The sequence below is a fragment of the Rugosimonospora africana genome (assembly GCF_016862975.1).
Classification (GTDB): Bacteria; Actinomycetota; Actinomycetes; order Mycobacteriales; family Micromonosporaceae; genus Rugosimonospora; species Rugosimonospora africana.
The window spans coordinates 57,435-163,686 of record NZ_BONZ01000036.1; the positions used below are offsets into that span (position 1 = coordinate 57,435).

Consider the following 106,252-nt stretch of genomic DNA (forward strand, 5'->3'; position numbering starts at 1 on the left):
GCTCACTCCCTTGTGGACAGTCTTTCGCTGTTCGGGATCACGCCACAGCGTCGCCGGTGCCGGCCGCGTCCGGCTGAGCTGCCTTCGGCCGGGCCGCGTCCGGCTGAGCTGGGTCGGCTCAGGCTGAGCCACCTCAGGCCGAGCCGCCCCGGCCGGGACGCGTCACACCGCCGGTTCGAGCATCACGGCGCTCGGCTCGTATCCGACCGCTGCCACCCGGCGCTCCGCACCGACGCGGATGAACGTCGGGAAGGCATCCACCGACAGCGCCTCGGTCACCGTCCCGTTCAGCGGTTCGGTGACCACCCGGGCGACCGGGGACAGGGCGGCGACCTCGCGGGCGACCTCGTCGTCGTTGCCGACGACGACCGCCACCAGCGCCTCGCGGCCGAGCGGGGAGGACCGCGCGTACTCGACGAACTTTGGCAACGCCTCCTCGCACGGGGCGCAGCCGGGCCGGAAGAAGCCCAGTACCGCGTCCGCGCCGAGCGAGTCGGCGGTGAGCACCTCGCCGTCGCGGGCCCGCGTCTCGAACGGCTGGATCCGGTACCCGGAGGTCAGGCTCGGACCGCTGGCGCGCCGCTGTACCCGGGCGAGCGTTTCGGTCTGCACCCGGAGCCGGCGGATGACGCCGACCATGAGCAACAGGTTGAGCAGGCCGAGCAGGCCGGCAATCACGGCGACTGCGTCGAAGACGGTCATCGGGGTCTCCTCTTCTGGTGTCGGTGCTGATGCGCCGTCGGTGCGACTGCGCTGCTGGTGCTACCGCGCGGCGGGTGCTACTGCGGCGCCCGTGCGGGGAGGAACGGGGCCACCAGATCGTCGATGGCAATCGACGTTCCGAAACACCGGCGGGGCACGGCGGAATTTCGCCGGCGGACCCGGATTATGCGGGCGGTCAACCCGGCCAATTGCGTGGACGGTGCTGGTAACGACCTCGTCGCGGACCGCGATTCCTGGAACGAACGGAACGCTTGACGGCCGCACGACTTACTCACGGCTGGCACCAGAAATACCACGTCACCGCGCGCTGACAGGCGATCTTCGAATCGCTCACGAATGCCACTCTCCCCGTCGGTGACCAGGTCGGATGCTGGGTATCCGCCCCAAACGAAGTGGCGCCCGGACCGTCGTTCCCCGCTGGGCGCACGCTAGTTGAAATTGACGAGAGTCGTCAACCGCGCGTCCCCGGTCATCCGGCGAATCATTGCCGTGCGCTGCGCTGACTACTGAGCGAATATACATCCCAGGTTGGATAGTTTTTCGGCTCAATCGAACGCTGTATTGACTATTGTTGATTACCAACCGGAGTCTGCAGGAACGCCATCTATTCGGATGGAGGTCGCGCGTACCCACCGGCACGCGCTCGACGAAAGGAAACCCATGACCCGAATGTTCGGTCGGTTCGCCGACAAGGTGCTGGACCGCCTGCTGCCCAGCGCCACCGCTTCCGCCGGGCACTGCAGCTGCCAGTGCCGCGCCATCGGGCCGTGCACGAACGCGTGTCCCGGCGGCACGTGGGCGTGCTACGACTGCGAGGGCGGCTACAGCTGCGTGGCCTGCCGCTAAAGGTCCGGCGGCGCCAGGTCCCGGGGTTCGCTCCGGGACCTGGCGCGTCCCGCCCCGGTCCCGCGCTTCGGTGGCTCGCGCTTCGGTGGCTCGCGCGCCGGTGGGCCCGCGCCCCGGTGACCCGTGCCCGGTGACCCGCGCCCGTCCGCTCGCCTCGGTGGCCCGGCCGAGGACAGCCAGCCGACAAAGCGGAGATGGCTGCTCCGGTTCGGTGCTACAGTGAAGCGGAGATCGCATCTCCGTTATGCCGAAGGGTGGTCGCATGGCCGTTATCGACGAGTCCGGCTCGGAGCGTCTGACGCCGGGCGGCGACCCGGACCAGTCGACGGTGCTGGTCACCGGCGGAACCGGGTACATCGCGGGATGGTGCGTCGCGGAGCTGCTCGGGCGCGGGTACCGGGTCCGCACGACCGTGCGTGCACCCGGCAGGCAGGCGGCCGTCACGGCCGCGGTGTCGGCCGTCACCGACCCCGGCAACCGCCTGGAGTACGCGGTGGCCGACCTGACCGCCGACAGCGGTTGGGACGCCGCGATGGCCGGGGTCGACTACGTCCTTCACGTCGCCTCGCCGCTGGGCGGCGACGGGACGAGTTCCGCGGCAGACCTGGTCGTCCCGGCCCGCGATGGAACCCTGCGGGTGCTCCGCGCCGCGGCGGCGGCCGGCGTCCGGCGCGTGGTCATGACGTCCGCCGCGAACGCGGCGAGTCCGTCGTCGTACGCCAGCGAGGGCGTCACCGACGAGACACTGTGGACCGATCCGGACGACCCGACGCTGATCCCGTACCGGCGCGCGAAGACGGTCGCCGAGAAGGCCGCGTGGGATTTCCTGGCCGACTACGACAAGGCCGGCCGCGATAGGGCCGGCCGCGACGGGTCGATGTCGTTGACGACCATCCTGCCCGGCGCCGTGTTCGGGCCCATCCTGACGCCCGACAACCTCGGCACCACCGGCATCATCGCCCGAATGCTCAAGGGTGGCATGCCGGGGGCGCCGCGGATCGGGCTCGAAGTCGTCGACGTGCGGGACATCGCCGACATCCACATCCGCGCGATGACCGCACCCGAAGCGGCGGGACAGCGGTTCCTGGCCACCGGCGAGTTCATCTGGATGCGGGACATGGCCCGTGCCCTGCGTGCCGGCCTGGGGCCGGCCGCCGCGCGGGTGCGGACCCGGCAACTGCCCGATGTCGCAGTCCGGTTCTCGGCGCGGTTCCTCGACCCGTCGCTGCGCGCCATCACGCCGTCGCTCGGCCGGCGCAACCGGCACACCACGGCAAAGGCCGAGCGCCTGCTCGGCTGGCGGCCGCGTCCCGCGGCGCAGACGGTCGTGGAATGCGGCGCGAGCCTGGTCGAGCGGCGGGTGGTCCGAGAGTCTGTTGGCAAACCCAGCTGATCGGCTGCGCTGCGCCGAGGCGGCGACCGGCGGCGTTGTCGGTTCGCCCGGATACAACACCGGTATCTGGGCGAACCTCCGCCTTGCCGGACGCAGCCTGGTTCACGGCCCGCTCGGCCAGAGGTTTGCCAATAGGCTCTGAGATCGCGGTGCGATAATCCGGTGATGGCCGAGCACGTCGACCACAAGGTGGTCCGCGGGGACGTCGACCACAAGGTGGTCCGCAGAGACTCCGCCCGCAACCGTGCCCGGCTGGTCGCCGCGGCCCGCGAGGTGTTCGCCGACCGGGGGTTCGACGCCACACTCGACGACATCGCCCGCCACGCCGGGGTGGGCACCGGTACCGCGTACCGGCACTTCCCCAACAAGCAGGCGATCGCGGCCGAGGTGCTTGCCGAGGCGACCGAGCAGATCGTCGCCGACGCGCGGGACGCGCTGCGGATCGATGATCCGTGGACCGCCCTGGAGACGTTCTTCGAGGCCACCGCGGCCCGGCAGGCGGCCGACCGTGGGCTGTATGAGACGCTGGCCGGGCAGGGCAACGCCGAACGGCAGGCCCGCATCTGGCCGGAGATCATCACAGCCGTCACGAAGCTGTTCACCCGCGCCAAGCGGGCCGGTGTCCTGCGCCGGGATGCCGCGCCGCAGGACATCGCGGCGATCTTCACCATGCTGGGTTCGGCCTACGACATGAGCCGGGTGGCCTCGCCCGACCTCTGGCGCCGGTACCTCGCGCTCATGCTCGACGGCCTGCGCGCCACCGACCGGCCGCCGCTTCCGGCGAAGCCCGCCCCGCTTGACGTCCTGAACGAGACGATGGCCGCCGGGAAACGGCACCGCCCCCGAGGTTGACCCGGCGGATCCCGGTCCACCGATCGGTGGACCCGCTCAGCCTTCCGGTGTAGCCGAGAGCTCCGCCCGCCGCGTAGCTGGCCGGTCGATGCGTATCCCGTCCCCGGTTGCGATCGTCGAGGTACCCCGGCCACCAGGGCCGGAGCCGGAAGGACGAGCGCATGTCACCAGTGATCGAGATAGAGCACCTGCACAAGAGGTACGGGGACACCGTGGCGGTCGACGACGTGTCGCTGACCGTCGAGGAGGGCGAGATCTTCGGGATCCTCGGCCCGAACGGGGCGGGGAAGACCACGACCGTGGAGTGCGTCGCCGGGCTGCGGACACCGGACCGGGGCGCCATCCGGGTACTCGGGCTCGATCCGAGCCGGGACCGGGCGGAGCTGACTCAGCGGCTGGGCATCCAGCTCCAGGACGGCCAGCTGCCCGGCCGGCTGCGGGTCGCCGAGGCGCTGGAACTCTACAGCTCCTTCTACCGCGACCCGGCGGACTGGCGTTCGCTGATGGACATGCTCGGCCTGTCCGCCAAGAGCCGTACCCGGTTCGACAAGCTGTCCGGCGGCCAGAAGCAACGGCTGTCCATCGCGCTCGCGCTGGTCGGCAGCCCGCGGGTGGCGGTGCTCGACGAGCTGACCACCGGCCTGGACCCGCAGGCCCGGCGCGACACCTGGGATCTCATCCGCGACGTGCGCTCGCACGGGGTCACCATCGTGCTCGTGACGCACTTCATGGAGGAGGCGGAGCGGTTGTGTGACCGGCTCGCGCTGATCGACTCCGGCCGCGTCGTCGTGGTGGACACCCCGGCCGGGCTGACCGAGCGCGTCGAGGTCGAGCAGCGGATCCAGTTCCGGCCGTCGGTGCCGCTGGACGACCGGCTGCTGACCGACCTGCCCGACGTCACCGGCGTCACCCGGCAGGGAGACGTCGTGGTGGTCACCGGTACCGCCAACGCGCTGAACGCCGTCACCTCGGTACTCGCGCGCAACCAGATCGTGGCGAAGCAGCTGCGCGTCGAACAGGCCAGCCTGGAGGACGCGTTCGTCGCGCTCACCGGTCGGCACACGGGCCAGAACTGATCAGGAACAGGAGAACGAGAATGTCCGTCACCACCGCGGTGCCGCCGTCCGCCGTCCGCCGTCCCGCGTTTCGCCGGCTGGCCACCACCGAGTTCAAGCTCTACCTGCGCGAGCGGGTCGGGCCGGTCTGGGGCCTGGGGTTCCCCCTGCTCCTTCTGATCATCTTCGGCAGCATCCCGTCGTTCAACCGGCCGAATTCGGACTTCGGCGGCCTGACCGAGCTGGACGTCTACGTACCCATCCTGATCGCGTTCGTGATCGCGATGCCTCAGCTCGTCGCGCTGCCGATGGCACTGGCCAGCTACCGGGAGCGGGGCGTCCTGCGCCGCCTGCGGACCACACCGGTGGGCCCGGCCCGGGTACTGGCCGCTCAGCTCGTGGTCAATCTCGTCAACCTGGTGGTCACCATCGCCGTGCTCCTGACGGTCGCCCGGTTCGCGTACGGTGTGCGCCTGCCGCGACAGTTCGCCGGGTTCGTCCTCGCCGCCCTGTTCGGCGCCGCCGCCCTGCTGGCCATCGGGCTGTTCGTCGCCGCGGTCGCCCCCAGCGCCCGGGCCGCCCAGGCGATCGGCACGATCCTGTTCTTCCCGATGATGTTCTTCGCCGGGCTGTGGCTGCCGATCGACCAGATGCCCCCGGTGCTGCGCCACATCAGCCACGCCGCTCCGCTCGGCGCGGCCGTGCAGGCGCTGCAGGACTCGGCCCAGGGGCACTGGCCGCACCCGCTCCAGCTGGTGACCATGGCGGCGTACGCGGTGGTGTTCGGTCTGGCCGCGACCCGGCTGTTCCGCTGGGAGTAGCTTTGCGCGCGGAGGATTGACGAATGAACCAGCCGAGTGCCTGGCATGACGTGTTGGTGCGACGGATGCGCCCGGTGGTGACCGTCGTACCGTACGTCCTGCTCGGAGTTCTCGTCGCGTTCACGGTCGCGATCAAGTGGTCGGTGCCGGGTTCCCTGCTCATCGACCTCGCCCTGTGCGGGCTGGCCGCGGCATGGATGCTCTGGATGGTCACGCTGCATCCGGCCTGGCGGGACCGGCCGCGGCTCATGGCCGTGTTCCTGGCCGGCCTGGTGCCGATCATGATGGTGTTGGTGATCCGCGACTCCTGGTTCGGGTTCCTCACGCCGGCCGGGTACGTCTACGCGTTCTCCCTGCTGGCCTGGCCCTGGGAGCTTGTCGGGGTCGCCGGGGTGGCGGCGGTCGCGGCCACCGCACAGATGTCCGGCGTACCCAAGGACACCGTTTTCGGCGTGGCCGTCTATGCCGCGGTGCTGCTCGTGAACGTGATCCCGATGTGTTGGCTGTGCTGGATCGGCCGGCGCAGCGACGAGCACGCCGGCCGCCGGGAGCAGGCGCTGAACGAGGTCAGCGAGGCCAATCGCAAGCTGGAGGCGGCGCTGGCCGAAAACGCCGGCCTCCACCAGCAACTGCTCACCCAGGCGCGGGAAGCCGGCGTCTTCGACGAGAGGCAGCGGATGGCACGGGAGATCCACGACACCCTCGCCCAGGGGCTCACCGGCATCATCACCCAGCTCCAGGCGGTGGAGCAGGCGGCAGCCGACCCGGCCGGTTGGCGGCGGCACCTCGATGCCGCGACCCGGCTGGCCCGGGAGAGCCTGACCGAGGCGCGCCGGTCGGTGCACGAGCTGCGCCCCGAGCCGCTGGAGACGGCACGGCTCGCCGAGGCCATCGCGGGCGTCGCGGAGCGCTGGTCGACGCTGCACGGAATTCCGGTGCGGGTCGAGACGACCGGCACAGTGCGGCCGATGCCGCCGGAGGCCGAGGTCGCGCTGCTGCGGGCCGCGCAGGAGGCGCTGGCCAACGTCGCGAAGCACGCGCGGGCGGCCCGGGTCGGGGTGACGCTGTCGTACCTGGAGCACGAAGTGGCGCTGGACGTCCGTGACGACGGCACGGGCTTCGACCCGTCCCGGTTGGGCGCGGGCGCCGGCGGGTACGCCGAGCCGGAGCCGGCCGCGACGGGCGACCCGACGGACGGCGGGTTCGGCCTGCTCGCGATGCGGCAGCGGATCGAGAGCCTGTCCGGGACGCTGCAGGTCGAGTCGGAACCCGGCGGGGGTACGGCGGTTTCGGCGCGCGTCCCGGTACCGGCGGGGGTTGACGCGTGACCCGCTCGGCGGACGGTACCCCGATCAGCCTCCTGATCGCGGACGATCACCCGGTGGTCAGGGACGGGTTGAGCGGCATGTTCGCGTCCGATCCCGGGTTCGAGGTGCTGGGTGAGGCGGCCGACGGCGCCGAGGCGCTACGGCTGGCCCAGACACTGCGACCCGACGTGATCCTGATGGACCTGCGGATGCCCGGCATGGACGGGGTGACCGCGATCGGCGAACTGGCCCGGCGGGGGATTCCGGCGCGGGTACTCGTGCTCACCACGTACGACACCGACAGCTACGTACTTCCGGCGATCGAGGCCGGTGCCACCGGGTACCTGCTGAAGGACGCGCCGCGCGACGAACTGCTGCGGGCGGTCCGGGCGGCGGCGCGCGGCGAGGCGGTACTCGCGCCGACCGTGGCGGCACGGTTGATGAACCGGTTCCGCGCTCCCGCCGCCGGCCCGCTCAGCCAGCGGGAACTGCAGATCCTCGAGCTGGTCGCGGCCGGCAGCACCAACCGCGACGCGGCCGCCAAGCTGTTCATCAGCGAGGCGACGGTCAAGTCCCACCTGCTGAACATCTACGGCAAGCTCGGGGTCAGCGACCGCGCCGCGGCGGTGGCCGAGGCGTTCAACCGCGGACTGCTCACCCCGGGAGGCTCTGCCTAGCTGTCGGGCATCACGCTTGAGCGGTGGCCGAACCCTTTCGCGCGCCTCCTTGACGGGCTTATTGAAAACGGGTACCACTATCAGTAGCGGCGGTGGTGGCCGCCGCCCGACCCGTGAGAAGGAGGACCACATGTCGCTCGATGTCCCCACCGCCCTGCTCGAACGCGCCGAGGCCGGCGAGGTGACCGACGCCGAATTCGTCGACTGCGTACGCCGTTCCCTGCCGTACGCCTGGGATGTCGTCAGCCGGGTCGCCGCCGGCCTGAGCGCCGGGGCAGAGAAGTTCGCCGACAACACCGTGCCCCCGCCGGGCGAGGCGGAGCGCGGGCAGTTGCTGCGCGCCCTCGCCAGCGACGCGATCCGCGGCGGGTTGGAACGGCACTTCGGGGTACGGCTGGCGTTCCAGAACTGCCACCGGGTGGCCGCGTTCCGCCCGAACGAGGTCGGCGGCGAGGCGTACCGGTCGTTCGTGTCCCCGGTCAGCCAGCTGCTCAACCAGTCACCGGAGCTGCGCAACTGCTGAACGCACGCGGGGGCGACCCCCGCGTACCCCCCACTTGTGTGGACTTCCACCGGAATTCCGTGAACCACGCGAAGACCGTTCACGTGGTTCCATGGCGGAGGCACGCCGGACCGCGCCGGCGGCCGGTACCGGTCGAGTGGGGAGTCCAGGTTGTCCTTGATGCGGCTTGTCCGGCGGCCCGCGCCCGAAGCGGGTACGGCCGGCGAGGGTCAGGAGAAACAGCGGGGCCGGGTGCGTACCGTCGCGGGCTGGGTGACCACGGTACTGGCGTTCCTGCTCGTGTGGTTCGCCCTCGTCGCGCCCGAGGAGATCAGCCGCCTGTCGTTCGGTGCGTTCGTCCGCATTCCGATCGAGGGGCTGGTGTTCGTCGCCCTGATCCTCGCGCTGCCGGATCGGGCGCGCCGGATCGTGGCGCCGATCGCCGGGGTGCTCCTCGGCCTGCTGGCCCTCGTGAAGATCCTCGACATGGTCTTCTTCGTCGCGCTCAACCGGCCGTTCAACCCGGTGATCGACCGCAGCTACCTCGGATCCGCGGTGAGCCTGCTGTCCGACGCGGTCGGCCGGCACGACGCGGTTCTCTTCCTCATCGGCGCGGTGGTGGTGTGCGCGGCCGTACTCGTGTTCACGCCGCTGTCCGTGACGCGCCTGTCCCGCCTGCTGACCCGGCGCCGGACCGGCTCGACGCGGGTGGTCGCGGTGCTGACCGTGGTCTGGGTTCTCTGCGCCGCGTTCGGCGCCCGGATCGTGTCCGGCGACCCGCTCGCCTCGACCAGCGCCGCGGGCGCCGCGTACGAGCAGGTCCGGCAGGTCCGCTCGGGCCTGGCCAGCCAGCGGGACTTCGCCCAGGCGGCCGCGGTCGACCCGTACCGGAACACGCCGAGCGGCGACCTGCTGACCGCGTTGCGCGGCAAGGACGTCATCGTCGCCTTCGTGGAAAGCTACGGGCAGGTCGCCGTCCAGGATTCGAGCTTCTCACCGCAGGTCGATGCCGTGCTCGACAGCGGGACCGCGAGCCTTGCCGCGGCGGGGTTCTCCTCGCGCAGCGCCTGGCTGACCTCACCGACGTTCGGGGGCATCAGCTGGCTGGCCCACTCCACGCTCCAGTCCGGGCTGTGGATCGACAACCAGCAGCGGTACAACGACCTCGTCAAGACCGACCGGTTCACGCTCAGCGACGCGTTCAAGCGTGCCGGCTGGCGGACGGTCGGCGACGTGCCCTCGAACGAGCAGGACTGGCCGGAGGGTACGTCGTTCTACCACTACGACACCATCTACGACTCCCGCAACGTCGGGTACAGGGGCCCGTCGTTCAGCTACGCCAACATGCCCGATCAGTACATCCTCTCGGCGTTTCAACGCCTGGAGCTGGCGAAGCCCGACCACGCCCCGGTGATGGCCGAAATCGACCTGGTGTCCAGCCACACCCCGTGGGCGCCGTTGCCGCACCTGGTGAACTGGGACCAGGTCGGCGACGGCTCGGTGTTCGACGGCATGCCGCAACAGGGCCCGTCGGCGGCTCTCGTGTGGCGTGACCCGAACCGGGTGCGGGCGCAGTACGGCGAGTCCGTCCAGTACTCGCTGAACAGCCTCATCGGGTTCGTGCAGAACTACCACGACGACAACCTCGTCCTGGTCATGCTGGGCGACCACCAGCCGGCGACGATCGTGTCCGGCCAGGGTGCCAGCCACCGGGTACCGATCTCCATCATCGCCCACGATCCGGCCGTGATGGGCGACATCTCCGGGTGGGGCTGGCAGGACGGGATGAAGCCCGGTGCCGGCGCACCGGACTGGCCGATGGACGCCTTCCGTGACCGCTTCCTCACGGCCTTCGGACCGTCGCCCTCACCGGCCACGTCGCCCGCACCCCGGCACTAGCGAGTCGCTCCGGCGCTGGCGCTCGCTCCGGCATTTAACGCGTCGCTCCGGCACCAGCGCGTCGCTCCCGGCGCCCACTGTCCATAGTGGATGCCGGGAGCGCTCGGTTACGCGATGCCGGCCGTCAGCTCCACGGCGAGGCGAGCAACCAGCTGGTGTCCGCCGCCCAGGAGGTGGCCGAGTCCCAGGTGTTGGAGCCGCCGTTGCTGGCGAGGTAGACGGTGAAGTTGAAGTGGCGGATGTACTTGTTGGTGTAGTTCAACGACTGGAACGAGTACCCCTGACCGCTGTTGCCGGTCGTCGGGCAGAACGTCGCGTCCTGGTTGAACAGCGAACTGCCGTCGCTGGCCTGCAGGTACAGCTGGAAGTTCTGGTGCCGCAGGTATCTGCCCGACGCGTTGGCCGACTCGAACGAGACGCAGGAACTGTCGGCCAGGCCGGCCCGGGCGATCCAGGTGGCGTCGCCCTTGTCGGTGGACGAGCTGCTGGAGGTCACCGCCGCGATGACCACGTTGCTGTCGTTGGCGTCGTGCATGAGGTAGTCCGAGGTGCAGCACGACGTGGTGGCGCGCAACGAGAGCCGGGTTCCCGGGGGGATGGTCGTGTTCCCACCGCCACCGCCGCCGCTGGACGTTGTGTACCCGGCCGCCACGATGTTGGCCTGTACCGAGTTCTCCGTGGCGTCGGACGGGTAGCCGGAGGTCATCACGCCTTCGTAGAACGTACCGGCGGAACTCTTGCTGTTGTCGCCGCCGATGCCGAGGATGATGGCACCCTCCTTGTGCATCGGGTTGTACCCGGACACGTTGGGGCGCACGCCGCTGTAGAACGTCGACAGGCCGCCCGACTGCGCGTTGCCGCCCCGGATGGCCCACTGGTTCTGGCGTCCCTTGACGATGGCCGTGAGGTACCGGTAGTTCACCGTGGGGTCGTTGGCGTTGTAGTGCTGGTTGACTCCGGAGAACAGCCCGTTCTCGAGGTCGGCCATGACCCAGGGGCCATTGCCCGCGCCGTAGCCCCAGACCTTGATGTTGCCGAAGTAGATGGCCTCCATGTGGCCGTTGCCGGTGTCGTTGTTGCTCGTCTCGGCGTTGCCGTAGTCGAAGCAGCAGCCGCCGTTGTAGTGCGTGCCGTCGAAGATGGCGTACATCCCCTCCGGGTTGTCTCCGGTCGCGATGCCCGAGGTGTGGTCGTTGCGGTACCCGGTGCCCGCCGCCACGAACACGCCGTACGCCTTGTGTCCGCCGACCATGGTCGGTGCCGCGGTCGCGTTCGCGAGGTTGTCCGGGCCGCCGGCTGCCCCGCCGCCGGGTGCCTGGGTGAGGTTGTTGCCCCGGCCGGACTGGTCGTAGATGACGGTGATGAGACACGTCGTACCCGAGCAGAACGAGTCCTGTGTCGCGGCGTTGGCGTACCCGCCGGCACTCAGCACGCCGATGTTCTGGGTGGCGTTGTCCGAGGAGCGCCTGACCTGATAGAGCGCGCCGTTGTAGGAGGCGTACAGCGCCCGGGTGGTGCTGTGCGCGGCCACGCAGGGCGTGCCGCCCGCGGCGTAGATGTCACAGGGCCCCTGCGTGGCGGCCTGCGCCTGGGTCGTCGCGGTGAAGGTCACGCCGATCAGCGCGAGCGCGATGGCCGCACCCGCGGCGAGCGTGGTCCGGCGGATGCGCCGGATGGGGGATCTGAGCATGTGGGATCAACTCCTACGGTCATGTGCTCGACTGGGTCGCGCTCGGCCGGAACGAAGGCCGGTCGATGTCCGGACAGCAGCGACCGTCCCGGAGCCGTGAGGCGGGACATTCGGAAGTCCAGTGCCGATGCCCGGTCGCTCTAAATGGACATCTACCTATGTGAGCGCTAACAGCGAGGGCCAGTCTGTAGCGTCAGAATCTGGCGAATGGAGGTGTGGTCGAGCCCGGATCGACTGCCATCACTATGGCACCGGGCCGAGGTCGCGTCAAGGTTGCCGGCTGCGGCCCGGTCGGGCCTCGGATCTGTTAACGCTCACACCGCACGACTCGGTTCGCGGGCGAACGGCGACCGCTCGCAGCGCCGGGCGGTACCCGTGCGGCGACCGCTCGCGGCGACGATGGGCTAACGTTCGAGCGTGATCACCGACGCGCTGACCCGTAACGTCGTCGGGGCCTGGGGCGAGGCCGGAGCCCGGTGGCTCGCCGAACTGCCGGCCATCCTGGCGCAGTTGGCCCGCGACTGGAAGCTGACGCCCGGCACGCCGTACGAACTCTCGTACCACTACGTCGCCGAGGCCGTCTGCGCGGACGGGACGCCGGCCGTGTTGAAGCTCGGCGTACCGACCGGCTCGTCGCTGGCCGAGGAGGCTCCCGCGCTGGCCGCGTTCGGCGGTCGGGGATCGGTCCGCCTGCTGCGGGCCGACCTGGAACGCGGCGCGCTGTTGCTGGAACGCGTCTCGCCCGGCTCGCGCCTGCGCGATCTGGTACCGGCCCGGGACACCGAGGCCACCTCGGCGGCGACCGGCGTGATGCGGCGCCTGCACGTGCCGGTGCCCGAGGCGCCGGCGCCCGGTCGTCCGACGCTCGAGGCGCTGCCGCTCGGTCGCCCGATTCCCGAGGCGCTGGCGCAGGTCCGGGCGTTCGACGAGTACGCCCGGGTGCGCGGGCAGGCCGGGCGGCTGCCGCTCGACCTGGTGGTGCGTGCCGGCGGGCTGATGCGCGAACTGTGCGCGTCGGCGTCCGAACGTGTCGTCCTGCACGGGGACCTGCACCACGACAACATCCTGCGGGCGGACCGGGAACCGTGGCTGGCCATCGATCCGCACGGCCTCGTCGGCGATCCCGGGTACGAGGTCGGTGCGCTGCTGTACAACCCCGATCCGGGCGACCGCGACGAGGCGTTGACCGCGCTGGTGCCGTCGCGGGTCGAGCAACTCGCGGACGAGCTGGCGATGCCGGTCGACCGCGTGGTGGCCTGGGGGTTCGTCAAAGCGGTGCTGTCGGATGTGTGGTCGGTGGAGGACTGGTCGCCGGCGTCGGGGGAGTTCCGGCCCAGCCGTGCCCTGGACGTCGCCCGCCTGCTGCTGCCGCGGCTGCCCTAGCCGTAGCCGGGTGGAGCGGATCAGCCGGTTCCCGGAGGCGGCGTGTTCTCGCTCCGCGCCAGCCGGTAGCGGGTCGCGCGGGAACTGTTCGCGACGACCGCGATGGACGACGCGTTGTGCAGGATGGCGGCCATCACCGGGGAGAGCACACCGCCCGCGCTGACGACCAGCCCGAGCGCGTTGACCGCGATGGACATGCCGTAGTTCTGCTGGATGACGTCGACCGTGTGCCGGGAGAGGTCGCGCAGTTCCAGCAGCCGGCGCAGGTCGTCACCGGCCAGCGCGACGTCCGCCGTCTCGACCGCGACGTCGGTGCCGGTGATGCCCATCGCGATGCCGATGTCGGCCAGCGCGAGCGCGGGGGCGTCGTTGGTACCGTCGCCCAGCATCGCCACCGTGTAGCCCTCGGCCTTCAGAGCGCGGACGACCGCCTCCTTGTCCTCGGGCATCACCTGGGCGCGCCACTCGACCAATCCCAGTTCCCGGGCGACGGCCGCGGCGGTGTCCGGATGGTCGCCGGTCAGCATCACGATGCGCTCGACCCCGCCGGCACGCAGCGCGTCGATGACCTCCCGGGCCTCGGGGCGGACCGTGTCACAGAGGCTGACGAGGCCGACCAGGTGCCCGTCGACGGCCAGCAGCAGCGGTGTCTCGGCGGCCCGCTGCAGCCGGGCGACCCACTCCCGGGCCTCGGTGCTCACCTCGATGTTCTCGGCTTCGAGCAGGTCGAGGTTGCCCAGCAGCAGGGTGCGCCCGTCGGCCTGGGTACGCATGCCCAACCCGAGCAGTACCTCACACTGCTCGTGCGGCGGGATCTGGATGTGACGCTCGTTCGTCGAGCGGATCACCGCCTGCGCCAGCGGGTGCCGGGAATGGATCTCGGAGCTCGCGACGTACGCCAGTACCCGCTCCGGCTCCCACGACGTGTCGAAGCTGACCAGGTTGGTGATCACCGGGCGGCCCAGGGTGAGCGTGCCGGTCTTGTCGACGACGACCGCGTCGACCCGGCCCGCGGCCTCCAGGTGCGAGCCGCCCTTGATGAGAATGCCACGGCGTGCCCCGTTGCCGATGGCCGCGCTGATCGCGGTCGGGGTGGCCAGCCCGACCGCGCACGGGCAGGCGACCAGCAGCATCGTCATCGCCCGCCGCACGTCCCGGGTGACGACCAGGGTGGCCGCGGCCAACGCGAAGGAGAACGGGACGAACCGGCGGGAGAAGTTGTCGCCGACGGTCTGGATCGGCGCGCGGTCGGACTGTGCCCGCTCGACCCGGGCGACGATCCGGCCGATCGCGGTGTCCGGCCCGACCGCCGTGGCCCGCACCACCACCCTGCCGCGCAGCAGCACACTGCCGGCGTGGACGTACTGGTCCAAGGCGACGGCCACGGGCAGCGTCTCGCCGGTGATGGCCGACTGGTCGAGGACGCCGTCGCCGTCCACCAGGATCCCGTCGACCGGTACCGCGACGTGTTCGTGGACCACGATCTCATCGCCGGTACGCAGCCGGTCGATGTCGACCAGCCGTTCGTGGCCGCAGTCGTCGCGTACCCACGCCTGCGACTGGGTGCCGGTGAGCAGGTCCCGGATCGCGTGACGGGTCCGGCGCAGGGTGAGGTCCTGCAGGTACTCGCCGATGTTGAGCAGCCACAGCACGGTCAGCGCGACGACGTTCTCCCGCAGCACCAGGCTGGCCACCGTCGCGGCGGAGACCAGCACGTCGGTACCCGGCGAGCGCCGGCCGGCCAGGGTACGCAGCGCGCCGCGCAGGAACGGGTACCCGGTGAAGATGGTGACGGCGGTGGCGAAGGTGCGGCTTCCCGGCCCCAGCAGGGGCGGGCGGCGCAGCAGGTACCGGCGCCCGCCGAGCAGCAGGAGCGCGGCACCGCCGACCGCCATGCGCAGCAGGTCGGCACCGTCGACCTCGGCCGACCGGGGCGGTCGCAGCGCCCGGGCGTTCGCGTGGACCGCCGCCCCGGCGTCGATCGCCGCGAGCACCTCGGCCCGGTCACAGCGCTGCGGATGGAACCACACCACCACCGATCCGGTGCGCGGGAACGCGTGCACCGCCCGTACCCCGTCGACCCGGTCCACCGCGTCCTCGACGGCTACCGCGCGAGCGGCCGATCCGCGCAGCCACGGTACCCGGAAACGCACCCGCCCGGCGGCGTCCGAGCAGACCTGGGGTGTCGGCCCTGGCATCGCCGGTCAGTGTTCGTGATCGTGGTCGTGCCGGTCCGTCCCGGCGCCCGGTGGCGGCGACTGCTCGCCGATGCGCTCCCGGGCCTCGCTCACCACGTCGGCCATGGCCAGCCGGGCGCTCTCCGCCCCGGCCTCCATCGACCGCTTGCCGCGCAGGGTCCAGGAGGCGGCGACCACGGCACCGTTGCGTACCGCGCCGGCGCGCAGCAGCCGCCGGAAACCGCCGACCACGCTCACGCCCAGCACCCCCGCCGCCAGTGTCTGCGCCGCCCGCCGCACTACCGGACCGACAGTCATCGACTTCCCCTCGCCCTGTTGCCCGCTCTCCTGGCGACCCTATATGGGAATGAACTTCATTCTCGATTGGGGTCGCCGGGGCTGCCGGCCGGTGGTCCGCGCGGTACCCACGGGTGTGCCGCGGCCCACCGGCGAACGTATCACCGGTAATGGTGGCCGATACCCGTTTTAGTCGAGTTTGCTGGAGGCTGCCCCGAGCTGTTCGCGCACACGCGGCGCGACCTCCGTGCCGAAGAGGCGAAGGTTCTCCATGAGGGTGTCGTGTGGCATCGGGCCCATGCCGTACTTCAGGTCGAAGCGGGTGGCGTCCAGCGTGGTCATGGTCCGGGCGATCCGGGCCGCGACGGTCTCCGGCGAGCCGACGTACAGCGAGCCGTACTCGACCTCGTGCTCGAAGTACTCGCGGGTGATCGTGGGGAAGCCGCGCTGCCTGCGCGCCTCCAGCATGAACGTCTCGTAGGTCGGCCAGTACTCCCGCTTCGCCCGCTCGTCCGTCGCCGCGACGTGGCCGGGGGAGTGCACGCCGATCGGCAGCGGATCGAAGCCCGCCTGCCGGGTGGCTTCCCGGTAGAGCCGGGACAGCCGGGTGAAGCGCGCCGGGTTGCCGCCGATGATCGCGAGCATCAGCGAGAAGCCGTACCGCGCGGCGCGCACGACCGAGGCCGGGTTGCCGCCGACGCCGACCCAGGTCGGCAGCGCACCGCCCGCGGTACGCGGGAAGACCTGAAGCCCCGGTACGGCGGCCCGGGTGGTTCCCGACCAGGTGACCGGTTTCTCCGTCCGCAGTTGGGCGAACAGGTTGAGCTTCTCCTCGAACAGGCGGTCGTAGTCGGCGAGGTCGAACCCGTACAGCGGGAACGACTCGATGCTCGACCCCCGGCCGAGGATCACCTCGGCGCGACCGGAGGACAGGGCGTCCAGCGTGGCGTACCGCTGGAACACCCGCACCGGGTCGTCCGAACTCAGGACAGTGACCGCCGAGCCGAGATGGATGCGTGAGGTCCGGGCGGCGATGGCGGCCAGCACCAGGTCGGGCGCGGACAGCGGCATCTCCTCGGTGTGGTGCTCGCCCAACCCGAAGAAGTCGAGCCCCGACCGCTCGGCGAGCACTCCCTCGGCGACCAGTTCGCGGATGTTCTCCGGCTGGCCGAGCGGCGTGCCGTCGCGGTCGGTGGTGAGATCCCCGAAGCTGTCGACGCCGATGACGATCGGGTGTCGTCCCTGAGTACCGGACATCATCGCACTCTCCCGATGTAATTGACGTGTCAATATTGACGCGTCAATCATATGGTGGGTATGATTGACGCGTCAATGAGATGAGGTATGGATCATGAGGGACGACCGGTCGGTCAGCGCGGCGGAGCGCCGGCGGATGACCTCGGACGAACTCACCATCTGGCGGTCACTGATCGACACGACCGCCGAGCTGCGCAGGCTGTTGGGGGCGCAGCTGCTCCAGGAGACGAGCCTGTCCCCGGCCGACTACCACGTCCTGCTCGCGCTGAGCGAGGCGCGGGACCGGCGGCTGCGGTCCTCGGAGCTGGCGGCCACCATCGACTGGGAGCGCAGCCGGCTGTCCCACCACCTGGCCCGGATGGAGCGGCGCGGCCTGATCCGGCGCGACGACTGCGCCACCGACAACCGCGGCGCCGAGGTGCTGCTCACCGAGGAGGGCGCGACCCTGTTCCGGGCGGCGACCGCGCCGCACATGCGGGCCGTCAAGAAGCACTTCGCCGACGCGTTGACCCCCGAGCAGTTCGTGGCGCTCGCCGACATCCTCCAGGTGCTGCGCGACCACCTGCACCCGGAGCTGACCGAGAAGCCCGCTGGAGGCCAACCTTCATGACCACCCCCGATTCGCTGCCACGGATCGCCGTGCTCGGCGCCGGACACACCGGCCCGGTGATCGCCCGGGTGGCGCTGGAGGCCGGGTACCCGGTGTCGATCGCAGCGTCCGGCGACCCGGACCGCATCGCGCTCATCACCCAGGTGCTGGCGCCGGGTGCCGAGGCGCGCTGGGCCGCCGACGCCGTCCGGGACGCCGACATCGTGGTTCTGGCCATCCCGCTGCACCGGTTCCCGGCGTTCGATCCCGACCTGGTCGCCGGGAAACTGGTCGTCGACACGATGAACTACTGGCCGCCCACCGACGGCGTGCAGGAGCTGTTCGAGGCAACCTCCCTCGGCAGCAGCGAGGTCGTGGCGCGCCGGCTGGCCCGGTCCACCGTCGTCAAGACGCTGAACCACATCGGCTACCACGAACTCGACGAGGGTCGCCGGCCCGCCGGCTCAGCCGACCGCCGCGCTCTCGGCGTCGCCGGCGACGACCCGGCGGCCGTGCAGACCGTGGCCGGCGTCATCGAGCGCATCGGGTACGACGTGGTCCGGCTGGACTCACTCGCCGCCGGTCGCCTCTTCGAACCCGGCGGCGCCGTGTTCGGGGCGTCCCTGACCCGCGGCGAGTTCCAGCAGGCGCTCGGCGCCGCGGCGGCGTAAACCCTTCCACCATCGACAGAGAAAGAACCGACGTGACTACCGCACCATCAGGCGTCCCCGCCACCGGCCCGGCGAGCTTCCCGCTCGTGCTCGGCCTCGACACCTTCGGGGACGTGACGCACGACAAGGACGACCGTCCGCTGTCCCACGCCCAGACCATCCGCGACATCGTCGAGCAGGGGGTCCTGGCCGACCAGGTCGGCCTGGACTTCTTCGGCATCGGGGAGCACCACACCGACGACTTCCCGCTCTCGGCCGCCGACGTGGTGCTCGGCGCGATCGCCGCGCGGACCTCCCGCATCCGCCTCGGCTCGGCTGTCACCGTACTGAGCTCCGACGATCCGGTGCGGGTGTTCCAGCGGTACTCCACGCTCAACGCCATCTCCGGCGGCCGCGCCGAGGTCATCCTGGGACGCGGTTCCAGCATCGACTCGTTCCCGCTGTTCGGTTACGACCTCGCCGACTACGAGGAACTGTTCGAGGAGAAGGTCGGCCTGTTCGCCGGACTGCTCAAGGGCGGCCCGGTCACCTGGCACGGCAACACCCGCGCGTCGCTCGTCGACCAGGACGTCGTCCCGCACACCGAGTCCGGTCCCTTCCCGGCGTGGATCGGTGTCGGCGGCAGCCCGCAGTCGGTCATCCGCGCCGCGAACTACGGATACTCGCTGATGCTCGCGATCATCGGCGGCTCCCCGGCCCGGTTCGCCCCGTTCTCGCAGCTCTTCCAGCGGGCCCTGAAGCAGTTCGGGAAGGCTCCGCTGCCGGTGGGCGTGCACTCGCCCGGGCACGTCGCGGCCACCGACGAGCAGGCGCGGGAGGAGTTCTGGCCGCGGTACCAGGAGGTCATCCGCAGGGTCAGCCGGACCCGCGGGTTCGCCGTTCCGACCAAGGAGTCCTTCGAGTACGAGATCGGACCCCGCGGGGCGCTCTACGTCGGTTCGCCGGAAACGGTCGCCCGGAAGATCGCGGCGAACCTCACCGCGCTGGGCGCGACGCGCTTCGACCTCAAATACGCCATGGGCGGCCTGTCGCACGAGGCGCTGATGTCCAACATCGAGCTGTACGGCACCGTTGTCGCCCCCCGCGTGCGCGAACTTCTGGCTTAGATCCTGTCCCGGCACGGGGGGCCTGTCCGGGCCCGGCCGCGGTCTGAGATGGTACGGGGTGTGTTGAACCTGACGCCTTACCGGCGGGTGCTGGCCGTGCCCGGGCTGCGCGGCCTGCTCCTGGTGTCGGTCCTGGCCAGGGTGCCGATGGCGGCCACCGCGGTGGCGCTGACCCTGCACGTGGTGACCGACCTCGGCCGCGGCTACGCCCAGGCCGGTCTGGTGGGCACCGCGATGACCGTGGGTACCGCGCTCGGGTCGCCGGTGCTCGGCCGGGTGGTCGACCGGCGGGGGCTGCGGCCGGTGCTGGCCGTCACCACGGTCACCACGGCGCTGTTCTGGACGGTCGCGCCCATCCTGCCGTACCCGCTGCTGCTCGTCACCGCGTTCGCCGGCGGCCTGCTGATCCTCCCGGTCTACTCGGTGGTACGGCAGTCGATCGCCGCACTGGTGCCGGAGGACCAGCGCCGGCAGGCGTACGCCATGGACTCGATGTCGGTCGAGCTGGCGTTCATGTGCGGCCCGGCGCTGGCCGTGCTCATTTCCACCAGCGTCTCCCCGCGCGTCACCCTGCTCGGGATCGGTGCCGGCATGGCGCTGGCCGGGGTGGCCCTGATCGTCCTCGACCCGCCGACCCGGGTGCCGACCGATCCGCGGACGCCGGGCGTGCGGGTACCCCGCCGGAGCTGGCTCACGCTGCGGCTGATCGCGATACTGCTCGGCGCGTCGGCGGCCACCCTCGTGCTGTCCGGCGCCGATGTCTCGGTCGTCGCGGTGCTCCGCGCCCACGGCGAGGTCGGCTGGTCCGCGGCGGTGCTCGGGTTGTGGAGCGTGTACTCGCTGGCCGGGGGGTTCGCGTACGGCGGCCTGTCCCGCCCGCTGCCCCCGCTGGCGCTGACCGTCGTGCTCGGCCTGCTCACCGCTCCGGTCGGGTTGGGCGGTGGGCGGTGGTGGCTGCTCGCCCTGGCCCTGCTGCCGGCCGGGGCGCTGTGCGCGCCGACCCTCGCGGCGACGGCGGACGCGGTGAGCCGGCTGGTGCCGGGAAGCGTCCGGGGCGAGGCGATGGGACTGCACGGCTCCGCGCTGACGGTGGGTCTGTCGCTCGGCTCGCCGCTGGCCGGTACGGTCATCGACGCGACCGTGCCGGCCGGCGGCTTCGCCGCGGCGGGCCTGCTCGGCGCGCTGGCGGCGGCGCTGGTCCTGCCGCTTGAGCTGCGCCGGCGCCGGCGTGACCGGGCCGCTTCGGACCCGGTCGTCCTCGCGGAGGCGAACGCCGGCGGATAACGGCACCCACGCTGGGCGAATGCTCGGTGAAATGCGCGGGAACAGTACCCGATCCGTTGGTGCGGGATTGCCCCGTGGGCGGCCGTTCGGTCATAGTCGGTAGCGGGGTCGCATATTCATTCACTCACACGCCGAAGGGGTGATGACAGCGACTTCGGCAGCGATGAGCCTCGCGTCCGGCGAGCCTCCGATCAACTTCGCGGCCCACCAGATCCGAGCCGGGAACGTGGCCGGAGCGCGCGACGACTTCGAGCAGATGCTCGCCATGCTGATTGCCGCCATTCACCCGGGCGCCCGCGCGATCGCCGCGAATCCGGGTGACTGGGGCATCGATGTCCTGCTCGGCGAGCTGTCCGGCCTCATCGTCGTCTGGCAGTCGAAGTACTTCTGGCCGGTGGTCACCCGGTCGAGCCGGGCCCAGATCCGCGAATCGTTCGACTCGGCGCTGGCCGCCGCGCAACGCAACGGCTACCGGGTCGACCAGTGGATCCTGTGCGTGCCGTCGAGCATGGACCCCCCGACGGCCCAGTGGTGGGACACCTGGCGGGCGCGCCGTCAGCGGGAGACCGGAGTCGCCATCGAGCTGTGGCACGAGACGGTCTTGCGCAACCTGCTCATCAAGCCGGACAGCGCCGACGTGCGCAGGCACTTCTACGACCCGTACACCCCGGCGCCGGGGCCCCGCGTGGCGCTGCACGCGCTGGATCCCGACACGGCCACCGAACTTGAGCGGGCGCTGTTCGTGCGGCAACTGCGCGCCGCCGGGCACGTCGAGCTGGCCGGCGCCAAGTACGAGTTCTTCAACGCCGAGCTGCTGGCCCGGGAGATCCTGGACAAGGCCCTGCCGCGGGAGATCGAAGCCCTTCGGGAGGCGGACGGCGTGGTGCACGGCATCTGGGAGGCCCACTTCAACGAGGCGTACCAGCGACGGGAGGCGAACCCACGACTGCACGGGCTGCACGCCCAGGTGATGCGGGACATCCGGGAGTCCGCGGCGTTCCCGGTCGCACTCGCCGCCGGCCCGGTGCACCGCTGCGGCCTGATGCACCGGGTGGTCCAGGACCGCCGGGCGGGCTGGGTGCCGCACTGGCGGGCCATCGCGGTCGAGGAGCAGCCGTGAACCCCGACGACAGTCCGCTTCTCCGGCAGGCCCGGCTCCTGCTGCTGCTGTCGGTGACCGCGGAGACCGCCCCGGACGGCGTCGACGCCGAGCGGTTGGGGATCTGCGACTTCCTCGCCGTCCATCCGCTGCTGCTGGCCCGGCTGGACGGCGATCCCGACCGGTTGAGCCTCCGGCTCGCCGGCTTCGACGACCGCGCGGTCGGCTACGCCAGCCCTGCGCAGCGCTTTGTCACGGCCCAGCTCCGGCTCGCCGGAGACCTGGCCGAACTGGTCGGCAGGGGACTGGTCAGCGTCCACCCGGCCGGCCGGATCCGGTACCGGCTCACTCCGCGAGGCGAAGACATGGCCGACACATTTACGGCGATGTATTCTCAGTCGTACCTCGCGGCCGCCCGTGTCGTGATCCGCCGGACCCGGCGGCTGAGCGGTAGGAAACTGCGGGCGGGGCTGCGACAATGGCTCATGGTGGACGCGGACGCGCCGTTGCATCCGGCGTTCCCTCTCGTCGACGAACACGTCCCCGATCCGTTGACCGACAGACATCCGGTGGTGCCCCACCCCCCGAAGGACCTGACATGATCGGTGATCCAGGAGTGTCGCAACGAGGCTCCCGCGTCCACGGCATCAGGTTGCGTCGGTTGCGCCTGCACGCCGAGGGGCGGACCTACGACGTGGACTTCCGCGGCCGGGACGATTCCCCGCGTCCGCTCTCGGTGATCGCCGGTGCGTTCAGCACCGGTAAGACCACCATCCTGGAATTCGTCGACTACTGCCTGGGCGCGTCCGACCATCCCCGGCATCCGGAGATCATGCCGAAGGTCCGCGCCGCGACCCTGGAGGTCGAGCTGTCCGGTTCGCCGTACCTGATCGAGCGGACCGTCGGCGAGCCGTCGACCTTCGCGTACGTCCGCGCCGGCCGGCTCGACGAGCCCGGTGCCGCACCGGCGCAACGCCGCCCGGTGCGCCCGGCCGGCCAGGCCGGCAGCCTGTCGAGCCTGCTGCTGTCGCACTGCAAGCTGGAGGGAGTGCGGCTGCGCGACACGCTCGCTCACGACCAGGCGGACAGCGACCCGCTCAGCTTCCGCGACCTGATGTGGCTGTGTTTCCTGCCCAACGAGCGGCTCGACGACAAGAACCTGCTGTTCGAGAACGTACCGATGAAGCACCTGAAGCTCCGGCAGGTCGTCGACGTGGTCTTCGACGTGCACGACGACCGGTCGGTGGAGCTGGGCCGGCGCATCCGCGCGGTCGAGACGGAATTCACCGGCGAGCGGCACGCCTACCAGGTGGCCGAACAGGTCGTCGACGAGCAGCAGCTGGGCACCAGGGAGGAACTGGAGGCCGCGCACCGCAACGCGAAGAGCGAGCTGGCGGAGTGCGCGATGGCCGTGGCCGCTCTCGACGCCGCGGCGCGGGCGGAGACCACGTTCGCGGTACAGCTGCGGGAACGCCACCACGCGGCCGCGACCGAGGCGCGCCACGCGGCTGGGTTGCTGCGTGACCGGGAGACGCAGGCACAGCGGATGACCGCGCTGCGGTCGACGTACGCCGAGGACGTCAGCAAGTTGACCATGCTCGCCGAAGCCGACCGCCTGTTCGAGCCGTTGCGCCCCGGTCTCTGCCCGTCGTGCCTGACACCGCTGGCCGGCACCGAGCGCCGCTGCGGCGCCTGCCACAGCGACCTCGACTCGCCGTCCACCGAGCCGGGCGCCACCGGCGCGCTCGATGTCGGCGCCGAACTCCGGTCGGCCCGGGCGAGGCTCAAGGAGTTGACCGAGCACCTGGCGGAGCTGGAGCGGGAGATACCGCGGCTGCGGGTCGCGGTGGAGCGGGCGCAGGACGCCGAGGCCCGGGCCGCCGCCGAGGTGGACGCGGCGACCGCGCACGCGATCACGCCGTACCTGGCGCAGCGCGACACGCTCGCGCGACGGCGGGAGGAGGCTGCCGCCGCCCTGCAACGCGCGGTCGACGGCCTGCGGCTGACGCACAGCCTGGATCGGCGCGCGGCCGAGATCAAGCGCCAGCGGGCACTGCTCGCCTCGCTGCGCGAGGAGTTGACCGACGCCGATGGTCAGCCGCGCGCCGACCGGTCGGCGGTGATCCGGCAGATCAGCGGCCGGTACCGGCAGATGCTGCAGGAGTGGCACTATCCGAAGATCGCGGACGCGTACGTCGCGGAAGACCTCACGCCGTACATGCGGGGCAAGCCATACGCGGCGGGCTCGTCCGGCGGGCGGACGCTGATCGCCCTCGCCTGGCAGCTGGCGACGTTCGAGATCGCGTGGGAGACCCGGTCGTCGCATCCCGGGTTCCTCATGCTGGACAGCCCGCAGAAGAATCTCGGCAACAGCGGCGAGAGTTCCGCCGAGTCCGCGGACGGCGCCACCATCGAGCGGTTCTACCGTCACCTCGACGCGTGGCTGGCGGGCAAGGGCACCGGCGCTCAGATCGTGGTCGCCGACAACGCGCCGCCCCCGGCCGCTGCCTCGGCCGTCATCGTGCGCTTCTCCCGCCGCCCGGATCAGCCGCCGTACGGGCTGATCGACGACGAGACCACCTGACGGGCCGCCGCGGGCCCCGCGACGCTAGGCGCCGGCCCTGGCGGTGTCGGTGACGCTGGCGCGCGCCTCCATCAACGGCAGCGGGTTGATGTAGTCGCGGTACGACTGGATCTGCCCGTCGTGGACCCGGAAGACGGCGATGACCGTCTGACGGAACGGCGCGCCCGTCGCGACAACGGTCCCGTCCGCGTCGTACTCCACGATGACCACCTCCGGATCGGTGGTCTCGTGCATCACCACGTTGCGGTATTCGTCGAACGTGATGAACGCCTTGGCCGCCTTGGTCAGGTGCTCGCGGATCGCCGTGCGGCCCTGCAACCGCGCGGGCACGCCCGCCGGCCGGTACGGCCACTCGATGTACCCCTCGGGTGCCATCAACCCCACGATCGTCTCGAGATCCTGGTCGAGGCTCGCCCGTAGCACCTGCTCGACGACTTCGCGTGACGTGGCGGTCATCGCCCGACCCTTCATGGAAGGCATGAATGCGCGTTGTTCCACGAAGGGTACTGCGTCGGCACGACGCTGCCACCGGGCTCAGCCCGTGGCGGTCAACCCGGGGCGGTCAGTCCCGTGGCGCGTTCATCCGGCTCGGGACCAGATGCCCGCGGTCGTCGCCCTGCACCGCGTGCAACGACATCGGCTTGGTGTGCGCCCAGAGCCGGTCGACGTGGATCGCGTCCCAGCCGTCCGGCAGGGTGATCTGCCGATCGAACCACGCGGCGGGTTCACCCTCGCGCAGCTGCAGGCCGGTGAGGCCGTACAGGCAGCTGGTGAGGAACCCGCCGAGGTTGGCGGTGAACGGGCCGGCGTGCGGGTGGTCGGGGAACACCGTGGGGCTGTACTCCAGCGTGATGGTGTACGGGTCGACGACGAACTGCCCGTACCCCTTCTCGAACAGCTCCAGCGCGCGGGCGCGGTCCCCGAGCCGGGCCGCGTACACCCCGAGCATCGCGGAGAGCATGGGCTGCCCCGCGTACTGGTCGGCGAAGTTCAGGTAGTACTCGAACGTCCGCCGTTCGGTGTTCGTCCCCGCTTCGTAGCAGAGCGGGAACAGCCCGGCCGGCGCCTCGGGGGTGGCCCCCTGTTCCTCCGACGGGTCGTAGTCGTCGTGGTTCTGGATGACCCGGGTCCGCGGATCGGAGGGGATGACGAGTTGGTCCGCCATCTCCTCCCACTGCGGCGGGACCGGCAGGTTCAGCAAGTGCGCCATGGCGATCGTCTCGCGCAGCGCCACGGCGGCGCTCATGTTGACGAACGCGCTGTTGTTCACCAGGTGGCCGGTCTCCGCGATGCCGATCACCTGCTGGATCTCGAAGCCCCGCGTGCTCCATCGCGAGCGGCTCTCGATCCACTCGGCGACCGCCGTCATGACCGGCCATGCCTCGCGGGTGGCGAAGTCGAGGTCGCCGGTCGCGTGGACGTAGCGGGCGAACGCGATGGCGACGTCGGTGCTGACGTGGTGTTCGGTCGCCGCCCCGAAGGTGCCCGTCGGGGTCGCCTCGCTGCCGTCGCGCAGGCTGCTCTCCCAGGGGTACTTCGCGCCACGGTAACCGGCCACCCGGGAACTCTCGATGGCGGCGGGCAGGCGTTCCTTGCGGAAGCGCAGCAGGCCCGCCGCCGCTTCCGGCTGGGTGAGCAGCAGCGGCGGGAGGGCGAACGTCTCCAGGTCCCACATCTGGTGGCCGCGGTAGTAGTGGTAGTTCGGCCAGTACGCCAGTCCGAACACGGACGAGGAACTGGGCGAGGAGCCGTTCACCGAACTGTGCAGGTAGTAGAACGCCGCGTCGGCGAATGCCTGCCAGCGCGCCGGCGCGCCCTCCAGCACCACCCGGCCCTGCCACAGCCAGTCCCAGGCCGCGTGGTTGTCCGCCCGCAGCGAGTCGAATCCCCGCAGGTACGCGGCCTCCAGCAGCCGCTGCGCCTCCAGGTGGCTCTGCGAGTGCATCGGCTTGGGCACGGCGCTGACGTACCGGCGCACCCGGTAGGGCACCCCGGCCCTGGCCTCGAACGTGTAGTGAGTGACGATCTGGTCCGGCCCGCTCGGGTCGAACTGCCGGTCGAACTGGTCCACGCCGCACAGCTGCGTCCGCACCGCGATGCCGAGGTTGGACAGCTTCCCGAAGCTCTCCCAGTAGTACGGCCCGTCCGGCCAGCTCATGTCGGTGTCCAGCGCGCCGGGATCGTTGTGCGCCCAGCCTCCCGGTACGTCACGGGCGTTCACTCCGGAGGTCATCGTCACCTCGCAGTCGTGGTCGACGGTGACTTTCACCTCCTGGAGGGTGATGGTCGGCTGGGTGCGGCTGCACAGGTTGATGACGTCGAGATCGGCGCGAACGCCGTCACCCTCGAAACCCAGCCGGGTGTGCAGCTCCCCGCAGGAAAAGTCGTACCGCTGCTCTTTCAGCACGGCGCGGCCGGGATCGGACAGGCGGGCACGGCCCACCCTCAGGTTTCCGGCCAGCGGGTACGGCGCCCGGGCGAACGCCTCCACGCGGCTCTCCGGGTCCAACCCCTCGAAGCCGCTGACCATCATCACTCCGGACAGCAGCGGGATGTGCCCGATGCGCAGGCCGATCAGGCCGTTGGACAGGTACGCGGGCAGGTACTCCGGGCGCCACTCGGTGACCGGGTCGGGACTGATCGGGCTACTCAAAGCGGGCTCTCCTTCCGCCGGGGCAGTGCTACCCCGGCGGAGACTGGTCAAACGGAGCCCAACCCCGCCGCTGGCGGGGTTCGGCGCCGCAGGACGGAGCCGGCGCCCGCGGAAACGGTCAGTGCACGCAGAACTCGTTGCCCTCAGGGTCGCGCAGCACGTGCGTCGTGGGACCGCGGTCGCTGTGCGTCTCGACCAGCCGGGCGCCGAGCCCGACCAGCCGCTCGACCTCGGCCGCCTTCCGCTCCGGCTCGACGTGGATGTCGAGGTGTACCCGGTTCTTCGCGACCTTTCCCTCGGTTACGAGCTGGAAGAACAGCCGGGGTTCGGCACCCGCCGGGTCGCGGCACGCGGCCACCTCGCGGAACGCGGAACGCCCGTCGACCACGATCCGGTCCTCCTCGGGCATGCGCCCGTCGGCGACCAGTTGGTCGACGAGTGCGGAGTTGTCCTCGACGGTGGATCCGAAGACCTGAGCCCAGAACGCGGCCTGGGCGTGCGGGTCGGCGCAGTCGAACGTCACCTGAGTTCGCATGGACGCCATCCTGTCACCGGGCCGGCGCGGCGTGGGGGCGGCCGTGTGGGGACAGGCGCGTGGGGGACGGCCGCGCGGGGGCAGCCGTGTGGGGACAGGCGCGTGGGGACAGGAGCCGCCCGGCGCGGTGACCGGGGGTGCGTCCGTCTGCGCGTGGATCGGGGTACCCACGCGGTATGCCAGACCGACTACGGTTGAGCCCGTTTGTGCGCATTGACGAATCGACATCTAACTCTTGACAGTCTCCTTGTGAGCGTTAACATCTCAGCAAGTCACTTCCGGTTCATCGAGGGGATACGGCAGTGAAACGGCGGTCAGCGGCGGTGGACGTAGGCGAGCGCTCGCGGGTCGAATCTGACTCGGCGAGTCCGCCGCCCGGGCAGGCGCCGGACGCTGGGCCGGGGCAACTGGCCGGCCGTCGTGTGAACGCTAACAGTTTGCGAACAGTTGTGTTGAGAACGAGGCACGAACGGTGCCAGGCCACCCGGGTCCGCCCGGTGGCCCGCGGGCATCGGCGCCGTCGGATACACATCGCTGGCGCCGTCAGGCCCTAGTCGCGCAGTCAGATCCGCGAGAAACAGGTGTACGACCGGCTCGCGCGGAGCCGGGAGGTCCCGGCCCCGCGCCCGCCACCACCCCCGTCACACCCGACACGGAAGGGCACAGCAATGCGGACGAGAATTGTCGCCGTTGCGGCGGCGGTCACCCTACTCGCGCTCAGCTCCGGGTGCTCGAAGGACGCCGGCGGCTCCTCGGGATCGGCGCCCCCGCCGAGCACCGCGCCCCTGGAGGGCACGGTCGCGTTCAACCAGGACAACCTGACCAAGCTCGACGCCGCGCTCAAGTCGGCGATGGCCGGCAAGGACCTGTCCGGCGTGAACGTGGCCATGGTGGTCAACGTGGCGGCCGACTACTGGAAAGCCGGCCAGGTCGGCTTCCTCAAGGGCTGTGCCGACCTTGGCATCGCGAAGAACAAGTGCACCTACTTCGCGCCGCCCAATGGCAAGCTGACCGAGCAGACCTCGGAGCTGGAGACCCTGGAGTCGCAGGGGGTCACCGGGTACTCCATTTCGGCGATCGACCCGAAGTCGGCGGCCGGCACCATCCACAACGACGTGAGCAAGGGTGTGTTCGTGCTCGCGGTCGACTCGCCGCTGCCGGACACCGACGCGGCCGGGCTCTACCTCGGTACCCCCAACTACCAGGCCGGCCTGCAGGCGGGCCAGGCGATGAAGCAGGTGCTGGGCGGCAAGGGCAAGGTGGCCATCCTGGTCGGCTCGCTGACCGCGGCCAACGCCACGCAGCGGATCCAGGGTTTCGAGGACGGGCTGAAGGGTTCGACCATCACGGTGGCGCAGAAGGTCAACGACAACCTCCAGGCGAGCACCGCCACCTCGGACGCGGAGACCATCCTGGCCAACAACCCGGACATCACCGGCCTGTACGGCGTGTACTCCTACGACGGGCCGGCGCTGGCGCAGGCGGTCCAGTCCTCGGGCAAGGCCGGCAAGGTGAAAATCATCTGTGATGACTCCGACGCGCAGACCATCGATTTCATCAACTCCGGCGTCATTTCCGGCACGGTCGTGCAGATGCCGTACGAGCAGGGCCACACCGGGGCGTACATCATGGCCGCGATGAAGGTGCTCGGCAAGGACGCCACGATGGCCATCGTGAAGCCTTACCTGGAATCCGACGGCTCCACGCTCAGCTCCGGTGTCGGACTGGTCACGAAGTCCGACCTCGACCAGTACCAGGACCTCGAAAAGCAGCTCGGGATTAGCTGAGAGTTCGACGATGACGCTGCCAGGCGGCGCCCCCGGCCGCGCGGTCACCGCGCGGCTGCGGGGGGTGCACAAGTCTTACGGTCCGGTCCGCGTCCTCGACCTTCCCGCCCTTAACCTGCACGCCGGTCAGGTGATCGGCGTGGTGGGCGAGAACGGGGCCGGCAAGTCGACGCTGATGGGCACGCTGGCCGGGTCGGTGCACCGGGACGGCGGCGACATCGAGATCGACGGCGTACCGTTGCCCGCCGGCTCCACCGAGGCGGCGAAGCAACTGGGCGTGGCGATGGTGTCCCAGGAGTTCCCGCTCGTCGGGCAGCTGTCGGTGGCGGAGAATCTGTTGCTGGGGCGGCGTCCACGCGAGTCCCGGCGACGGATTCTGGTGGACCGGCCGGCGCAGCGGGCCGAGGCCGAGGCGATGCTGGCCGAGATCGGGTTGTCGCCGGAGGCGATCCCGGTGCACCGCAAGGTTCGTACGCTGCCGGTACCGACCCGGCAGATGATCGAGATCGCCAAGGCGTGGGGCCGCACGCCCCGGCTGTTGATCCTGGACGAGCCGACGTCCTCGCTGGGCCCGGTCGAGGCCGAGATGGTGCTCGGCCTGGCCCGGCAGCTGGCCGGACGCGGCGGTACCGTGCTGTTCATCGGCCACCGCCTCGACGAGGTGCGCGCGGTCAGCCACCGCGTCATCGTGCTGCGCAACGGGCGGCTGGTCGCCGACCTGAAACCCTCCGAGGCGACCGAGGACCGGCTCATCCGGGAGATGGTCGGCGGCGAGATCGGGCACACCGAGGGCAAGAGCCGCCCGCCGGAGGGCGAGGTGCTGCTGCGGGTGAGCGGGCTGCGGGCGGCCGGGTTGGGCCCGGTCGACCTGGAGGTACACGCCGGGGAGATCGTCGGTGTCGCCGGCCTGATGGGATCGGGGCGCAGTCGGCTCATCCACACCGTCGCGGGTGCCCAGCCCGCCATCGGTGGGGAAATGCGGCTGCGCGGCGAAAGATACTCGCCGCGAGACCCCGGAGACGGCGCGCGGGCCGGGATCGCGCTGATCCCGGAGGACCGCAAGGAACAGTCGTTGGTCACGTTCGCGCCGATCCGCGCGAACGTCACGGTGTCGATCCTCAAGCGGATCAGCACCGCCGGGCTGCTGCACCCGCGGCGACAGCGGGACGAGGCGCAACGGATCGCCGCGAGCGTCAACGTCCGGATGCGTTCGGTGGAGCAGCCGATCGGGTCGCTGTCCGGCGGCAACCAGCAGCGCGCGGTGTTCGGCCGGGCCTTCGCGACCCGACCGCGGTTGCTGTTGCTGGACGAGCCGACCCGGGGCGTCGACGTCGGCGCGAAGGCGGAGATCTACGACCTGATCGACCGGGCCGCGGGCGAGGGCATGGCGGTACTGGTGGCCTCGTCGGAGCTGGAGGAGCTGCTGTCGATCTGCCACCGGATCGCGGTGATGAACCACGGCAGGGTCGTCGCCGTCCTCGACCACGCCGGCGCGACCAAGGAGCGCATCATGACGGCCGCGGCCGGGACCGGCCCCGTCATCGACGAGCCCACCGAACCGAACGGAGCGGGTGCATGAGCAGCACTCAGGAAACGTTGGCACCCAAGGGAACCGAGCCCGCGCCCCGGCGTACCGGTGTGTCCACTGTGGGCGGTCTGCTGCGCCGGCTCGCCGAGTCGCCGGAGGCCGGCGTCATCATCGCCTGCGTGGTCGTCTTCGCCGTCATCGCGGGCAACGCGCCCACCTACGCAAGCGTCGGCAACCTCCAGGTGATGGGCCGGGACCTGGCCCAGGTCGGCATCCTGGCGATCGGTGAGTCGCTGGTCATCCTCACCGGCGGCATCGACCTGTCGGTGGGTGCGCTGGCCGGCCTGGCCGGCATCCTCGCCGCCTGGTTCAACGTGAACCAGGGGTTGCCCGCCCCGGTCGCGATCCTCGTCACGATCGTCATCTGCGCCGCCGTCGGCTTCTGGCACGGCGCGCTGGTCACCCGGCTCAACGTGCCGCCGTTCGTCATCACGCTGGTGACCTACACCGTCGCGCAGGGACTGTCCCTGGCCATCACCGGGGGTACCCCGATCAACGGCATCTCGTCGCTGTTCGGCAACCTGAGCGCGTACTACGTCCAACGCATTCCGGTACCGGCGCTGTTCTTCGTCGGCGTGGTGCTGGTCGCCTGGTTCGTGATGGAGCGCACCTACGTCGGCAGGCAGATCTACGCGGTCGGCGGCAACCGGGAGGCCGCGCGGCTGGCCGGCATCCCGATCCGCAGCCGGATCATCTCCACCTACGTCGCCAGCTCGATCCTGGCCTCGATCGTCGGCGTTCTGGTCATCGGCCGGATGAACGTCGCCGACCCGTCCGTGGGAGCGGGCTGGGAGCTGATCGCGATCGCCGCCGCGGTGGTCGGTGGGGTGTCGCTGTTCGGCGGCGAGGGCCGGATCACCGGTATCGCGGCCGGCGCGATCCTGCTGGAGTTCATCGCCAACGGGCTGCTGGCGCTGCACGTGAGCCCGTACTACCAGCAGGTGGTGCAGGGCGGCGTGCTGGGCGTGGCGATCCTGCTCGACCGCTTGCGCGCCAACTATTTCGGCCGCGGGCGCCGCTGACCGTACCCGGGGATCGCTCCGTGCCTGGGGGAGCGATCCCCGTCCCGGCCGGCGCCTGGGCGGGGCCGCAACGGGTCAGAGCGTGGTCAGGAAGTCGGACAGCAGCGCCGAGACCCGCTCCGGCGCTTCGACCGGCGGGAGGTGACCGGTGGGCAGATCGACCCGGCGGGCGCCGGGGATGCCGTCGGCCAGCAGGGTCGAGACGTCCCGGATCTCGGGGATGTCGGCCGACCCGGCCAGTACCAGTGCCGGCACGCGTACCTCGGCGAGGCGGACGTCGGCCGGCGGATCGAGTTCGCGCGGCGAGTTCGGCGGCCCCGCCCACTCGCGTGCGAACACCTTCTCGCACATGGCCAGCGCGCTCTCCCACACCCGCGGGGCGAGGTCGCCGCGGTCCCGGTCCGGCCCGACCAGCATGAGATCCAGCTGCGCCTGCGCCATGGCGGTGATGTCCGCCGGGTCGATCCGCTCGGCGGTGTGCTCGCCGTACCGTCGCAACCGGTCGGCCGGTACCGCGCGGTAGATCCGCTCCCGCGCCCGGGTGAGCATCGCCGGCGGCCACCGGTGTCCGGACAGCCCGGAGCAGATGAGCGCCAGGCCGGATACCCGGTCGGGTGCGGTCAGTGCCACGTCGACCGCGTGTGCGCCGCCCATCGAGCATCCGATCAGGGCAGCCCGATCCACGTCGAGCGCGTCCAGCAGTCCGAGCAGATCCTCGTGGTGGGCGAATTCGCCGGCGGCGTCGCCGGATTCGCCGTACCCGCGCCAGTCGTAGCGGATGGTCCGGTGGTTGGCGGCCAGCGCGGCGAACTGGTGCTCCCACATCCGCCGGTCGGCGAGTGCCGCATGGACCAGGACCACGGGCGGTCCGCTGCCCGCCTCGTCGTACGCGAGCCGCACACCGCCCACTTCCACCATCGCCATCCGCGCACAATACCGGACCGACCAGAACCGGTGACCGGAATCGGACCCCGTGCGGGGCAGCCTGTGCGCTGAGGGGCCCGGTACGATCCCCGGCGGACATCGATGCGGAACATTGTCCGGGAGGGTCTACTGTGGACAGTCGAGCGAGTCGCCGCGAGGAGCCGGCGGTGGACGGCGGCGTGCCGGAGCGCTCGATGTCCAGCGATGCCGCGCTGCGCCGCGCCCGCGACGAGGTCGGCCGCCTGGGCCTCACGGCGGACGTCGAGTGGCTCGGCTCGGCGCGGGTACCGGTGCCGGTGGTGCAGCTGCGCCGCGACGGGTGCCTCGTCGCGTCCGGCTCGGGCAAGGGCACCGCCGAGCGGAGTCTGGCCAGCGCCTGGTACGAGGCGTTGGAGAGCTTCTACATGTCCTGGCGCGGCAGCCGGCGGCTGGCACCGGGCGCCACCGAGCTGATGACCGCCGCAGCGGTGGCCGGCCAGCCGGCGTTGACCGGAGACCTCGTGGTACGCCGGTGGGCGGCCGACTTCCCGGGCGCGGTGGCCGCGTGCGCGCCCATGGACGGCCCGCGGGGACCGGTGTGGTACCCGGTGTTTCTCAGCGACCCCGGCTACCACGACCGGCCGCTGCCCGGCGACTCCGTCGCACCGTACCGAAGCCTGCTGCGGTACTCGTCGAGCATCGGCACGGCGGCCGGTGCCACACCCGGCGAGGCGACTCTGCACGCGATCGGCGAACTGATCGAACACGACGCGCTGTCGCACGCGATGCTCCGCTGGTTCGTGGCCGGCGACACGGCGCCGCGGCTCGTCGACCCGACCGGCCTGCCGCCACACCTGCGCCGGCTGCACGACGCGGCGGCGGTCGCCGCGGGAGCCGGCGTCCACCTCATCGACCTGACCACCGACCTGGGCGTCCCGGTCTATCTCGCGATCGCTCACCGGGACGAATCCGGGCCGCCGGTGTTCGGCACCGGCGCCTCGCTGCACGGCACGCACGCCGCCGAGCGGGCGCTGCGGGAACTCATGCAGATGACGGCGGCCGATCCCGCCGCGGCACTGGCGGCGCTGGCATCGCTCGCGCCCTGGCCGCTGCTCGCGGAGTGCGCCCGGCTGCCGGTGCGGTCCCTGCTGACCAGCGCCGACCGGGTGAGCCTGCGCGACGGCGCGCCGCCGGACGGCCGCGACCCGAACGGTGCGCCCACGCCCGTCGCGGACGACGGGCGCGTCGAGGCCCGCCCGGACGGTGGCGAACCGGCGGCGGGGGACCGGATCGCCTCGGCGACGGGTCGCCTGAGCCGCCTGCTGGCGGCCCACGGCATCGACGTGTACCTCAGCGAACTGACCCCGCCGGAGTCGACGATCGGTGTCGTCACGGCGGTCGCACCGGGGCTGGAGCGCTTCAGCCTCGTGTATCTGGGCCTGCCGATCGTCCCCACGGGACGCGGCTGGGACCTGTGGACCGGGGCGATGGCGCGCCGCCGGAGCCTCTGACCCGTCAACAACCCACCACAACCAGGAGGAGATCGTGTCCGAGTATCGAGATCTGACCGACATCGACATGTGTCGTACCGCCGCGGACATCGGTCCCGGCAACGCCACCAGTTGCCGTACCGCGAAATGGGGCCCCGCCGGTGTGAACCTGTGCCGCACCGCCGGTACCGATGTGGGCGGTAGCGTCAGCGCCTGCCGTAACTCGGCACCGGACGCACGGAACGTGAACATGTGCCGCAACAGCGAGCCGGTCAGAATCTGCCGCACCGGCGTCACGGTGCCCGGACGCGATCCGCTCAACGCCAGCGACGAGGCGGCGCTCTCCGGCCTGCTCTCGCCGGCATAGCGACGGGGTCGGGCGGGCACGATGACACGTCACGGGAGGCCATCATGGTGACCACCACGGCCGCGGCCCGCCCACCGACTGGTCCGGGTCGTGGCGCGGCGCCAGACGCGCCGAGCCGGACTGGTCGGACGACTGGTCCGGGTCGTGGCGCGGCGCCAGACGCGCCGAGCCGGACTGGTCGGAAGCGCCTGTCCTCCAGCCGCGACTTCCGGCTGTGGTACCTGGCACGGTCGATCAGTCTCGGCGGCAGCGCGGCGAGTGCGATCGCGATCCCGTTGCTCACCTACCAGGCGAGCGGCTCCGCCACGCTGACCGCAGCGGTCGCGGCGCTGGAGGCGCTGCCGTATCTGCTTCTCGGACTGTTCGCCGGCGCGGCCTGGGGCGCGCTCACCCGGATCGTCGGCAGGCAGCGGCTGGCCGAAGCCAACAGCGCACTCTGGGCGACCGAGGTGGTGCTGCAGATCAGCGTGCCGGCCGGTGCCGGGCTGCTCGCCGCGGTGACCGACCCGTCGATCGTGATCTGTCTCGACGCGGGCAGCTACCTGGTGTCCGCCGCCCTGATCGCCGCGCTGCGTGGCGACATCGATCCGGCGCGCCGCACCGCCGCCCGCGTCCGCGCCGAGATCGCCGAAGGGCTGCGGTACCTGTGGAGCCAACCGGTAGTCCGCACGCTCAGCCTGACCGGCTTCGCCCTGTCCATGACCGTGGGCGGGGCGCTCGGTCTCCTCGTGGTTCAGGCGCACCAGGGGCTCGGGCTCGCCACCCACGACACCAGGATCGGACTGCTCTACTCGGCCGGCGCGTGCGGCTCGCTTGCCGGTGCGCTGCTGCTGCCCCGCGTCACCCGGCTGGCCGGCGCGGGACCGGCCTCGATCCTCGGGTACGCGGTGAACGCGGTCTGCCTCGCCGGGTTCGCGGTCGCGCGTACGCTCCCGGTCGCCATGGCGGTCTGGGCCGTCTGGTACGTAGCCACGACCACGGCCATCACCAACGGCATCAGCGTACGGCAGCAGGTGACGCCGGACGCGCTGCAGGGACGGGTGAACACCACCGGTCGCATGCTGGCGTGGGGCGGCACTCCGTTCGGTGCGCTGCTGGGCGGTGTCCTCGCCGGGGCGGCCGGCACCCGGGTGGCCTACCTGGCGCTGGTCGTACCGGTCGCCGTGGGGCTGGCCGCGCTGCTGCTGTCGCCGGTACGGCGGCTGCGCACTCCGCAACTGGCGACGTGAGCGGCCAGCCGGGGGTCGGCAGAGGCTGCGCGGTCAGCACAGGCCCGCGCGTTCAGCACAGGCCGACGGCCATGTCCATGAGCCTGCCGAGCACCCGTTCCCCGTCCACCCGCACCCCGTCGTGCTCGTACTCGTTGGTGACCCAGACCCGGCTGTTGCCGAGCGCCCGTGCGGTCTCCAGTTGCAGCTCGGCGTCCACGTACATGTCGTCGAAGTAGACCGCCGCGTACACCGGCACGTCGTTGCCCGCGAGCCGGGCCGGATCGTACAGCGCCGGCCAGTCGTCGTCGGCGGCCAGCAGGTCGGCGGCACCGGCGAACGGCTTGAGCGCGGAGATCTCGCGGAACATCCACGGGTACATCATCTCGCCGGTGAACAGCAGCGGGTCGGCGTCGGCCGCGAACCGCGGGTCCCGGTCGAGGGCACGCCGCGCCGCCCAGCCGGTCGGCGCGCCGCCCTGCCCGTAGCAGAACTCCTGCAGCGTGAAGATGGGCGCGTCGACGAACCCGGTCTCGGCCATCACCGCGTACCGGAAGCCGTCCGACAGCTCGCCGCCCTGCCACACCCCGTCCAGCAGCCAGTGCACCTTGGCGAACCCGTCGCCCATGCCGAACGCGTTGCCCAGCAGCCGGAACCGCCGGGCGGTCAGCCGGTCGCCGTCCGGCAGCCGGACGTCGACGGAGTCGAGGTGGTCGGCGATCGCCCGGACCGCCGCCACGTCCTGCGGGTAGCGCCGGTAGTACTCGGCGTTCTTCGCGGCCACCCGGGGGTAGGTGCGGGAGTACACCTCGTCGGCGCTGGCCGTCGGGCTCGCCAGGCCGCCGGTCACGTAACAGGTACGCAGGCCCTGCGGTGCCTGAGACAGGTAGGTGAGCGTGATGAACCCGCCGTAGCTCTGCCCGAGCGTGTCCCACCGCGCCCCACCGGCCAGCCGTGCCCGGATGAGTTCGGCGTCCGCCACGATGCTGTCCGCGCGGAACCGGCGCAGGTACGCCGCCAACTCGGCGGCTGGCATCCCGGCCACGGTCCGGGCCGTCACCGGCGTGCTACGGCCGGTGCCCCGCTGGTCCAGCAGCAGCACCCGGTGGGTCCGCACGGCCAGGCCCAGCCAGCCGTCCCGGCCCACCGGCCGGGGCGCCTTGTTGCCGGGACCGCCCTGCAGGAACAGCAACCAGGGCAGGTCCTCGCCGGCCCGCTCCGCCGCGACGACCTCGCGGGCGAACACCTCGATGGTCGGGCCGTTCGGATCGACGTGATCGAGCGGTACCGCGAAGACGTGATCGGTGAGGGCGAGACCCGACGTGGTGACCATGCCGCCACGCTACAGGGCGGGCGGTTCCGGGCCCCCGGGCTAGCGTGCCGGTCGTCCTCGTCGCGGCCGGCCGCCGGTTACGGCTCGTCGATCCGTTGCTGGTCGGCCCGCGCGGGGTCCGCCAGGTCGACCGGGGCGGCGAGGCTGCCCAGGATCCCCAGCAGCTCCGCGTTCCGGGTGCCCGGTTCGGCGTGGAACACGACCAGCACGAGCCCGTCGGTACCGCTGATGACGAACTTGTTCGACTGGAGATCGAGGTCGCCGACCTGCGGATGGTGCAGCCGGCTGATCCGGCCCCGCTTGGGCTGCACGTCGTGCCGGGCCCACAGGCGCCGGAACCGGTCGCTGCGCACCGACAGCTCGCCGACGAGTTCGACCAGCCGGGGATCGTCGATGTCCGGCCCGACCTGGGTGCGCAGGGTCGCCACACCCTCCTCGGTCGCCTCCTCCCAGTCCCGCCGCAACTCCCGCTCCGCGGGGTCGAGGAACGCGGCCCGGAGCAGGTTGACCCCGGGCACGTAGTTGGGGGACAGCGCCGTCGCCAGCGTGTTGACCGCGAGCAGGTCGGACACCTTGTTCTGGACGTACGCCGGGTTGTTCGCCCAGCCGTCCATCAGCTGCAGGACGCTGGCCGGTACCCGTTCCGCCTGCCGGGACGCCCGCGCGCGGGAGGCTGGGCGGGCCGCGCCGGCGGCGGGGCGTGGCCGCGCCAGGCCGATGAGGTAGGCGGTCGCGTCGGCGTCCAGGCGCAGCACCCGGGCCAGCGCCCGCAGGACCTGGACCGACGGGTTGCGGTCGCGGCCCTGTTCCAGGCGCAGGTAGTAGTCAGAACTGATGCCGGCGAGCGTGGCCACCTCCTCGCGGCGCAGGCCGGGAACCCGGCGCAGGCCGGCGGAGCGGATTCCGGCGTCCTCCGGCCGGACCAGCTCCCGCCGGGCGCGCAGGAACTCGCCGAGCGCGTTCGTGCTGTCCACGCAGTCCACGGTAGTTCCTGGTACCGGCGGGTGGATGGTCCCGTCACTCCTAGGAACGGCGGGGTACTGCCGGGCCGTATGGGTAAGACGCAGAGTGGAGGCACGTCCAGGTTATCCGCGTCTGAGCAGATGTCCATTTAAATCACCTTTAGTACGATTGGTAGCGAAATGACGAGTACGATTTCCGGTGGGGTACTCCGGCTCGCGAACGACCTCACGGTCAACCGCATGGGGTACGGCGCGATGCAGCTGGCCGGGCCGAACGTCTTCGGTCCACCGAAGGATCGCGACCAGGCCCTCGCCGTGCTGAGGGAAGCCGTCGAGCTGGGCGTCAACCACCTCGACACCGCCGACTTCTACGGTCCCGAGGTCACCAACGAACTCATCAAGGAGGCCCTGTACCCGTACCCGTCGCACCTGCGCATCGCCACGAAGGTCGGCGCGCGTCGCGGCACGGACGGCAGCTGGCAGCCTTCGCTGGACCCGGAGGACCTGATCGCCCAGGTCCACGAGAACCTGCGGCGCCTGGGCGTGGACACTCTCGACGTGGTGTACCTGCGCCTCCGCTCCCACGAGGGCACCACGGAGGAGTCGGTCGCCGCGGAGTTCGGGGCGCTGGCCGAGCTGCGCCAGCAGGGACTGATCCGGCACCTCGGGCTGTCCGGCGCGTCCTCAGCGCAGCTGACCGAGGCGCAGGGCATCGCGCCGGTGGTCATGGTGCAGAACCTCTACAACCTCGCCAGCCGCGAGGACGACGCGCTCGTCGACCGGTGCGCGGCGGAGAACATCGGGTACGTCTCGTTCTTCCCGCTCGGTGGGTTCAACCCGCTGCAGCACGACACGCTGAACGATGTCGCCGCCCGGCTGGGCGCATCGGCGCAGCAGGTCGCCCTGGCCTGGTTGCTCCAACGGTCCGCGACGACCGCGCTGATCCCGGGCACCTCGTCGGTGGCCCACCTGCGCGAGAACGTCGCCGCGGCGGACCTGGTCCTGCCGCCCGACGTGGTCGCGGAACTCAACGCGATCGGTTAGGCACGCATTCCGTTGCATCGAGGATCGTCGCTGCTTCCAACTATCATCGGGAAGCAGTTCGCGAATCTTCGGATGCGACGGAGGAACGTGCGGTGACCGACGGCCCGCCACCCGCCGCGACGGACACGTCGGCGGCACCGCCCGAACAGACAGCGCCGCCGGAACAGCCGGCACCGCCCGGACAGCCGGTGTCGCCGGAACGGCCAGCGCCGCCCGAACAGCGAGTGCCGCCGGAACAGCGAGTGCCGCCGGAACAGCGAGTGCCGCCGGAACAACCGGCGCCGCCCGAACAGCCGGCCGAGGTCGAGATGCCGGCCTGGCTCGCGCACGGCCGGGATCTCGCGGCGACAGGCTTCTGGTCGATGGCGCGCCGGTTGCCCGTCCTGGTGCGCCAGGCGCTCGGCCTGGCCTGGGCGGCCAGCCGGCTGGACACCGCGGCGGCGGTGCTGGCTCACTTCGCCAGCGGGGTGCTCACCGCCCTCGGGCTGCTGGCCACCCGCAGCGTCGCGGAGGCGCTGCTGACCCAGGGACCGACTCCGGCGCGGGTGCGGGCCGCGATTCCGGCGCTGGCCCTGGTCGCGGGCGCCACAGCGACCCGGGCCGGGTTGTCCATCGCCGCCGGGTGGGCCCAGGCGCGGCTGAGCCCGCAGGTGGACACCGCGGCTCAGGTGAGCCTGTTCGACCTGACCACCCGCGTCGAGCTGGCGGCCTTCGACGACGCCGGCTTCGCCGACGACATGGAACGCGCGCACGGCCGCGGGGTCGACGCGGCGGCCATGCTGGTCAACGACGTCATCGACTTGACGACCGGGTTCGTCGGGGTGGCGGCGACGGCGGCCACCCTGCTGGTCATCCAGCCGCTGCTGCTGCCGCTGGTGGTCCTCGCCGCGCTGCCCGTCGGATGGGCCGCCGTGCGGGCCGCCCGGCAGCAGTACGTGAGCCTGTACCAGCGGATCGCCTGGCGCCGCCGCCGGTGGATGCTCGAGCACCTGATGGCCAACCGGCACACCGCCGTCGAGGTACGGACGAACACGATGGCCGGGTTCCTGCTCGACCGGTACCGGCAGGTGACCGGCGCCGAGACCCGCGCAGACCTCACCGTGGCCCGGCAACAGACGGTGACCCGGCTGATCGGCGGGCTGCTCGGTGGCATCGCCGCGGTGGGCGTCTACCTGATCCTCGGCCTGCTCATCATCGACGGAGGAATCCCGCTCGCGGCGGCCGCCGCGGCGTTGGTGGCGCTGCAGACCGTCCAGGGCGCCCTGCGGCTCGCGGTGATGGCCACCAACCGGCTGTACGAGGACGGCCTGTACTTCACCGACTTCACCGGATTCGTCGACCGGGCCGGCAGCCGGGTCGCCACCTCCTCCGGCCCGCCGCCCGACGGGTTCTCCGAGATCGCGGTGGACCGGATCAGCCTCGCGTACCCGGACTCCGCCGCCCCCGCGGTCGATGATGTGAGCCTGACCCTGCGCCGCGGCGAGACCATCGCGCTGGTGGGCGAGAACGGGTCGGGAAAGACCAGCCTGGCCAAGCTGATCGCCGGCCTGTACCGGCCCACCTCCGGCCGGGTCCGCTGGGACGGTGTGGACCTCACCGACACCGATCCGGACGGCATCCGCGAGCACGTCGCCGTCATCACCCAGGAGTACGTGCACTGGCCGTTCAGCGCCCGGCAGAACGTCAGCATCGGCCGGCACACCCGCTCCGGCGGCGACCCACCGGTGCACGACGCGGCGCGGACGGCCGGTGCGCACCAGATGATCCTCGACCTGCCGCACGGGTACGACACATTGCTCGACCGGATGTTCTCCGGCGGGCAGGAGCTGTCCGGCGGGCAGTGGCAACGGCTGGCCGCGGCCCGGGGGTTCTACCGCGACGCCGCGCTGCTCATCTGCGACGAGCCGTCCGCCGCGCTGGACGCCCGGGCCGAGCACGCGCTGTTCGGCCGGTTGCGTGAGCACGCACGCGACAAGGCGGTCGTCCTGATCACCCATCGGCTGGCCAACGTCCGCCACGCCGACCGCATCTACCTCATGCACCACGGCCGGCTGGTCGAGCACGGTACGCACGAGCAACTTGTCGCGCTCGGCGGCCGGTACGCCGAACTCTTCGCGCTGCAGGCGGCCGGGTACCGGGACGAGCAGCCGCCCGAACCGGTACCCGCCCAGCCCGCCGTTCAGTAGTGGAACACGGCCAGCTGGGTGCCGCCCGGGCCGGGCGTGTACCCGGTCCGGGTGGCCGGGTTCAGCTGGATGAAGGTTCCGTTGATGGGCAGTGTGGTGTTGAAGAAGTTGAACGTGGCGATCCGCTTGACCAGGGCGCCGTGTTCGTCGACCAGCACGATCGCGGACGTGGCGTTGTCGTCCGGCATCGTGCCCAGCCCGGACGGCGCCTCCAACTCCTGCATCGCGAAGTAGTGGTGCGTCTGGTCCACCGCCGGGTGCTGGTGCGCCGCGCCGGTCAGCGTCACCGTAGTACCGGTACCCGATGTCAGGTCGTACAGGCCGATGCGGCCGTCGCCGGTGGGGGCGATCATCGTGTGCGTGGTGGAGTCGACCGCGAGCCCGTCCGGCTCGCCCGCGGTGACGCCCGGGAACGAGGTGACCTTTCCGTCGTCAAGCCCGACCGTGACGAACGCGTTCGGGCCGTTGAACTGGAAGAAGTCGCTGGTACCGAGGACGGCCAGGTCGCTGCCGTTGTCCGCGCCGAACGCGGTCACGTACGGGAACTGGTACTGCCGCATCGCCGGCTCCACGTCGACCGGCGACCCGAACGTGCCGGCGCCGACGTTCGACGCGAAGACCCGGTACGCGCCGGTCAGACCGTTCTTGCCGTACAGGAACGCGGTGGTGTCCGTGTCCTGGTTCGGCGCCGCCAGCGGTCCGGTGCCGCCGCCCGGAGGGACGTCCGCGGCGGGTGGGGTCCACGCGCCGCCGTCGCCGCCCGTCGCGACCGGCTTGATGACCCGGTAGGTCTGGGTGCCGTCCGCGGCGGTTCGGGTGTAGAGCCCGACGTCGCCGGCCAACACGCCCGGCCCGGCCCCGAGCGAGCCCGGGGTCTGGTACCTGTCCGGGGAGGACGCCACCGTTCCGGTGACCGCGTTGGTTCTCTGGTCGAACACCTGGACCGAGCCACCGGTCAGGTTGGAGGTGAGGAAGCCGTCGTCGCCGTGGGCGTTGACGCCGAAGCCGCCGAAGACGGTACCGCCGTCGGTGGGCCTGACGCCGTCCTGGCTGACGGTACTCACCTCACTCGCCTCGCCGACCACCCGGCCGTCACGGGTGGGCAGGACCCGCACCACGTGGGTCATCGCGGTGTCGAGTCCGGCCTGCGCCGGAGTCAGCGCGACGCTCCCGTGTGCGCCGCGCACCGGCGCGTAGTACACCGAGCCGGTGTCCGTGCCGTTGGCGTCGCGGGCGGATCCGTTGGGGTTGTTGAACGGGTTCTGGTTGCCGGTGGCGGTGGGGCCGGCGGCGCTGATCTCCAGCATGGCGCCGTCGGCCGACGGTACGTCGCGCACGTCCCAGCTCACCCGGAACGCTGTGCCGTACGGCACCGCCAGATCGTGCCCGCCAGCCGACCGGTCGCCGGCCGCGGCGAGGGTCGGTGCCGGCGGCCTGGTGTCCCCGGTCGGTGCGACACGCACGTACGCGAAGTTGGTGTACGTGACCGCGGTCCTGCCGGCGGTCGCCGGCTCGATGCCGATGCCGTAGATCCCGCCACCGGACAGCGCGGACACCGGCACCTGGACGGTGCCGGACGGCTTCGTCAGCGGCACCGTGTACGCCGGCCGGAAACCCGCCGCGGTCGCCGGGTCGATCCGGCCCGGTTCGGAGACCACCAGCACCGGATCGGTCGCGCTCACCAGGCCCCGTAGGTCGTACGCGACGGGAATGGTGGCACCCCGCACGACCGCGGGTACCGTCGGCGCCAGCCCATACGTCGAGCGGCCGTCACTCGGTCCGAAGACGACCGTGACCGTGGCGCCGGCCAGTCGCTTGCCGCCCCGGGACGCCGTATAGGTCAGCGTGACCGTCCGGGACGCGGTACTGACCAGCGGCAGCCCGGCCGCGGCGAGCACCGCCGACGGCTGGATCCGGGCCGACGGGGTGGTCGCCAGCCGGTGGTTCCCGACGCTCAGTGAGTAGTCGACGCCGTGGTCGGGCATGCCCTGCCAGTCCGGCGCGACGGTCAGCCAGTCGCCCAGGTGGTCGTGGTCGAGCGGGATCGCGCCGGCATCGGTGGCCGTGCTGAACACGTGGTTGAACCCGTCCAGCGGGTGGCGGTCGGTGACCGCGACCCGGGACACCGACGGCGTCTCGGGCGTACCCGCGTCGGCGAGCAGCGTCTGCACGGCCTTGCCGAGGTCGACCTGTGGCCCCACGTTCAGGTTCAGGTCGGACTGCGCCGGGTTGGCCACCGGGTTCGCGGTGGACACCAGGAAGTCGCGTACGTTGACCGGATCGGTCAGCCTCGTGTTCCCGGTCAGCTTCGCCACCTGGAGCACCACCGCCGCGGCGGCGGCCACCTCCGGGGTCGAGGCCGAGGTGCCGCCGGTGTAGACGACCGCGGCGTCCTGTGCCGTGCCGCCGAAGGCGTGCTGCAGGGCGAGGACGTTGTCCCCGGGCGCCGAGATGGTGACCCGGGAACCCCAGCCGCTGGCGAAGTTGCGGGCGCCGTTGTACCGGGTCTCGGCGTACGGCGGCGATCCGACCGGGGCGGTACCCGACTGCGGCCCGGAACCGGTGTCGTTGAGCGTGGTGGAGCCGACGTCGATGGAGCCGGTGTCCGGGTCCGCCGACGGCGCCGTGGAGAAGCTGACGTCGTTCAGGTCGGTCGGCGCCACGTGCTTCCCGGCCAGGTTCGTCGCCGCACTGCCGCCGGAGGGCGGCACGGCCGCGTTGGTGTACCCGCGCAGCCCGTCACCGGCCGACACGCACACGACCAACCGGTACTTCTGCACGATGGTGGCGATGACCGAGGCCATCACCGGATCGTCTTCCATGTACCGGCCGGAGAAGCCGTAGCTGTCGAGGCCGAAGCCGAGCGACGCGGTGATGACCGACGGGCGGGGCTGCTGCCGCGCGGCGGCCAGGAACGTGGCGGCCATGTCGGCGGTCGTGGGTCCGGCGGCGGCCGGTTCCATCAGGCGGTAGCTGGCGCCCGGCGCGATCCCCAGCAGGTCGCTCGCGCCGCTGCCCTCCCGGCCCGGCCGCTGCCTGTCGTGCGGCAGCGGGGCCATCATGGAGAAGTCCAGGCCGACCTCGCCGAGCGTGGGGTCGTCGGGTCCGCAGACCTGTCCCACCGGGTCGACCGCGCCGGTGGCGCCGGCGGTGTAGGTCGGGATGAGCGGCATGCCCGGCCAGTCCAGGTAGCGCTGTCCACTTTGGACGATCGTGGTCGGCCCGTACCCGGCGGCCCAGGGGTTGCACGGGTTGGCGGTGTCGCTGGCCGCGCTGGCGTCGGTGAGCGAACCGATCGACACGTTCGTGATGATCTGCCCCTGTCCGGGCAGCTGGCCGAACCGCTGGCTGATCGCGGCGTACGCCGGCATCGCGTCGACCCCGGGCCGGTCCAGCAGGCTCTGCGCGTCGGCGGTGACCGCGTAGTTGGTGGGCAGCGTTCCGGCGGCGGGTGCCGTGGCCGCCTTCGCGGTGGCTGCCTTCGCGGTGACGCCGGTGACCGGTGTCGAGCCGGTCCGCAGCGTCGTCACCCGCCAGTCCGGCGACGCGTAGGAGATGCCGGGCTGGGCGCGCAGCGCGCTGACCGCCTGGGCCACGGTGGACGGCGGCAGGTGCAGCCGGTACAGCCGGGAGACGTCCAGCGGCGCCCCGGTGGCCGGCGTCGTCGATCCGTTCCCCAGTCCGGACAGCAGCGGCTGCGCGTCGTCCACGCCCAGACCGGCGAGGACCTTGTTGAGCTTCGCGTCGCCGGTGTACGCGGGCGGGTGCGTGGCGTCGGCGCGTGCCCGGCCGAGGCTCACCCGTGCCGGGGCCGGTACACCGGCGGCGTACGCCACCACGACGTCGTCCTGCGCGTACGGCTGCGGCTGTCCCTGCGCCAGATCGGCGATCAGCTCAGCCTTGTCGGGCAGGGTACCGGCGGCCGGGCTGCCGGGAGCGTGATCGGTCGGCACGTACTGGAACTCGGCGCTGCCGGTGTTGGGGTTCACGACCTGGGCGAGACCGTCACTGTAGACCGTCGCGTACCGGCCGTCGGGCAACGCGAGCCGCTGGTACGCGACGGCGGCGTGCGGCACCGCCGGCGCGGGTGCGGCCGAGGCGGGGGAGTCGGGGATCGCGACCGCGCACAGTGCGGCGGTCGTGGCCACGACCGCCGCGAGTACCGGGGATGGGTGGGCGCGTGACAAGGCTGCGGACCTCAATTCGGGGCGACCGGCAGGTGACAGGGATGATCGAGGATCATGGCCGGTAGTAGAATACGGGCGCCAGGCCGCCGTCGATGATCACAAATGGCGGGTTCCGGCCAGGTGGCGCGAACCCGCCAGCCGGCGTACCCGGGGCGGCCCGGCCTGTGCGTTCAGGCGCCCAGGGACCGCTGGGCCACGGCGAAGGCCAGCTTGTCGAGAGCCTGGTTGGGTACCCGCTGGATCTCCGGGAACTCCTCCAGCACGCGCAGTTCCTGCGGCGACAGCGTACGCACCTGGATCATCGCGTTACCCGCCGCGTCCACGGACTTGACGATGAACAGCGAGCCCACGCTCAGGCACGCCACCGGTACCTCGTCGAGCGCGGTCAACAGCGACCGCACGGCCTCGGCGGATGACAGGCCTGCTGCTCCGGCCGGCGGTGATCCTCTCGCGTCGAGATGTTACGGGACTCATATCGTCGGGGCTTCACCGACTAGTTAATATGAGTCTCGTATTATCCGGTTCACAGATGGTGGCCGGGAAGTATCGGCGTCGAGAGGAACCCACGTCATGATTCTCATTACCGGGGCGACCGGGAATGTCGGCCGTGAAGCCATCACCCAGTTGCTCGACGAACGGCTGTCGGTGATGGCGGTCAGTCGCGAGCCGTCTACCTCGGCGCTGCCCGGCGGCGCCGAGGTGGTCCGCGCGGACCCGTCGCGCCCGCGGACCCTCGAAGCGGCGCTCGACGGTGTGGAGGCGATCCTGCTCAGCCCGCGCGCCGCCGGCGGGGCCGTGGCCGAACTCCTGGCACTGGCGGGGCGGCAGGGGGTGAAGCGCGTGGTGCTCCTGTCGGCCGTGACGGTGCAGTACCCCGCGGGATACCAGAGGTTCGCCGACGAATTCCGTGCCGTGGAACAGATCGTGCGGGACTCCGGGCTGGACTGGACGATCCTGCGCTGTGCCGACTTCGCGTCCAACACGCTGGCCTGGGCCGGGCAGATCCGCTCCACGGGCACCATTCGCGGCGCGTACCCGAACGCGGCGAGCTCGACCATCCACGAGCGTGACATCGCGGCGGTCGCGGTGCGGGCGCTGACCGACCCGGTCCACGGAGGACAGGCCTACGCGCTGACCGGACCGCAATCGCTCAGCCAACTCGACAAGGTGCGCGCCATCGGGCGGGCCATCGGTGAGGACCTGTCCTTTGTGGAGCTGCCGGCGGATCAGGTCCGCCAGGGCATGCTCGCTGCCGGCCTGCCCGAGGATGTGCCCGACCGGCTACTCGGTTCGCTGGCCGACTACGCCTTCACGCCCGGGCCGTCCACCGACACGGTCCAGCGGCTGCTCGGCCGTCCCGCGCTCACCTTCGCGAGCTGGGCGGCCGAGCACGCCGCGGCGTTCCTCGGCTGAGTGGGCACCCGCCCGTCCTCCGGCAGGCGTGCTACCGGAGGGCGGGCGGCGGACCGTCAGGGTGTGGTGCCGTCAGGGAGCGCAGGACGGGTCCGACCCGCCGGGACCGGCGCACCGGAACAGCGACGGGTTGACCCGCGACGGCGGCCGGCGCAACATGGTCGCCTGCTCGTACGCGTAGCCGAGGCCGATCAGCGTCGGCTCGCTCCAGGCCCGGCCGAGGAACGAGATGTTGAACGGCCGGCGGTTGCTCGCCTGGTACCCGGCCGGGACGCTGATCGACGGGTACCCCGCCTTCGCGCCGATCCCGGCGCTGCCGCTGCCCGCGAACAGCAGCGCGGTCAGGTCGTTCGCGGCCATCACGGCGTCGATCCGGTCCCTGCTGTCGGCCAGGTCCTGCGCCCGGTCGGCGAGGTACTTCGCGGTGTCCGCGCTGCCCGGGCTGAGGTCCTTGGCCTGTGAGGCCAGCGCGTTGGTCTGACCGAACTTGAGCGCGACGTCCGCGTGCGCGTCGTTGTACGCGACGATGTCGGCCAGCGACTTCATCGGCGCGTTTGCCGGCAGCCGGGACAGGTACGTGTCGAGGTCGCGCTTGAACTCGTAGGTGAGCACGCTCGATCCGCCCGGGATGCTGCTGCCGGTGTCGAGGCTCACCGGTACCAGCGTGGCGCCGGCAGCCGTGAGTGCGGCGGTCGCCGCGTCCCACAGCGTCCGGGTGTCGGTGCCGGCGGCCGGAACCTGGCTCGCCACCACCCCGATCCGGGCACCCCGCAACGCCGTCGTCGACAGGTCCGCGGTGAAGTCGTGGCCGAGCAACGGATTCTGCGCGGTCGCCGGGTCCAGCGGATCCGCCGTGGTCAGCGCGGTCAGCTCGGCCGCGGCGTCGGCGACCGTCTTGACGATCGGGCCGGCGGTGTCCTGGCTTGCCGCGATCGGCACGATGCCGGTACGGCTGACCAGGCCCACGGTCGGCTTGATGCCCACGTCCGAGTTGGCCGCCGACGGGCTCAGGATCGAGCCGGAGGTTTCCGTGCCGACGGTCAGCGGCGCGAACCCGAATGCCGCCGCGACCCCCGGACCGGAACTCGACCCGCTGGGGGTCTGCGACGCGTCGTACGGGTTGAGCACCTGCCCGCCCAGCGAGCTGTACCCGCCGGGCATCCCGGAGGTCAGGAAGTTCGCGAACTCGGTCAGGTTCGCCTTGCCCAGGATCACCGCCCCGGCCTTCTTCAGCCCGGTCACCAGCGGCGCGTCGGCCGACGGGTACGAGTGCGCCAGAGCCACCGAGCCGGCCGTGGTCGGCATGCCCCTGACGTCGATGTTGTCCTTCAACAGCACCGGGATGCCCAGCAGCGGTCCGTGCCGCTTGCCGGAGCGCAGGACGGCGTCAGCCGCCCGGGCCTCGTCCAGCGCGGCGGGGTTGATGGCCCGTACCGCGTTCAGCGCCGGCCCCCGCGAGTTGTACTGGCGGATCCGGGCGAGGTATGCGCTGGCTAGGTCGACGGCGCTGATCCGGCGGCTTTGCAGCAACTGGCCGAGCTGAGCGACGGTGGCGGTCTCCAAATCCACTGTGGACGGTAGCGGGCGCGCGCCCGGCGCGGCGGCGGACGGCTGAGCCCGACGAGGCTCCCGGCTGGTGTGTACGCAAGCCGCCACCAGCCACGGGGGCTCGGCATCCAACGCAGGAAGTCCAGTTCCTGCCTCGCCGACGCCTCCAGTCCGGAGGTGGCGATCGTGCGGCGTACGTGGGCGTCGAGACTGCCCTGGTTGACGCGCCGGAACACGTCGAGGATCACCGCGTCGTCGGGCTCGGCGACGAACTCGAGGCGGCCGGGGCGGGTGGGCACCCCGCAGTCCGGTGTCCACCGGTACCGGTAGCGTTCGACCAGTACGGACATGCCGGCGCTGCGCGCCGCGTCGATCCGCGCCGTGGCCTGTCGGCGCACCACCTCGTCGTCGCGCCAGCCGGCCGGCAGCCTGAGCGAGTACTGGGTGCGCAGTGGCGCCGTGCGCAGGAGCCGCACCGCCGCGTCCCGGTCGGTGAAGTCGAACCAGTCCAGCACCTGCGGGGCCTCGTCGGTGGGCCCGCCCCACCACGCGGCGCGGGCCACGACCACGCCCCGGCGCAGCGCGACCCACGTCCACTCCGGCCGGTACTCACCGGCCGCCGCCATGCCGGCGTACCGGTCGCCGAAGGCGGCGAAGCCGACCAGGCCCGGATCGGGCACGGACTCGAAGAGCTGTTCTTCCCCCGGTTCGAGGGGGCGGGGCGGACGACCCACGGAGGCTGGTCGGGCTCAGGAGCGGCCGGACGGCAGCCGGGGTGCGCTGGCGATCAGCCGCCGGGTGTACGGGTGGGAGGGGGAGCCCAGTACCGTGTCGATCGCGCCCCGCTCGACGATCCGGCCGCGCTCCAGCACCGCGATGTCCTCGCACAGCGTCGCGACGACCCCGAGGTCGTGCGAGACCATCACCACTGTCAGCCCGCGCTCGCGAGTCAACTCGGCGAGCAGGTCGACGATCCGCACCCGGGTGGTCACGTCCAGCGCGCTGACCGGCTCGTCGGCCAGCAGTACCCGGGGTTCGCAGACGATCGCCCGGGCGATCGCGATGCGCTGGCGCTGGCCGCCGGAGAACTCGTGCGGGTACCGGTCGGCCGCGTCGGCGGGCAGCCCGACCGAGTCCAGCGCGGCGGTGACCCGCCGCCGGATCTCGGCCTGCCGGTCGGTGCGCGACACGTCCGGGCCGACGATGGCCGAGCCGAGACCCGACGAGCGCGACGTGTCCCGGTCGGCGACGGCCGAGCCGAGACCCAGCGAGCGCAACGGTTCCGCGACGATGCGGCTGACCCGCTGCCGCGGATCCAGCGACGAGTACGGGTCCTGGAACACCGTCTGCACGCCCCGCCGGAACTCCAGCCGCCGGGCGCGGTCGCGCAGGTCGAGTTCCCGGCCGTCGAACAGGATCGCGCCGGATCCCGGCCTGGCGAGGCCCAGCAACAGACGCAGCAGCGTCGTCTTGCCCGCTCCGGACTCGCCGACCAGGGCCATGCTGCGCCCCGGCCGCACCGCGAACGAGACGCCGGCCAGCACCGGTGCCGCATGCCGGTACCCGAAGTGCACGTCGCGCGCCTCAAGGATGGGATCGCTCACGGCTTCCTCCGGTTCAGCGCCTCGTCGAAGGTACGGGCGCTGTCCACCAGGTCGCGCGTGTACGGCTCGCGGGGCGCGGTGACGATGTCCAGTACCGTGCCCGACTCCACGGCGGTACCGTCGCGCATCACCAGTACCCGATCGGTCACGCCGGCCACGACGGCGAGGTCGTGCGTGATGAACAGCAGCGACATCCCGCGCGCCGCGATCAGGTTGGCCAGCAGGGACAGCACGTCGGCCTGGACCGACACGTCCAGCGCGGTGGTCGGCTCGTCGGCGATGAGCAGCGCCGGCTCACACGCCAGGGCCATGGCGATCGCGACCCGCTGCCGCTGCCCGCCGGAGATCTCGTGCGGGTACGCCCGGGCGATGCGCTCCGGGTCGGACAGCCGCACCTCGGTCAGCGCCGAAAGCGTCGCCTCGCGCAGCGCTGCCCCGCGCAACCCGCGCCAGCGCCGCAGCGGCTCGGCGACCTGGCGGCCCACCCGCATCAGCGGGTCCAGGGCGGTCAGCGGCTCCTGGAACACAGTGGTCGCGGCCCGGCCGCGCAGCCGATCGAGCCGGCGGCTCGGCGCGCCGACGACCTCGGTCGCAGGCATCCCCGGCGCGTCCAGCACCACGCTGCCGGACACGGTCATGCCGGCCGGCAGCAGGCCCATGATGGCCAGCGCGGTGAGTGACTTGCCGGATCCCGACTCGCCGATCAGGCCCAGCCGTTCACCCGGCCCGATCGAGAAGGACAGGTCGCGCACCAGCGCCCGGCCGTCGGGCGAGTGCACCGACAGTCCGTTGACCGTCAACAGGCTCATCGCGACCGCCTCCTCATCGCGACCGCCTCCGGGTCGGGTCGGCGACGTCCCGCAGGCCGTCGGCGATCAGGTTCACCCCGATCACCAGCAGGATCAGCAGCACGCCGGGGGCGATCGCGCCCAGCGGGGCGGTCAGCACGGTCGCCTGAGCCTCCTGGAGCATCCGCCCCCACGACTCGTTCGGCGGCGGCGCGCCGAGCCCGAGATAGGACAGGCTGGCCTCGGCGAGTACCGCGACGCCGAGCTGGAGCGCGAGGTTGACCACCAGGGTCGGCCACACGTTCGGCAGCACGTGTTCGAGCACGATCCGCGGCCACGAGGTGCCCGAGGTCCGCGCGGCGGTGACGAAGTCCTGAGAGAGGATCCGCTTGACCAGTACCCGGGTCAGCCGCGCCACGACCGCCGACGAGCCCAGCCCGATCGCCACGATGGCCGAGGCCAGTGACGCACCCCGGGCGGCGACCAGGAGCATCGCCACCAGCAGGACGGGGAAGGCGATGAGGATGTCCAGCGCCGCGGCGATCGCGTCGTCCAGCCACCGGGTCGCGAAGCCGGCCGCGAGCCCCGCGGCGACACCGAGGATGCCGCCGAGCGCGACCGCGCCGGAGCCGACCGCCAGCGCGATCCGGGAGCCGATCATCAGCTGGGTGAACAGGTCGCGGCCCAGCTTGTCGGTACCGAGCAGGTGACCGCCGCCGGGTCCGGCGAGCCGGCCGCCGGACACGTCGGACGGCGGGTACGGCAGCCAGAACAGCGACACGATCGCCAGCGCGACGATCAGGCCGGCCAGGACGCAGCCGACGGTGAGGGTGACCGACCGGCGCCGCCGCGCGGGCGCCCGGACCGGAACGGAAACCGAGGCACTCATCGCACCGCCTCGCTACGCTCGCCGGCACGATGAGGCACGATCGCGCTGCGCCCCCTGATTCGCTCGCTACGCTCGCTCATCGCGAAGCCGCCAGGTGGGGAGCTCGCAGCCGAGGATCGATGATGCGCTGGGCGAGGTCGGCGAGGAACCCGATCACCAGGACGGCGAACGTACTGACCAGCAGGACGCCCTGGATGACCGGGTAGTCGTGCTCGGCGATGCCCTGCACCAGCATGCTGCCCAGGCCGGGCAGCGCGAACACACTCTCCACCACGACCGCGCCGAGGAACGTCGTGGCCAGCTCGATGCCGAGGATCGAGATGACCGGCACGGAGGCGTTGCGGATGCCGTGCCGCCACATCGCCGACACGAACGACGAGCCCAGCGCCCGGGCGGTACGCAGGTAGTCACTGTCCAGCACGTCCAGGGTGGCGGAGCGCACGTACCGGATGAGCGACGCGGACATCACCAGTGCCACCGTGACCACCGGCAGGATCAGGTCGTTGAGCGCGGCGCCCGGGCTCGCCCAGTCGTCCTGCGGGAACCCGCCGGCCGGCGCGAGCCGGAGCTTGAGGGCGAAGACGGTGATCAGCAGTACGCCGACCCAGAACACCGGTACCGCGATGCCCAGCTGGGACAGGCCGCCGAGCAGCGCCCCGTACCAGCGGCGCGACCGGTACGCCGCGACGAACCCGACCGGTACCGCGATGACGACCGCCAGCGCGAAGGCCAGCAGGGTCAGCGGAACGGTCACCACGAGCCGCGAGGCGATCTGCGGCCCGACCGGCAGCGTACTGACGAAGGAGTGGCCCAGGTTCAGCGTGGCGACCTGGCCGAGCCAGGTCACGAACTGCTGCGGCAGCGGCTGGTCGGAGCCGATCTCGTGGCGGGCGGCGGCGATCTGCTGCGGGGTGGCTCCGACCGACAGCAGCGCGTTGGCCGGGTCGCCGGGCAGCAGCCGCAGCAACAGGAACAGCGCGACGCTCGCCAGGAACAGCGTGACGACCAGGAACGCCACGCGCCGCAGCAGGTAGGGGACCACCGCACATCCTTCCGGCCCGGGTGCCGGCCGGCAGCGTGAACAGGCCGGCCGGCGCCCGGGTGGGGGTCAGCTCTTCTTGATGTCGTACACGTAGAACTGCGAGTTCAGGCCGTTGAGCGGGTACCCGGTCAGGTTCGTGGAAGCGACCACGATCTGCGGGTACAGGTACAGCCAGTCGCTCGCCGCGTCCTTGGCGATCTGCTCGTTGACCTTCTTGAGCAGGGCGGTCTGGTCGGCCGCCGTGGCGGACTGCTCGGCCTGCTTGACCCACTGCGTCACCTGCGGGTTGTTGTACCCCCAGTAGAAGCTCGGGTCGCCGTACCAGACCACGTCGCGGTCGTTGACGTGCTCCTGCATCGTCGCGACGAAGTCGTGGTTCTGGTACACCTTCGTGTACCACTGGTCGGCCGTGATGATGTTGATGTTCACGGTGATGCCGACCTTCGCCAGCTCCGCCTTGATGAACGTGGCCGCCGCCGGGTGCGGGTCGTAGTTCGGGGTGTCCAGGGTGAAGGTGAACCCGTTCGGGTACCCCGCCTGCGCCAGCTCCTGCTTGGCCAGGTTCACGTCGTACGGGTTGACCTTCGTCAGGTCCTCGTACCACGGGTCGGTCGGCGGGACCATCGAGCCGATCAGCGACCCGTAGTTGCCCCAGATCGACTGCAGCAGCTTCTTGTCGTCGATGGCCGAGGTGACCGCCTTGCGCACCAGCGTGTTGTTGAACGGGGCGACCCGGTCGTTGAACGCCAGCAGCAGCTTGGTCGTCGAGTGGCCGTTGTTCACCTTGTAGTTCTTGTTGTTGGTGAACTGGCTCAGCGCGTCCGGGCTCTGCTCACTGGTGACCACGTCGACGGCGTTGGTCAGCAGGGCGTTGTTCAACGCGGTCGCGTCGGTGAAGTAGTGGAACACCACCTGCGCGTTGGTGGCCGAGGTGCCCCAGTAGCCGGCGAAACGCTTCAGGCTCAGCGTCGAGCCGCGCTTCCAGGTACCCACCTGGTACGGGCCGGTGCCGTCCTCGGTCGTGGTCAGGTTCTTCGCCTCGTCGTTGAAGATCCAGACGTACGAGAGGTTGTAGACGAACGAGATGGACCGGCTGGCCAGGGTGACCACGACCGTGTTGTCGTCCGGGGTGGCGATGTCCTTCACCGCGGTGAAGCTGCTCTTGCGCGCCGACTGCGAGTCGGGCGCCAGCACCTTGTCGATGCTGTACTTCACGTCGGCGGACGTGAGCGCCTTGCCGGAGTGGAACTTGACGTCCTTGCGCAGGTTGATCGTGTAGGTCAGCCCGTCGGAGCTGACCTGGTAGCCGGTCGCGAGCAGGTTGGACACCGAACCGTCGTCGTTCAGCTTGAACAGGCTCTCGTACACGTTGCCGTTCAGCGCCTCGGTGACGCCCTGCCCGCCGCCGGCGGTGTCGTCCAGGTTCTGCGGCTCGTACAGCGAGCCGACGTTGATGGTCGAGTTCGTGTCGGTCGAGCCGGCCGACGAACCGCCGTTCGGGTTGGTGCCGCACGCGGCGAGCGCGAGAACGGTCGCTATGGCGGCGCCGAAAAGCGCCACCGCCTTCTTGTTCACGGGAATCTCCTGTTGCCGACCCTCAGGCCGGAGGGAAGTGGACGTGCTGACCGGGTCAGCTGGTGTCAGTACGGGTGGTAGCCGTCGCGGAAGACTGGCTGCTTCTCGCCTGCCTGTACCGGCATGCCGAAGCGGTTCTGCCGCGGCGGCAAGGGACAGTTGTAATGGGCGGAGAACCCGCACGGTGGGACGTAGGCCCGGTTGAAGTCGAGCACGACCCGGTCGCCGCCGGCCTCGTGCGGCACCACGAGGAACCGGCCGGAGCCGTAGGTCTCGCGGCCGTTGGTCGAGTCGCCGAAGACCAGCAGCAGGGTGCCTTCGTCGTCGAAGGCGTGCAGCACGTAGCCGGTGCCGTCCAGGGTGAAGCTGATCTCCCCGGGTACCGCGAGGTCGCGGGTACCGCCGTTGTCCTTGATGTGCTCGAACGGCACCGAGTGCGCGCCGGGGATGGGGGAGTACGTGGCCTCGATCACCCAGTCCGGGTTGAACGGGAAGACGTCGATGGTGACGAAGTTCTGGATCGCCGGCGAGTTCGCGTCCCAGAGCCGGATGCCGTGCTCCGGCTCCCCGGTGTCGATGTCGAGCCGGGACAACGTGGTCGCGGTCACCGTCGCGGGCGCTCCGGCCAGCGCCTCCTCGGGCGACTGGCGTTGCCCGGGTTCGAGCCACCGGGTCTCGACGAGCGCGAGGTTGCCGGTGGGGGTGACGACCTTGGCCAACCGAGCCGCCCGCCAGGCATCCCAGCCGTCGCGGGCAGCCTCGATCGTGCGGGCCGATGCGAGTCCGGGCATGCGCGAACATCTCACTTCGTGTGCGGCGGGCCGGAGCCCGGTGGGCGGTACGGGCGCACGGGCCGGCGGCCCGCTGGCTGGCCGGACACATGTAAGCAGCACTATGTCCAGCAGGCAAATACCCTACAGCGATAGTCGGCTTTCGACCTCTGCGTCGAGCCGGCCCGGGGCGGGAACTCGGGTCGAGGAGGCCCCCGGCCCCGCAGTTATGCCCGGTTTATCGCCCTATTCGGGGATGAACCACGCCGCCGGATGGCAGGGCTGATGTGATCAACGAGTCAGCCGGCGAGGCACTCGCACCCCCGGGCCGAGCGCCGTGAGCGCCGGGGCTAGCCTGGATGGCAGGTCATGAGTGCCAGCGTTCAGCCCCGGCTTGCTGGCCGGCAACCCTCGTGTTCGCGGTGGGGTGCCCCGGGTGAGGACCGGGCCGGCGGCGACCGCCGCACGGCAAGCGCGGACCCTCCCCGGGGTCCTGCATCGCTGGAGGAGACCCGATGTCGTTGACCCTGTCCCGCCCTTCCGCGCCGCCGGTGCCCGCTGTGCCGCCGCGTTCCGTGCCGCCTGCGGGCGCCGTCGCGGCCGTGCCCGCTACCGCGGCTCCGATGGCCGAGCGGGTCGCCGCGCCGTCGCCGGCAGCCACACCGGCCGATACGGCGTCGGCTCTGTCGGCCGCGCCGGGCGCCGGCCTGACCGAGGCCGGCGCCGGATCGGGGGCGGACGGTGTCGCGCCCGCTGCCCTGCCCGGCCTCGCCGTGCTCGGCGACCAGTTGCCGGTCACCCTCGCCGACGGCCGCACGGTCGACTACGCCAACCTCGACTACGCGGCCACCGCGCCGTGCCTGTCCGCCGTGGCCGACGCGGTCAACGAACTGCTGCCCTGGCACGCCAGCGTGCACCGGGGCGCGGGAGCGGCCTCGCGCCGCTGCACGCTGGCCTACGAGCGGGCTCGGCAGAGCGTCGCCGACTTCCTCGACGCCCGCCCCGACGACCACGTCATCTTCACCCGCAACACGACCGACGCGCTCAACCTGCTCGCCCGGGCGCTGCCGGAACAGACCACGGTGGTCGGCTGGGCCGGCGAACACCACGCCAACCTGCTGCCCTGGCCCAGGTTCGTCCGGCTGCCGGTACCCGACTCACCCGACGCCGCGCTGCGGTCGCTGGCCGCCGCGCTGGCGGTCCTCTGTGCACCAGTCCGGCCCGGCGCGCCTGGTGCCGCGTCAGGACCCGGATCAGTCGCTGGTCCTGTGCTCGTCGCGGTCACCGGGGCGTCGAACGTCACCGGCGAGGTCTGGCCGGTCGAGCGGCTCGCCGCGGTGGCTCACCGGTACGGGGCGCGGATCGCGGTCGACGCCGCCCAACTGGCGGTGCACCGGCCGGTGTCGTTGCGCGAGTCCGGAGTGGACTATGTGGCGTTGTCCGGGCACAAGCTCTACGCGCCGTTCGGCGCGGGCGTGCTCGCCGGACGGGCCGACTGGCTGGACGCCGCCCCGCCATACCTCGCCGGTGGCGGCGCGACCGAGCACGTCGGCGACGCGACCCACGACGTCCGGTGGCACACCGGGCCCGCCCGGCACGAGGCCGGCACGCCGAACCTGCTCGGCGCGGTGGCCCTCGCCACGGCGTGTGAGCGCATCGCGGCCGCCGACCGGCGCGCGATCGACGAGCGGGAGCAGGTGCTGCTGCGCCGGCTGCGCGACGGGCTGGCGCAGCTGCCCCGGGTCGCCGAGCTGCGCGCGTTCGCGGCCGACCACGACCGGGTCGGCATCGTGAGCTTCGCCGTCGCGGGCGTGCCGGCCTCCGCGGTCTCCGAGCACCTGGCCAACCGGTACGGCATCGGAGTGCGCGACGGCCTGTTCTGCGCGCACCCGCTCGGTCGCCGGCTGCTGGGGGAGGCGTCCGCCCGGCTGGGCCTGCCGCTGGGCGGCACCGCGGTCCGGGCGAGCATCGGTCTCGGTACCACGCCGGAGCACGTGGACCGGCTTCTGGCCGGGCTGCGCGAGCTGGTCGACGCGGGCTGACTCCGTGCCCGGCACCGGGCGCGGGAATGTTCGCACACCGGCGGGGCTCGCGCCAGAGCACGAACCCGCCGCGAGTTGTGGCGCGGCGGCGCTGGCCGGCCGTCCGATCGTGACGGGTGGCCGGCGACACCGATCCGTGCGGACGCACCCAGGTCCGGCTGCCGACCGCCGGCGGGTGCGCTCGACGACGGTGGTACGGCACACCCGGCGCTACGGTTTCCGTGACCGGGCGACGCTCGTCGACCGGCCGGGTACCGGCGGCTCCGGCCGTCCTGGCGTGGCCGGTGGCAGCACCGGCCGCCCGGGTGTGCGCCACCACCGCCCGATCCTGTCGGCGGTCGACCGGTTGTCCCGATACCGGCATCCGGGCAGCCAGGGGCCTCGATGCGGTACCGCTTCCGACAGTCGCTCCGATCAATGTGGACAGTGCCGCGATCGCCGGCCCGCCAACGACCGCGGCGTACGGGACCGAAGCTGTCGCCCTACCGCGTCACCGGCAGTAGGATCCTCGAACCGGCGTGGACGGTCCGCAACGTCCCCGACGAGTCGGGGTTCAGGCTCCAACGGGGAAAGCAACTCGAGGTCACCTGGACCCGGATGCGGTGCCCGGCCAGGAATGTGTGCGCGGTCGACCACAGATCGACGGTATGTTCGCCGGACCTCCTCCGGGTCGAGCCGGTGGGCTCGCGGATGCGCAGCATGCCGTCGGTGACGTTGCGGGACACCCCATCGGAGTCGACGTCGCAGAGCCGGACCACCCAGTCGGCTGGAGCCACGCCGGAGGACGCGACGATGGTCGCCGTGACCCGGCCGATTACCTCGATCGGCCGATCCAGCGGGGCGCCGGTGTAGGTGAGCACGTCCGGCCTGCGCTCCACGAGCGCCTGGTCGATCGGGCCCGCCGGGTAGCCGGCCGTCATCAGCAGCGGGCCGCCGAGGGCCGGCACAGGGTCCGCCGCGTCGTACCGGAGTTCCGTAGCCGGCTCGCCCGCCGGCGGCGGTGCCTCGGTCAGTTCACCGCCGGACCGCAGGTACCAGACGGTCGGCGTAGACGGCGGCGGCCAGCCGGGCAACGTGTGCCACCGGCCGGTACCCATGACAAACACCAGTACCGACGGCGGCCCGGGGCGCCGCAACCAGTCCAGCGCGATACCGCGCACGCCGATCGCGCCTGCCGCGGCGTGGTCGCCGAAGTCCACCTCGCCGACCCGCCCGCTCTGGTTGTTGTGTGACCACGGCCCGACGATGAGCGCGTCGGTGTCCGACCGGTAGTTGTCCAGGCTGCCTTGCAGGAAGGAGTCGTACCAGCCGGCCACGATCAGGGCCGGGACACCGCCCCGGCCGGCCTGCGTGGGCGGTACCGGACGCGGCAGGCGCAGGCGGTCCACGACGGACGGATCCCAGAACCTGTCCGAGTTCAGCGCCTCGGTCAGCTCGCCCGCGTCGACACCGCGCCGCCGCAGCACGTCGTACCCGAGACCCAGCGTCCACTGCCCGATGAGCCCCAACTCCTCGGCGCCGCCCCGGGCGGTCAGCCCGTCCGAGGGATCCGACCAGGTGAAGGCGGGCACGGCGGCCACCAGTTCCGGCGGCGCGGCGGCCATCGCCGCCCACTGCGTGTACCCGAGGTAGCTCGGCCCGTACATGCCGACGCGCCCGTCCGCTCCGGGTAGCCGCGCGGCCCACCGGACCGAGTCGTACCCGTCCTCGCGCTCGTGGAGCAGCGGCACCCACTCGCCGCCCGACGCGTACCGGCCCCGCACATCCTGTACCGCGACGGCGAACCCCGCGCGGGCGGCGCCGGGCGGGTCGAGCACGTCGAGGATGCCCGGATCCCGCTTGTCGTACGGGGTGCGCACCAGCAGCGTCGGCCACGGGCCGCCGCCGGCCGGCCGGTATACGTCGGCACGCAGCACCGTGCCGTCGCGCATGGTCGCCTCGACATCGACCTCGACGTCGACCTCACCGTGGGCCCGTTCGGCCGAGTTCACTTGTGACCTCCCGGGCCCGCGTCGCCGGCGATTCAGCTGAACGAGTCGGTTCAGGCGATGGAGATGTCGTCGACGTAGCCCCGGTACCCGCCGGAGCCGCCTGGCTGGTCGTACCCGATCAGGATCCGGTTGACCTGCTTGTCGGCGTCGTGCGCGGCCAGATTGATTGTGACGTGGTTCCACGCGTCGAGGGTCAGGTGCCCGCACTGGTGGGCCGGGTGGGCGAGGTTGCCGTTCTGGTCGGTGGCGCCCGAGTCGCGCAGCGTACTGCCGTCGGTGAAGATGAGGTCGACGGCCGCGCAGGTGCTGTTCGTCGAGCCGGCCGTCACGTACGGCGTCGTGGCGTTGCTCTGCGGATAGATCCAGTAGCTGAGTGTCTTGCTGGTGCCGATGGCGAGCGGGCTGGCGCTCAGGTCGAACACCTTGAGGTACGCGTGCGCGCTGCCGCCCTGCGCCGACCCGGAGTACATCAGGGCGCTCGAACCGGAGTGGACCGTCTCACCGCTGCGGGTACTGGCCTCCGGTCCGGACAGGCCACAGCACAGTCCGGTGACGGCGGACACTCCACCGCCGGTGGAGTCCACCGTGTCGGTCCAGGTGGGCTGCGGGTTGCCCGATTCGAACCCCGAACTGAACGTGCTGCTGGTGGGGCCGCTGCCGCCGCCCAGCGGCTGGCTCAGTTCCTGCTGGATGGCGGACAGCGGGGTACCGGCCGGGGCCAGGTCGATGGTCTCGTTGACGGCGGTGCCGATCGTGATTTTCGTGCCGGACAGGGTGCCCGCGTCGGTACCGTTGCGGTACAGCTCGATGCCGTGCCCCGGCCACGGGTTGGTGAACGTGTAGTTGCCGCCCCTCTGGCTGACCACGCGCACGTACTGGACGGCGTTGCCGGCGATGCTGCTGGAGACCAGGAAGTCACCGTAGGCGAGCAGGTCGCCGAACTTGCCGTTGGTGCCGGCGGGCCAGTCGGGGAACACCTTGACGTCGTTCTGGAAGGACTGCAGCAGCATCTCGTCCAGCCCGGAGGTGACGACGTTGAGGTTCTCGATGCCGCCGCCGCCGTGGTGGACGGCCAGGTTCGGGTAGCTGTTCGCGGTGGCCTCGGTGTCGAGGTTGGACAGGATGGTCGACGGGTTGTAGCCGACCCGGGCCGCGGCGGCGTAGAAGGTACCGGGCGCGTTGTCGCCGTGCCACCGGGCCAGTTGGTCGACCGTGTTCCGGGCGGTCTGCTGAAGGCCCGGGTCGCTGTCCAGCCCGACCTGGCTGCCCGGGTACACCGCCTGGATGGCGATGTCGTTGCCGTCGTTGACCCAGTCCGTGCCGACCGACGTCTCCCGGAACACGCTCTGGTTGTTGCGCGTCATCGTGGGCAGCGGTGCCAGATGCGCGTTGATGTCCTGCCAGGTGGCGCGCGTCGAGGGGTCCTGGTTCAGCGCGGTGCTGATGTCGATGAGACCCTGGAACAGCAGGTGCACCAGGCCGAGCGAGAGGATGCTGTTGGTCTGCGGGTACGCGTTGTCCTCCTGCGGCGCGTCGTTGGTGATGTTGTACGTACCCGACGAGTCCCGCGTGAGGTAGTTCTGCCAGAACAGGCCGACCTGCTTGAGGAACGGGTACACCGTGCCGGCGTACGAGGTGTCCCGGGTGTACTCGTACCGCATGACCATGTCGCTGGCGAGGTTTGCCGCGTTCGACTTCTGGTTGTGCAGGTTGGTGTCGGCGCTGGTGCCCTTGGGGGAGATGCCCACCGGGTACAGCACGCCGCTGAACCCGTTCTGTGCGGCCAGCGCCTGCCCGGCTGGCATCCAGTCCAGTACCGCCTGGTCGTACGCGGCCATCTGGTCGACGTGGTTGGTCGACAACGCGGCGTAGAACGGCGTCTCGTAGTTGTAGTTGGTGTGGTAGTCGCCGTTCCAGTTCATCGCGCCGGTGATCCAGTTACCCCACAGCCCGGGCGCGTACTTGCCCGGCCGGGACACACAGCCGAGCAGGTACAGCGAGCCGTACCAGCTCCTCTCGACGGCCTTGTCCGGGAGCTCGACATAGGAACGCGACCAGTAACTTTGCCACCAGCCCTGGTGTGTCGAGTTGAGACTGTTCACTGTGGACTGGGTGAGCGAGCTGACCAGCGACACGGCGGCCGACTGGTACGAAGAGGTGTCGATGCTGCTGGAGATCCCGGCCACGAACGTGTACGTGACGCCGGGCTGGAGGGTCACGCCGATCTGGTTGCCCGAGATGGTGGACGTCCCGCCGATGATCCGGGCGGCCACCCGGGCCTGGGGACTGCCGTCCGCCGAGACGTCGGCGGACAGCACCCCGCCGCTGGACGAGACACCGGGCGCGCCGCCCGAGCCGTTCTGCAGGGAGATGGTGGCCGCCTTGGTGGTGCCGCCGGACAGCGCGATCGACGTGACGAAGAGGTTCTCGGTCGCGGAAACCCAACTCGTGGTGGAGATCGTGGATCCGCTGAGCGTGTACGTGCCCTGAACAGCCGCGTGCGCGATGTCCTGGACGACGTGGTAGCTGGCGCCGGACATCCCGGGTACGGCCAGCACGATGCGGCCCAGCGGCCGGATGGCGTGCGAACTGGCGGAGAAGAAGTCGTTCTTCCCCAGGTAGAACGCCTGGTTGGTGATGGAGCCGCCGACCGCCACGCCGACGTCGCCATTGCCCATCAGCGGGGCGTCGACCGTACCGCCGCTGGTCAGGTTGGTGGGCGGGGAACCCCAGACCCCCTGGTACTGCTGGACGATGCGCATGGCCTGTGTCGCGGTGACTGAGTCGGCCGCGGCGGGCCGCTCGCCGGCGACGGTGAGCACGGCGCAGACCAGCAACGCCGCGGCGGCCGCGCCGCCCGAGCGGAGGGCGACTGGTCGGGGTCGTCGCGTGGCGCCGGACGCGCCGGGCCAGACGGGTCGGAGTCTCGTGAGCCTCGTGGACACGCTGCCTTCCTTTCGGACTCTCGCCGCGGAGGCCCCGTGCCGAGTGCAGACATCGGATGTCTGTACCATCTCTCGCCCTTACTGTGGCGACAATTTGGCTCAGGGCAGCGGCTGTGATGAGTGGGACGGATTGAAACAGAGGCAAACGTAGGATGTAAGAGGCATTGATAGACGTTGATCAGACGGTTGTCAAGGGGCTACGGTGCCAGCTCCCCGGAACCGCGGGGGATGAGTGTCGTCGGTACGGTGACCGTCTGCACCGGCCGGGACGGGTCCGCCGCGCGCGCCTGGAACAGGTCTATCGCCGTACGCCCGATCTCCGCCTCGCCCTGAGCGACCACGGTGAGCCCCGGCCGCAGCAGATCCGCCAGCGCGAAGTCGTCGAACCCGACCAGCGCGATGCTGCCGAAGTCACCGCCCAGTTGGCGGATCACCGCGACTGTGGTGGAGGCGTTGCCGGTCAGGATCGCGGTGGCCGGCTCCGGGTCGGAGCGCAGCCGGTTCAGTGCCGCCGCGATCCGGGCCGGATCGATGGGCCCGGGGTGAACCATGCCGGTGGCGGCGGAGCAATGCGCGCGCAGGCACTCGTGGAACGCCACCGCACGTTCGTGGCCGGTGTAGATGCGCTCGTCGTCGCCGATGTATCCGATGCGCCGGTGCCCCTGACGTACCAGGTGTTCGAACGCGAGGGCGATGCCACCCCGGTTGTCGCTCAGCACGGTGTCCACCTCGACGCCGGTGGCCGGCCGGTCGAAGGCCACGACGGGCATCCCCGAGTCGATCTCCGGCTGGAGGTACCCGTGGTTCTCCGCGATCGGCTCGATGATGATGCCGTCCATCCGGCGGCGGCACATCGACACGACCGCCTCGCGCTCGCGCTCCTCGTCGTCCTCGGTGGACATCGCGACCACGGTCAATCCGGCCGCCCGCGCGGACTCGTCGACCGCGCGGAGCACGGGGTGCGCGTCGGAGATGTTGCGCACCGCCGCGCCGATCGTGCGGGTGCGGCCGCTGCGCAGTTGCCGCGCGCGCTCGTCGGGCTGCCAGTCGAGCGTCTCGATGGCTCGCCGGATCCGGTCGGCGAAGTCCTCGCCGACGGTCGCGTCGCCGTTGACGAAGCGCGACACGGTCCGCAGTGCGACTCCGGCCTCCCGTGCGACGTCCGCCATCGTTGGCCTGCGCGGCTGCGGGCGACCGTGGTTGCTGAGGGAACCGGCTCGGACCACTCCACTTCCTCTCGCTCAGTGGTTCACGGTGGGATGGCGGCGGGCCGAGATTGGTTTGTGACCGCCCGAAGGCTTGACACGCCGTCGCGAAACCTTACTGTAACTCCCGAGATAACGTTATCTCGTTGCGCCGGCCAGGTAAATGCCTGCGGCGTCGATGCCCGAATAGTCCCCGCCCCACCGGACCCGAAAGGACGGCCATGTTCCGACGGTGTCTCACCGCGGCAGCGGCCGTCAGTCTCCTGCTCCTCGCGGCGTGTTCGAGTTCGCCGTCCTCGAGCGGGGCTGATGGCAAAGTCACGCTGACCTACCTGACCTTCAACACCCCGTCGCTGACGCCCACCTTCTGGAAGAACTCGATCGCCGCCGCGCAGAAGTCGGTACCCGGCGTGACCATCAAGCAGGTGGTGGCTCCGAACACCGACCGCGACTCGTACGCCAAGCAGCTGAAAGCGTCCGGCCAGTTCCCGGACCTGCTGCAGTCCATCACGCCGTCGCAGTACACCAGCGCCAACCTGCTCCAGCCGTACGACCAGTCCTGGATCGACGCGAACTTCCTGCTGCCGCAGGGCAATGCCATCAAGGGCAAGGTATACATCCCGCCGACCAACTCGCAGATCATCCCGCTGGTCTTCTATAACAAGCAGCTGTTTGCCAGGGCCGGCGTGCAGCCGCCGAAGACGTGGGCGGACTTCCTGGCGGTGTGCGCCAAGCTGAAGTCGGCAGGCGTCACGCCGATCGAACTCGGCGGCAACGACCCGTTCGCCGCAGCCGTCCCGCTGACCGGTGCGATCAGCGCCGACGTTTTGGGCAAGGACCCGAAGTGGCTGCAGGAGCGGTACGCCGGCACGGTGAAGTTCGCCGATGCCAACGTGGTTGCCGCGGCGACGAAGATGCGCACCCTCGTCAGCGACGGCTACTTCGAGAAGGGCGCGCTGAACGTGAGCTACGCCGACTCCATCACCCAGTTCAACGACGGCAAGGCGGCCATGTACCCGATGGGGAGCTGGTACCTCGGCTCCGTGCCGAAGGACGCCTGGGACAACATCGGGGTGTTCCCGTGGCCGACCGACGACGGCTCGGTGGTCGTACCGTTCGCCGTGGGAGGCTCGATGGCCATCAGCACCCACGCGCCGGACATCAAGGCGGCCACCGCGTTCGCCGAGTCGTGGTCGCTGTCCCCGGACAACCTCAAGGCACTCATCGAGGGAGACGGCGCGTTCCCGATGCTCAAGGGCAAGACGCTCGCCGACTACAAGGTGAACGTGAGCCCGGTCTTCACCGACTCATACGGCTACGTGACCCAGACGAACAACAAGGTGAGCTCGATCGGTTGGGCTACCAACGACGACGCCATGCCTGGGTCGCTGAACAACGACTTCTACGCCGCGGCGCAGGCGCTGTTCAACACCGCCGACGTGGCGGGCCAGATGAAGAAGCTCGACAGCGCCTGGAACACGGCCAGCAAGTGACGATCGCGTCGGGGCGGGTCCGGCTGCGGACCCGCCCCGACCGGAAGAGGAGACGGCGGACTGTGAAGTCGCGCTCACGGTGGCTCCGCGACGTCAGGAACGACCTCGGTCTGCGCCTGATCGCCGCCACGGCCCTGTTGCTGTACGTCATATTCATCGTCGTACCGGTGCTGATGAGCCTGCACAGCAGCTTCACCGACGAGAACCCGCTGCAGTCCGGCAGCAACTTCATCGGGCTGGCCAACTACCGCACCATGGTGCACGACGGTGAACTGCACGCCACCGTGCTGTACACGCTGGCCCTGGCTCTCGCGGTGACGGTCGTGGCCAACGTCGTCGGGATCGCGTTCGCCGTGCTACTCAACCGCAGCAAGCTCAGCTACCGGGTACTGCGGACGGTCGCGTTCCTGCCGCAGGTGGTCTCCGGCGTGATCGTGGGCTTCGTCTGGAAGACCATCCTCACCGAGGACGGCCTGCTCAACAACGCGCTGACCCGGCTGCACCTGGTGAAGGAGCCGGTCGACTGGCTCGGCACGCCGCACATGGCCCAGCTGTCCGTGGGCATCGTGGTCGCCTGGGTGCTGTCCGGGTTCACCACGGTGGTGTATCTGGCGGCGCTGCAGAACATCCCGCCCGAGCTGTACGACGCGAGCTCCATCGACGGCGCCACCAGCCGGCAGCAGTTTCGGATGATCACCCTGCGGCTGGTCGCACCGGCCACCACCATCAGCGTGACCATCTCCCTCATCACCGTGCTCAAGCTGTACGACGTCATCACCGTGCTCACTTCCGGCGGCCCGGCGAACGCCACCGAATCCACCGCGCAATACATCGTCAAGCTCGCCTTCACCAGCGATCGCTTCGGGTACGCCTCGGCGGTCGCGATGGGGCTGCTCCTGCTCTCCGCGGTCATCGCCCTGTCCGTCACGAGTTTCCTACGCCGCAGGGAGATCGACCTGTGACCACCGCGCAGACCTCGCCGCCCGCCGTCGCGCGGCCGGCCCTCGCGGCCGGGCGCGCGCCGCACCGCCGCGCCCCACGAGTGCCCGGAACGGCACGGCTCATCGCCGCCATCCTGGTGATCCTGGCCTTCGTCAGCCCCATCTACCTGACGGTCGTCAACGCCTTCAAGCCGGAGCGCGACATCGTCAGCGACCCCGCCGCGCCGCCGATCCACCCGACCCTGTCGAACCTCTCGACGGCGCTGAGCCGCCCGGACCACCTGCTGCAGTTGGGCCTGCGCAACTCGGTCATCACCGTGGTCTGCTCGGTGCTGCTCTTGATCCCGCTCGGCTCCGCGTTCAGCTTCTACATCTCGCGCCGGCGCACCCGACTGCGCGCCGCGATCCTCGCTCTGCTCGCCGCCGGCCTGATGATCCCGCCGCAGGTCGTGCTGCTGCCGACCATTCACATCCTGACCCTCGCCGGGTTGGACCACACGTACCTGGGCCTGATCCTGTCCAACGTCGGCGGCGGGTACCTGTCCTTCGCCGTGTTCGTCTACGTCGGCTTCATGCGCGCCATCCCTGAGGAGATCGTTGAGGCGGCACGCATCGACGGCGCCGGCGGGTTGCGCATCTGGTGGAAGATCATCATGCCTCTGGTGCGCCCGGCCACCGCCACGGTCGCCATCTTCCTGTCTCTGTGGATCTGGAACGACTTCCTGAACCCGCTGTTCATCCTCGGACCGTTGCAGGGCCAGACCATCACCACCGGCCTGTACCTGTCGGTGGGGCAGTTCCAGATGAACTACGGCCAGCTGTTCGGCATCATGTTCCTCGCGGGCGTCATCCCGGTCGCCGGATACCTGGTGATGCAGAAGCAGTTCATCGCCGGCCTGACCGCGGGATCGACGAAGTGAGCGCCGCGACGCCCGGCGCGCCGGCCGGTGACGGGCTGCCCGACGGCGTACCGGACCTCGGCGACGTCGCCGGAGACTGGGTCGACGCCGCCGACCTCGCACACCTGCCGTCCCTGCGTAACCAGTGCGGCCAGGCACACGTGAACGGCGATCTGACCTCGCTGTCCTGGCTCGCCGCGCCGCCGTACTCCTGGGGATACCACAGCGGGAGGCTGCGCGTGGACGGCGCGGTACCCGACGCGCAGCGGTACCGCTGGAAGCCCTGGGGTGTCCAGCGCGAGCACACCTCGGGCGGCGTACGGCTGCGTACCGACACCCGGATGGTGCTCGGTCGCGACCTGGTGCTGTGGCAGGTCGAGGTGACCAACGGCGGCCCCCACCCGGTCGAGCTCAGCGTCTCGCAGGACCTCTTCGCCATGCTGGCGCACACCGAGACCGGCTGGGGCTGGCTGTACGACGTGCCGTGGACGGCCGGCAACTACCACGACTTCATGACCCTCGAACGGATCCGGGCCGGCGCCCCCTACCTGCTCGGCCACGGTACCCGGCGCCTGCGCCTGGGCAGGCCCCGGCTACCCGGTATCCAGCGGGACGCGGGCACCGAGGCGATGTCCCTGGAGTACGAGCTGCCCCGGCACGTCAGCCAGGACACCGTGTACCCCCACCGGAGTTCTGCGACGGCGACCGTACGCGGCCTCCGTTACCGGGACATCGACCTGGTGCCCGACGAGGTCGTACTGGAGCCGTCGAGCGAGGTGGCCGCGGGCGACATCGAGTTGAGCGCGGGCAGCGCGCTGCGGTTCGAGCTGCGGCTGGACGCCGCGGACCAGACCGGCATCGTGCTGACCCACGGCAACCATCCCGACTCGTTGCAGGTCGGTGTCGACGCGGGCCGGTTGTGGTTCGGGATCGCGGGTACCCGGGAGAGCGTCGAGCGGGACATCGCCGTCGGGCGCTGGTACACGGTCGCGGTCGCCCTTGGCGACGAGCGGGTGGCGCTTCTTCTGGACGACGAACAGGTCGCGGTGACCGGGGACTGGACGGACTCGCCGCGCTGGAAGGCCCTCTGCGACCGGACCGGAGTGTCCATCGCGGACAGTCTGTCGCCGGCCCGTGCCGCGTACGCGTTCGACACGCCGCCCGACGCCGTCGAGGAGTTGGGTGCCGGGGCACGGGCCACCTGGAATCTCGCGATCGAGCCGGGCGACAGCCGGCGTTTCGGCGTCGTCTGCGCGTACGGCACCGACGCGGTCGACGTCGCCGCCGAGGCGGCACGGGCGGCGGCTGGCTTCCCGGCCGCGCTGGCCCGCACGGAACACGGGTACCGCGCGCTGTGGCGGGCGATGTTCACTCCAGGCAACGGCGAGTTCAGCGGCCACCTGCCGGCGTTGCGGGCCGCCGATCCTGGCATCGCCCGGTCCTACTACATGGGCGCCCTGCTGGCGCTCTACCTGCGCAATACCCGGATCAGCGACGCCGGCCCGATCTTCCTGACCGGCGGTCCGAGGCTCGGCCCGACCACCACGTACTTCTGGGATCACGCCGAGTGGAGCCGGCTGTACGCGCTGCTCGACCCGGCCGGTCTGCGTTCGTGGCTGCTGCGGGCGCTCAGCGGGCCGTACGGCGCCTCGTTCGGCTTCGACACCCGCAACGGCGGCCCGCTGGGCAACGCGTACGCGGCCACTGACTACGCCCTCTTCCGCCTCGCCGAGCACTACGTCTGTGTCACCGGTGACGTGTCGTTCCTGGACGAGCCGGCCGGTGGCCGCACCGTGCTGGAACACCTCGGCTCGCTCGCGCACGGCTGGCGGGGCAGGGGCGACGGAATCCCGGCCGACTTCGGTGCCGATCCCTGGCGGCTGCTGGAGTGCGTTCCCAACTACGTCAACGTGGTCGCCTCGTTCAACGCCGCGTATGCCGGCATGCTCCGCTCCTACGCCGGACTGCTGCGCCGCCTGGGACGTGACCGGGAGGCGAATACCGCCGACGGCGACGCGACCGCGATGAGCGCCGCCGTCCTCGACCTGTACGTGCCCGGTGGCCTGTGGCGGATCACGCATCCGTGGGGTACCGAGCCGATCGGCCACTGTCTCGACTTCGGCCTCGTCGCCGCGCACCTGCACACGGACCTCGACGAGCGGCAGCGTGGCGAGATGGTCGCCTTCGTCACCGACAAGCTGCTCGCGTCCACCTGGATGCGGGCCCTCACGCCCGATGATCCGGCCGCGCCACTGTCCAACCGGCCGGACCACGGTGCCGCCGGCGCGTTCTGCGCCTGGCCCGGCGTCACCGCGTACGGGCTGGCAAAGCTCGGCCGGGCCGACCTGGCGGCCGGCCTGCTGAGCCGGGTACACGCCTCGGCGTCCGGCGGCCTGTGGGGTCAGGCGATGGAGATAATCGCCGGCCCGAACGGAGAGTCGGTGCGGGTGGCCGAGGACGGAGTGTCCAACCGGGATTCCATCGGCGGGGTGGGCATCGCGGAGGCGGTGGTGTCCGGCCTGTTCGGCTTCGAGCCGTCGTTTGCCGGGCCGCCGATGGAGCTGCCGGACAGCATCGAGGTAACCGACTTCGGCCGGCTGTCGAACCTGAATGTCGGCCGGTGGCGGGGGTGAGGGCGCCGGGGCTCTAGCCTTCTGGCAGGATCCGGTACCAGCGCGACGGGTCGCCCGGTGCCGGGCAGAAGTCGTACCGGGTCCCGCCGTCGCGCACCGCGACCAGGCTCGCCGACGTGGACGCGTAGTCCCGCTCGGCGACGGTGCGCCGGACCAGCAGCGCGCGGGGGTCGCCGGGGTCGAGCCCGTCGCCGTGGAGCAGCGTCACCCAGTCTCCCCAGAAGTCCACTGTGGACCCGGAGGCTCCGGCGGCGGGGTCGGCCGCCGATCCGAGCAACGGCAGGAAGTGCGCCACGACCGGCTCGTCGACGAACCCCACCCCGCGGTTGACGATGACGTAGTCGCCGGGCGCGAGCGACTGGCTCACCAGATCGCGGCCGTCCCACGACCAGGCGCGCACCTCATCCGGCGTACCCCGGAGCAGGTGGAACCCGTCGTACCCGCTGGCGTCCGCCGGCACCCGGTCGCGCAGCGCGGACAGCGGCAGCGTGCCCCGGGTAGGGCGGTCGCCCTCGGCCGGGCGGGGCAGCCGCACTCCGTTGAGTACCGCGGAGACCCCCGGGCGGGACGGGTCGACCGCCAGCCACGTGCCGCCGGCCGTCCCGTCGCGGCCGCCGAGCAGCTCGTCACCCCAGTACCGGCCGGGAGGATCCCAGGCCCGGTCGACGAATTCGTCCCGGACCGCGGCGAGCAGCAGCGGCCAGGCGTTGCCCGGCGCGAACCTCAGCAGAACGGTGCACATGTCGATCGAGCGTAGCGCGGCGGCCGTCCGGGGGCGGGCCCGGACGGCCGAGGCCGGCTGCGAGCTATCGGCTGTAGCTGAGCCACACTCCGGCGGGGCGCCGCTGCTGCGGACCGCGCCGCCCGTAGTCGCAGACGCCGGTGGGGAACGCCGAGCGCAGCTCCGCCTTCTGGGCGGCGGTGAACGCGACCGGGTACCCGGCGAAGTCCAGCGGGCGCAACGCGCAGCTGAGCACCGGCATGGCCAGCGGTTCGCCGGCGACCAGCCGGGTGTTCGACCCGACCGGGAACAGGCTCGCGCACTGGCCGGAACCGCCGTACGAGAGCCGTTCGCGCACCAGCGTGCCGTCGTCGCGGAAACAGCCGTCCGAGATGTCGGCCGGCCGGTCGGTCCTCACCTTCGCCGGCAGCGGGCGACCGGAGCGGTCCGCGTCGATCGCGGACAGCCAGCGGTCCATCGCGGCCAACTCGTACACGCTCGCGGCGGCGGCCGTGGCCACACTGTTCTCGATGATGACCTGGTTGGCGGCGGTACCGGCGGCGGTCATCCGGGCCCGCATGACATACGACCACTCGGTGGTGTGGATGTCGTTGCCGAAGCCGGCCAGGTCGAGGTCGATGCGCTGGTCGATGACCGGGGTGCTGGCAAGGCCCAGGCCGCCGCTGTTGACCACGTCGTCCCGGTAGGAGGCGGCCAGCGCCTTCGGGTCGGCCGAGGAGCGCTGGGGCACCGGCTTGCCGGTGTAGTCGAAGCCGCCGATGCCCGCGTTGAGGTCGGCGAACTGCTGTGCGCTGATCTGGCCGTCCCGCAGGGCCTGCAGCCCGTACTGGACGCCCACGTTGTCCACCGGGCTGCGGGCGAAGCCGGTGCGGGGGTCGCGGCCGAGCTGGTTGACCAACTGTTCGGCGGCCGAGCACTTGACGCCGCTCGGGTTGGTGACCGGGTTCCACCGCAGCGCGACCGGGATGGACGAGTCGCAGCTGTCGGTCGCGGTGATCCGGCTGGCGAACGTCGCGTCCCAGGACACGCAGCTGTCGTACGAGCGGAAGCCGGACACCGCCTGCCGCTGCGCCGGGGTGAAGCCGGCGCCACCGGCGGCGAAGTAGCGGTCCAGCAGCCGGCAGTCGGCGACCGGCCCGGTCGTGGTGAACGGGTCGGTGAACGACACCCCGGGCACGATCCCGTCGAGGATGCCGGGGTACTGGTCGGCGATGTCGTACTGCTGGATCGCGCCACCCGAGCCGCCCCAGCCGATCGTGTGCGCGACCGGTCCGTACACCTCGATGAAGTGTTCCTTGACCATCATCGCCGCCTCGGCGGAGATGATGGTGCTGCAGTTGGTGTCCAGCACGTTGAGGGTCGACGACGCGACCGCGTACCCCTGTGCCAGGAACAGGTCATTGACCACGCCGCCGGTCGACGTGCCCTGGTGGAAGCCGCCGTCGCAGCCGCCGCCGAAGGTGTAGACCAGCCGCCGGTTCCAGCTCTGGTCAGGGCTCCACGGCACCGGGGCGGTCCCGTCGTAGAGGGCCGCGATCTGGTACACGGCGCGGTCGATGGTGCCCTGCTCCAACCGGACGACGTACGGCACCGCGTGCCCGTTCACCTGTGCGCTGGCAAGGTCCGCCGGGCGTGAGGCCGGATCGGCGAGCGGGACGAATGAGCCCGCCGTCGTCTTGTAGAGATACGAGACCTGGGTCGGGACCGCGCAGGCCGGCGGGTCGGCCGGCGGGAGCCCGAAGGACGGGGTCTGGCAGATGTACGGCAGCTGCTGGCTGCCGGAGAAGACCGGGCCGTTGACGCTGTGGTTGTCCACGGTCAGGTCGGCCCGCTGCCGGCCGCGGGTCGCGGTGATCCGGTGCCGGCCGCCGGCCATGCCGGTGACCAGGGCCAGCCAGGAGCCGTCCGGCTGGGCGTGGGCGACGGTGGCGCTCGGGTGCCCGTCGACGGCCAGCTTCGGCGTCCCACCCGAGCCGCTGACCCGGACGAGGACATCGCCGCCGCTGACCAGCGCGGGTCGCGGATTCGACACCGGCGTGACGGACAGCCGCGCGTCGTGTGACCGGTCGGCGCCGGCATAGCCGGGCGCGGCGGGTCCGATCAGGACAATGGCGGACAGGGCGGAAACGGCGATAGCTCCGGCGGTTCGTCTCATGGAGGCCCCCTCGCGAGTCGCTCTCGTGGGAACCCTACGACCGGGTAACAGCCCTGTCGAGATCGTCGTGCCGGTCAATGTGCGCGGGCGGCGGAAGTGGCGCCAGCGGCGCCAGCGGCCAACCCGGCGACAGCGGCGACCCCGGGGTAAGGTCGCCGCTGTCCGTCCAGTGTGGAGTATGTCGGGGTATGGCGGTATCGCGGTTCAGCGCCGCCGGATGAGGTCCGCGATCGCCGCGTACGCGCTCCGGGTCGAGCCTCGGTCGCCCGCATCGGCGGTGAAGTCGATGTCACCGCGCCGGGTCTTGATGACCAGCCGGCCGCCCGCGCCGCCCGCGCTGGTCGCGCCGCCCGCGCCGCCCGCGCTGGTCGCGCCGCCCGTGCCGCCCGCGCCGCCCGGGCTGGTCGCGCCGCCTGTGCTGGTCGGGCGGTCCCGCGGACGCGGCACGTTGCTCCGGATCAGCGTCTCGTCGAGGCCGCCCGCGGGGCCCTGCTGCCCGGTCACGCTGACGATCTCCGACACCGCGAACCTGTCCACCACCACCCGGTGCCCGATGCCCAGCTTTTCCCGCCCGATCGCGATGAAGGTGGGGGCGACCCACAGCACCGCCCGGGTACGCGAGGTTCCGCGGGAGGCGTTCAACCCGGAGCTGAACCCCTCGAACGATTCGAGGTTGTCAGCTACCTCGGGCCACATCTCGGACATCACGTCAACGACCCGCCTCGGCACTACCCACCTCCGGTTCCCCCGGTGCGCCCATTACTCAGCGTGGGCCGGGGGAGCGGGCGCGGCAATCGTCGGATTGTCGTGACCCCGCCCCGGAAGGCTCGATCCGTGCACCGGCACACGCGCCGGCCAGGCCCGTTCGGCCGACACCACCGGCGGATCAGCCCGGTGGTATTCGGCCACGCAGATGTCTCCGGGACACGGTGAGCCAGCGCCTCAACCTTTCCTCAACCTCACTCCCGAAGCATGGATCGCGCGTCAACGGAGGGGGGAGGAAGTTCCGGTCGGACGAGGCAAGGGCGAGTCGGACTCGCCGAACCCGTCCGGGACGCCCGGCCCGACGCACACCTCAGCTGGAGCGCCGCTGTAGTCGAGCCCCCCTCCGGATCGGGGTGGCACCCGGTACCCGGTACGTGCGCGCGGTACCCAGCCGGCCACCGGCCCACCGGTAGATCCGGTTGGCCCGATGGCTGAACGCCGCCGCCCGTACCGGGTCACGACCGGTCCGGTACGACGCGGCGAGCACGGTCAGCGCGTACCCGATGAGCAGCCGGTACCCGGCCGTCCGGCCGTGCGCGATGGCCTGGTTGGCGCTCTGCCGCGCATCGTCGAGGTGACCGAGTCCGATGTGGACGGCCGCGATGCCGATCAGCGCCTCGGTCTGGCCGCGCCGGTCGCCGGTCGTACGGGCCAGCTCCAGAGCCTGTCCGTGGGACTGGGCGGCCGCCTCGCCGTCGAGGAGCAGGCGGTAGATGGCGCCGAGCGTGTTCAGTGCCAGCGCCTCGATCCGGCGACCGCCGATCTCCCTGGCCAGCTCGAGTGCCGCGTGTGCCTGCCGCCGGGCCTCCGGGAACCGGCCCGCGTCGCAGTGCACCGCGGCGATGGTGAGCAGCGCGCTGGCCTCGTCGGCCCGGTTGCCGATCGTGCGGACCACGCCGACGGCCTTGGTGGAGTACCTCAGCGCGAGGTCCGGGCGGCCCAGGTCGTGATAGATCGAGCCGAGGTTGAGCAGGGCGTTGGCCTCGGGGCCCAGGCTGCCCAGCTGTTCGTGCAGGCGCAGCGCCTCGTGCAGGTACCCGGCGGCCCGATCCAGCGAGCCGATCTCCCACTCGACGTTGCCCAGGTTGCTCAGTGCGACGGCCAGCCCGACGGGGCGGTCGGCGGCCCGGTGCGCGGCCAGCGATGCCTGGTAGTTCTCGCTGGCCTGCCGCAGTTCGCCGCGCTCGACCTGGACGCTGGCCAGGTTGCAGAGGGTGCTCGCCTGGCCGGCGTGCCACCCGCCGTCCAGCGACAGCTTGGAGGCCATCCGGTAGCCGTCGACGGCCTCCGGGTACCGCCCGACGCTCCAGTTCAGGTCGGCGGTGCTCAACCAGGCCGACGCCTGCGCGGTCACGTCGTCCTCGGACTCGGCGGCCACCAGCCCGGCGCGCGCGGCGCTCAACCACTCCGGCGCGCACCGGCGCAGCCAGAAGTAGCCGCGCAGGGCGTCGGCGAGCCGCCAGGCCGGGCGGTGCGGGCCGTGTTGCGAGGCGTGTTCGACCAGCGCGACGAGGTTCTGCCGCTCGGCGTCCAGCCAGGCCAGCGCGACACCGTGCGCAGCGAACGACCAGTCTGGGTCGTGGCGCGGCGCCAGACGCGCCGAGCCGGACTGGTCGGCCCCGGGACCGGCCAGCTCGGACAGCCGCACCATCTGCGGGTACAGCAGGTCCGCGGCCGAGTTCACGCGGGCGAAGACGTGGTCGAGCACCCGCCGCAGCGCCGCCTCCCGCACCGCGGGCGGGTCCTGCCGCTCCGCCCGCTCGCCGGAGAGCAACCGCACCAGATCGTGCATCCGGTACCGGCCGCCCGCACCGCCCTCGACCAGGTGAGCCTCGACGAGGACGTCCAGCGCCGGATCCGCCGGGGCGTCGAGGAGCACACCGGCGACTTCGGCGGTGAAGTCCGGCCCGGGGAAGTCGCCGAGCCGGCGGAACAGCTCCTGCGCCACCGGGTCGAGCGCCGCGTACGACAGCTCCAGCGCCCCGCGAACCGCCGACTCCTGGTCGTTGCTCACCTGTAGCGCGTCGAGCCGGTTGCCGGCGGCCAGTTCGGCGGCGTAGTCGGCCAGGCCGCGAGCCGGTGCGCCGGCCAGGTTCGCGGCGGTGATCCGCAGCGCCAGCGGCAGGAACGCGCACAGTTCGGCGAGCCGGTCGACCGCCGCCGGCTCCGCCCGCACCCGCCGCTCACCGAGGACCGAGGCCATCAGGGTACGGGCGGCGTCGAGGGCCAGCACGTCGACCGTCAGCCGTTGGCCTCCGTCCCGAACCGTCAGGCCGCGCAACTGGTTGCGACTGGTGACCAGGACGGCGCAGCCGGGGCTGCCGGGCAACAGCGGCCGTACCTGGTCGACCCGGTGGGCGTCGTCTAGCACCACCAGGGCCCGCCGCCCGGCCAGCAGGCTGCGGTACATCGCCGCGGCCTCGCCCTCGTCCAGCGGTATCCGGTCCGGGGCAACGCCCAGCGCGCGCAGGAACTGAGCCAGCGCGACGATCGGTGGCATCGGCGGCCCGCCGGCGAAGCCGCGCAGATTGACGAACAGCTGCCCGTCCGGGAACCGGTCGGCGACCCGGTGCGCCCAGTGCACGGCCAGACTGGTCTTTCCGACGCCGGCACATCCCTCGACGGCGATGAGCAACCGGCCCGGTCCCGGTCGGTCGGTCTCGGTCGCGAGGGCCGCGTCGAGCGCGTCGAGTTCACTGCCGCGTCCGGTGAAGTCGCCGATCGCCGCGGGAAGTTGGCGGGGCGTCGGGAAGACCGGCGGCGCCGCGGCCTCGGACACCGCGACCTTCGGCACCGCGACCTCGGGCACCGTGGGGGCCGGCCGAGCGGTCAACTCCGGGTCGTTGGTCAGGATGCGCCGGTGCAGCGCGATCAGTTCGGTGCCCGGGTCGAGACCGAGCTCATCGGCGAGCCGGCCCCGGGCCCGGGTGAACGCCCGCAACGCGTCGGCCTGCCGGCCACCCCGGTACAGGGCCAGCATGAGCTGCTGGGTCACCCGCTCGTCCAGCGGATGCGCCTCCGCCAGGTCGTGCAGTCCGGCCAGCAGTTCGGCGTGCCGGCCGCCGCGCAGGGCGAGGTCGTTGCGGCGCAGTTCGGCGGTGAGCCGCTCGTCCTGCAGCGCGTGGCGCAGGTTTGCCAGCCACGGGCAGTCGGTGTCGGCGAACGCGGGTCCCCGCCACAGCGCCAGTGCCTCGGTCAGGGTCGCCTCGGCCCGGCCGGCGTCCGCCGACTGGGCCTGCGCCGTCAGCCGCCGGAAGCGGTGCAGGTCGATTCGGTCGCCGTCGACGACCAGCCGGTACCCTTTGGAACGGCGTTCCAGCGTCACAGCCTCACCGGCGGGACCGAGTACGGCGCGGAGCCGGGCGACGTACCCGGACAGCACGTTGCGTACCCGGTTCGGCGGCTGGTCGCCCCACACCCGGTCGATGAGTTGCTCGGTGACGACCGTGCGGTTCGCGTCGACCAGCAACACCGCCAGCACACATCGCTGTCTCGGATGTCCGGTGGGCAGGACCGTTCCGTCGACGACGAACTCGACCGGCCCGAGGACCCGCAGTTCCATCGACCGCCTCCGGCTCGGCCATTGGGGCATCAAGGATCGCACAAGACGTTCCTTGACGGGCCCGCAGCCCTCAACCTTCCCTCAATGCCCCGGCCGCACCATCAAGTCGTTGACAGGCGCTCCCGCTCGGGCGGGAGACCGGCCGGTGACCGGGCGACTCGGAGCGGAGATGACGATGATCAGACTGGTGACCGCCGGCCGTCCGCCCGCCGGGTTCGCCCGCGTGTGCGGCGACCACGGGCTAGTCTGCCTCGGCGGGGTGGATCGGGCCAGCGACCTCGACCGGCCGGCCGCCGAACACCCGGACGCGCTGGTGTGCTTCGCCGGTGACAGCGGCACCGACCTCGTCCGGCTGATCCGGGACGTGGCCGGCCGGTGCTACACGGTGGTGGTGGGGCGGCGGGACTGGCCCGAGTCCCACGCGGTCATCCGGGCCGGAGCGAACGCGTACCTGGTGCCCCGCTACCCGGACGACTACTCCGGCCTGATGGCGATGCTGACGGCCGCGGTACCGGTCCTGCCGGCGTGTCCGCCCGGCCGGTGGGGCCTGCTGAACACGCTGTCCGAGCGCGAGCGTGAGGCACTGGCCTACGTCGCCGCCGGCTACACCCACCAGCAGACGGCCAGCCGGATGAGGGTCGCCAAGTCCACCGTGGACACGTTCATCGCCCGGATCAGGACGAAGCTCGGAGTCGGCAACAAGGCCGAGCTGACCGCGCTCGCGCTGCTCCAGCAACCGGTCGACCGCGCCCGGACCTCCCCGCACCCGGACGAGGAGCCGCGCATCGCGACACCGGCCGGATGGTGAGCCACGCGGGAAACGCGGCGACCGCCCTGCGCCGCCCCGGCGGCCCGGCGCGGCCCGGTGCCGACGGGGCCCGGCGTGGCCCCGCACGGCCTGCCGCGGCTCGGCTCGGCGCGGTGTCGGCGCGGCCTGTTGCGGCTCGGCGTTGTGCTGGCGTGGCGTTGTGCTGGAGCCGCGTTGTGCCGGCTCTCCGGACCCCGGCAGCCGGGTGGTGACCGCTAGCGCGTCGCGGACGCGTGAATGAACTCGCGGACGATCCGGGCGAGCGCCGCCGGCTGGTCCAGGGGGATGAGCGTGTAGCTGTCGTCCACCTCGACCAGTCGGCCCTGCGGAAACAGCTTCGCGAGCAGCCGGCCGTGCTCGGGCGGCATCACCCGGTCCGCGCTCGCCCAGACCACCAGCGCGGGCCGGTCGAAGCCGCGCAGGCGTTCGGCCGCACCGACCAGGAGGTCGCCGGCCTTCGCGATGCCGCGCAACACCCGGACCGCGTCGCGGCGGATCTCCGGCCGGGTCAGGATCGGCCGCATCCAGCGGGCGGTGGCGGCGTCTCCACGCTTGGTCAGCCAGCCGAACGCGATCGGCAGCCGGCGCAGCGGTCGCACGCGCATCTGCTGCATGAACACTCCGAACGCCGAAGGCGGGAGTTTGCCGGTGAGGACGACCGCCTTGCCGGGAACCCCGGGCGGGAAGTTGTCGAACGCGTCGCAGGACACCAACACGACCCGACCCACCCGGGATGCGCCGTCACCGGCGATCAGCTGCGCGAGCGCCCCGCCCGTGTCGTTGCCGACCAGGGTGACCTCGCGCAGGTCGAGACGGTCCAGGAACTCCGTGACCAGGCGCGCGATGCCGGGCAGCGTCAGGTCGGCGTCGGGCCGCATCGCGTGCCGGTGCGCGCCGAGCGGCAGCGTCGGGACCACACACCGGTGGTCGGCGGACAGGTCCGCGACCGGCCCGTCCCACAGCGAGGCGTCCATGAGCAGGCCGTGCAAGGCGACGACGGTGGGTCCGTCACCACCGGTGTCCCGGTATTCGATGGTTCCGGCGGACAGCTCGATCTCGGTCATCCCCGTACTCCTCAGACCCGGACGGAGCGGCATCAGCGAGAACAAGTGAACCACACGGTTCACATTCGTGTCCACGCGGCCGTCGGCGGCGCTGCGTGCGCTGCGTGCGCGACGTGCGCGACGTGCGCGACGTGCGCGACGTGCGCGACGTGCGCGACGAGACTGTGTGCGGGAGGGCGGGCGCGGGCTACCGGTCCGCCGCCTCCTCCCGCTCCAGCGCGCGTACCAGCGCCTCAAGCCCGGCTTCGATCCGTGACGTCTCGCCGCTGGCCCGCCAGTCCATCAGGAAGCCCCGGAAGACCGCGAGGATCATCTGGGCGACCTCGAACTTCCGCCGCTCGGCCCAGTCCGGCGGGCACAGGGACAGCAGCGCCGGCAGGTACTGCTCGGCCGCCTCGTGCCCGAGGTCGGCGTACCGCTCGGGGTCGTACATCACCAGGCCGATCGCCTGGTCGATCACCCGCAGCCCGGACGCGTCGTCCTTCAGGATGGGCCAGACCGCGCGGATCCGGGCCGCGAGCGTCGGCCGCCCGGACCCCGGTGTCGCCGCGGCCATCGCGTTGTCGATGCGCCTCTCGCGCAACCGGAACATGGCCTGCCGGAGCAGATCCTCGGCATTGTCGAAGTGGTACAGGAGCACCTTGTGCGTCGTGCCGGCCGCCCGCGCGGCCCGGCGCAGCGAGAAGTCCACCAGGCCGTTGGCGGCGAGGTCGTCGGTGACCCGATCCAGGAGTTCCCGCCGCCTCGCCTCGCCCCGCGCCGACCCCGCCGACCGCCGGTAGCCCGCCCGTCCGGCCGAGCCGGCATCGCCTGCTGGGCCCGCACCGCCGGCACCGCCTGCTGGGCCGGCATCGCCCGCACCGCCGGCCGTGCCGCCGTCGCCTGGCTCGGCTGCTGGGCCCGGTCGGCCGGCCGGGCCGGCGTCGCTCTCCTCAACCGCGTCCACGGCTGCGACGGTACGCGAGGGCTTCCGGTGGTGATCGACAGCTCGCCGAGAGATACCACGGCAGGACGACGCTTCGGCCCGCCGGCATGTGCCACGATCGATGCCCTCGGTGCCGGTTGGAGTTGTTGACGGGATGGGTGCGATGAGACTCGACGCAACGCTGGTACTCGCGGTGGCCGCCGCCACCGGGGTGGCTCTCGCCGCGGCACCGGCCCCGGCGGCGGCGCGGCCGGTCTCGGCCGTCGCGACCACCGGGACGTCCGCCGCGACTCAGGTATCGACGGCGACTCAGGCATCGACGGCAACCCGGGCGGCGGCCGGGGCACCGGCGGCGACCGTCGACGCCACGTACCACGTCTGGACCTGGAACGTGGCGGGCTGGGCGATCCACCGCGGGTCGACCACCGATGGCCTGATCACCGTGCTGACCAACTCGATCCGCAACCGCGCCGCCGACTTCGCCGCGCTCAACGAGCTGTGCTGGAGCCAGTACAAGGCGGTGCAGGCCAACCTGCGCGACTCCGGGTGGCCGCAGGACGTGCTGAACTTCTCCCGGTTCGAGCCGCACAACTCGACCGGTTGCGGAGGCGAGCCGTTCGGGCTGGCCATCTTCAGCAAGGCGCCGCTGGGCACGGCCGACCGGTACGCGCTGGCCGACGACGGCACGTCAGAGACCCGCAAGCTGCTCTGCGCACCGCTGTCCGACCGGCCGCACCTGCGCTTCTGCACGACCCACCTGACGCCGTGGGACCCGGACTTCAACACGGCGCAGCTCAACCAGGTGCTGTCCTATGTGGAGAGTTACAACGCGGCCGGGGACACCGTCATCATCGCCGGCGACTTCAACGCCCAGCCCAGTTACGGGCGGCTGGACTCCTGGTACTCGCCGAGCGTGAACACCACCTACAACAGCGGCAACCGGGGTGCGTACCGGGAACTGGACGACACCGACACCCGCTGCATCGGGTACGGCGAGAACACCGTGGCGGACGGCGACGGCCCGTGCGGCCCGGGCAAGAAGATCGACCTCATCTTCGTGCGGGAGAACCGGCTCGTCGGCACGTACGACGGCGACTCGCTCGACATCTCCGACAGCTGCGGCGGCCCGTGCTCGGACCACCGCATCACGATCGGCACGGTGACCGTGGCCGTCACGTCCTGACCCGGCCCGGACCCGCCTGAGGCGTACGACGCGATGGGCGCGCGACTGGCCGCGTACGGCTACCTGAACGCGGCCCCGAGACCGGCGTAGCGAGCTACCCGCACGACAGACGCGCCACCGCGGCCGGCGCCATCCGCCGACTATTCCGGCTCGGCGCGCCTGGCGCCGCGCGACGAGCCGGCGTAGTCGGACGCCGGCCGCGGTGGTCGAGCGGTCAGGCGCTGGTGGCCGCCGCCTCCTCCGCGGTCAACCGCGGCCGGGTCGCCCCGGTACGCAGGTTCGGCGCCGCCGTCGCGACCGGATCGGCCGGCCGTTCGGTGTGCCAGGAGGTCACCGCCTGGTACGCCGCGGCGACCTCCAGCAGCCGGTCCTCCTCGTACGGGGCCCCACCGAGAATCGTGCCGACCGGTACCTTGGGGTTGGCTCCGCTCGGCGCGAACCCGATCGGCATCGCGAGTTCGGGCAGGCCCAGGATGTCGAACGGCACCGGCCCGGTCTGCAGCAGCACGTCACAGTGCGCCATCACGCCGTCGAGCACCTCGCGCAGCAGGTGGTTCTTCGCCCGCTGCCCGGTGATCCATTCGTCGCCGGACAGGAACAGCCCCTGGAGCCAGCTGAGCACCGACACCCCGAGCAGCTTCGGGTCCTGCCTGAGGTACGGCAGGAACGGCTCGGTGCGCTCGCTGAGCCGGACGTTGTTGAACGTCCCGGTCATCAGGTCCCAGTCGGCCGGGTAGCTCACGTCCACCAGCCTCGCGCCCGGAATCGACGCCAACTGGTCCAGGAACGCGTGCCGCAGGGCGACCACGTTGGCGCTGGCCCCGGTGAAGTAGTCCGGCGGTACGCCGATCGTGGTCGGCCGGCGCAGCACGACCTTCGTGCCGCGGCGCACCGGCAGCGCGGCGGTCACCAGGTCCGGCACGGCCGGCAGGCCGAGCGTGCGCGGGTCGTTCGGATCCGGCCCGGCCAGCACGCCGAGCATGATGGCGGCGTCGAGCGCGTCGCGGGCCAGCGGTCCGGAGTGGTCGCGCGTGTACGACAGCGGGATCACGCCGTAGATCGAGGTGCGGCCCATGGTCGGCTTGAGGCCGGTCAGGTTCTGCTGGTTGGAGGGCAGCACGATGCTGCCGCCGGTCTGGGTACCGATGGAGGAGCAGGCCATCCGCCCGGCCACCGAGCACGCCGGCCCGGTCGACGAGCCGCCCGGGTCGACAGAGGGATCCGCGGGTGTCCACGCGTTGACCGTGGTGACCGTGCCGTTCGGGGTGGTGGCACGGGTCGTCGCCAGCGGTCCCATCTGTCCCTTGCCGACCACGATCCCGCCGGCCGACTTCAGGCGGGCGACCGACGTGGCGTCGTAGGGCGGCACGAAGTTCTCGAACACGAAGGAGTTCGCGGTCGTCGTGACGCCGGCAGTGTAGTAGTTGTCCTTGACGCACAACGGGATCCCGCTCAGCACGCCGCCGGGGTGCCGGTCCGCCGCCTTCGCCGCGTCGCGGGCGGCGTCCGCGGTGACCGCGTTGAACGCCTGGTACACCGGGTCGAACGCGGCGATGCGCCGCAGGTGGGCCTCGACCAGTTCGACGGCGGTCAGCTTCCGGTGCCGGAGGAGCGTGACGGCCTCGGCCACGGTCGCCTCGGTCGGGTCCTGCCTGGCCGCCGGTCGGACGTCCACGTCCGGCACGGTCACCTGCCTGCGCCCGGCGAGGTCGGCCGGCGAGGTGCCGGGCGACGCGGCGGCTGGCGCGGCGGACGCGGCCGCAGCGGGCAGCGCGGTCACCGCCGCCGCACCGGCGGCGACAGACGCGGATCGGGCGAGAAAAACCCGGCGGTTGTACGCGCGGCTCACCGGTCGCCCACCTGTCCGGTCCACGCCTGCGCGATGGACGGGTACTCCAGCGGAGGCGACAGCTCCTGGCTGAGCGCGTCGGCGTCGGCGCCGGCGGCCGGCACCGGGCGCCACGAGTTGATGGCGGTCGGGTTGTTCAGTACGAACGACCGCAGCGAGGCCAGCGCCTGCGCCTGGGTCGGCGCCCCGGTGACCGGATCGGCGGTGGTGGGCAACAGGGTGAGGTCGATGCCGGACACCGTCAGCCGTGCGACGATGTACGCGTTGAGTTGGTCCGTGGTCAGAGACGAGGGGTCTACGGCCATGCAATCCTCCCGGGCCTGGCACGCGCCGCGCGATCGCGACGATGGAATCGGGGCGCTGGCTGCGTTGATGAAGATCCAAACCGTCGCCGGTTTCGGTCGAACGTCCCGACCGTGAACATCGCGTTTCCGCCCCCGGCGCCCATATCGACCATTGTGAACCCCTTGCGGCCCGGCCGGCCGGTGTACCGTCAGCCAGCGTGACCAGATCCACATGCGGCAGTACGCCGATTCTCACCCCGCTGTTCACTCCGCCGTTGGGCACAGGCAATAGCGTTCGGCATCATGAACGATCATGACAACGGGGGCGTGCGAGTAACCCGTCGCGGACTCATCGTCGGCGCGGTCGCCGCGGCCGGACTCGCCGCGAGCGGTACCGCCGCCAGCGCCAACCCCAGCAACTCCAGCAACTCCAACGGATCCGGATCGCCGGACGGCCAGTCGGGCCACCCCGCCCAGGAGTATCCGGGCTCACCGACATACAGCGTGCCGGCATACCAGACGATCGTTCCCGGCGAGTCGATCGAAGCCGACCGGGTCGATAGACCGGTGGCGCCGGGGATCGTGCTGACCACGTTCAACACCTTCGGCCGTGGCGGTTGGCTGCGGGTACACGTGCTCAACGCCGACCTGGGCACCGCCTCGGTCGGCGTGGACCTGCTCGCCGGCAAGGTGAGCGAGACCTGGACGATCTCGCAGAAGGCCGACGCGCAGCGCGCCGTCGCCGCCGTCAACGGCGACTACTTCGACATCACCGAGACGTTCGCCGCCGAGGGCCCGGAGATCCAGGGCGGCACCCTGCGTAAGGGCACCGACCAGTCCTCCACCGTCGTGGCGGTCGGCGCCGACCGGGTCGCCCGGCTCGCCGACCTGCTGATCCAGGGCACCGTCACGGTGGCCGGTACGCAGCGTCCGCTGGCCGCGCTGAACTCCGAGACGGTACCGGCGGACGGCATCGACGTCTTCACCCCGCTGTGGGGCACCGGCGCGCGTACCCTCATCCAGGGCGCCGGCCCGTACACCGAGCTGGTCGTGGCCGGCGGCAAGGTCACCGCGGTCAACAACCAGATCACCACCACGCCGGTACCGGCGGACGGGCTCATCGTGCTCGGGCGCGGCGCCGCCGCCGGCCAACTCGCCACCGCGAAGCCCGGCGATCCGGTGACCGTGTCCTTCCAGCCGCACAGCGACGCGACCTCCCCGCTACGGATGGCGCTCGGCAGCGGCTCGGTACTGGTGAAGGACGGGAAGGCCATCGACTTCCCGCCGTCGACCGGCAACGACGAGCCCAAGCCGCGCACCGCGATCGCCTGGCCGGTCGGCGGCCACCGGCTGCTGCTCGTCGCGGTCGACGGGTCGGCGAACTTCTCCGCCGGCCTGAGCTTCGACGACATGGCGGCGCTGCTGGTGCGCCTCGGCGCCGCGGATGGGTTCATGCTCGACGGCGGCGGCTCCACCGAGCTGGTCGCGCGGCACCCCGGCGACACCGGGGTCAGCGTCGTCAACACCCCGTCGGACGGCAGCGAGCGGCCGGTACCCAACGCGGTCGGCCTGTTCGGCGCGAAGGGGTCGGGCACGCTGCGCGGGTTCGACGTCCGCCCGCAGGCCGACCGGGTGGTGCCCGGGCTCACCATGGACGTCGCGGCCGCGGGCTACGACGAGACCTGGTCGCCGGTCGCGCTCGGCAGGCACCGGGTCGACTGGAGCGCCCACCCGGGCTCGCTGGGCAAGGCGAGCGGTGGCGTGTTCACCGCCAAGAACCCGGGGGCGGGTATGCTGCGCGCCCAGTCTGGGTCCGTCAAGGGTGAGGTCGACGTGCGCGTGGTGGGCGAACTGCACCGGTTGGCCTTCTCCGAGCGCGCGGTCACCATCGACCCGGGCGCGACCGCCGGCGTGTCGCTGACCGGGTACGACGCCGACGGGTTCGACGCCCCGGTGGCGGCCCGGGACGTGACCCTCGACTACGACCACGACGTCGTCTCGGTGACGGCCGGAACCGACGGCGGTCTCACCATCACCGGTGGGGCGAACGCCGGCGGCAGGGCCACCTCCGTCACCGCGACCGTCCAGGGGGTCACCGCGAAGCTGCCGGTCACCGTCGGCCTGATCGACGTGTCGCTGTCCGAATTCGAGCCGGGCGGGGCCGTGTCCTGGACCGCGACCGCGGCGCGCGGCACCGCGTCGGTCGCCACGGTGGCCGCCCCGGAGCGGCCGGGCGCCACCGCGGGCAACCACGCGCTGCGTCTCACCTACGACTTCACCGGGCAGACCAGCACCTCGGCTGCCTACGCGGTGGCCGCACCGGGCCCGATCACCCTGCCCAGCGGGGCCAAGAAGCTGGCGCTGTGGGTCAACGGCGACGGCAAGGGACACTGGCTGCGGGCCATGATGTCCTCGCAGGGCACCACCAACGTCCCGTTCACCTTCGCGAACGTGGTGGACTGGACCGGCTGGCGGAGGGTCGTCGGCGACATCCCGGACGGCTTCTCCGAGCCCATCACGCTGCTGCGGGTCTACATCGCGGAGACCTCGCAGACCAACAAGAACGCCGGCCAGCTGGAGTTCGACGGGCTCGCCGCGCAGGTCGGGCAGGAGCCCGACACCAGCGAGCCGCCGCGGGCGGACCCCTACATCCTCGAACAGGCGACCGGCCTCGGGTCCGGCCGGTGGAGCTTCGCGGTCCTGTCCGACCTGCACGTCAGCGCGGCACAGGGGCTGGACTCGTTCTCGGCCCGGCAGGCGGCGCTGGCGCTGGACCAGGCGGTCGCCGCGCGGCCCGATTTCCTGCTCATCAACGGCGACTTCGTGGACGACGACAACCCGGCCGACTTCGCGCTGGCGAACGGGTTGCTGGCCGCCCATGTGCCGGCGAGCCTGCCGGTGTACTGGGGACCGGGCAACCACGAGGCCGGCCTGTCCGCGACCGGTGGGCTGGACGCGTTCATCGCCGGTACCGGCCGGCCGACCCGGCAGGTCTTCGACCACAAGGGCACCCGGTTCATCATGCTCGACTCGCACACCGGCGACATGCGCACCTCCGACTGGGACCAGGTACCGCTGCTGGAGTCCGAACTGGACAAGGCCGCTACCGACCGTTCGGTCACTGGCGTGGTGGTCTCCTTCCACCATCCGCTGGTGGACCCGACCGGTGCCGGCGCCTCGCAGCTGTCCGACCAGTTGGAGGCGGGCCTGTTCAAGACGTGGCTGGCCGACTTCCGGGAGAGGTCGGGCAAGCCGATCGCGTTGTTCACCGGCCACGCGCACGACGCGTCGGTCAGCCGCTCCGACGGGGTACTGGAGGTCACCACGCCGGCGATCGGCAAGACCCCGTACGCGTCGCCCGACCAGGGCGGCTTCTTCGGCTGGATGCACGTCGGCGTCGACCCGAAGCCGGCCAGGATCAAGGCCGGCGAGCCGAGTCCGGACACCCGTGACTGGCTGGTGGCGCAGAGCCGGCCGCTGATCGACGGGATCGAGGTCTCCGCCCCGGACCGGCTGGCGGTCGGTGCCTCGGCGCCGGTCTCCGCGACCGGTGCGACGAGCGAGTTCGGTCTGACCTTCCCGCTGCGCTTCCCGGCCAGCGTGGTCTGGAGCGGCGGTCCCGGGCTCGTGGTCGCCGGCTCCGCCGACGGCGTGAAGGCGGCTCGGAAGCGGGGCACGACCCTGGCGGTGCTCGACCTGGGCAGCGGCACGCTGACCGCGGTACGCCCGGGGACGGTCACCGTCACGGTGGCCTCCGGCGGACTGACCGCGTCGGCGACCGTCACGCTCGACCGGTGAGGTAGCGCGGCGGCCGGCGGGTGACCGCCGGCCGCCGCGCGGGCGTGAGACCCGTTCGCGTCGCCGTCCCGCGGTGCGGTCTCACAGCAGACACACAGGCTCAGCCGACACTTCGCACAGATTTTCGCGCGAACATGACGGTATGTCGATTGTCGGTAACGCGCCGCAGCCGTCCGAGATCGCGCCGGCACGGTTGGCTCGCGCCGACGGCGAGCCGGTCCGGGTGCTGGTCGTGGACGATGAGCTGTCGCTGACCGAGCTGCTCGCGATGGCGCTGCGGTACGAGGGCTGGGACGTGCGCCCAGCGGGCGACGGGCACGCCGCGCTGCGGGTGGCCCGTGACTTCGACCCCGATGTCGTGGTCCTCGACGTGATGCTGCCCGACCTGAACGGGCTGGAGGTGCTGCGCCGGCTGCGCGACCGCAACCCCACCGTGCCGGTGCTGTTCCTGACCGCCCGGGACACGGTCGAGGACCGGATCGCCGGCCTGACCGCCGGCGGCGACGACTACGTGACCAAGCCGTTCAGCCTGGAAGAGGTGGTGGCCCGGCTGCGCGGACTGCTGCGGCGGGCCGGGATGACGGCCGTGCGGGAGGACGCGGTACTCGTGGTGGGGGAGCTGACCCTCGACGAGGACAGCCACGAGGTACGCCGCGACGGTACGCCGATCGACCTGACCGCGACCGAGTACGAGCTGCTGCGCTTCCTGATGCGCAATCCGCGCCGGGTGCTGTCCAAGGCGCTCATCCTGGACCGGGTGTGGAACTACGACTTCGGTGGGCAGGCCAACGTGGTCGAGTTGTACATCTCCTACCTGCGTAAGAAGGTCGACGCCGGTCGCGAACCGATGATCCACACCATGCGCGGCGCCGGCTATGTCCTCAAGCCCTGCGGCTGACCACACCCCGTCCGCCCGCCCTTTGGCGGAAGGCCGTCGGGCGATGGACGGGCGCCCGGCGGTGGGAAAGCGCCCGACGGCGGACGGGCGCACGGGCCGGCCGGCGCGGGGACGGCGCGGCCGGCCGTCCCGGTGGCCGCTGCGGACCCGGCTGGTGGCCGCGGTCGCCGGCTTGCTGGCGGTGGTCTGCCTGATCGTTGGCGGCGTCACCGAGTTCGCCCTGCACGGGTTCCTCATGCGCCAGGTGGACGGCCAGCTCGGCGACGCCAGCCGGCGATTCTTCGGCATGGCGACCCAGGAGTCGAGACCGCCCGGCGGCGGCGGGGGACCGCCCCCGTTCCCGGTGCCGACCGGCCAGAGCGCGGGCACCCTCCAGGCCGGCGTCGTGAACGACGCGGTCAGGTACGCCTACGTCGTCCTGGGCGACCCGGTGTCCGCGACGGACTACCCGGTGCTCGAACGCCTCCCGGTCGACGGCCGGCCGCACACCCGCGTCTTCGACGACCTCGGCAGCTACCGCCTGGTGGCCATGCGCCTTCCCGACGGAGGCGTGATCGTCACCGGGCTGCCGCTGGCCGGCGTGCACTCGACGCTGATGGGCCTGGGCCTGGTCGAGGGCGCTGTGGCGCTGGCCGGCCTGGTGGTGACCGGGCTGGCCGGCGCGGTCATCGTGCGCCGCTCCCTGCGCCCGCTGCACCGGATGGCGGCGACCGCGACCCGGGTCGCCGAGCTGCCCCTGGACCGGGGCGAGGTCGCCCTTCCGGTCCGGGTACCCGACGTGGACACCGACCCGGCCACCGAGGTGGGCCAGGTGGGCGCGGCACTCAACCGGATGCTCGGGCACATCGCGGCGGCGTTGAGTGCCCGGCAGGCCAGCGAGACCCGGGTACGGCAGTTCGTCGCGGACGCCAGCCACGAACTGCGCACCCCGCTCGCGGCCATCCGGGGGTACGCCGAGCTGGCCCGGCGGGTGCACGAACCGGTCCCGGACGACGTGGCGCACGCGTTGCGCCGGGTGGAGTCGGAGTCGGCCCGGATGACCGCACTGGTCGAGGACCTGCTGTTGCTGGCCCGGCTGGACTCGGGCCGGCCGCTGGCCGCCGATCCGGTGGACCTGACCCGGCTCGTCGTCGACGCGACCGGGGACGCGCATGTCGCTGGCCCCAGCCACTCCTGGCGGCTCGACCTGCCGGAGGAGCCGGTGGTCGTGGTCGGGGACGCGTCCCGGCTGCACCAGGTACTGGTGAACCTGCTCGGCAACGCGCGCGCCCACACCCCGGCCGGTACCACGGTCACCGTCACGCTGTCCCGGCCGGATCGCGCGGCTGCCGTGCTGGCGGTGGCCGACGACGGGCCGGGGATCCCGGACAGCCTGCTGCCCGATGTGTTCGACCGGTTCGCCCGTGCAGACAACTCCCGGTCCCGGGCGGCCGGCAGCACCGGGCTGGGACTGTCCATTGTGGAGGCTGTGGTGGAGGCGCACGGCGGCACCATCGGCGTGAGCAGCCAGCCGGGGCACACGGTGTTCACGGTCACTTTGCCGCTTCAGCGGTCCGGCGAGGTCGAGCCCGCATCGGCGGTGCCAGATCATTTGTAATATGCAAATTGCCATATGTATACACACTGTTACTAATCCATGACTCCACGTATCCTAGGCTCACGTATCCACGGCGGCGAATGCTCTAGGTGATCGGGGTGCACAGATGAGTATCAAGATCGTTGACCAGGTTCACGAGAGTCTCATGGAAGACGCGTGGTCGCTGTACCACGAGGCGTTCCGGGAACTGAACAGCCTCGCGGTACAGCGACACCTGATGTACCGGTCCGAGTTCGACGAGGTCATGCTCGACCCGCGCGTGCAGAAGTACCTGTGCCTGAACGACGACGGTGCGCTGTGTGGCCTGTCGACCTACACCAACGACCTGGAGTCGATGCCGCTGATCTCGCCGCAGTACTTCGAACGACACTGGCCGCGGTACTACGCCGAGCGCCGGATCTGGTACGTCGGATTCGTCGCGGTGGAGGCCGGCGCGCCGGTAACCACGTTCGCTCAGTTGATCGGGGCGATGCACGAGACGTCGACGCGTGACTCGATCACCGCGCTCGATGTGTGCGCCCGCACCGACGCCGTCCGGCACCTCCCCAGGTCGGTGCGGGTTCTGCTGCACCGCCTGTCCGGGAACGTGCGGATGCACCGGCTGGACGAGCAGTCGTACTGGCTGTACGAGTTCCCGGATGCCGCCTGAGCGCAGCCGGAGCCGGGCTTTGGCGGAGGCGAGCACAGGCCCACGTAATCCCGCCTGAGCGCAGCCGGAGCCGGGCTTTGGCGGAGGCGAGCACAGGCCCTCGCGGTACAGCCTGAGTATGCCGGCCCCGCGTCAGGGCGTGGGCTTGCGCCACATCGTCCAGATCGGCGGTCCGTCGTTGAGCCGGATCTCCGTGCGGACCACGTACCCGTGGCGCAGGTACAGGTCGCGGTTGCGGGGATGGTTGGCTTCCAGGTATGCCGGGATCCCGGCGGCGTCGAGCCGGGCGTGGTGGCGGCCGAGCAGGGCGCTGCCGATGCCGCGGCCCTGCCGGCGCGGGTGCACCGCGAGGAACGCGAGGTAGTGGTGTGGCTCCATGGGGTGGTGCGCCTCGAGCGCGGCATCCAGTTCACGGGCACGGTCGAAGGCCGATCCGGAGGCTGAGCCCGACGCGTCCTTGAGTCGCCGGTCGTAGTCGACCGGTCCGGGGATTGGCGCGGTGAGCGGGAACCACAGGGCCACGCCGGACAGTTCGCCGCCCTCGTCGACCGACGCGTAGACCTCGCCGTACCGCACGGCGTGCTCGGCGAAGATTTCGAAGTACGCCGGGGCGTAGTCCCGGCGTACGGACGGTTCCGGGGCCAGCCACCGCGCGACCGGGCCGTCGCCCATCGCGGCGGCCAGAAGCTGGGTGATCCCGGAGGTGTCCATCGGATCGAGGTGACGGATCACCAGGTCCTGGATGGCGTACGTCATCGTAATCCCTTCTCGGTGCGGAAAATGTAGATCGGCGGGCGGTCCGGCTCAGCCGCGGAACGACGCCTCGAAGCCCACGTCGAGGTCCGCGTCGGCGTACGGCACGCGTTGCCGGGGCAGCAGCATCGGCGCGGCGAAGTTGCCTCCGGCGCCCCGGCCGATGGCGGCGTACACATGCGGGCGGGCAAACCGGGTGATGAGGCCCCAGACGAGGCCGAGTACGGCGACCGCCGCGTACGCGGGTGGGATCAGCCACCGGAACGGCGAGTCCGGCGCGACCTGGAGCATGTCTCCCAGACCGACGACGGTCGCGGCGAGGACACCGGTGAGCAGGAGGAACGCGAAGGCGGGCGCGATCCGGGCTCGCCATGCGTTCTCCCGGCCCGGGTTGCGGATGAAGAACGACACCACCGCGGCCGATGCGCTCCACATCAGGATGAGCACACCCAGGCCGCCGACGACGGTCAGCCAGGCGAACAGGTACACCAGCGGATCGGCGTGGGTACGGGAGTACGCGACCAGGACGGCCAGCGCCAGCAGGCTCTGGGTGACCGAGCCGAGCGTCGGCGCGCCGGTCCGGGGCTGGGTACGCCCCCAGGCGCCCGGCAGGATGCCTTCCCGGCCGAGCGCGAACTGGTAGCGCGCGACGGCCGCGTGGAACGCCAGCAGCGCCGCGAACACGCTGGTCAGGAACAGCACGTAGCCCACCTGTACGACGATGGCCGGCACGTGCGGGGAGACGAGCGTGAACACCAGGTCGGTCTTCTTCTCCTTCGCCTCGGCCACCACGTGGTCCGATCCGGCGTTGACGGCCATCGCCCACGCGGACGTCCCGCACAACAGGCCGGGGATGAGGACCGCCCAGTGCGTCGCGCGGGCGATGGTCCGCTTCGGATCCTTCGCCTCCTCCGACAGGACGACCGTCGCCTCGAAGCCGACGAAGCCGGCGATCGCCACCACGAGCATCGCGGCCGCTTCGGGAGAGAGCATGTTGGTCGGGTTCAGCATCTGGTAGTTGACGTGCCCACCGGCAGGGTGCGCGATCATCACGGCGTCGTAGATCAGTACCAGCGTGATCTCGGAGACCAGCAGTACGGCCAGGACCCGCCCGCTCAGGTCCACCCACAGCAGGCCGAGGATGGAGACCAGTCCCCACCCGATCAGCGCGCAGATCCACCAGCTGACCCGGAAGCCCGCGGAGGCCACCAGGTTCGAGGCCACCACGCCGAACAGGCCGAACAACCCGATCTGCATCATGGAGTACGCCGGCAGCGCGACGAACGCCGCGCCCACGCCGGCCACCCGGCCGAGGCCGTGGCTGATGTACGAGTAGAACGCCCCGGAGTTCACGATGTGCCGGCTCATCGCCACGAACCCCACCGTGAACGTGGACAGGATCAGGGCGGCGACGAGGTAGGACAGCGGTACGGCCGTGTTGCCGATGACCGCGTAGATGGTCGTGACCGCGCCGAGGATGACCGTGAGGGGTGCGGCTCCGGCGACGCCGAAGAACACCACCGACGGCACACCGAGACGGTTGCTTGCGAGCGACCGCGACACGATGTCGGGTCCGGCGGCATCTGGTCGCGCCATTGCCAGCCTCCAAAAATGGGTTCGGCCAGCGGCGTGGCGCCCGCGCGGGCTCAACGTCGACCGGCTGCGAGGACGTATCCGACGGATGCCTGCGTGTACTCGACGAGCTCGCGCAGTTCCGGCGGAAGGGAATCAACAACGGCGTACAGGTGGGTCACGCCGGGACGGTGTACCGGCAGGTCCCACAGCACACACCGGGTCAGTCCGGTGGCGAGTACCAGGCCGGCCAGCATGCTGTCGGCGAGGTCCATGTCCCGGTGCCGCACCAGCATGTCCGCGAGGCGTACCCGGGCCCACGCCGCGGCGTTGCGCTGGTCGGCGTTCATCGGCATGTAGACCGTCTGGCTGCTCATCAGCCGGCGGCGGGTCACCGGTTCGACCGCGCCCGCGCGCTGCAGGCGCTCGCCCACCTTGTCCGCCGCGTCCTGCGCCAGGTATGCCAGCCAGGTGGGCAGGTCCCGGTGCTGTGGTTGAGCGATGAGCAGGTCGAGGATGTTGTGGGCCAGCACATCGCCCGGCGGGTCCCGGCTCACCACCCGCAGCTCGCCCTCGAATACGCGTACCTTCCCGAGAAGCATCAGCTCGCCGATGAGACCGGCCGCCAGGCCCAGACCGGTCGCCCGCGAATGCAGCCGCGACCGACCGGTCCGGTCCTCGTGCGCGATCAGGAAGAATTGGTCAGCCAGCAACGTCGCCACACCCCTTGACCACCCCGGCGGGCGCCGATGCGCCTACGTGTCCCCCTTCTTGACACCCAGCGCATCGACGCCCTGGCTAAATGCACAAGATCTGATTCTCGTTCGCGGGGGAGTCGAGACATCGGTCACCTGGCGTATATGTCCCCAGCGCGTACGGCGATGATCCGGGATGGGCGGTGTAACCGCAGGTCACGGGCAATTGAACCGGTCGTAGTCCGGCGTACGCGCACCGGGTCGCGGTACCCGCACAGCAGGCGACCGCGAAACATCGGCCAGCTGGCGGAGGTTTCGCGGTCGCCTTCGTCAATCTTGTACGTCAGCCGGACGGGTCCACCGGGAGCCGTCCAAGTGGCACGTGCCATTTCGCAATTTGCACCCGGGAATTGCAGATAACACCTTCCCATCCCGGATGGGACCGGGCATCATCAGGTGTCGTAGTAATCGTCCGGCCTCACTCCGGAGGTGATCACCGAGCCGATCGCGAGGTCGTGTACCGATGCATATGAGCTCGTGTTCTGGTGATCGACGGGTGCCATGGCCGTTGCACCGGCCAACAGTGCACCCGCGGCGCTCATCATCATGAGGACGAGCGTGATCACGTTGCGTCTAATCCGCATCGCGACTCCTGCCAAGCGGGTAGCTGAAGGGGCACCTGGCCAGGTGGTCGTTACATTCCGTGGACAAGATGGACGGGGCGTGGTCTTTACATGGCTCATTGGTTAACGGCGTCTGAATTCTCGATGAATTAGTCACCTTCAATGTGATCCTTCGAAGCTGACCGTCCGCAAGTGGGCTCGATCCTCATGCACGCGATTGACCTGCGGAAATGCGGTCGCGGATCAAGGAACCGGCGGGTGATCGGCGATCCCGCGTCAGGCGCCGCAGAGGCGCTGGAGATGAACGCGGAGTGAACTGATCATTTTTACTAACGGTGCAGGAAAGGTGAGGTGTTCGGCGGGTGACTGAAGCGCTTCTTGCCGATTCGCTGGTCGGCCGCCAACGCCAACTGGGCCGGGCTCGTGGTTGGGTCGCCGACCTGACCGCGGGCCGGGGCCAGGCGGGGCTCATCGAGGGCGAACCCGGCATCGGCAAATCCTCTCTGCTGCGGGCGCTGGCCGGCGACGCGATGGCCGCCAGGTGCCGGGTGATCTGGGCGACCTGCGACGAACTCAGCCGCGCCTTCCCGTTGCTGCCGTTGCTGGAGGCCGTGCAGGCTCAGGCCGGCCTGGCCGGCGACGGGCCCGCCCGGATCGCCGAGATGCTGCGGGCCGAGTCCATGCCGGGCAACCGGACCGACGTGGTCGCCGCGGCCACCGAGCGGTTCCTCGCACTGATGGACGACGTGTGCGCCCGGGAACCGGTCCTGCTGATGGTCGACGACCTGCAGTGGGCCGACCCGGCGACGGTGATCGTGCTGGGCCGGCTGGTCCGCTCGGTACGGCAACTGCCGCTCCTGGTGGTGGGCGCGACCCGGCCGGTACCGCTCCGGGAAGACCTGCTGGCGCTGCGCCGTGCGGTGGACCGGGACGGGGGAGTGGTACGGCTGCACAGCCTCTCCGAGACCGAGACGGCCGAACTGCTCGCGCGCGAGGTCGGCGGCGTACCCGGCACCCGGCTGCGCGCGCTCGCCCAGGGAGCCGCCGGCAACCCGCTGTACCTCATCGAACTCGTCGACGCGTTGCGGCGCGGCGGAGCACTGGCCACCGAGGACGGCTGCATGGACGCGACGGGTGGCTCGCCGCCCGACTCGCTGGCCGCGGCGATCGCGGACCGGTTGCAGTTCCTGTCCGCACCGGCTCGCGAGGTGCTGCGGGTGGCCGCGCTGCTCGGCGAGGAGTTCTCGGTGTCCGAGCTGGCCGTGGCATCGGGCCGTCCGGTGACCGACCTGCTGCCCGCGCTCGACGAGGCGTTGCTCGCCGGCGTCGTGGCGGACAAGGGTAAGGAACTGGCCTTCCGCCACCCGCTGATCCGATCCGCGCTCTACGACGTGATGCCGGAGGCGATGCGTGCCGCCTGGCACCGCGACGCCGCCCGCGCGCTCACCGAGGACGGCGCTCCGGTCGAGCAGGTCGCCCGGCAGCTGCTTCCCGCCGCCGATACATTCGGCGACACCGGCGCGATGGACGAGTGGATGGTGCGCTGGCTGGCCGACGCCGGCCACCAGCTGGTCGGTCAGGCCCCGAACGCCGCCGTCTCGTTGCTGCGCTGGGCGGTCGGTGCGATCCCCGCCGGGGCCGACCCGCACGACCTGCTGACCTGCCGGCTGGCCGATGCTCTCTACTCGGCCGGCGACACCACCGCGGCGGCCAAGGTGGCCGGCGCCGCGCTGGACCGCGTCACGCAACCGGACCTCCTCGTCGACCTGCACTGGACGCTCGCGCCGTGCCGCACCCGCGAGGGGCGCGCGGAGGAGGCGCTGGCCGAACTGGAACGCACCCTGCACGCCTGCGACCTGGAAACCCGGGAGCGCGCCCGGCTGCTCGTGCTCACCGCCCGCATCCAGCGGAGCCTCGGCCGGGTCAGCGCCGCCAGCGAGACCGCTCAGGAGGCGCTCAGCCTGGCGACCGCGTCCGGAGACCGCTGGGCCAGAGGCTGGTCGCTGGGCATGCTCAGCATCCTGCACGGCATGCGTGGCGACCCGACCGGCGCGATCGCGCTGTTCGACCGGGCCCGCGCCGTCGCCGAGGGCGACCCGGCGCTGGTGGACCTACGGCTGATGCTGCAGCTCAACCACGCGGCGGCGCTGGGCGACCTCGACCGGTACGACGCCGCGATCGGCACCGCCGAACAGGCGCGGCAGCTGGCCGACGACGCCGGCAACGTGGTCCGCCTCGTGCAGGCCCAGGTCGTGGTCGGCGAGCTGCTGTTCGACGTCGGCCGGTGGGACGACGCGCTCGCCGAGGTCGACCTCGGCTCAGACCCGCTGCCCGATCCGAGTGTCGAGTGCAACGCGCACGGGCTGGCCGCGACGATCCAGTTCCACCGCGGTGACGCGACCGCGGCGAGGCACCTCTCCGAGGCCGAACGGTTCGCGACCCGGCTGGGCCAGGGCCGCCTGTTCGCCCCGCTCGCGATGGCCCGCTGCCTCGACCGGGAGCAGTCCGACAACCCGAACGAAGCGCTCGCCGGGCTGATGGCCGAACTGAGCGGGACGACCGAGCAGATGGAGGAAGCCGCCGACCTGCTGGCCGACGCGGTACGCCTCGCGATGACCGTCGGAGACGATGACGCGGCACGCGACGTGGTCCGCCGCGCCCAGGCATTCAGCGCCGCGTCCGAGGTCCCGCACCGCAAGGCGGTCGGGCCGCACTGCCGCGGCCTGCTCGACCGTGACCCGACCCAGCTGGTCGCGGCCGCCGACCACTATCGGGCGGCCAACCGGCTGCTGCCCCGAGCGCAGGCCCTCGAGGCGGCCGCGGTGGCGCTGGCCGACGGCGGGGACATCGCCGGTGCGCGCGCCTACTTCACCGACGCCTTCGCGTTGTACTCGACGCTCGGCGCCGGGTGGGACCTGGCGCGTACCCAGGCGACGTTCCGCGCGTACGGCATCCGGCGCGGCCCGCACTCCCGGCACCGGCGCTCCCAGCACGGCTGGGACAGCCTGACTCCGACCGAGTTGCGGATCGCGAACCTGGTCGCGGGCGGGATGTCCAACCCGCAGATCGCTGCGCAGCTGTTCCTGTCCCGGCGGACCGTGCAGACGCACGTGTCGCACGTGCTGGCCAAGCTCGGGCTCAACTCGCGCATCGACATCGCCCGCGAGGCGAGCCAGCGCAACCTCACCGGACCGGGGCAGTCCGAGTCCTCGTAGCCGCGAGCCCTCATGCCCCGAACCCTCACGGCCGCGAACTTTCGTAACCCGAGCACTCGCGGTCCCGGACCCGCATCGTCCCGAACCCCTCGTAGTGGCGGCGGGCAGCGGTCGGCCGGACCGTCCGCAGTGGACGGTCGTCACACGGCTCGACGTGGGAAGTAGCCGTTTTGCCGAAGGTAGTGGCGAATACCGTCGCTGCCCGCCGCGGGTTGGCGGCGCCGGCCCCTGTGCGGCTTGGCCTATTCGGGGGAACGGGGCCGGCGCTGCGTTGACAAGTCTGTCGGCGCGGCGCCGGTGAAATAACCGCCATCTGACGGAGAAACGGACGAGCGCGGGGCGGAAACCCGTTGTCCGCCAGGCAATTCCGGCAGAGTGCGCCAGGTGGCGGATGTCCAGGACCCGGTACGGCGGAAGTATGACTTGCGCAGCCGCGAGCATCGCGGAGCCGGTCAGATCCTTGCCGCCGTACTGCCAGGGGGCTGCGGCGGCCGGCGATGCCGGGGCGTGTGGCCGGGATCCCGGTCGCGCGCCCCGCCGGTCACCCGCACCGCCGCCCGGCTGCTGACCCGGCCGGCGGGGAGGAGTGGCGATGTCGTACCAGGGCCGGAATGTCAACCTTCAGGAACCGCCCGAGGCCATCATCGCGGCCGCCGAGCGTGACTATCAGGACATGTGCGTCAGCGTGGCCGCCGCGATGCGCGGCGCCCGCCGGGTCGCCGCCGAACGTGGCTCAGAGGTCGAGGCGTTCGCCGAGGTGTACTACGAGCTGAGCCTGATCAATCCCCGGGTCGCCGGTGCCATGGGCGCCGCCGCCATCGTTCAGCTGGCGATGCGACCGTAGGCGGGTTCCGCTCTCCACGAGCGGAGAGCGGAACGCCTCCCGTCGTGCCGGCCGCGCACGCTGCCGCCCGCCGCGCTAGGTTGGGTGTGATTGATCATCTGTGCGGCAGACGCGACCGGGGCGGCCGGTCGCGAGGAAGGAAACCGCGATGCGACTGCGTACCCTCGGGGCCACCGGGATCAAGGTCAGCCCGTACTGCCTGGGAGCCATGATGTTCGGCGCGTGGGGCAACCAGGACCACGACGATTCCGTGAAGATCATCCACGCGGCGCTGGACGCGGGAATCAACTTCGTGGACACCGCCGACGTGTACTCCCGGGGCGAGTCGGAGGAGATCGTCGGCAAGGCGCTGCGCGACCGGCGGGACGACGTGGTGCTGGCCACCAAGGTGCACGGCGTGATGGGCGACGATCCCAACATGTCCGGCAACAGCCGGCGATGGATCATCCGTGAGGTGGAGAACAGCCTGCGCCGGCTCGGTACCGATTACCTCGACCTGTACCAGATCCACCGGCCGGACCCGGAGACGGACATCGAGGAGACTCTCTCCGCGTTGACGGACCTGGTCCGGGCCGGCAAGGTACGGGCGATCGGCTCGTCGACGTTTCCGGCCGAGCAGATCGTGGAGGCGCAGTGGGCCGCGGAACGTCGCGGCTTCGAGCGGTTCCGGTGTGAGCAGCCGCCGTACTCGATGCTCACTCGGGGCATCGAGGCGAACATGCTTCCGACGGCGCAGAAGTACGGCATGGGCGTGATCGCGTGGAGCCCGCTTTCCGGCGGCTGGCTGACCGGCAGGTACCGCAAGGGACAGGAGATCGACCTGACCACCGGCCGCGCCGGTCGCCTCCCGGCCCGGTTCGACCCGGCGCTGCCCGGCAACCAGCGCAAGTTCGACGTGGTGGAGCAGCTGGTCGAGCTGGCGCGGGAGTCCGGCGTCTCGCTGACCCACCTGGCGGTCGCGTTCGTGGTGGCCCACCCGGCGGTGACCTCGGCCATCATCGGCCCGCGCACGATGGACCAGCTGACCGACCTGCTGGCCGGCGCGGAGGTCACCCTGAGCGACGACGTCCTGGACCGGATCGACGCGATCGTGCCGCCGGGTACGAACGTCAACACCGCCGACTCCGGCTGGACGTCGCCGGCGCTGACCGACGCGATCGCACGCCGCCGCCCGGCCGACAAGCGCGCCGCGGCCTGAGACCGCGCCGGCCCGCGGGTCACGCCGTCCCTCGTGACGCGCGGGCCGGCTCCGCTTGTTGTGAAGCCGCCTGTTGTGAAGCCGGCTGTTGTGAAGCCGGCTGCGGTACCGGGGGCGGAGCGTCAAGGGCCGCCGACCGCCGGGGCAGCAGCACGGCCGGTACCAGCGCGAGAGCCAGCAGTGCCACGGCCCACCAGTACGTGTGCTGGAACGCCCCGGCGCGCTGCGTCCCGATGCCGGTACCCGCCGTGTTCGACGCCAGTACCACCGACATCAGCGCCGTCCCGATCGACACCCCGACCTGGGACACGATGTTCAGCGTGGTGCTGCCGGACGGCACGTCGTCCCGGGGCAACCCGCGGGTCGCGGTCGTGTTGAGCGGCATGAGCACCATGCCGACGCCGACGCCCATCACCGCCATGGCCGCGCACAGCCGCCAGTACGGCGCGTCCGGTCCGAGGAGACCGGCAAACCCGGACAGCCCGAGCGCCGCGATCACGATGCCGGACAGGATCATCAGCCGGGGTGAGGCCCGGTCGATCCGTCGCGTGGCGACCTGCATCGAGGTGCCGACGGCGACGGCCAGCGGTATGCCCAGCAGGCCCGCGCGGGTGGCGTCGAGGCCCCGCGCGGTCTGGTAGTACATCGGCGTCAGCAGCATCGATCCGAAGTACCCGGCCGCGAACAGCACCATGGTGGCCAGGGCTGCGGCGAACGTACGGTCGGCCAGCAGCCGCAGCCGCAGCAACGGCTCGCGGGCGGTCAGGCTCCGGACCACGAAGCCGGCGGTCAGCGCCAGGCCGGCGAGCGCGGGCACCAGCGCCCCCGGCTCGGTGACATCGCCACGGCTGCCGCCGGTCGCCAGACCGTAGATGAGCAGTGCCAGGCCCGGCGACAGGGTCAGCAGGCCGGGTACGTCGAGCCGCCGCGCCGGCTGCCGTCCGTCGTGTCGCAGCAGCCGGGCCGCGAGCACCAAGGCCAACCCGCCGACCGGCAGGTTGACCAGGAAGATCCAGTGCCAGGACGCGGTGTCGATCAGCCAACCGCCGAGCACCGGACCGGCCACCGGGCCGATCAGCACGGGGATCCCGAGCACCGCCATCGGTCCGCCCATCCGTCGCCGGTCCGCGGCGCGTATCACCATCGCCATGCCGACCGGCATCAGCAGGCCGCCGCCGAGGCCCTGAAGCACCCGGAACAGCACGAGCGTCTGGATGTTCCAGGACAGCGAGGCCAGCGCCGATCCGGCGGTGAACAGCGCTATCGCGGCGAGGTAGGTGTGCTTCGCGCCGAACCGGGCCATGGCCCAGGCCGCCGTCGGGATGACCGCGGCCAGGGCGAGGGTGTACCCGGTGGAGACCCACCCGACCGCGGTCAGTGGTGCGCGCAGCGCGACCGCCAGCGGGTGCAGGGCGACGTTGACGATGGTCACGTCCAGGACCGACATGACCGACCCGATGACCACGACGGTCAGCGTCGCGGCCAGGTCGTGACCGGTCCGGGTGTCGGCGGTCATTTGCCGTACGGGTGCGCGACGCGGGCGGCGCGCAGCGCGCGTCCCCACCACACCAGCTGGTCGACCATGCCCTTGGCTGCGCCTTCGCACACGGCCGCGTCGAGTGGCTGGCCGTCCTTGCCCAGTCCGGACCACGGTCCGTGCAGGCTGACCGAGTCGCGCACGGTCATCGCGTGCAGTTCGACGAAGACCTGCCGGAGCTGTTCGACAGCGCGGAGCCCGCCGCCCAGGCCGCCGTACGAGACGAAGCCGATCGGTTTGGCCTGCCACTGGGTGAAGTGCCAGTCGATCAGGTTCTTCAGCGAGGCGGGGAAGCTGTGGTTGTACTCGGGCGTGACGACCACGAACGCCTCGGCGTCGGCCAGCCGGGGGCTGACGTCGGCCAGGGCCGCCCGGGTCTGTGGGGCGGGCGACGGCAGGCCGTCCCAGTTGGGCATCGCTACGGGCAGATCCAGGTCGGCGACGTCGATGACGTTCAGCTCGATGTCGGCCCGGTCGCGGACGTGGCCGACGAACCAGTCGGCTACCGCCCGACCGGCCCGTCCACCCCGGGCGCTCCCGACGATGACGGCGACGCGGAGCGCGCGGTCGGTGTCGGCGACATCGGTGGTACGGGCGGTGTCCAGCATGACTGTCCCCTTGGCTGTCTCTCGTGCGGGCGCCGGCGTGCGCCCCTCCGGCCAAAGTACAACGCCGGTTGTTAAAAGCACAACCAGCGTTGTAATGTCGTTCTCGACCGTAGGATGAGGGACCGATGAGCGGCACAGACACCACGAAGAGCACCGGCGGGACCAGCGCCGGCAGGACCGGCACGGATCAGCCACGTCGCGGCCGGGCGGACAAGGCGGCGGCGATCCTGCACGCCGCGTGCGTCGTCTTCGGGCGCGACGGATACTCGCGGGCCGCCGTCGACACCATCGCGACCGAGGCCAGCACGTCGACCCGCACGATCTACAACTACTTCCCGGGCGGGAAGGAGGAGCTGTTCCGCTCCGTCATGGAGTGGAGCTCGGCGCGGGTCAGGGACGAGCAGCTCGCGCGACTGCGCCGGTACCTGGATCCGCAGCGCCCCCCGCACCCCCGGGACCTCGAGCGTGACCTGCTCGCGCTGGCCCGCGCGTGGAGCGACCTGATGGCCGACTTCCGGGACCACTTCCTGCTGGTGCGCCACATCCTGGTGGAGGCCGGGCACCTGCCCGCCGACACCGTCCAGGCGTGGCAGGAGGCCGGTCCGCGGGCGGTCCGCCGCGAATTCGCGTCCGCCCTGGCCGCGTTGAGCGACCACGGCCTGATCGACGCGCACGGCGACCTGGACCAGGTCGCCACCCACTTCATGGCGCTGATCTCGCCCAACGCCGTGCAGCACTCGTACTGGGGCGTCACCCCGCTGCCCGCCGAGGAGATCGACCGGCTGATCGCGTCCGGGGTCCGGGCGTTCCTGCGGGCGTACGGCGGCGCCGCGACCTGACCGGTTCAGGGGACCAGTCGGGTACCCACCCGGTCCGCCCACTCGACGATCATCAGGGTGGCGTCGTCCTGGAGTTGCCCGTGCTGGTGGTCGAGGACGGCGTGCCCGATCCGGCGCAGCACCTCCGGGGCGAGCAGGCCGCCGGCCGAGTGCTGTTCGGCCAGGTCGATCAGCCGGTCGAGCCCGAACCGCCCACCGTCCGCGCTCCTCGCCTCGGTGATGCCGTCGCTGTAGAGCAGGAGCCGGTCTCCGCGTCGCATGGCGTACTCGGCAACGACCGGCCGGGAGTCGGACAAGCCGAGCGGCATCCGGCGCCGTGCCTCCAGCCGGGCGACGGCCCGCCCGTCCCGGATCAGCACCGGTGCCGGGTGGCCGGCGTTGATGTAGCGCAGCAGGCCGGTGGTCAGGTCGAGGTCGGCCAGCACGCCGGTGGTGTACCGGAGGTCGTCGAACTGGCTGGTCAGCGCCTCGTCCGCGGCGAGCGCCATGTCGATCAGGTCGGCGCCGTTGCTGCGCGCGGACCGGACGGCGGCCAGGGTCAGCACCGCGGTCAGGCAGGCGGTCAGCCCGTGCCCGACCGAGTCGAAGATGCCGAGTCGGGCGTGGTCCCGGTCGACGGCGTAGTCGAACGCGTCCCCGCCGATCTCGTAGGTGGGCTCCAGGATCGCCGAGATGGTCACGTCGTCGGTCGCGAACGTCAGCGGCGGCAGGTTGCGCCACAGCAACTCGCCCTCGGTGGACATCGACCGGGAGCGACGCAGCGCGCGCAGCGTGTCGCCGTACGCCGACTTCGTGATGACCATGTGACCGATGAGGCCGGCCAGGGCGGTGAGGCCGAGATGCAGGTCGGGATCGTCGACCGACACGGGTTCCGGGAACGCGAACCGCGCCACCCCGAGCCGTTCGGTGCCGTCCACGATCGGTACCCACAGCAGATCGCTGCGGTCCGACGCTGCCAGGATACGGACGGTCATGAACGCATCTCCCGCGACGCCGCGGTCCACCGGAAACGGCTCGGAGGTCGGCGCTCCGGTCTCCGGAAGGGCGCGGAGATGGCGTTGCTCGAGGTCGATCAGGAACACGGTGACCCGGATGCCCAGCGACCGGACGGACGCGTTGACGGCGGCGGCCAACGCGCTCGGCTGGACCAGGTGCGTCGCCCGCAGCAGGTCGGCGATGGACCGGTACAGGTCGGTCGCTGGGATGGCCACGGGGTTCCCCTCACGGCTCGGCTACCACCCCAGCCTCCCGAACCGCCGCGCCGCGGCGCAGGTCGTTGGCCGATTCGGCGCCCCGGCCTCCGTTACTGCCCGCGTGCCGTTACTACCGCCTGCCGTTACCACCGCCTGCCGCTACTGCCGCGGTGCCTCGTCGCCGGCCGCCGGCGGCCGACCACCGGGCCGGCGCGGTGGGATGGTCACGCCGAGCAACTCCTCGACGGCTGTGATGCGCAGCACCTCGGCGACCAGGCCGCGGGCGCCGGACACGGTCAGCGAGCCGCCCTGCGCCACGATCGCCCGGTGTGCCCGCAGCAGCGCCCGGATGCCACTGGAGTCCAGAAAGCCCAGGCCACTGAGGTCCAGGTCCACCGCGACGGCGCCGGCCCCGGCCACCACCCCGGTGACCGTGTCCACGAGGGAGTCGGCGGTGGACATGTCCAGGTCGCCGTCGACCTTGATCACACGCCGTCCGCCAGCGTCCTCATACACAAATGCCCGCACCTACGTATCACCCCGAGACAGCCGTGGCGTGCGCCCCCACGGTACCCGCCGGCCGGAGCCAGCGCCCGGCTCGGCACGTTCCGGAGCCCGTTACGGCCAGTCCGGCTCGGCGCGTCTGACGCCGCGCGACGACCCCGACCGGTCGCGGCAGAATAGTCGTTCGTGATCGACATGGAGGACGCCATGAGCGAGTTCGTGAACGGCACCGACACACGACCACCGGATGAGGTGATGAACCTGCGATCGGCCGGACCGGGCACCGGCGGCATCGCACCCCGCGCGCGGTTCGACTCCGGCCTGCCGGAGCTTTCGCTGGACGGCGACTGGCGCTTCCAGCTCTGGCCCTCGCTCGACGCGGCCCCCGGCGGCGTCGGTGCGGAAGACTTCGACGACTCCGGTTGGGGTTCGATACCGGTGCCGTCGAGTTGGCCGATGCACGGGCACGGACAGCCGGCGTACACGAACGTGGTCTACCCGTTCCCGGTGGACCCGCCGTTCGTACCCGACGCCAACCCGATCGGTGACCACCGGCTGCGCTTCGACGTCGCGCCCGAGTTTCTGAACGGCGCGCTGCTGCGGTTCGACGGCGTCGACTCGGCGGCGACGGTCTGGCTCAACGGCCGGCTGCTGGGCACGACGCGCGGCAGCCGGCTGCCCACCGAATTCGAGGTGGGCAACCTGCTGCGCGAGCGGGACAACGTCCTGGCGGTGCGGGTCGCCCAGTTCTCCGCGGCCAGCTACCTGGAAGACCAGGACATGTGGTGGCTGCCCGGCATCTTCCGGTCGGTCACCCTGCTCGCGCACCCGGCCGGTGCGTTGCGAGACATCTTCGTGCGCGCCGGCTACCGGGACGGCCGCGGCGAACTGCGCGTCGAGGTGGACGGGCCGGACGCGGGGCAGGTACGCGTCTCGGTGCCCGACCTCGACGTTCACGATCTGGTACCGGGTACCACGCTGGACGTCGGGCCGGTCCGGCCCTGGTCGGCGGAGCGGCCGGCGCTGTACGACCTGATCGTGTCGACCCCGGTGCAGAGCGTCCGGCTGCGCGCCGGCTTCCGTACCGTGACCGTGGACGGGGCGCAGATCAGGATCAACGGCAACCCGGTGCTGTTCCGGGGCGTCAACCGGCACGAGCACCACCCGGACTTCGGCCGCGCCGTACCCGCCCAGACCGCGCTGGCGGAACTCCGGCTGATGAAGCAGCACAACGTCAACGCCATCCGGACCTCCCACTACCCGCCGCACCCGGACGTGCTGAGCTGGGCCGACGAGCTGGGCTTCTACGTCATCGACGAGTGCGACCTGGAGACTCACGGGTTCACCTTCGTCGAATGGCGGAACAACCCGTCGGACGACCCCGCCTACCGGGAGGCGCTGCTGGACCGGATGGCCCGGATGGTGGAGCGGGACAAGAACCACCCGTGCGTGGTGATGTGGTCGCTCGGCAACGAGGCGGGCGAGGGCGGCAACCTGGCCGCGATGGCGCAGTGGTCGAAGAACCGGGACCCGTCGCGGCTCGTGCACTACGAGGGCGCCTGGCGCTCGACCGCGTATGTGGACGTGTACTCGCGGATGTACGCGCCGGTCGACGAGGTCGAGACGATCGGCCGGTTCGAAGATCCGGCGCTGGCCGATCCCGCCCTCGACGAGCACCGCCGGGGACTGCCGTTCGTGTTGTGCGAGTACGCGCACGCGATGGGCAACGGGCCGGGTGGGCTCAGCGAGTACCAGCACGCCTTCGAGAACTCGACGCGCCTTTCCGGCGGATTCGTCTGGGAGTGGGTCGAGCACGGCATCCACCGCACGTCGCCGGACGGGGTGCGGTACGACGCGTACGGCGGCGACTTCGGCGAACCGGTGCACGACGGCAACTTCGTCATCGACGGGCTGGTGTCGGCCGACCGCGTGCCGCGCCCCGGCCTGCTCGATTTCAAGAAGGTCGTCGAGCCGGTGCGGATGGCGGTCGACGACGACTGGCGCACCCTGCGGGTCGCGAACCTGCACGACGTGAGCGACCTGGCCGAGTTCGCGCTGCGCTGGGCGGTTCACGAGGAGGCCGGACAGCGCTGCGCCGGCCCGCTCGAACCGGTCCGGGTGGCGCCGGGGGACAGCGCGGTCGTGCCGCTGCCCGCCGAGGTCGGCGACGCTCGCGCCGCCGGCCGGGTGCTCACCGTGTCGCTGGTGCTCGCGCAGGCCACCGCGTGGGGCGAGGAGGGCCACGAGGTCGCCTGGTGCCAGGCCGGATCGGTACCCGTGGAGGACGCGGGCGCCGGCGCGGCTGTGACCGCACCGCGAACGGGCGACGGCGGGCTGGTCCTCGGGCCGGCGGTGTTCGATCCGGCGACCGGGCTCCTGCGGTCGCTGAACGGCCTCGCGATCGACGGGCCGGAGCTCGGCCTGTGGCGCGCACCCACGGACAACGACCGGGGGGCCGCCGAAGGGGTCGCGGACGCGTCGGTCTGGGAGGAACTCGGGCTGCACCGGATGGTCAGCCGGACGGTCTCGGTCACGGCGTCCGCGGACGGGCTGGTGGTCGTGCGCCGCTCGGGTACCGCCGGGCGTGACCACGCGGTCGACGTGACGTACCGGTGGTCCAGCGCCGAGGCGGGGCTTTCGCTCGCGGTCGACGTGGTGCCGGTCGGCCCGTGGAGCGGCTCCTGGGCGCGGATCGGCGTCGACTTCACCCTGCCGGCGACCCTGACCGAGGTCGACTGGGCGGGGCTCGGGCCGGGGCCGCGCTACCCGGACACCGGGCAGGCGCAGCGCCTGGGCTGGTTCTCCTCGACGGTCGCCGATCTCAGCGTGGACTACACGCGGCCGCAGGAGAACGGCGCGCGTGCCGGAGTGAGCCGGCTACGGCTGCGCGATCCCGGCACCGGGGCGCAGCTCACGGTACGTGGGCCGGAGTTCAGCTTCAGCGCGCGGCCCTGGTCGCGGTACGCGCTGGCGGCCGCCCGGCACACCGTCGACCTGGTACCCGACGGCCGGCTGCACCTGTCGATCGACCATCAGCAGCACGGCATCGGAACGGCGTCGTGCGGTCCGGGCCCGCTGCCGCCATACCGGCTGACGCCCCGGGCGGCTTCGTTCGAGCTGCGGTTCACCTGACGGAG

The 106,252-nt window shown here is 71.5% G+C and carries 82 protein-coding genes and 1 riboswitch; of the genes, 42 read left to right on the forward strand and 40 right to left on the reverse strand.

The annotated features are described in order from the left end of the window. Positions 1-162: 162 nt before the first annotated feature. Positions 163-702, reverse strand: a complete 540-nt coding sequence (locus Raf01_RS19025; protein WP_203919270.1) for a TlpA family protein disulfide reductase — start codon at positions 700-702, stop codon at positions 163-165. Positions 703-1,383: 681 nt separating this feature from the next. On the opposite strand from Raf01_RS19025, the gene Raf01_RS19030 reads away from it, so the two are divergent. The 9 genes from Raf01_RS19030 to Raf01_RS19070 all read left to right on the forward strand — a co-directional run bounded on the left by Raf01_RS19030 (position 1,384) and on the right by Raf01_RS19070 (position 10,075). After that, positions 1,384-1,569 carry a hypothetical protein gene (locus Raf01_RS19030; RefSeq protein WP_203919271.1) on the forward strand — a complete coding sequence of 62 codons (186 nt, stop codon included), beginning with the start codon at positions 1,384-1,386 and terminating at the stop codon, positions 1,567-1,569. Positions 1,570-1,831: 262 nt separating this feature from the next. Beyond that, a complete protein-coding gene (locus Raf01_RS19035; protein WP_203919272.1) occupies positions 1,832-2,962 on the forward strand; it encodes an NAD-dependent epimerase/dehydratase family protein in 1,131 nt (376 codons plus the stop codon). Between the two features lie 165 nt (positions 2,963-3,127). Continuing rightward, positions 3,128-3,814, forward strand: a complete 687-nt coding sequence (locus tag Raf01_RS19040; protein ID WP_203919273.1) for a TetR/AcrR family transcriptional regulator — start codon at positions 3,128-3,130, stop codon at positions 3,812-3,814. Between the two features lie 161 nt (positions 3,815-3,975). Beyond that, entirely contained in the window at positions 3,976-4,890 is a 915-nt protein-coding gene (locus Raf01_RS19045) for an ABC transporter ATP-binding protein (RefSeq protein WP_203919274.1), read from the forward strand. 20 nt (positions 4,891-4,910) lie between these two features. Next, positions 4,911-5,690, forward strand: coding sequence for an ABC transporter permease (locus tag Raf01_RS19050; RefSeq protein ID WP_203919275.1), 780 nt, complete (start codon positions 4,911-4,913; stop codon positions 5,688-5,690). A 23-nt stretch (positions 5,691-5,713) separates the two neighbouring features. After that, the gene (locus Raf01_RS19055) at positions 5,714-7,018 is read left to right on the forward strand and encodes a sensor histidine kinase (protein WP_203919276.1); all 1,305 of its coding nucleotides are present in this window, start codon (positions 5,714-5,716) and stop codon (positions 7,016-7,018) included. After that, positions 7,015-7,674: a response regulator gene (locus tag Raf01_RS19060; RefSeq protein ID WP_275413002.1), complete on the forward strand. Its 660-nt coding sequence runs from the start codon at positions 7,015-7,017 to the stop codon at positions 7,672-7,674. The genes Raf01_RS19055 and Raf01_RS19060 overlap by 4 nt, the downstream gene beginning before the upstream one ends. Before the next feature lie 130 nt (positions 7,675-7,804). Continuing rightward, positions 7,805-8,197 (forward strand): SCO5389 family protein, encoded by a 393-nt coding sequence (locus Raf01_RS19065; RefSeq protein WP_203919277.1) that lies wholly within the window; start codon positions 7,805-7,807, stop codon positions 8,195-8,197. 159 nt (positions 8,198-8,356) lie between these two features. Further along, complete coding sequence (locus Raf01_RS19070) at positions 8,357-10,075, forward strand: alkaline phosphatase family protein (RefSeq protein WP_239133733.1); 1,719 nt, start codon at positions 8,357-8,359, stop codon at positions 10,073-10,075. A 124-nt stretch (positions 10,076-10,199) separates the two neighbouring features. Here Raf01_RS19070 and Raf01_RS19075 read toward each other — a convergent pair whose 3' ends face one another. Then, the gene (locus Raf01_RS19075; protein ID WP_203919278.1) at positions 10,200-11,765 is read right to left on the reverse strand and encodes an alpha-L-arabinofuranosidase B; all 1,566 of its coding nucleotides are present in this window, start codon (positions 11,763-11,765) and stop codon (positions 10,200-10,202) included. 417 nt (positions 11,766-12,182) lie between these two features. Between Raf01_RS19075 and Raf01_RS19080 the strand changes: the two genes are divergently transcribed. After that, complete coding sequence (locus Raf01_RS19080) at positions 12,183-13,148, forward strand: aminoglycoside phosphotransferase family protein (protein ID WP_203919279.1); 966 nt, start codon at positions 12,183-12,185, stop codon at positions 13,146-13,148. Positions 13,149-13,168: 20 nt separating this feature from the next. Here Raf01_RS19080 and Raf01_RS19085 read toward each other — a convergent pair whose 3' ends face one another. The 3 genes from Raf01_RS19085 to Raf01_RS19095 all read right to left on the reverse strand — a co-directional run bounded on the left by Raf01_RS19085 (position 13,169) and on the right by Raf01_RS19095 (position 16,879). Next, entirely contained in the window at positions 13,169-15,346 is a 2,178-nt protein-coding gene (locus Raf01_RS19085) for a heavy metal translocating P-type ATPase (protein ID WP_203919280.1), read from the reverse strand. A 6-nt stretch (positions 15,347-15,352) separates the two neighbouring features. Further along, positions 15,353-15,643 carry a DUF1490 family protein gene (locus Raf01_RS19090; RefSeq protein WP_203919281.1) on the reverse strand — a complete coding sequence of 97 codons (291 nt, stop codon included), beginning with the start codon at positions 15,641-15,643 and terminating at the stop codon, positions 15,353-15,355. Between the two features lie 168 nt (positions 15,644-15,811). Beyond that, complete coding sequence (locus Raf01_RS19095; protein WP_203919282.1) at positions 15,812-16,879, reverse strand: Atu2307/SP_0267 family LLM class monooxygenase; 1,068 nt, start codon at positions 16,877-16,879, stop codon at positions 15,812-15,814. A gap of 94 nt (positions 16,880-16,973) precedes the next feature. Between Raf01_RS19095 and Raf01_RS19100 the strand changes: the two genes are divergently transcribed. The 7 genes from Raf01_RS19100 to Raf01_RS19130 all read left to right on the forward strand — a co-directional run bounded on the left by Raf01_RS19100 (position 16,974) and on the right by Raf01_RS19130 (position 24,212). Continuing rightward, positions 16,974-17,489, forward strand: a complete 516-nt coding sequence (locus Raf01_RS19100; RefSeq protein ID WP_203919283.1) for a MarR family winged helix-turn-helix transcriptional regulator — start codon at positions 16,974-16,976, stop codon at positions 17,487-17,489. After that, positions 17,486-18,139, forward strand: a complete 654-nt coding sequence (locus Raf01_RS19105) for an NADPH-dependent F420 reductase (protein ID WP_239133734.1) — start codon at positions 17,486-17,488, stop codon at positions 18,137-18,139. The genes Raf01_RS19100 and Raf01_RS19105 overlap by 4 nt, the downstream gene beginning before the upstream one ends. Positions 18,140-18,171: 32 nt before the next feature. Then, entirely contained in the window at positions 18,172-19,245 is a 1,074-nt protein-coding gene (locus tag Raf01_RS19110) for an LLM class flavin-dependent oxidoreductase (RefSeq protein ID WP_203919284.1), read from the forward strand. A gap of 48 nt (positions 19,246-19,293) precedes the next feature. Beyond that, the gene (locus Raf01_RS19115) at positions 19,294-20,529 is read left to right on the forward strand and encodes an MFS transporter (protein WP_203919285.1); all 1,236 of its coding nucleotides are present in this window, start codon (positions 19,294-19,296) and stop codon (positions 20,527-20,529) included. A gap of 142 nt (positions 20,530-20,671) precedes the next feature. Beyond that, positions 20,672-21,649, forward strand: coding sequence for a hypothetical protein (locus Raf01_RS19120; protein ID WP_203919286.1), 978 nt, complete (start codon positions 20,672-20,674; stop codon positions 21,647-21,649). Next, the gene (locus Raf01_RS19125) at positions 21,646-22,230 is read left to right on the forward strand and encodes a hypothetical protein (protein ID WP_203919287.1); all 585 of its coding nucleotides are present in this window, start codon (positions 21,646-21,648) and stop codon (positions 22,228-22,230) included. Before Raf01_RS19120 ends, Raf01_RS19125 begins: the two co-directional genes overlap by 4 nt. Beyond that, positions 22,227-24,212: a DNA recombination protein RecN gene (locus Raf01_RS19130; RefSeq protein ID WP_203919288.1), complete on the forward strand. Its 1,986-nt coding sequence runs from the start codon at positions 22,227-22,229 to the stop codon at positions 24,210-24,212. Before Raf01_RS19125 ends, Raf01_RS19130 begins: the two co-directional genes overlap by 4 nt. Before the next feature lie 24 nt (positions 24,213-24,236). Here the strand turns inward: Raf01_RS19130 and Raf01_RS19135 are convergent, their stop codons facing one another. The 3 genes from Raf01_RS19135 to Raf01_RS19145 all read right to left on the reverse strand — a co-directional run bounded on the left by Raf01_RS19135 (position 24,237) and on the right by Raf01_RS19145 (position 27,400). After that, the gene (locus Raf01_RS19135) at positions 24,237-24,668 is read right to left on the reverse strand and encodes a nuclear transport factor 2 family protein (RefSeq protein ID WP_203919289.1); all 432 of its coding nucleotides are present in this window, start codon (positions 24,666-24,668) and stop codon (positions 24,237-24,239) included. A gap of 106 nt (positions 24,669-24,774) precedes the next feature. Further along, entirely contained in the window at positions 24,775-26,865 is a 2,091-nt protein-coding gene (locus Raf01_RS19140; RefSeq protein ID WP_203919290.1) for a glycoside hydrolase family 65 protein, read from the reverse strand. A gap of 118 nt (positions 26,866-26,983) precedes the next feature. Further along, positions 26,984-27,400 (reverse strand): VOC family protein, encoded by a 417-nt coding sequence (locus tag Raf01_RS19145; protein ID WP_203919291.1) that lies wholly within the window; start codon positions 27,398-27,400, stop codon positions 26,984-26,986. Between the two features lie 668 nt (positions 27,401-28,068). Here Raf01_RS19145 and Raf01_RS19150 point away from each other — a divergent pair. From Raf01_RS19150 to Raf01_RS19160, 3 genes are read left to right on the forward strand one after another with little or no spacing between them, the layout of a single operon-like run. Then, on the forward strand, positions 28,069-29,187 hold the full coding sequence (locus Raf01_RS19150; protein ID WP_203919292.1) for a substrate-binding domain-containing protein: 1,119 nt from the start codon (positions 28,069-28,071) through the stop codon (positions 29,185-29,187). A gap of 10 nt (positions 29,188-29,197) precedes the next feature. Beyond that, positions 29,198-30,766: a sugar ABC transporter ATP-binding protein gene (locus Raf01_RS19155; protein WP_203919293.1), complete on the forward strand. Its 1,569-nt coding sequence runs from the start codon at positions 29,198-29,200 to the stop codon at positions 30,764-30,766. Next, positions 30,763-31,797 (forward strand): ABC transporter permease, encoded by a 1,035-nt coding sequence (locus Raf01_RS19160; RefSeq protein ID WP_203919294.1) that lies wholly within the window; start codon positions 30,763-30,765, stop codon positions 31,795-31,797. The genes Raf01_RS19155 and Raf01_RS19160 overlap by 4 nt, the downstream gene beginning before the upstream one ends. Before the next feature lie 75 nt (positions 31,798-31,872). On the opposite strand, the gene Raf01_RS19165 is transcribed toward Raf01_RS19160, so the two are convergent. Beyond that, positions 31,873-32,721, reverse strand: a complete 849-nt coding sequence (locus Raf01_RS19165; RefSeq protein WP_203919295.1) for an alpha/beta fold hydrolase — start codon at positions 32,719-32,721, stop codon at positions 31,873-31,875. A gap of 167 nt (positions 32,722-32,888) precedes the next feature. On the opposite strand from Raf01_RS19165, the gene Raf01_RS19170 reads away from it, so the two are divergent. The 3 genes from Raf01_RS19170 to Raf01_RS19180 are packed head-to-tail and all read left to right on the forward strand — an operon-like array spanning position 32,889 to position 35,786. Then, positions 32,889-34,211 (forward strand): YcaO-like family protein, encoded by a 1,323-nt coding sequence (locus Raf01_RS19170; RefSeq protein ID WP_203919296.1) that lies wholly within the window; start codon positions 32,889-32,891, stop codon positions 34,209-34,211. A gap of 34 nt (positions 34,212-34,245) precedes the next feature. Next, the gene (locus Raf01_RS19175; RefSeq protein ID WP_203919297.1) at positions 34,246-34,557 is read left to right on the forward strand and encodes a hypothetical protein; all 312 of its coding nucleotides are present in this window, start codon (positions 34,246-34,248) and stop codon (positions 34,555-34,557) included. Positions 34,558-34,601: 44 nt separating this feature from the next. Then, a complete protein-coding gene (locus Raf01_RS19180; protein ID WP_203919298.1) occupies positions 34,602-35,786 on the forward strand; it encodes an MFS transporter in 1,185 nt (394 codons plus the stop codon). Positions 35,787-35,838: 52 nt separating this feature from the next. Here the strand turns inward: Raf01_RS19180 and Raf01_RS19185 are convergent, their stop codons facing one another. Beyond that, positions 35,839-37,098, reverse strand: a complete 1,260-nt coding sequence (locus tag Raf01_RS19185; protein WP_203919299.1) for an alpha/beta fold hydrolase — start codon at positions 37,096-37,098, stop codon at positions 35,839-35,841. Between the two features lie 77 nt (positions 37,099-37,175). Then, entirely contained in the window at positions 37,176-38,072 is an 897-nt protein-coding gene (locus Raf01_RS19190; RefSeq protein ID WP_203919300.1) for a helix-turn-helix domain-containing protein, read from the reverse strand. 168 nt (positions 38,073-38,240) lie between these two features. Here Raf01_RS19190 and Raf01_RS19195 point away from each other — a divergent pair, with 168 nt between their 5' ends. Both Raf01_RS19195 and Raf01_RS19200 read left to right on the forward strand, forming a co-directional pair. Beyond that, the gene (locus Raf01_RS19195) at positions 38,241-39,104 is read left to right on the forward strand and encodes an oxidoreductase (protein WP_203919301.1); all 864 of its coding nucleotides are present in this window, start codon (positions 38,241-38,243) and stop codon (positions 39,102-39,104) included. Between the two features lie 92 nt (positions 39,105-39,196). Next, positions 39,197-41,290, forward strand: coding sequence for an ABC transporter ATP-binding protein (locus Raf01_RS19200; protein ID WP_239133735.1), 2,094 nt, complete (start codon positions 39,197-39,199; stop codon positions 41,288-41,290). Here Raf01_RS19200 and Raf01_RS19205 read toward each other — a convergent pair. Continuing rightward, complete coding sequence (locus Raf01_RS19205; protein ID WP_203919302.1) at positions 41,284-45,477, reverse strand: S8 family serine peptidase; 4,194 nt, start codon at positions 45,475-45,477, stop codon at positions 41,284-41,286. The two genes, Raf01_RS19200 and Raf01_RS19205, sit on opposite strands and share 7 nt — an antisense overlap. 170 nt (positions 45,478-45,647) lie before the next feature. Beyond that, positions 45,648-45,878: a hypothetical protein gene (locus tag Raf01_RS19210; RefSeq protein WP_203919303.1), complete on the reverse strand. Its 231-nt coding sequence runs from the start codon at positions 45,876-45,878 to the stop codon at positions 45,648-45,650. A gap of 169 nt (positions 45,879-46,047) precedes the next feature. On the opposite strand from Raf01_RS19210, the gene Raf01_RS19215 reads away from it, so the two are divergent. Continuing rightward, positions 46,048-46,890, forward strand: a complete 843-nt coding sequence (locus tag Raf01_RS19215) for an NAD(P)H-binding protein (RefSeq protein ID WP_203919304.1) — start codon at positions 46,048-46,050, stop codon at positions 46,888-46,890. 72 nt (positions 46,891-46,962) lie between these two features. On the opposite strand, the gene Raf01_RS19220 is transcribed toward Raf01_RS19215, so the two are convergent. From Raf01_RS19220 to Raf01_RS19255, 8 genes are all read right to left on the reverse strand, one after another. Further along, the gene (locus Raf01_RS19220) at positions 46,963-48,459 is read right to left on the reverse strand and encodes an amidase family protein (RefSeq protein WP_203919305.1); all 1,497 of its coding nucleotides are present in this window, start codon (positions 48,457-48,459) and stop codon (positions 46,963-46,965) included. After that, positions 48,384-49,118: a GNAT family N-acetyltransferase gene (locus Raf01_RS19225; protein WP_203919306.1), complete on the reverse strand. Its 735-nt coding sequence runs from the start codon at positions 49,116-49,118 to the stop codon at positions 48,384-48,386. The genes Raf01_RS19220 and Raf01_RS19225 overlap by 76 nt, the downstream gene beginning before the upstream one ends. Before the next feature lie 69 nt (positions 49,119-49,187). Continuing rightward, on the reverse strand, positions 49,188-50,042 hold the full coding sequence (locus tag Raf01_RS19230) for an ABC transporter ATP-binding protein (protein ID WP_203919307.1): 855 nt from the start codon (positions 50,040-50,042) through the stop codon (positions 49,188-49,190). Beyond that, the gene (locus tag Raf01_RS19235; RefSeq protein WP_203919308.1) at positions 50,039-50,851 is read right to left on the reverse strand and encodes an ATP-binding cassette domain-containing protein; all 813 of its coding nucleotides are present in this window, start codon (positions 50,849-50,851) and stop codon (positions 50,039-50,041) included. The genes Raf01_RS19230 and Raf01_RS19235 overlap by 4 nt, the downstream gene beginning before the upstream one ends. A gap of 13 nt (positions 50,852-50,864) precedes the next feature. Further along, entirely contained in the window at positions 50,865-51,719 is an 855-nt protein-coding gene (locus tag Raf01_RS19240) for an ABC transporter permease (protein ID WP_203919309.1), read from the reverse strand. A gap of 76 nt (positions 51,720-51,795) precedes the next feature. After that, on the reverse strand, positions 51,796-52,761 hold the full coding sequence (locus tag Raf01_RS19245) for an ABC transporter permease (protein WP_203919310.1): 966 nt from the start codon (positions 52,759-52,761) through the stop codon (positions 51,796-51,798). 66 nt (positions 52,762-52,827) lie between these two features. Further along, positions 52,828-54,336 (reverse strand): ABC transporter substrate-binding protein, encoded by a 1,509-nt coding sequence (locus tag Raf01_RS19250; protein WP_239133736.1) that lies wholly within the window; start codon positions 54,334-54,336, stop codon positions 52,828-52,830. A 65-nt stretch (positions 54,337-54,401) separates the two neighbouring features. Further along, on the reverse strand, positions 54,402-55,127 hold the full coding sequence (locus Raf01_RS19255; protein ID WP_203919311.1) for a DUF1684 domain-containing protein: 726 nt from the start codon (positions 55,125-55,127) through the stop codon (positions 54,402-54,404). A gap of 344 nt (positions 55,128-55,471) precedes the next feature. Beyond that, a riboswitch (SAM riboswitch) is annotated at positions 55,472-55,587 on the forward strand. A 142-nt stretch (positions 55,588-55,729) separates the two neighbouring features. Between Raf01_RS19255 and Raf01_RS19260 the strand changes: the two genes are divergently transcribed. Further along, positions 55,730-57,148 carry an aminotransferase class V-fold PLP-dependent enzyme gene (locus tag Raf01_RS19260; RefSeq protein ID WP_203919312.1) on the forward strand — a complete coding sequence of 473 codons (1,419 nt, stop codon included), beginning with the start codon at positions 55,730-55,732 and terminating at the stop codon, positions 57,146-57,148. A 482-nt stretch (positions 57,149-57,630) separates the two neighbouring features. Here Raf01_RS19260 and Raf01_RS19265 read toward each other — a convergent pair whose 3' ends face one another. The 3 genes from Raf01_RS19265 to Raf01_RS19275 all read right to left on the reverse strand — a co-directional run bounded on the left by Raf01_RS19265 (position 57,631) and on the right by Raf01_RS19275 (position 63,253). Next, on the reverse strand, positions 57,631-59,139 hold the full coding sequence (locus Raf01_RS19265; RefSeq protein WP_239133737.1) for a CocE/NonD family hydrolase: 1,509 nt from the start codon (positions 59,137-59,139) through the stop codon (positions 57,631-57,633). Positions 59,140-59,189: 50 nt separating this feature from the next. Continuing rightward, positions 59,190-62,084 carry a glycosyl hydrolase family 95 catalytic domain-containing protein gene (locus Raf01_RS19270; protein ID WP_203919313.1) on the reverse strand — a complete coding sequence of 965 codons (2,895 nt, stop codon included), beginning with the start codon at positions 62,082-62,084 and terminating at the stop codon, positions 59,190-59,192. Positions 62,085-62,281: 197 nt separating this feature from the next. Next, entirely contained in the window at positions 62,282-63,253 is a 972-nt protein-coding gene (locus Raf01_RS19275; RefSeq protein ID WP_203919314.1) for a LacI family DNA-binding transcriptional regulator, read from the reverse strand. A gap of 257 nt (positions 63,254-63,510) precedes the next feature. Between Raf01_RS19275 and Raf01_RS19280 the strand changes: the two genes are divergently transcribed. The 4 genes from Raf01_RS19280 (at position 63,511) to Raf01_RS19295 (ending at position 69,255) form a co-directional block, all read left to right on the forward strand. Continuing rightward, a complete protein-coding gene (locus Raf01_RS19280) occupies positions 63,511-64,782 on the forward strand; it encodes an ABC transporter substrate-binding protein (RefSeq protein WP_203919315.1) in 1,272 nt (423 codons plus the stop codon). 62 nt (positions 64,783-64,844) lie between these two features. Next, positions 64,845-65,744 carry a carbohydrate ABC transporter permease gene (locus Raf01_RS19285; protein ID WP_239133738.1) on the forward strand — a complete coding sequence of 300 codons (900 nt, stop codon included), beginning with the start codon at positions 64,845-64,847 and terminating at the stop codon, positions 65,742-65,744. Further along, on the forward strand, positions 65,741-66,643 hold the full coding sequence (locus tag Raf01_RS19290) for a carbohydrate ABC transporter permease (protein WP_203919316.1): 903 nt from the start codon (positions 65,741-65,743) through the stop codon (positions 66,641-66,643). Before Raf01_RS19285 ends, Raf01_RS19290 begins: the two co-directional genes overlap by 4 nt. Continuing rightward, positions 66,640-69,255 (forward strand): glucosidase family protein, encoded by a 2,616-nt coding sequence (locus tag Raf01_RS19295; RefSeq protein WP_203919317.1) that lies wholly within the window; start codon positions 66,640-66,642, stop codon positions 69,253-69,255. Before Raf01_RS19290 ends, Raf01_RS19295 begins: the two co-directional genes overlap by 4 nt. Positions 69,256-69,268: 13 nt before the next feature. Here Raf01_RS19295 and Raf01_RS19300 read toward each other — a convergent pair whose 3' ends face one another. From Raf01_RS19300 to Raf01_RS19315, 4 genes are all read right to left on the reverse strand, one after another. After that, positions 69,269-69,997 (reverse strand): NRDE family protein, encoded by a 729-nt coding sequence (locus tag Raf01_RS19300; RefSeq protein ID WP_203919318.1) that lies wholly within the window; start codon positions 69,995-69,997, stop codon positions 69,269-69,271. A 64-nt stretch (positions 69,998-70,061) separates the two neighbouring features. Further along, positions 70,062-72,152 carry a DUF6351 family protein gene (locus Raf01_RS19305; RefSeq protein ID WP_203919319.1) on the reverse strand — a complete coding sequence of 697 codons (2,091 nt, stop codon included), beginning with the start codon at positions 72,150-72,152 and terminating at the stop codon, positions 70,062-70,064. 204 nt (positions 72,153-72,356) lie between these two features. After that, on the reverse strand, positions 72,357-72,857 hold the full coding sequence (locus tag Raf01_RS19310) for a hypothetical protein (RefSeq protein ID WP_203919320.1): 501 nt from the start codon (positions 72,855-72,857) through the stop codon (positions 72,357-72,359). A 370-nt stretch (positions 72,858-73,227) separates the two neighbouring features. Further along, the gene (locus tag Raf01_RS19315; RefSeq protein WP_203919321.1) at positions 73,228-76,479 is read right to left on the reverse strand and encodes an AfsR/SARP family transcriptional regulator; all 3,252 of its coding nucleotides are present in this window, start codon (positions 76,477-76,479) and stop codon (positions 73,228-73,230) included. A gap of 169 nt (positions 76,480-76,648) precedes the next feature. Here Raf01_RS19315 and Raf01_RS19320 point away from each other — a divergent pair, with 169 nt between their 5' ends. Next, on the forward strand, positions 76,649-77,287 hold the full coding sequence (locus Raf01_RS19320) for a helix-turn-helix transcriptional regulator (RefSeq protein WP_203919322.1): 639 nt from the start codon (positions 76,649-76,651) through the stop codon (positions 77,285-77,287). 215 nt (positions 77,288-77,502) lie between these two features. Here Raf01_RS19320 and Raf01_RS19325 read toward each other — a convergent pair whose 3' ends face one another. Together Raf01_RS19325 and Raf01_RS19330 are read right to left on the reverse strand one after the other, a co-directional pair. Beyond that, positions 77,503-78,351 (reverse strand): alpha/beta fold hydrolase, encoded by an 849-nt coding sequence (locus tag Raf01_RS19325; RefSeq protein WP_203919323.1) that lies wholly within the window; start codon positions 78,349-78,351, stop codon positions 77,503-77,505. A gap of 187 nt (positions 78,352-78,538) precedes the next feature. Next, a complete protein-coding gene (locus tag Raf01_RS19330) occupies positions 78,539-79,297 on the reverse strand; it encodes a TetR/AcrR family transcriptional regulator (RefSeq protein ID WP_203919324.1) in 759 nt (252 codons plus the stop codon). Positions 79,298-79,439: 142 nt separating this feature from the next. On the opposite strand from Raf01_RS19330, the gene Raf01_RS19335 reads away from it, so the two are divergent. Further along, a complete protein-coding gene (locus Raf01_RS19335; protein ID WP_203919325.1) occupies positions 79,440-80,459 on the forward strand; it encodes an endonuclease/exonuclease/phosphatase family protein in 1,020 nt (339 codons plus the stop codon). A gap of 214 nt (positions 80,460-80,673) precedes the next feature. On the opposite strand, the gene Raf01_RS19340 is transcribed toward Raf01_RS19335, so the two are convergent. Together Raf01_RS19340 and Raf01_RS19345 are read right to left on the reverse strand one after the other, a co-directional pair. Further along, on the reverse strand, positions 80,674-82,308 hold the full coding sequence (locus Raf01_RS19340; RefSeq protein ID WP_239133739.1) for an amidase: 1,635 nt from the start codon (positions 82,306-82,308) through the stop codon (positions 80,674-80,676). Beyond that, positions 82,305-82,613: a hypothetical protein gene (locus Raf01_RS19345; RefSeq protein ID WP_203919327.1), complete on the reverse strand. Its 309-nt coding sequence runs from the start codon at positions 82,611-82,613 to the stop codon at positions 82,305-82,307. Before Raf01_RS19345 ends, Raf01_RS19340 begins: the two co-directional genes overlap by 4 nt. A gap of 282 nt (positions 82,614-82,895) precedes the next feature. Here Raf01_RS19345 and Raf01_RS19350 point away from each other — a divergent pair, with 282 nt between their 5' ends. The 4 genes from Raf01_RS19350 to Raf01_RS19365 all read left to right on the forward strand — a co-directional run bounded on the left by Raf01_RS19350 (position 82,896) and on the right by Raf01_RS19365 (position 89,534). Continuing rightward, the gene (locus Raf01_RS19350) at positions 82,896-86,390 is read left to right on the forward strand and encodes a phosphodiester glycosidase family protein (RefSeq protein WP_203919328.1); all 3,495 of its coding nucleotides are present in this window, start codon (positions 82,896-82,898) and stop codon (positions 86,388-86,390) included. A 142-nt stretch (positions 86,391-86,532) separates the two neighbouring features. Further along, complete coding sequence (locus tag Raf01_RS19355) at positions 86,533-87,288, forward strand: response regulator transcription factor (RefSeq protein WP_203919329.1); 756 nt, start codon at positions 86,533-86,535, stop codon at positions 87,286-87,288. A 43-nt stretch (positions 87,289-87,331) separates the two neighbouring features. Beyond that, complete coding sequence (locus tag Raf01_RS19360; RefSeq protein WP_203919330.1) at positions 87,332-88,885, forward strand: sensor histidine kinase; 1,554 nt, start codon at positions 87,332-87,334, stop codon at positions 88,883-88,885. A 106-nt stretch (positions 88,886-88,991) separates the two neighbouring features. Continuing rightward, positions 88,992-89,534 carry a fibroblast growth factor gene (locus Raf01_RS19365; RefSeq protein WP_203919331.1) on the forward strand — a complete coding sequence of 181 codons (543 nt, stop codon included), beginning with the start codon at positions 88,992-88,994 and terminating at the stop codon, positions 89,532-89,534. A gap of 132 nt (positions 89,535-89,666) precedes the next feature. On the opposite strand, the gene Raf01_RS19370 is transcribed toward Raf01_RS19365, so the two are convergent. The 4 genes from Raf01_RS19370 to Raf01_RS19385 all read right to left on the reverse strand — a co-directional run bounded on the left by Raf01_RS19370 (position 89,667) and on the right by Raf01_RS19385 (position 93,198). Next, positions 89,667-90,290, reverse strand: coding sequence for a GNAT family N-acetyltransferase (locus Raf01_RS19370; protein ID WP_203919332.1), 624 nt, complete (start codon positions 90,288-90,290; stop codon positions 89,667-89,669). Positions 90,291-90,338: 48 nt separating this feature from the next. Next, positions 90,339-91,883, reverse strand: coding sequence for an APC family permease (locus tag Raf01_RS19375; RefSeq protein WP_203919333.1), 1,545 nt, complete (start codon positions 91,881-91,883; stop codon positions 90,339-90,341). Between the two features lie 50 nt (positions 91,884-91,933). Continuing rightward, positions 91,934-92,581, reverse strand: coding sequence for a GOLPH3/VPS74 family protein (locus Raf01_RS19380; RefSeq protein WP_373319539.1), 648 nt, complete (start codon positions 92,579-92,581; stop codon positions 91,934-91,936). A 425-nt stretch (positions 92,582-93,006) separates the two neighbouring features. Next, a complete protein-coding gene (locus Raf01_RS19385; protein ID WP_203919335.1) occupies positions 93,007-93,198 on the reverse strand; it encodes a hypothetical protein in 192 nt (63 codons plus the stop codon). A gap of 341 nt (positions 93,199-93,539) precedes the next feature. Here Raf01_RS19385 and Raf01_RS50590 point away from each other — a divergent pair, with 341 nt between their 5' ends. The 3 genes from Raf01_RS50590 (at position 93,540) to Raf01_RS19400 (ending at position 98,434) form a co-directional block, all read left to right on the forward strand. After that, positions 93,540-96,392: an ATP-binding protein gene (locus Raf01_RS50590; protein ID WP_203919336.1), complete on the forward strand. Its 2,853-nt coding sequence runs from the start codon at positions 93,540-93,542 to the stop codon at positions 96,390-96,392. Between the two features lie 592 nt (positions 96,393-96,984). After that, positions 96,985-97,236, forward strand: a complete 252-nt coding sequence (locus Raf01_RS19395) for a hypothetical protein (protein ID WP_203919337.1) — start codon at positions 96,985-96,987, stop codon at positions 97,234-97,236. Positions 97,237-97,384: 148 nt separating this feature from the next. Beyond that, a complete protein-coding gene (locus tag Raf01_RS19400) occupies positions 97,385-98,434 on the forward strand; it encodes an aldo/keto reductase (RefSeq protein WP_203919338.1) in 1,050 nt (349 codons plus the stop codon). A 19-nt stretch (positions 98,435-98,453) separates the two neighbouring features. Here Raf01_RS19400 and Raf01_RS19405 read toward each other — a convergent pair whose 3' ends face one another. Beyond that, positions 98,454-99,950 (reverse strand): DHA2 family efflux MFS transporter permease subunit, encoded by a 1,497-nt coding sequence (locus Raf01_RS19405; protein ID WP_203919339.1) that lies wholly within the window; start codon positions 99,948-99,950, stop codon positions 98,454-98,456. Beyond that, a complete protein-coding gene (locus Raf01_RS19410) occupies positions 99,947-100,579 on the reverse strand; it encodes an NADPH-dependent FMN reductase (protein ID WP_203919340.1) in 633 nt (210 codons plus the stop codon). The genes Raf01_RS19405 and Raf01_RS19410 overlap by 4 nt, the downstream gene beginning before the upstream one ends. A 125-nt stretch (positions 100,580-100,704) precedes the next feature. Between Raf01_RS19410 and Raf01_RS19415 the strand changes: the two genes are divergently transcribed. After that, a complete protein-coding gene (locus tag Raf01_RS19415; protein ID WP_203919341.1) occupies positions 100,705-101,418 on the forward strand; it encodes a TetR/AcrR family transcriptional regulator in 714 nt (237 codons plus the stop codon). 5 nt (positions 101,419-101,423) lie between these two features. On the opposite strand, the gene Raf01_RS19420 is transcribed toward Raf01_RS19415, so the two are convergent. Together Raf01_RS19420 and Raf01_RS19425 are read right to left on the reverse strand one after the other, a co-directional pair. Next, positions 101,424-102,629, reverse strand: coding sequence for a PP2C family protein-serine/threonine phosphatase (locus Raf01_RS19420; protein ID WP_203919342.1), 1,206 nt, complete (start codon positions 102,627-102,629; stop codon positions 101,424-101,426). 141 nt (positions 102,630-102,770) lie between these two features. Then, positions 102,771-103,139, reverse strand: a complete 369-nt coding sequence (locus Raf01_RS19425; RefSeq protein WP_308442658.1) for an STAS domain-containing protein — start codon at positions 103,137-103,139, stop codon at positions 102,771-102,773. A gap of 183 nt (positions 103,140-103,322) precedes the next feature. Between Raf01_RS19425 and Raf01_RS19430 the strand changes: the two genes are divergently transcribed. Continuing rightward, positions 103,323-106,247: a glycoside hydrolase family 2 TIM barrel-domain containing protein gene (locus Raf01_RS19430; RefSeq protein WP_203919344.1), complete on the forward strand. Its 2,925-nt coding sequence runs from the start codon at positions 103,323-103,325 to the stop codon at positions 106,245-106,247. The last annotated feature ends 5 nt before the right edge of the window (positions 106,248-106,252 follow it).

Excerpts from the sequence above, each read along its gene's own strand:
- Raf01_RS19025 (WP_203919270.1), bottom strand. The coding sequence starts at position 702 with ATGACCGTCTTCGACGCAGTCGCCGTGATTGCCGGCCTGCTCGGCCTG.
- Raf01_RS19030 (WP_203919271.1), top strand. The coding sequence starts at position 1,384 with ATGACCCGAATGTTCGGTCGGTTCGCCGACAAGGTGCTGGACCGCCTG.
- Raf01_RS19035 (WP_203919272.1), top strand. The coding sequence starts at position 1,832 with ATGGCCGTTATCGACGAGTCCGGCTCGGAGCGTCTGACGCCGGGCGGC.
- Raf01_RS19040 (WP_203919273.1), top strand. The coding sequence starts at position 3,128 with ATGGCCGAGCACGTCGACCACAAGGTGGTCCGCGGGGACGTCGACCAC.
- Raf01_RS19045 (WP_203919274.1), top strand. The coding sequence starts at position 3,976 with ATGTCACCAGTGATCGAGATAGAGCACCTGCACAAGAGGTACGGGGAC.
- Raf01_RS19050 (WP_203919275.1), top strand. The coding sequence starts at position 4,911 with ATGTCCGTCACCACCGCGGTGCCGCCGTCCGCCGTCCGCCGTCCCGCG.
- Raf01_RS19055 (WP_203919276.1), top strand. The coding sequence starts at position 5,714 with ATGAACCAGCCGAGTGCCTGGCATGACGTGTTGGTGCGACGGATGCGC.
- Raf01_RS19065 (WP_203919277.1), top strand. The coding sequence starts at position 7,805 with ATGTCGCTCGATGTCCCCACCGCCCTGCTCGAACGCGCCGAGGCCGGC.
- Raf01_RS19070 (WP_239133733.1), top strand. The coding sequence starts at position 8,357 with ATGCGGCTTGTCCGGCGGCCCGCGCCCGAAGCGGGTACGGCCGGCGAG.
- Raf01_RS19075 (WP_203919278.1), bottom strand. The coding sequence starts at position 11,765 with ATGCTCAGATCCCCCATCCGGCGCATCCGCCGGACCACGCTCGCCGCG.
- Raf01_RS19085 (WP_203919280.1), bottom strand. The coding sequence starts at position 15,346 with ATGCCAGGGCCGACACCCCAGGTCTGCTCGGACGCCGCCGGGCGGGTG.
- Raf01_RS19090 (WP_203919281.1), bottom strand. The coding sequence starts at position 15,643 with ATGACTGTCGGTCCGGTAGTGCGGCGGGCGGCGCAGACACTGGCGGCG.
- Raf01_RS19095 (WP_203919282.1), bottom strand. The coding sequence starts at position 16,879 with ATGTCCGGTACTCAGGGACGACACCCGATCGTCATCGGCGTCGACAGC.
- Raf01_RS19100 (WP_203919283.1), top strand. The coding sequence starts at position 16,974 with ATGAGGGACGACCGGTCGGTCAGCGCGGCGGAGCGCCGGCGGATGACC.
- Raf01_RS19105 (WP_239133734.1), top strand. The coding sequence starts at position 17,486 with ATGACCACCCCCGATTCGCTGCCACGGATCGCCGTGCTCGGCGCCGGA.
- Raf01_RS19115 (WP_203919285.1), top strand. The coding sequence starts at position 19,294 with ATGGTACGGGGTGTGTTGAACCTGACGCCTTACCGGCGGGTGCTGGCC.
- Raf01_RS19120 (WP_203919286.1), top strand. The coding sequence starts at position 20,672 with ATGACAGCGACTTCGGCAGCGATGAGCCTCGCGTCCGGCGAGCCTCCG.
- Raf01_RS19130 (WP_203919288.1), top strand. The coding sequence starts at position 22,227 with ATGATCGGTGATCCAGGAGTGTCGCAACGAGGCTCCCGCGTCCACGGC.
- Raf01_RS19135 (WP_203919289.1), bottom strand. The coding sequence starts at position 24,668 with ATGACCGCCACGTCACGCGAAGTCGTCGAGCAGGTGCTACGGGCGAGC.
- Raf01_RS19145 (WP_203919291.1), bottom strand. The coding sequence starts at position 27,400 with ATGCGAACTCAGGTGACGTTCGACTGCGCCGACCCGCACGCCCAGGCC.
- Raf01_RS19150 (WP_203919292.1), top strand. The coding sequence starts at position 28,069 with ATGCGGACGAGAATTGTCGCCGTTGCGGCGGCGGTCACCCTACTCGCG.
- Raf01_RS19155 (WP_203919293.1), top strand. The coding sequence starts at position 29,198 with ATGACGCTGCCAGGCGGCGCCCCCGGCCGCGCGGTCACCGCGCGGCTG.
- Raf01_RS19160 (WP_203919294.1), top strand. The coding sequence starts at position 30,763 with ATGAGCAGCACTCAGGAAACGTTGGCACCCAAGGGAACCGAGCCCGCG.
- Raf01_RS19165 (WP_203919295.1), bottom strand. The coding sequence starts at position 32,721 with ATGGCGATGGTGGAAGTGGGCGGTGTGCGGCTCGCGTACGACGAGGCG.
- Raf01_RS19180 (WP_203919298.1), top strand. The coding sequence starts at position 34,602 with ATGGTGACCACCACGGCCGCGGCCCGCCCACCGACTGGTCCGGGTCGT.
- Raf01_RS19185 (WP_203919299.1), bottom strand. The coding sequence starts at position 37,098 with ATGGTCACCACGTCGGGTCTCGCCCTCACCGATCACGTCTTCGCGGTA.
- Raf01_RS19195 (WP_203919301.1), top strand. The coding sequence starts at position 38,241 with ATGACGAGTACGATTTCCGGTGGGGTACTCCGGCTCGCGAACGACCTC.
- Raf01_RS19215 (WP_203919304.1), top strand. The coding sequence starts at position 46,048 with ATGATTCTCATTACCGGGGCGACCGGGAATGTCGGCCGTGAAGCCATC.
- Raf01_RS19235 (WP_203919308.1), bottom strand. The coding sequence starts at position 50,851 with ATGAGCCTGTTGACGGTCAACGGACTGTCGGTGCACTCGCCCGACGGC.
- Raf01_RS19240 (WP_203919309.1), bottom strand. The coding sequence starts at position 51,719 with ATGAGTGCCTCGGTTTCCGTTCCGGTCCGGGCGCCCGCGCGGCGGCGC.
- Raf01_RS19255 (WP_203919311.1), bottom strand. The coding sequence starts at position 55,127 with ATGCCCGGACTCGCATCGGCCCGCACGATCGAGGCTGCCCGCGACGGC.
- Raf01_RS19260 (WP_203919312.1), top strand. The coding sequence starts at position 55,730 with ATGGCCGAGCGGGTCGCCGCGCCGTCGCCGGCAGCCACACCGGCCGAT.
- Raf01_RS19275 (WP_203919314.1), bottom strand. The coding sequence starts at position 63,253 with ATGGCGGACGTCGCACGGGAGGCCGGAGTCGCACTGCGGACCGTGTCG.
- Raf01_RS19280 (WP_203919315.1), top strand. The coding sequence starts at position 63,511 with ATGTTCCGACGGTGTCTCACCGCGGCAGCGGCCGTCAGTCTCCTGCTC.
- Raf01_RS19300 (WP_203919318.1), bottom strand. The coding sequence starts at position 69,997 with ATGTGCACCGTTCTGCTGAGGTTCGCGCCGGGCAACGCCTGGCCGCTG.
- Raf01_RS19305 (WP_203919319.1), bottom strand. The coding sequence starts at position 72,152 with ATGAGACGAACCGCCGGAGCTATCGCCGTTTCCGCCCTGTCCGCCATT.
- Raf01_RS19310 (WP_203919320.1), bottom strand. The coding sequence starts at position 72,857 with ATGTCCGAGATGTGGCCCGAGGTAGCTGACAACCTCGAATCGTTCGAG.
- Raf01_RS19315 (WP_203919321.1), bottom strand. The coding sequence starts at position 76,479 with ATGGAACTGCGGGTCCTCGGGCCGGTCGAGTTCGTCGTCGACGGAACG.
- Raf01_RS19320 (WP_203919322.1), top strand. The coding sequence starts at position 76,649 with ATGACGATGATCAGACTGGTGACCGCCGGCCGTCCGCCCGCCGGGTTC.
- Raf01_RS19325 (WP_203919323.1), bottom strand. The coding sequence starts at position 78,351 with ATGACCGAGATCGAGCTGTCCGCCGGAACCATCGAATACCGGGACACC.
- Raf01_RS19335 (WP_203919325.1), top strand. The coding sequence starts at position 79,440 with ATGAGACTCGACGCAACGCTGGTACTCGCGGTGGCCGCCGCCACCGGG.
- Raf01_RS19345 (WP_203919327.1), bottom strand. The coding sequence starts at position 82,613 with ATGGCCGTAGACCCCTCGTCTCTGACCACGGACCAACTCAACGCGTAC.
- Raf01_RS19350 (WP_203919328.1), top strand. The coding sequence starts at position 82,896 with ATGAACGATCATGACAACGGGGGCGTGCGAGTAACCCGTCGCGGACTC.
- Raf01_RS19355 (WP_203919329.1), top strand. The coding sequence starts at position 86,533 with ATGTCGATTGTCGGTAACGCGCCGCAGCCGTCCGAGATCGCGCCGGCA.
- Raf01_RS19360 (WP_203919330.1), top strand. The coding sequence starts at position 87,332 with ATGGACGGGCGCCCGGCGGTGGGAAAGCGCCCGACGGCGGACGGGCGC.
- Raf01_RS19365 (WP_203919331.1), top strand. The coding sequence starts at position 88,992 with ATGAGTATCAAGATCGTTGACCAGGTTCACGAGAGTCTCATGGAAGAC.
- Raf01_RS19370 (WP_203919332.1), bottom strand. The coding sequence starts at position 90,290 with ATGACGTACGCCATCCAGGACCTGGTGATCCGTCACCTCGATCCGATG.
- Raf01_RS19375 (WP_203919333.1), bottom strand. The coding sequence starts at position 91,883 with ATGGCGCGACCAGATGCCGCCGGACCCGACATCGTGTCGCGGTCGCTC.
- Raf01_RS19385 (WP_203919335.1), bottom strand. The coding sequence starts at position 93,198 with ATGCGGATTAGACGCAACGTGATCACGCTCGTCCTCATGATGATGAGC.
- Raf01_RS19395 (WP_203919337.1), top strand. The coding sequence starts at position 96,985 with ATGTCGTACCAGGGCCGGAATGTCAACCTTCAGGAACCGCCCGAGGCC.
- Raf01_RS19400 (WP_203919338.1), top strand. The coding sequence starts at position 97,385 with ATGCGACTGCGTACCCTCGGGGCCACCGGGATCAAGGTCAGCCCGTAC.
- Raf01_RS19405 (WP_203919339.1), bottom strand. The coding sequence starts at position 99,950 with ATGACCGCCGACACCCGGACCGGTCACGACCTGGCCGCGACGCTGACC.
- Raf01_RS19410 (WP_203919340.1), bottom strand. The coding sequence starts at position 100,579 with ATGCTGGACACCGCCCGTACCACCGATGTCGCCGACACCGACCGCGCG.
- Raf01_RS19415 (WP_203919341.1), top strand. The coding sequence starts at position 100,705 with ATGAGCGGCACAGACACCACGAAGAGCACCGGCGGGACCAGCGCCGGC.
- Raf01_RS19430 (WP_203919344.1), top strand. The coding sequence starts at position 103,323 with ATGAGCGAGTTCGTGAACGGCACCGACACACGACCACCGGATGAGGTG.